We start from the raw sequence: 106,710 nt of genomic DNA, 5'->3' as shown, positions 1-106,710 counted from the left end.
TCGCAGAACGGCATCTTTTCATTCCAGATGCGCAGGAACGAAGCGAGGACTTCTTCGACCTTTTTCCCAATCGCTTCCCTTGTCCATCCGTTCCAGAACAGATCCTCCAGTGTGGTAATCTTATCCACAATCAGTCGATTGATATGCGGATCTTGCAGGAAATGCTCGTGCACTTCGATTTTGCCTGCCTTGATGCCATCTTCCAGATCATGTGCGGAATACGCAATATCATCACAAAGGTCCATCAGCTGCGCTTCCAGTGTCTTTTTACCAGCAGGAATGTCCCAACGATTGCGAATCTCGTGGATATACTGCCATTCATGATGATACATACCTTTCTTGCTCTCCGTGCCAGGATACGGATACTTGTTGATGCCGAGCAGCACCGCATCGGACAGGTTCAGCCCATCGATATCCTCCCGTTTTTCCAAGTACATAATGAGACGGAAGTTATGTGCGTTGCCTTCAAAATGCTCATATTTCCGCTTCAGCTCTGCACGAATCTCCTGTTCCGGTTGTGGTGATTTGGCCCCACGATTTTTCTTCATGATTTTCTTGACCTCCGTGTTGATGAGATCATCAAGGATGCCATCCAGCACTTCTTCCCCTTTATGCCCAAAGGGCGGGTGACCGAAGTCATGAGCTATTGCGGCACACTCCACCACTTCCGAATCAATAATCAGTCCCGGGCTGTCCGCCTGATTCAACTCCACCTCCGGGTAGCGACGCAGCAAACTTCTTGCCGCTTCTCGCGCAATCTGTGCCACCTCCAGGGAGTGAGTCAATCGTGTGCGATAATAATCGCCCGTTCCTGCACCAAACACCTGCGATTTGCCCTGCAGCCGACGGAAGGTCGGTGAATGTATCAGTCTGGAATAGTCCCGCTCATAGGCTGCACGAGCCCCATCCAGTTTCGTTAGTTCAGGATATTGTCTATGTTCTCTCAGATCATTCCATTGCATGTTGATCACTCCTAGCCGACTGTCTCTATTTTGAGTGATTATACACATATTCTGCAGTTTCGAAAAGCAAAACCTGTCTGCGATTGTCATCTCTTCTCACATCAACTTGTGATGCACAGTCGTCTTCTTTTATTATACCCTGCCAGACTATCATTCGTGCACCTAAATGGTAATGATATAAAAAGAAATTATAATATACATTACATCACTCCGCAGACAGAAACCAAATAAGTACTCGCTGTGCAAAGTGGCCGTTCCGGTTACGGATCGTTCTTCCGATCGCTGTTGTTTCCAGGTTTTCTGAATTCCCTTTTTAAAGGGGTAAACCCGGAGAGCTTATGCTTCCGATGCAGCTTTCTTACAGAAAGCTTTCAGGCGAACGCTGCGCTTCTTCAGAATCGATTCCGTCCCCTCCACTACTTTCGCTGCCCATAAATACAATAATGGTATTCACCATTTTCTCGCAAAAAAATAGTGAAGATCAAGTTCAAATTATAAAAATATCATATGAAATTTGATGATATGATAGTCCGTCTCCCCCATCCCCTCCCCGGTAATGGGTAAAGAGGTAAAAATAAAAAAAACCGACAGGACGGAAGCGCCCTGTCGGGTGAAGATGATGGTTTAGACCATAACCTTGCAGATATCGTTGGTGAACTCTACCGGGTCTTGAATTGGCAGTCCTTCGATCAGCAATGCTTGATGATACAACAAGCTGGTGTACAGGTTCAGTTTTTCCTTGTCCTGTGCGAATGCGTCTTTCAGGGATTTGAAGACATCGTGATTTACGTTGATCTCCAGCACTTTATCCGCCTGTACATTTTCGCTGTTCGGCATAGCTTTCAGGATTTTCTCCATCTCAATCGTCAGCTCACCTTCAGTGGACAAACATACCGGATGGCTTCTCAGGCGTTTGGAAGCTTTAACAGCTTTTACTTTGCCGCCGAGCTGCGCTTGCATCGCTTTGAACAACTCTTTGTTGTCATTGTCCTGTGCGTCTGTTTCTTCTTTGTCTGCACTGTCCTCGATGCCCAGGTCACCGCTGGAGATGGATTTGAACTCTTTCTCCTTGTAATTCGTGATCATCTTGATCGCAAATTCGTCGATGTCGTCGGTGAAGTATAAGACTTCGTAGCCTTTGTCGAGTACACCCTCGATCTGTGGCAATTTATCAATCCGTTCAATGGATTCACCAGATGCGTAGTAGATGTATTTCTGATCTTCCGGCATTCTGGAAACGTACTCGTCCAGGCTAACCAGCTTCTTCTCTTTGGAAGAAGAGAACAAGAGCAGATCCTGCAGGGTGTCCTTGTTCACGCCATAGTCGCTGTATACGCCATACTTCAGCTGACGGCCAAACGCTTGATAGAACTTCTCGTAATTCTCACGCTCATCCTTAAGCAGGCTTTGCAGCTGGCTCTTGATCTTGTTCTTGATGTTCTTCGCGATCAGGCTGAGCTGACGGTCATGTTGCAGCATTTCACGGGAAATGTTCAGGGACAGATCTTCCGAATCGACCATACCTTTAACGAATCCGAAGTAATCTGGCAGCAAATCACCGCATTTGTCCATGATCAATACACCGTTAGAGTACAGTTCAAGCCCTTTTTCATACTCTTTTGTATAATAATCAAACGGTGTGTTCTCAGGGATAAACAGGATCGCATTATATACCACTGCGCCATCAGCGCTGATGTGCAGATGTTTGAGCGGTTTGTCAAAACCGTAGCGTTTTTCCATATAGAAGTTGGTGTAGTCATCTTCGGTCAGTTCGCTTTTATTTTTGCTCCAGATCGGCACCATGCTGTTCACGGTTTGCTCTTCTTTGTACTCCTCGAACTCATTCTCCGTACCTTCCTTCGGACGTTGACCTGTCACATCCATCTTGATCGGGTACCGAATGAAGTCGGAGTATTTCTTGATGATCGATCTCAGGCGGTACTCTTCCAAAAATTCGTCATACGAATCTTCTTCGGTATTCTCTTTGATGGTCAGGACGATTTCCGTACCCACAGAATCCTTCTCGGCTGGAGAGATCGTGTATCCATCCGCGCCTTCGGATTCCCATTTCCAGGCTTCGTCGCTGCCCAGTGTTTTACTGGTTACAGTCAGCTTGTCCGCCACCATGAACGCAGAGTAAAAACCAACCCCGAATTGTCCGATGATGTTGTGACCGTCTTTCGCTTCATTCTCTTTCTTGAACGCCAATGAGCCACTCTTCGCGATAACCCCCAGATTGTTCTCCAGCTCTTCTTGGGTCATCCCGATTCCTGTATCAGTGAGCGTAAGCGTACGGTTCTCTTTGTCGATGGTCAGCTTGATGTAGTAGTCCTCTTTGTTGAAGACGAGTGTGTCGTCAGTCAGTGCTTTGTAATATATTTTGTCAATGGCGTCACTGGAGTTGGAGATCAGTTCTCTCAAAAAGATTTCTCTTTGAGTGTAAATGGAGTTGATCATCATATCCAGCAAGCGTTTGGATTCAGCCTGGAATTCTTTTTTAGCCATGAATGGGTGTCTCCTTTCAAATTGGATATAGAATGATTTGGTTGAATATAGAAAGTAAACCTTTGAATACTCCCTTGCAGAATGTTACGTTACTAGAAAAGCCTTCAATCGCTTTGATCCCCAGATTTTTCTGATTCACTCAATTGCTCATTTAAAATAAGTGCATGATTTTCTGCGGTCTAGCCGTTCCGGTTACGAATCGTTTTTCGGATCGCTGTTATCCCCGAATTTCTTTGATTCCCTTTTTGAAAAGGGAGAAATTCAGTGATAAAGGCGAACACTTCGCTTCCTCCAAATCGATTTCGTCCCCTCCACTACTTTTGCATCTGATCAGGAACTGATTTTAAACATTTAGATTTTTATCAAGTAAAAATCTGTTGATCAATCTTGCGCGTGCCAGGCCTTTTCTAGCTCATTCCACTCTCATGTCCTATTCAAGTTTAACTTAATCCATATTCAAAAACACAATCATTCCATATGTAGTCGTTTAAAGTAAATTTCATTTGTTAGCACTCAAGTCATCAGAGTGCTAAACCCTTCCTTTTATATAACATATGGGAAAATTGGGTGTCAATACTCTAGGTGCGAATTTAACAAAATGGTAGATTAACATCCCGTTTATACGCGCACTTTTGATTTTAACGTAATGTCCCAAGTAATACAAAAAGCCAGCTCGAACTGAGGTTCGAACCGGCGTCTGGGTGAGATAAAATAGAAGCTTAGATTCAGTGAAAGCACTCATTATTGAGATATATTATGGCCGTAGATCCTTTTGGTATATGACTGAGCTTCAAATTTGTTGCATACGTGATTATTTTTTAGCCATCTTTGGATCAAGGGTATCGCGCAGGCCGTCACCCAACAAGTTGAAACCGAGCACGGTTAACATGATGGAAAGTCCGGGGAAAATAAGCGTCCACGGCGCTTTTTGCAAAAACTGGCGGGAATCCGACAGCATTTTGCCCCATTCCGGGTCAGGGGGTTGTGCCCCCATGCCGAGAAATCCAAGCGCAGCCGCTTCAATAATCGCTGTTCCAATCCCAAGTGTGCCTTGTACAATGAGCGGGGTGAGGCTATTGGGCAAAATGTGCCGGAACAGAATTCGCATATTGCCAGCACCCAGCGTACGTGCCGATGTAATAAATTCCTCCTGTCTCAAGCTAAGTACCCTTGAACGCACCAACCGTCCGTATGTCGGGATGTTCACGATCGCTATCGCGAGCAATGCATTTTGCAACGAGGGGCCGAGAATCGCCACAATGGCGATCGCCAGCAATATAGCTGGGAAAGCGAGCAAGATATCGAACAAACGTGAGATGAGCATGTCTGCCCATTTTCCATAATACCCAGCAATCAGGCCGAGCAATGCGCCCGCAATAATAGAGCCTATGACGGAAAAGAAACCGACCCACAATGAAATGCGCGCTCCGTGCAGCACTCTGGAGAATACGTCACGCCCGAGATCATCGGTACCGAACCAATGCTCTGCGGAAGGGGCTTGCAGACGATCTGTGAGCACCTGCTCTTTGTAATCATACGGGGCAATATACGGGGCAACAAAGGCCATCAGGATGAAAAAAACGATAATGATCAAGCCTGCCAGCGCAAGCCGATTTCTCCGAAACGTTCTCCAGGCTTCCCGCCATGGACCAGATGCGGGTGCCGACGCGGCGTCCATGGACGCTCCGGTATTGGTCGATAATTTGGCCATGCGGCGTCTCCCTTCTATTCATGTTCATTTATAACTAATTCGAGGATCGAATACGGCGTACAATAAGTCCACAATCAGATTGATCACTACGAAGAAGAATGCCACGATCAGAATGCCGCTCTGGATCACCGGATAGTCTCGCGAACTAATTGCTTCATATATATAGCGACCGACACCTGGCCAGGCAAAGATTGTTTCGGTCAGCACGGCACCGCCTAGCAAGGATCCAGTTTGTATGCCGATGACGGTGAGCACAGGAATAAACGCATTTTTCAACGCATGTCCATATATGACAAAAAACGGACCGAGTCCCTTCGCCTTCGCGGTTCGGATATAATCCGAACTCATTACTTCGAGCATACTGGAACGCGTCATTCGGGCAATAACGGCCATAGGAATCGTGCCGAGCGCGATACTTGGTAGCAGCAAATGTTTTGTTACCGTCCACAGCTGATCCCAGCGTCCAGCAATCATCGTATCCAGCACATACAAGCCCGTAATGGCTTCAATTGGATCACGCGCGTTCATTCGGCCAATGGACGGTAGCCAGTGAAGTTTGTTGGCGAATAGCCATTGTTCCATCAGACCAAGCCAGAAAATCGGCATCGATACACCCACCAATGCAATGACCATACAGCAGTAATCGAACCACGAGTTATGTTTCCACGCACTGACAATCCCGGCATTCACGCCAATAATGACAGCAAACAACATACTCGCCATCGTTAATTCCAGGGTTGCTGTCAGATAAGGAACTATTTCCTGGGCAATCGGAATTTTGGTGCGGATGGATGTACCCAGATCTCCTTTTACCAGATCGCCAAGGTAGGCGAAATATTGTTGAAACCATGGTTTGTCCAGTCCGAGCTGGTCACGCAGAGCTTGCTTGGATTGTTCGGTTGCCTTTTGCCCAAGTATGGTCTCTGCCGGATCACCCGGAATGGCGTGGATAATGGAAAAGACGATCAGGGTCATGCCCAGCAGCACGGGCAGTAACACGAGTACACGTTTGACGATGTAACTGTTCACTCCTCATTCACCTGCCTTTAACGTATAAAAAGCGCTAGCAAACATGCATGCTTTAGATAGTTACGTCCAGATGTGGGTTCTGCCAAGCATTACGTGTTCGCCAGCGCTTTAGACTAATGAATCGTAAATATGAGTTTCAGCTCGTATACAATTTATTCAAAGTAGGCATTGGCATAGGATTCCGTACCCAATGGGGACGGTACAAAATCTTTCAGGTTCGCTTTACCAGCCAAAATCGGGGTTGTGTGCACAAGTGGAATCCATGGCGCATCTTCCTTAATAATCACTTGAGCCTGCTTGTACAGATCCGCACGCTTGTCCTGATCCGTTTCTTTCTGTGCACTCGTCAGCAGCGTATGCAATTCTTCGTTGACGTAAAAGCTGCGGTTATTGCCCGGGATAGCATCCTTATCCAGCAGCGTGTACAGGAAGTTATCCGGGTCACCGTTATCACCGGTCCAGCCGAGCATGTAAATGTCGTCTTTCTCCCCGGCTTTGGCATCATCCAGATACGTTGCCCACTCTGGTGATTCAATGTTGACGGTCACTCCGATTTTCTCAAAATCGGCCTGGATCGCTTCGGCAACTTTCTTGCCATCAGGCATATACGGTCGGGATACCGGCATGGCATAGAATGTTACCGGGTCAGGCAATCCGTCAGGATAGCCAGCATCGGCAAGCAACGCTTTTGCTTTTTCCAGATCATAAGCATAGTCCTCAATACTGTCGTTATACCCCCAAAGCGTTGGCGGCATCGGGTTTACCGCTGGCTGCGCTTGTCCCGCAAAGAAAGCATCAATAATGCCCTGTTTGTTAACTGCATGGTTGAGCGCTTGTCTTACTTTCACGTTATCAAACGGTTTTTTCTTAAAGTTGAAACCAATGTATGACACGTTAAATGGTGGACGCTCGATTTTTTGCAGTTCGCTATTTCCCTTAAGGATGGACAGATCGTCCGGGTTCAGGTCCTCCATGATATCAATCTCGCCGTTTTGCAGCGCATTGAAGCGAGCCGTGTTATCCGGAATGGAACGCACAATCACTTTGTTCAGCTTCGGCAGTCCCTCTTTCCAATAATTCGGATTCTTCTCCAGGGTGATGGAGTCATTTCGCTTCCACTCTTTGAATACAAATGGGCCTGTGCCTACTGGCTCGCTCTTGAAATTTTCCTTTTTCTCCTGAATCGCGGTTGGACTTGCAATACCAAATGGCGTCATCGCAATATTTTGCAGGAAAGGCGCTTGTGGCTGGTTCAGGGTGAACTCAACCGTTGTCTCGTCAATCGCCTTCACTTCCTTAATCACACGTCCGTCTTCCGGACCAAACATGGAATCGTAATAGTCGAAGGAATCTCCCTCAAATTTATATTCACTGGCCGGGTCACTCCATCGCTTGAAGTTGAACACCACAGCCTCTGCGTTGAAGTCGGTACCATCTTGGAATTTCACGCCAGACTTCAGCTTGAAGTCATACTTGAGTCCATCCGCCGAAATCTCCCAGCTATCAGCCAGTCCAGGAACAACCTCGGTTCCACCTTCTTTGTAGTCCAGCAATGAGTCGAATACCTGATGTCCAATCTTCAACGACTCCCCATCCGTAACAATTGCCGGGTCCAGTGCCACGGAATCTCCGCCACGTCCCATAATCATCGTATCCTGTGCTGCCACTTCTGCCGGAGGCTCGCTACCTTCCGCCGGAGCAGGGGAATTGCCCGTACCCTCGTTACTTGCGCTGGAGCAGCCCGATAGAATCATTACTGTACTCATGGCCATTGCCATGACCCCGGATAACCATTTTTTTCTCATTCGCATACGTACAACACCCTTCCCTGGCTCATAATGTGTGTGATACTGGCGTGAAAAAAACTCCAATGATTACAATGGTTCGGTTTGGTACTTTGTATCATATGAAAGGCTTTAGATGCCTGCGATACCTGTGATGTAAATCTGGATAAGTTGAGGCATATATGTAAAATGTTAAACGGGATGTAACCGTACACATTTTGTTAGATTTTTTCGGATGATGTGACGAGTTATATATTCCTGTGGTTGTTGCGTAAAAATTGAACTTAGGTCAATAAGCAACAGTAGAATGGTACCGACTTGGTGGCGATCAAATATGGCTGATTTAGAGAGAGCAGTAGTGTAGTCTGTTGTGGATTTGGGCTTAGGTTGTGACTTGGAGTTAGATCGTTATGGCTAAAGTGTCATTGGCTAAAATCTAATGATGGCGATTAGCTGGAACAGAAAGTTGGTAAACAGAACATTTTAGTGGTTTCTCAAGCAGGTTGGATTGAATTGTTTCAAAACATTGTGAAATTGATCTAGAGATGTTGGATTTTACAACAGGGAGACATTACAATAACTTTTCATGTTAAAGTCTTGTCATGATGAGGAGGATTGTGTAAATAAACAGTGGTGAAAATCGATTTCGTGTAACTTACTTTACATCACATTCATCAATTAGACAAGAGATTTACGGACATAAGTCTTCAACTTTATTATATATGTTAATATCATTTACATAAAACACAAAAAAGGAACACCGTTCGACAAAAAGCGTCGTGTGTCCCTTGTTGTGTTCCCTCTTTTAAAACCGGGTCCATCGTATATTTCAAGTTAGGTCAGCTTATTTTTTGAATAAACCTCTGCGGTACATGACCGTGATAAAACGGTAAAAATCATAACTCGCCCCATTATCGATGCTGAACAGCGGATTTTTGGTGTCATATGCCAGTGCTGCGTCAACGGCCGCTTTTGCCCAGACTGGAACTTCCATCTGCTGACGCGCCTGCAGTTTATCGACCTGGGATTTGAGCGCATCAAACGCTGCTTTCTCTTCGGCTGTCATCGATTCTCCCCCTTTCGGTGGTTCGGTTGGATTCGTGGGATTGGTTGGTTCGGAAGGCTCTGGTGGCTTTGGTGTTGCTGTTGCATATTTTGCTTTCAATTCCGCTGCCGATCCTTGGAACTCGTTCATATCCACGTTGCCGCTGATCCCGTTCACCTTGCCCGAATCCATATACTGCCAGAACGTCCAACGTTTCCAAGCCGGCTGGTCATCCGGTACACGTGTGTTGCTGTAACGCGCAATCCATAGATCGTATGAGCTGAGTGATGTATCAAAATTTCCGGCAAATGAATTGCCCGTGTATATGATCGGTTTCACACCCGTGAGACGTTGCAATTCCGTTAAAAAAGCCTTAGCTACCGTGTTGATCTGAGCTTTGCTCAGGTTACCCGGATTATTCTCATAGTCCATGACAGGAGGTAATTGCAGCGCCTTCGCGCCTCCTACTTTTTGCAATGTCGTGGCATAATGCGCCGCTTCAGCCTTGGCACCATCGGTATTCGTTGCGCGGAAAAAATGATACGTCCCCACCAGCATGCCCGCCGCCAATGCGCCGGTTACATTGGTTTGAAAATTCGGATCGGTATACGTCTGCCCTTCGGTCGCCTTGATGAACACAAATGTCATGCCGTTTGCTTTCACTTTGGCCCAATCGATCGTGCCCTGATAACGGGAGACGTCAATGCCCTGCGTGTTGCCCGAGCTTCTCGTTTGCATGTTTCTCACACCCTTTATGCGGCAAATTGCCGTTTGTATATAGTTAATGATTGGGGATCAGGGGTTGCTTGTGTGCGTGTCCCTGATTGTTGGTAAAAGGTAATTTCGGATGGCTATGGTGGAGCTACTTCGTGCCATCTCTTGTTTGTGGATCTGTATCATCTGGATCTGCCTGTGAAAAAGATTCTTTGGCACTCGGAGAGAAATTTCCGGGGAGTTCGCCGTTTCCTCCCTTGCCCTTGAGTACTTCAATAGCCTGCCTGATCGCAGGAGGGATTGGCGCACCCAGTTTGCCCCCATTTTCAATTATGGACAATAACTCATTCGCGATATAAAAAAAGGCGACCGCATCCCTGAACAAATGTCCGTCTCCCAGAACACCGTCCACCAGATGAGCCACCGATACCATTGCAAAAATAAATACTTTTCGTGCGATACCGAACATTCCGACATTACTCTCTAGCTTGCCAGTCATCCCTGCCGCCGCGATGCCGGTTAGGTAATCGAGGATAACGAACACGAGTAGTACTCCCAACACTCCGGACCAACCTCCGAAAAAGTAGGTTGCTGAGCTGGTTATTAGTGCTATCCCCCATTTCCATAGGGTTTCCCATCGTTCCATGGTTTCACCTCCTTTAATTTTTAATACTATCTGCTCCAGAAGGCATAAAAATAGCGTTCCATTTTGGGAACGCTTTTTACACTGTATCCCCGTTTTGATCATGTGGCACTTCTGAATTGATTGGATAGGGATACGATAACAATGGCTTCAATGTTTCAAGATCGACACGCTCGATAATCTCACCCTCGGAACGATCCAAACCAAATGCCTCTTGTTCGCGTTGGACGACAAGGTACCGACACTATTCGGTACCTTGTCGTCCAACGCTTTATCAACTTGAAATCCTGCTCTCATGTCGTCTCGGCAACGATCCCCGCACTCTCCGGAGTAATAACAATTACGTTCCCATATTGCAGGTCATAGTATACCTTCATAACGACTTTCATTTTCGGTTCTTGTTAGTCCATTTTCCCACTACCTTCCGTATTTTATTGCCCAGCGAAAACCCATCTAATCGCTCCCCTGTCTTTGTTTTTGATATACAAAAATGAGTATGCGGTATAAGCTTTTCTGGCTCACGACTATCACACCCTATCCCCTTGCTTCTATCTCTCTATCTTATCTATCTTATCTATCTAGGCGGTATCAACCCGGAAATTTTGCATGTACAAACTCCCGAACGCTGTTCCAAAATTCCCTCTGACACTCAAACCTAATTTCATAGGCCCGGCATCAGGGTCGAACGCCGCTGGTTTGGAAACGAAAGATTGTTGCCAACCGGAACTAGATGGATTATAGTTACCCACAACCCAACCAGCCAATGCAGAATCGTCTGTTTTCACGATTACATGTGAATGACTTATGTTAGGCACTCCGTCAGTGGCGGAAGAGTTATTCAAAAACCAAACAACCCCTTTGGCGTCTTCCAAGCCTAGAGTAATAAGAACGTTGCCACCTCCAGAGTATCCGACACTTAATCGGGCTGAGTTTGAAATAGGTGCTATGCTTATAACCCTTGTCCCGGTTGGAACCATTGTGATGATCGTGCCGACTCCGTTAATGCCACTCTGCCAAGTCGAACCAGCGCTGAGAATGGAAGGTGTGAGCGAAGTCGCTTCTACCGCCTTTGGAAATCCATCCATCCCGTAATTATCCAAATAATAATTATCTAAGTATGGCATTAGTTCACCACCAAAGCATTGACATGAACAGTAACAGAGGTTGACATGTTAGACACTCGGCAAACGACTGATTCGTTGTCCAATACCTGATCTAAAAATGGAATAAACAAGGTATCCAACGGTTTTAATGCTTTTCCGTAAATGACATAATCGTTCCCCAGTTTCATGTAAAAATCTATCGGGCTCGTTGAAAGCGTGCATATGACTATTGATTTAACAATCATTTTTCCTGCTGGAATAACTGTAGTATCTTTTGTGTTAACATTCATTCTGGCGGTGAGTATGTCGGTCCTGTCGGTTACCTTGCCACTTAACCTAACTGATAAGGCATTTGCAGTCGGGCAATAAACAAGCACTTGTTCCCCTGCTTTCATAACTTGATCTAATACAGGTATAACCAAAGTTTGACCCGGTTCGATGTCGCGTAATCGAGCGAAGTCGATGCCTTGTAAATTCACACTAAACATTTGTTTAGTCGCACTTGTATTGCATATGGTTAGCGATTTTAGGATTACTGTTTTACCAAATGGGACTGTATAAATACTGCTAACCGAATTGGTGGATGTGTAACCTCCGTATAACTTTTGTGTTATTACAGCCATCTACAACGCCCCCCATAGCTTTGATTGTTCTATTGATCGAATAAGCAATTGATCGTTAGCGTCTTGGTTCCATGACGTTGCATCGTCCCCGCGTGTCAACATGATTCGTCGTATAGCTTTTGTACCTGAAGGTATGCTTGGAGCGATATACAATCTAATAGTGTATGGACTTAGACTTGCTGGTGCCTTAAATGTGACTGAGTTCCGATGCCATTTCCCCATCTCAGTAGCACCTGTTTGCGCGATAACTTCCCCGTTGTTCAATACTTGTATCACAATATAACTACCAATAGGTGATGTTAATTGATTCAAAAATTCGGCAGAAAGTGTGTAAGTAAATCCGTTTATCAATGGGACGTCGACAGATCGTAAGTCAGCTACGACATTCGTCGGTGTCGATTGATACACGTAAAATGCATCACCCTCAGGCACAAACATGTTAGATGTTAAAAATGGTACTCCGCCAAAATTAGCCCACCCATGTAATCCCAATTCTGCTGAACTATTAGGCAAAAGATTAGATGGCCGATTCTTACTGATCGCTCCTTTTCTTACATCATTCAACGCCTTCTCCGTCGCCGCCAACGTCTCAGATGTCCCATCCGTCCTACTCGACAGCTGAACCTTCCCTTTCTGCGTCAAAGACGCATCAGGAATATCCATCTTGCTCACTGCTTCACGAAGCGTATCCAGATCCGTCTTCGTCGCAACTCCTGCATCAATCTTTTCAAAAATTCCGTTAATACTCTCCCGGGTCACATTCTCGTTCCCCAAGGGAAGAGGTAATTTCAATCGATCCGTTTCTTTTGGCATTACGCCCACACCTCCAGTTCATTCCACGTCAGGGACGCGGCGTCTAGTTCATCCCACGTTTTCTGCTTCTTGTCCAGATCGTCCCAGATCAGATAGCGATACTCATATTCCACGGCCATGTGGGCCGGTTTTAGTTCATCAATCGCGCGTTTGAGATCGTCAATATTGGGCGGGATGCCCATCGTATCCACAAAGCTCACCGTGAAGCTCCACGCTTCCGGCTGAAACGTTACATCCACTTTGCCTCCAGCGTACGCCTCAGCTACATTCGCAACCAGTCTGCCCGAAAACTTCCCGGCACCCCGCAGCTTGGACTCCACCACGGCACGCCGCTGCTCCACAGGTTTGAGACGATCTGTCTCAATGCCAAGCTCCTGCTCCCAGAATTCCAGGCCCCACGTCGCCGTACGGACAAAAAACTGATCCAATGTCTCATCCAGTGCCTGATACAGCAGATCCATCTCAGATCCTTTGGACTGCATATCGGCCTGCATCACACGTGAAGTCTCATAATAGCTCGGCAAATACGAGAACAGCTCCCGCCCTTTCTCACTCGTCAGTCCAACATGTACAGCAGAAGGAGCACTCATGCCCTATCCCCTCCCTTCCTTTCACGTCAATGCAAAATGCTTCGCTCAAATGTTGCGTTCCCGAGCGGCGTACCGCACGACCCAAGCACTCTTCTTGCCCGCCACTTTCTTCATTTCCAGTTGAACCGGATGCCGCATAGTCAGAACATTCCCGATGTCCCATACTGCCTTCATCGCCGCATTCACGAATTGCATCATCATCTATCATCTGGCCCTGCACGCTACTCATGCACATCCACCGTCCCCAGCACGGCCACCTGACTCGCTTTCATCTCAATATTCTGGTCGCTTACACCGTTCACGGTCAGCTCCGAATAGTCGATAATCGGCGGAATGTCAAGCAGGATTGCGGCAATACGGGTGTAGCGCACAAGTGGATCGGCAAAAGCCAACTGTTTCAGATACGCGGTCACCCCGCGTTCGATCAACGCCCGTACATCTGCCAACGTCGCATCGCTTGCCAGCGTCAGCTTCACCTGAATGTTCATCGGCACTTCCTCTGCTGGCATCACGTTCACCACTGGGCCAGCTGGTGCAACGCCTTCCCCTTGTCCATCTTGCGTCGGGTCCACATACTTCTGCACAGCCGCCACCAGATCGCTGCCCGCGGCACGTTTGTCCGTATCCAGCAAATACAATCCCACCGTGCCCGGCCCCTGCCATAACGGAATTACACGCGTTGCACCAACCCCTGGTACTTCACTGGCCCATTGCACATATTGCGATTTGTTGCCGCTTGTCCCCTGATTGCGGACTTTGGCATAAAAGCGTTCCAACAGCGCTGTATCTGCCTCGATATCCGCACCGCCCTTGATCACCTCAACATTAGTTACAGACGTAACGCCACTCACTGGTGTGGACAGCACAGTTACCGTGCCCGCAGGCACATTGCTTTCTTTTCCGGCAATAAGCGCCCGCACGCCAACACTGCCCAGACCATCTTCTCCCAGCTCCACCCGACTAACGGTTTCATATTCGAGTGAAGCCTCACCGGAGATTTCATCGGCCAAAGTAGCCACAACCGTGCCCGCAGGAATCACCTTGCCCGGCGTACCCGCGAATCTAACCGCACCTTGCGCCGCCACCGCAGCCCGCCGCGTAATGCCGTGCTCTCCTGCCCGCAGATCCATTTCTTCCGAACGAAAATTCGAATCGCTGCTCGCCGCAGTACTCGCAAACCCGCGCCGCAGTAATTCCTGCGCCCACAAAGCCGCCTCGGACAGCATAAAAGCTACCGGAGCCTCCGCATCCCACAGAAAAGAACCTTCCGACTTGTCCAGATCCGCGGGCAGACGATCCAGCATACGCTGCATAATCTGTTCCTCCGTCTGGTCCTCCAAATAACGCGGAATCTCAGCCATCCCGTCAGATCACCTCACTTTCCAGAATAAACATCTCTTCCTGCACACTCGCCACACGACACGAGAACATGCACTGCTCCCGATTCCAATCAAACGTGAACTGGTCCACAGAATCTGTGCGTGGATCAGCCAGCAGCGTTTCCGTAACCATCCGGGTGATCTCACTTTCCATCACGCCCCGGCTGTCCCCCTGACCGACCAACTCATCCAGCTCCGAACCATAGTTCCGGGAGTAAATCACATGTCTGTACCGCGGCGTCTTCACCGCCTTGATGCACCATTGCACCCAGGCTTCATGCGCACCTGCCACAGCGACTTTGCCACTTGGGGTCAGCACAAAATCCCCCGCTTCGTAATCGAATCGCCAGCTCCGTCCAAATCGTACCTCTTCCGAAGCCACTCCTGACAGATCTTCCTCATCATCTCCCCATACCAAACCCGTTTCCGGGAACAAACTAGGCATTCGCACTCACCACCTTACACAGCACCACAATGTCGTTACCGCCATTCACCCGCATCGCCAGCACACGGTCTCCCGCTTTCAATCCTTTACCGAGAGACCACACCGCTTCTTTCACTTCCCCTTTTTGCAAAAGAAACCGTCCCGTGCCCGTCGTTCCGCCGTTTGCCACGTCAGGTATACCGGAAATCGCGCCAGCAGCCTCGCGCTCCGGCAATCCAAGCGTGCCCGGCAACTCGGCCACGAGATAGTCCTGCACTTCGTGCTTGAAATCATCCAACTTCACGCCGGATGAAGTCATCGTACCCAGCACCGCTCCCATGCCGCTCACAGCCTGACGGGTTTGCGTACTCATTGCACCCCGCATGACCTCAGCAAAATGCCCGTACGGATCTTCTTTATTCAAGGTAAACCCTCCTTTTCACCATCTCGACCGTGCCCAGTTCCAACGTCATCGTTCCAGGTCCAGCGGACAGATCACGGCTAACGGACATGACGATCAGTTTCAACCCTTTGAGCAGCACCGCGTCTCCGGCACGAATCGTATTCACATCTGGTGCAGATACGGTAAAGGTCTCCTGAATACCCGTCAGGCGGCTTTTCGCTAGCTTCTTGGCAGCAGTCGCTGTTTTCACCTGATCGTCCTCGATCAGCTTTTGCAGCGTGCCCAGTTCGGCTACACCATCCTGCTCAATCGCGAGCACTTTGGAAGGAACCTCTTTGCCGCTGCTGGACTCCGAGGCCGCCATCACTTTAACTTTGGTGACCGCGCCTTCGAGCGTACGCATCTGAGTCAGATCGATCAGTCGATCCAGCTCGTGCGCCTTTGCATTACTGCCCACCTTGAACAGCTGCAACCCGCCCGGCGTCATCCGCGGATGATACATATCCCCACCGGACTTCACCGTTTCCTTCAGATCGGCAAACACCATCGAAAAAATCGTCTGCGACCGATACACCGCTTTGCTCAGCTTCGTTTTGGTATCCGGCAGAGCGGCGTATGGAATTTTCCATTCCTTGGCGTACGTTTTGAGACGCTGTGTGGCAGTCTGGTCTTTCGGCAGCAGGAACTCATCCTCTGATTTTTCCAGATAAATCATCCGGTCGTACACCGTAAGAGATAGCCGCTTAGTACCGCTGTTCGAGCTTTCCACCTCCCAGATGACCGCAGGATGCAGCAAGTGAACCATTGATTTTTCGCCAAAAGGAACCCCGCTAATCCGTACCGCCATACCCGGTGATATCGCAGGCAGACCCGAAGACGCAGACACCGCCAGCCGGATGTTGGCCTGATAGGCAATCTGGTCGAGCGAATCTTTCAGCGTAATTGTCTCCACCAACTTGGTGATGTCATATTTGTCATCTACAATGACCTTGTAGGTCATGGCATCACCAGCTTTTGTCCGGGCTTGATCCGATTCGGATCACTGCCGATGGTCTTCGCGTTGAGCTTGTAAATCTCGTTCCATTTGGAACTGCTGCCCAGCTCAAGCTTTGCTATTTTGGACAGGGAATCGCCAGATTTGACGGTGTAGGTCTTGCTGCTCGTTTTCAGATCAGTACGAGAACCCGACTTGCTCGCAGATGTTGCACCGCCAACCTTCTCCACTTTGGAATCCCGCCACGTTCGCAGCGTAATGTCAAAGTAAATATCCCCGCTCTCACCGCCTCGGAAGGTCGTATTGTGCGAGATCAGATACACGGGCACATTTACTCCCGTGTTGGTAATGATAAAGCGCAGTGGCTTTTTCGATACCAGAAACGTATTCAGCATATTCATCGCTACACGTGGATCAGGCAAAGGCTCGTACATGCAATAGGACGCATCATATTCTTTGGGAAAAAAAGAAGAGAAGGTGATCTCCTTCACCTTCTCCCCCTGCGCAAAATCAAATTCGCCATACTCCAGCATATTAATCGTTTCGTATCCCTTGGATCGGGAGATCGTCAGTTCTTCCGGTTTTACCGGAAATTGAAACTTCGTTTTTCCGTCGATCAGGGTAAATTCCATCTTGATACCTTCCACGTTATCTTTAAATACAGTCATGACAGGCCTCCTTTCTGCTTAGGCCATAATCGTTTTTCGATTTTCCATCGCACGGCGCACTTCGCCTGCAAATCTCATGCCAACCTGATGTGAGATCGCATCGTAGTCGATGGCGTTCTCCCGGACAGTCACCTGCACAGCACCTTGTGGTACGTTTACGGAGATCTGGTTGGTCGTCTCGGTTTTAAAATCCTTCAAGTAACCGGACAGACTACTCATCTGGTCTTCGGATATTTGTACCGTCATCGTGGACGATTTGCCATTGGCATTCGTTTGAGCTCCGTTACCAAGCGCCATCGCTTGGTTCTGCATCACGCTTGTTCCCATAAATGCAGCAGATGTGGACTGGCCGACCTTATTGTTCATAAAAGCCGCCGGCCCCGTCATGGTCAGTGCCGGTGGAATATAGGCAGGTGGCATCTGCGGACCTGTTGCTACTTGCGACGTTGAAGCCATCGTTGCCGCCGATACGGTTTTGTTCTCCTTCTTCGAGCCAAAACCGAAGAAACTGGATATGCCATCGGTGATGTTTTTCGTTTTCTCAGAGACGTAATCCGCTGCACCCGACAATGCATTACCCACACCTTCGGTAGCATTGGACATGAATCTTCCAATATCCTTGGATTTGTCCCCGATCCAGCCGCCTGCTGCACTGCCAGCCCAACCGCCGACTGCGCCCCCAACCCAAGTTCCAATTCCCGGCAAAAGGACACTGCCGATGGCGCTACCAATCGCCGTACCTGCTGTGCCACCAATCATGGAACCCACAGCTCGGCCACGTTCTTCAGGGGGCGCGGTAGCTATGTTCGCCACATCCGCCAGCATGCTGATCGGACGAATCAATTTTCCAGCACCTTTCGCAAGACCGCCACCCAGTTTGCCCAACATGCCATCACCCGAGAGCATGTTGGACATTGCCATAGGAGAACTGGACATTAGACCTGAGACTAGATTGGATGTTTTGCCACGACCAAACATTCGGTTTCTGGCAATGTTTTTGGCTTCTTGAAAGGCACGATCTGATGTGTCTGTATGAATTTGGGACACGCTCGGCGTTGGTGCGGGAGTTGGAGTAGCTGCTCTGGAAGTAAACCTTCCTCCACCTCGTCCACCAGATACTCTCCGGGCAGGCGGTTTGCTTGGTGTGTCGCTACCCGTTCTTGAACTGTTTCGTGTTTGACTCTTGCCTTTCTTACCTTCGGTCACTTCTGTAGTCACACTCGGATTACTCGCTTTATTCTTTTTAGCCTTTCTATCGGACCACCGTTTTTTACCTTTCCCAATCAAATCGGTTAAATTATTTGCTGCATCCAATCCAGTAATGGTCCATTCTAGTGCTTTTTCAAGCCAACCTTTATCATCTTCTTTAGCCACATTATTAATCGTGGTATTATGACTCCCGATCACAACGGACATGGAAGACCCACTCGCCGGATTCATCTTACCCATCGCCACTTCAACCTTCTGCTTCACCTCAACTGATACCGTTCCCGAAGCCTTCACCATCTGATTTCGAAAACTGTTCAGTTTCGCCAATGCACGATCTAAGGCAGGGCTTAATTGATCATTCAAACCAATCGTTGGTGTGATCCGCAGCCTGCTCAACCGAACGGCCGTACTATAAATATGCTCCAGCCTGCGTCCGGTCGTTCTCAGCTCATTGTTCACCTTGATCAGACTCTGATAGCGAACTCTGCCCAGACGTTCAGTCGAACGCTGGATCTGATCCAGATAACGAAGCGTTGTCTTCATTTCCGCATTGGACTTGGACAAACCTACAATCATTTCTGCCATTCTTTCACCTCCTGCCCTTTCTAAATTATCGATTCATTTGCGAGGTAATCGCTGCCATTTCCTCTTCCGAAAAAGCAATCAACAGCGAGCGTTCCCCACGCGGCAAAGACCAGAATTCTCCGGGCCGCAGATGATGACGAACCCACATGTGATACAGGAACGTGGTCATCCCGCCGGAGTGAATCAGTTTTTTAGGTCTTCAATCTCCACACCGAAGCCGGACAGCTCCAGTACTTTATCCCCTACAGCATCCAGCTCACCTGCGAGCAGCATGCGACGAACCGCTTGTTCCCCACCGGACAGCTTCATACGACCCGTGATACGGTTGTCTCCCCAGCCGGACAGTTCGAGTCCGCGCACATTCATTTTCACCGTTGCTTCGGAGATCAGCAGCGCGTTAAACGTTTCTGTATCCACCTTTTCCTCGGTGCGGCCTTTGACCGTTTTGCGAATCGTACAGCGTTCGCGGATCTGATCCACTTTGGAGGACGTCAATCCACGCAGGGTCAGCAATAGATCCAGGCGCTGAATACGCACATTCTCCTCTGGCAAACGTTCCGCTGCTTCAAACAACTGGTCCAAAATTTGTTCTTCAGACATATTTTCATTCATACTCATGGGGCTCGATCTCCTTCTCATTTCACAATTGGGTTCATGTATCTCAACAATTAGGGACAACAAATAGACCGAGATGCTCTCAGCCTGCATGTGTGTCCCTCTCATGTTAAGTCAACTTGCTCACACGTTCGATCAGACAAGCTTCATTACGAAGTCATTCCAACCCTTAGTTCGCAACAATCGGATTCAACAGTTCAAACCCTTCAAACGTAAAACCTGTTTCCTCCGGTACTTCCTCACCCGCTGTCCAGTTGGCTAGCTGGATTTTGTCCACCATGCAGCCTTTCAGCAAGACGCTCTCATGTCCATACGACTCCGGATCGTTCAGCTTCGAGATAATCTGGAACTTGGTGAAACCACGTACGATCATGTCCGACGTCACTTTGTAACCGGTCATCGTGCCTGTTCCTTTTTTCGCACCGTTTTTGTGTACTTTCCAGTCGTTACCGACCAGATTCAGTTCTCGTTTCTCAATCTCTACGCTGGCCTCCAGCTTATTAATGTTCGTCTGCCACACACCATCGATATGCAGCTGACCATGGGTACCGAGAATCACTCTTGACGCATCCAACATTTACAATTCCTCCTTGGGATCATTTCAAATGTATTTATAAGTTCTTCCGTCTACTGTTTATTGCACGTAAAACGTACCAAACAACTGCTCCATCACATCCGTCAGCTTCACATTCCATTGCAGGAATACCTGATCTGCCTCCGGCTTGAGAATTGGTGCAGCCCCATAATATGCCGGGTCGAGAACGACATCGTATCCCTCAGCTTCAATGACATTACTCTGTGCGAGCAGTGCCAGATAGGCTTTCATCGCACCGATCAACGCCTGACGACCCTCTTCCGTATTGTTCACTTTGCCGATATACGTATCTTCAGCAGAGCGCTGCAAATCCGTATTAATCGCATCCATAACACGAATCGAACGGATTTTTTTCCAGGCATTATTCTGTCCTGCAGCAGGGGTTACAAGTGTATTAACTCCACGAAGCGCCTTCACCTGACGTCCATCATGGAAGAAAATAAATACGCCGTTCTGTACCGCCTGCTCCTGCTCTGCACGCGTCCAGCGGCGTGTTACGTCATCGAACGGAGAAGGTGCGTATGTTGTGGATTCATTCAGACGTTGTCCGGCAATCAGACCCGCGACAAAAGCAGACGTTTCCGCCGAGCTATAGAAAGCATCTCCCAATCGCACACCCGTACCAACATTAATTACGCCTTCGTGATTCAACGTAAGTGAACGTGCAGAAGCCTTCTGTGCAGCTGTTGCGGAAGTATCATCCGCCGTGGTGCCGCCGAATACAGCCATCACTGGCTTACCCTCACTGCGTACACGTTTGACCCAAGCCGCAAAGCTCGCCAGCAAAGGTGCATCCGCCGCATGATCCAGTGCCAACACGTCAAATTGCTCACCTTCCAGCGCGCCCTGTACAGCGATATACTCTGCATTGGTCAGACCATCGTTGCCACTTGCGCCACCTTTGAACGCCGCTCCTGCAACGGTTGCCACGACACCTGTACCCTCACCAATCGCCTGAGCGTTAATCCAAATGTTGCTTTCATCCGCATTGATCTCTTTCGCCAGCGACGCTGCCGAAATATCCGCAGTCAGCAGTGCATACAGCATCCGGTTACCTTCAAACAGGCGAACCTCATGCTTCGTATTATCAATTACACCCGGCTGAATCGTGACGTAGAATCCGTTACCCCGGTCACCCGGATACTTCGCGTCCAGTTGCAGAACGGATGCATCACTGCTGTCTTTCAGCGTAAGCGTGGCTGCTTTTGCTGTTGCTCCGACCACCCGATAAGCGAGCAGCTTTTTCGGTCCACCCAGCAGGGCGAGCTTCAAGGAAGTATAAGCTGTCCCGTTATCCAGGGCATGTGCCGAGAAAATACGTTCAATTGCAGCTTCACTGCCGACTTCTACAAAAGTGCCCACCGGACCCCAGTTTGCCTTAATCGGCACAACAACCGTTCCGCGATTACCAGCCTGAATGGCCGAAGATGCCGCCGCCTGAAAATTCATATATAAGCCCGGAAGTACCGGACGATTCGTTTGCTCCCAAGTTCCGCCTGCCATTATCCCTTCACCTTCGCTTTCATAAATTGGTTGATACGTTCCTGTGCTTCTTCAATGGAAAACGTCTCTTGCGCTGCTTCGTACAGCGCACCGTACAGCACCTCTGCCTGAACGGCAAAGAGAGCTTCAGCATGATTCATCAGCTCGGCCCGCGTATATTGCGGGGCAGCCTGTTTGCTTTTTTTCACGGAGCTTGCCATGGCCATCTCACCTCATTGTTTGACTATGATTTTGCAAAACGATAATTTCACGTTATGACTTCCGAGTTACGATCTTGAAGCATGAAGCTATAATTTTGAACTATGAATTTTTGATCCTATGAACCTACGATTTTGATGCTAAAGCTATCATTTTTAAAGCTACAATCTGGAACCTGTACTCAGATTTCCTCTCGACTATCGTTTACTCTATCCCCTTGCTATGATGAATTTCGCGGATCAAAGGTGCATCCGTTCCTGGACGGCGAATACGCTGCTGCAGCGTCAGACGAATCTGTCCGTTCAAGTAGGCATCTGCCTGCAAGTCAGCAGAAACTTCATCCACCGTCACATATCGCGTATCGCCTGTATCCGTCAAAGCAATTCGGGTCTGCACAGCCAGTTGTTCAACCAGAAGTGTGACCGTTTGTCGGACATCGCCCACATTCACAGCCAGCACATGCCCAATCCAATGCTTCCGAATCTCCAGCGCAGAAGTCCCTGCAGTAGTTGTACTGCATCCCGTCAATCGCCACAGTATGGACTGGGCCCTATAACCTCCAGGCCAGACATCCCCATATATGGACCATTCCTGTCCGAGCTGAGTTCGTGTCCAGCCCTGAAGTGCAGCCATCCACGGATCTGCTATTTCAGTCTGAGCGTGTTCCACCGTTTCCGGAACATACACCCCAAACCGCAGGCTGCGCGTAACCAGTCCAGAACTGGCGTCCACACGATCGCAATCCGAAGAACCCAGATAAATACAGGTAAATGCCCCGCCCTCTTCATCCTCCAGCCTGAACTGGTGCAGTCCTTCCATCAGCGCTGCTGACCATACTTCTACTTGTTCAGCACCTCCATCTTCGGGGCGTGCATATGGAGAGATTTTGATGATCCTCCTATACCCCGCCCAAGCAGACTTCGGTACTTCTTCCGAAAAAGCAATCACGGCACAGGGTCCGGTTAACACCTCTCCCGATGCAGGAATATCCTGTACGCGACCGTTCCATGCCGGAACAAGAGCCGCAAGCTTCTGCTTCAGCGTTCGCCTGATGACGTTGCTCATTTGCCCTGTGCTAGCCGTGTTGTTTAACCCACTACTCGTAGACACATTCATTTCGCCCCCTTCAGCTGCGAGTTTGCGTTCTGCTCCACATAGTGCAGCGACAATGTTGCAGCAGCGAATTCCCCCTTTGACTCAGCCTCTGAGTATTACGGCGTCATAGCTGGACACCATTCACCGCAACAAAAAGACCAGCCCCTTGTGGCCGGTCTGTGTACATTAGCGTATGTGCTTTCGGTGTGTGTCCTTTGCTATTGATCCGATAATACAATCTTACACCCTTTCATCCCTAGCGCGGATGGTGATTCGTACGACTTAGGTGTGATTAAGGCTGCATCTGGGGTGGAAAAAAGACGATAACTTAGTTAAAGTATCTTATCTTGGTTCTATCTATCATAATATTTTATAAACAATCTTTAATTTTATCTTTTATTGAATATACTGATCCAGAACTAATAAATAGTAAAATTTATGCCACATGTATCATCCCTCTACGTGTTATTACATTATTCTATTTTTTTGTATACTTGTTATTATAGGCGATGAGATATTTATCTGTAGAGTCTTCTACAGCAATCATATCTATACTGTTTTCGTTTTTGATTTTAAATAGTTTTGTGCCTACTTTGTATGTGTTGGAGCTTATAATGTTCTCATCATCATGATCACTCTCATTCGTTGAGGATAGTTCTATCTCACCTATTTGTTCAGCTAGTTCTTCCTCTGAGATGATGTCATTGCTTGTAATATAGACTTCTCCCTTTAGTTTTACCATTTTATCTGAAGCAAAACTTCCTGAGGAAGATGAACACCCAATCAAAAGTAAAATCAAAGAAACGACCGGAATAAATAACAATTTTCTTTTCATATTACCTCCAGGGATAGATTAAGGCCCCTAATTAGATGGGGCCTTGACCTTGACTATTAATTAATGGAAGCTGAAACTTCATCAAAAGTAACTAAACGATTATCGTATAGGTTTTTAAACGAACTGTCACCCGTTTTAAATGATTGTACACCCTGTTTAATAAAGATACTTTCATCCTCATTAATAGGAATGTATACATTATCATCGATCTTTTTTAGATACAACAATACTTCTGTACCTTCTTGGAGTTCGGTAGAATTCTCATGGTAAATAATAGACGTATCTGTTTCTCCGCCAATTTGTCGTAGATTAATTAAATCTCCTTTTGAACCTTCTCCTTTGATGACATTTTCTATAGCTACCTCCGATTGGTGAAATGCTTCTTCGTTTTCACCATCATTTTTAATGAGAGGACTAAGTTTGTTTTTAACAATCCCACTCACAATAAGATCTGCATCATATGCACGAGCTTCGAGTGTGCTATAGCCAATAGCCCAGGAATAATGATTTATTTTCAAATCTTTTTGTGTGATTTGAGCCTTTTGAAGAACATTTTCGGGAACATCTAGCACAGGTTCATCACTCTGAGCTTTAGCAAAGTTATTATCATAAAGAACATTAATGGTATTTATGTCCCATGAAGTTGGTGACTTGTTTGGACGCCCGTCTACTAAAGCTCCAGAAGAATTACGTTCAAATGTATTTGGAGTCATAACTGTAGGATTACCAAATGGAGCATGATCCAACCCAAGAGCATGACCAAATTCATGAGTTGCGATACCCTCTACATTGTCTGTATTGTAATGACTTTGCGTTGTGTAGTATGTATTAACCCATGTTTTCATAGTGGAATAGTTTCCAGTTATAATACTAAATGTCCATTCCGCACGTCCATCCCAAGTAACGCCACTGTCAGATTTATTGCCCGCAGTAAATTTAGAATTCGTACCAGCTTTTAGAAAGACATCAGTAGATAAGTTCCATTCATCTCTAGCATTTGTCCATATGTTTATGTAGAAATTATTAAAACCATTGTTTTGATAAGTTATATTTCTGCTTCCCCAAGAGTAACCAGTTACTGGAGTCGCATAAGCTTGTATGTTACTAAACAATAATCCTCCTAAGCCGCATAATAATAACGCTTTCTTAATATGTTTCATACAACCACTCCTCCGTTATTGGATTTTTTTTCCACAAAAAAAACTATAACCTTGAACATACAAAAGTGTCAACAAAATACAGACAAAATAGCACTTTTATACTAATTTTTTCCTGGTGGAAGTTTAGTAGAAAAGTGCTAATCTTTAATCAATTATTGAATTGAACAAAAATAAATTGAATTAATTCCTGAATATACTGATCATTTTCATACAAAAGATAGCATCCTAATCTTTCTTTATGGATGCTCGCCACATTCCACTTCCTAAAACACAAATTAAAAAATATAGCTTATTTCAGCGAAACCTTGGGATTCAACGTAATCTCAAACGCACGTCCCCAGATGAAATCGGGATTCGTATATTCCAGCAGCGCGCTGCAATACTCCGCATAGACTGCTTCGCCATTACAGATTTGTTTGATCGCCACATTCCCTTGGGCAAAAGCTGGTTTTCCCTCCAGCGTCGCTGTATGGGTCTGCATCAGATCCCTGAGTAAATTCTGCAGATGAGCGTAATCCTCTTCAGAGTTAAACAGTGACATATTCTGATCCGCTAGGGTTGCCACATTGGTATACAGCGCATGCGCTCTGGAATACGTACGGATGTCTGCAATCGCTACTGCCTTATAGTAGTAATCTTTCAGGAAGCGTTTGAACAACAATGACCCCTGTGCATTCATGGCATCTCGCAACACATGAGCATGTTTTTCCGTTGTAATCAGAGCATAACGGGATTGTCCCATACCCACAGCCATACCGATTTTGTTTCCCGGCGTATTCCATGCACTGTAACCCAGAACCCGACCCGTATGCGGACTGTTCAGGAGTGCTTCGGCTACATCGACGTTGGCTGGACCTTTTCCTACAAAATCAATCAAAACCGAAGGTAGACCCTTCTCACTATTACTCGTCAATTGCGCCACAGCCGCCTGCACCTGATCCAGCGCCGTAATGGCAATAATCTCAATGTCCACCGGACTTTTACCCGGTTTTCCTGGATGACGGTTCGTCATGCGATCCAGCTCAGACGCCATGTCAAACGAAGAAGCTTCACCCACAGATGAGGCACTTCTCAATTCATTTTCATTTTGATTATCGGAAGTTGTATCCGTTTCCACATCAGGCTCAGGGTAGGCCGAATCCGCTACAACCACACCACCTACAATATCCACATGGCGCACCACATTCTTGTGCAGATCCATATATTCGTAGGCATTGATAATCGTGGAACCATGAGGGCCGAAATATTTAACCGCATAACGTGTCTTCGCCCCGCCGCGAAGCAATTGGTTAGCCATGCGTGCCACCAGAGCGTGACCCAGGCCATCCGCATCTGGAAGGATAATCGCCCGATCCGGATTTTGTCCTTCCGTCCCACCGAGCCATTCATTGATCCGTGCTTCCACATAATTGATCTCATTAATTTGAACGCCTTGCGTATTCGCATCGTCCACACCTACGGCGAGAAAGTCAATATATCCTTTTCGAGCAAGCTTATCCAGAATATACAGATTCGTTTTGAATTTATGTTGTCTGGTGCTGTAGTACTGTTCTTTATTAAAATGCGTCGTTTCCCCATATTCCGTAGACTCTGGAGAAAGGTTGTACCCGTTCACAATATCCTCGAATGCCGTAAAGGATTGCCGCGGCTGCTGCATCAGTGCACGAGATTCGTTGTATGCATCCAATGCGAGACCATCTGCAAATGAAGTGGTAGCGAGTCGCATAATGGTATCCATCACATACACCGGTTTGCGCGGATATTTCTTTTTAATGGCTTTAATCACATCGAGCAAACGGGTTGTGTCCTGATCATAGTTCGGATATGCGCCACCCTCATCTTCACGAAGCTGACGACTGCCGATCAGTCCACCATATGCTAGCATATCCGAAGAGATGATGAATCCATCCACTTTGGCAGCATGCTTCAGAATAAAATCGTGAATGTTGGACGGATTGCCATACGTAGGCGTAGACGTTCCAAGCAATGTTGTGCCTTCGACCGTTTTCTCGGAGTCCAGACGATTTTGAATGTCACCCAGGTGCGGTGTAATGATATGGATACCGGCTGCTTTTCCTTGTACAACGACGTCATCCAGATTCGCTGGACGATCATCCAGTGGAACATACAATACTGTTTTCATATCCGAAAACCTCCTGTTAGATATATTCAGTCTTTCTTTAGTACCCGATCAGAGCAAGTTTGCAATCACCGCATAAAAAAACGGCCCCCCAGGCCGGTCTGTACATTAGCGTATGTGCTTATCGGGATATGTCACTTGCTACTGATCCGATAATACAATCTTACATGTTTAAATCGGCCGCGCTGACGGTTATCCGTATGGATTACGTCTATTTGTTGTCGCCCTCACGGTGGTTAAACGTCGGTTTCTTGCAGTGATTTCTTACAGATAATGCAACCAATCCATTCCTAATGCTGTTTATATGATAATAAGTAGCCTTTCAAACCTTATTTACAATAAAGGATGGATACGATCATGAAAAAAACGGATTACTTCTATCTGTGGATCGCTGTCACCAGTTATATGGCTGGCCCCGTTATGTATGCGTTGACATTGTACACCTTTTATCGGGAAACAGATGTTATAACTCCATCACTCATTGGATGGACCGCTGCAACATTCTCATCTGTTGGTATCCTGTTTATCCTGGTCACAGTCATTCTGCTTCGAGTGTTCAAAATCTATTATTTCTGGTTGCAAACCCTGCTATTTGAGTTACTTTTCCTTGTGCTCGTCTATATGACCACTGTTCTTCTTGGAGCTGGAAACACGGGACTGCCCATGCTGTCCTTTCCATTTACGCCCGAGGGCATTCCCTTATGGATGTTCTGGGGGAGTATTGCACTTATGAGTTCTTGGGGAATATGGACAGCTCGTCAACCCATCCGAAAATTACCTTACATGTTAGCATCCAAAGTTATTCTGATCCTGTTTATCCTTGAAATTTGGCTCCTTTAAAAAAATAAAAAGGAGCACTGCCTCCTCAGGCAATGCTCTCTTGAATGTATGTTTCTCACGCAATAATATAGCGGAAGTTTTCCCAGCTTTCCGGAACTGAATTTCCGTTTCTGGCATGATGGTAGAAGCTGAATGGAAATTTGAACAGATGGCCTCCATGCCAATCGCGGGAACGTCTGTCGGTGAGCCAGTATTCTAGTTCATGTGGAAGTGCAACAGAGCGTTCTGCACGGATCAATGGCAGACGGTCAACTGGAGATTGCAGCGTTGGCATCTCCTGTTCAACATCCACATCCCGGCTCAGTCGCAGCGCCTTGACCATCCTGAGAAAAGGCGGTATTCCTTTATGGAACAAAGCAGGATAATCGAGTTCAAATAATATATTAAGCGCGTGCCCGTAGGTTAGCATGTGGCCGATCAGATCATGATGTGCTTCTGCCTGATAGATGGTACAAAATGCGCCAAGCTCATCCAGAATCAGCCGGGACAATTGTTCCGGGCGTTCTATATCAGGGAATCCGTCTGCCTCACTTAACTTCAAGCTGCGAATTTCTTTCACAGTTGTGTTTACCCAGGATCTACCTGGAATGGTTCGCTCAAAAGAATCAATAAGTGCAACCATTTGATCCATGTCATACTCCGTGCCCCAACCATCCAGTTCCCGAATGGCTTTCAGGCTGAGGGCACCGTAGATGGCCTGATGGCCAACCCAGTGCAGCTCTCCGATCGTTCGATCCAGTGCCGCCGTAATAAGCGCTTCGGCCTCTTCCCTTGGCAATACACCTCCCTTCTGGGAGGTCAAGCCATCGTTCAATCCATGCTGGCGAAGCATCGCTTTCGCTTCAGCCGTAACACTGCCCGCCGCAAGGGCAGTGAGACGATTTTCACGCACCCAAAAATAAGCCGCAATAGCTCCCGCCCCATAATGGGCGTGCCACAAATCTCCTGTACGCTCCCGACTGGACACCATAATATCCAGCCCTTCTTCCAACAAACGTCGATCCAACATGCCACCACCCTTCATCGATGCGAATCCTGATACACAAACAACCAGCGACAGTTATTTTAGCAAAACACTTCTTTTAAAGCGTTTACTTCTATAAGATGATGCAAATGGTTCACATATGACCGTTTTGCCTGCTGTTCCGCGCATTTTAGCCGATTCGAAGTCTCCCAACATCACGAATGGACACTTCAAATGCATACATCTGTGCTTGTTGCTCCGAAAAGAACCAGACGCGTTCCTTCTTCACCACAATAAACAGTCCGTTCACATCCCCTACAGGGGCAAAGGTATCACTAGCCTCACCCCATCGCTTCAACCCCATCTGCTCAAGTTCATCCACCGTGGAAAGCACATCTTCCGTAACTAACCCCACCTCACACACCTGCAGCAGATCCTTCTCCGAAAAGGGGCGGTCACTCTCGTTATGAACGGTATGATGAGCAATCAGCTCCAGAATGTTACCGACAGGATCTTCAAAATAGAGCGAATTCGAGTTCCAATTGGTTGAATAAGTCTCATCCTTACCTTCATATACGCTGAGACGGACACGTGCCGCTGCCCACGCTTTGGCCTCCTGAAAACGATTTGTTGGAATCATCCAGGCAACATGATAAAAAGGTTCCTGCTCCGTTCCACTCTCAGCGAATATCATCTTCGTCAAACCGACTCGAATCGTAAATGAATGCTCGGACTCCTCAAGCAACTCCAATCCCAAAGTATCCACATAAAATGGTTTGATGTCTTCCAGTCGTGCTGTATATAATTTGACTTCTTCAAAAATCATGCTGTGTCCTCCTTCACCCGACCGTGCATCTTCTCCCACTCACTCCAAGGCACCATGCCAAGTTCCGGCTTCGCTTCATCCGGGAGCATCGATATGAATTCCAGGGAATGACCATCCGGATCGGTAAAATACACGGACACAGCAGGCATCCATCCAAAGACATACAACTCGCCAATATCATCATCCAGAAAATTATGCGTCTTGATCCCTTTATCGTCCAGATAAGTGACCGCTTGCTTCATGTCCTCCAACGCTACCTGAAACGCAAAATGCTGACGCTGCACTTCAGCAGGGTCCTTTTGCCACAGTCCCAGCATTGCGTTGCCTTCACCGCCAATCCAGTAAAAGGAGTTTCCACGCTCCTGCTGCCCATAGGCATGCCGTAATCCAACGATCTGTTCATAGAAATGATGGGATTTCTCCAAATCCGTTACGTTCAGATGAGTCTCAAATATGCCTTTAATCATGATGAAAACCTCTTTTCTCTCTCTCTCTTTATCTATGGTTAGCATCCCATACCCTACTTCCCTCTCTTAACTCCCGGACGGTTTCCGTACTGAAGTCAACGTCTCGGAAAGGTGCAAAAATGAACCAAGCACGCGTTTGATTCGATCTTCAATGTCCTGACTGCCTTCAAACTCTTCGTATCCGTCAAACGTTGCTTCAAACCGTCTCCGCTGCGCACCACCAATGGAAATCCACTCCTGCGCGTTAATCCCGTGCAAATTGCGAATGATCGCCTGCAGCTGCAAAAGTGAACTTACCCCTACCGCGCCTCCTGCTGAGCTGATGGACAATACTGGTTTACCACTGAAATGAGCCTGGCTCAGGTGATCCAATGCATTCTTGAGTACACCGCTGATGCTGCCGTGATACTCTGGCGTAGACAGAATAATAGCATCTGCCGCTAGCATACGCGTGTTCAGGTCGGCGAGGTTCTGATCATCGTTCTGTTTTTCATCCGGTGCATAGAATGGGAGCGGTCTTTGATACAAATCAAACAGGCTGGCTTCATGTCCCTGACCGCTGATAACCTCCACGGCATATTCCCCTAAACGTGTACTTGTTGCATTTTTCCGATTACTGCCTGCCAAAATCATGATATTCATTTATGTCACTCTCCTAAATGTTAATAGACTTTCCTTCACTGCGTTATAAATTTCGATACTCTCATCTTACCGTGCTTCCGTCTCGGAATCGTCAGCAGATAGACTTAACTTGCAGTACAAAAAAACTCAACCTTTGGGTTGAGTTTCTACGACTTTAGTCTGAGAATATTGAAAGATGGATCAGACGACCCAGCCATTTCTTACGGCATGAAGCGCAGCTTGTGTCCGGTCTGCCAGTCCCAATTTGTCCAGAAGATGACTGACATGGGTTTTCACCGTTTTTTCGGTAATGATTAGTTTTATGGCAATCTCTTTATTACTCAATCCTTGTGCGATCAGTCCCAGAACCTCTCGTTCCCGACGGGTGAGCATGTCCGGTCCATGAGAGGTTTCTTTTCCGAGCCCACCCAGCTCTTGTTCTGGAGGCCGAGTGGGCGTATGGGGAATTGCACGCCCATGGGCTTCATTCATCGATAATTCAGACGAAGCCATTACATGCATTAATTGTCCGGCTGCCGCCGGATGAAGTTCTACCTGTCCCGCGTGTACATTGCGAATGGCAACGGCAAGATCCTCTGGCTCAATATCTTTTAGCAGATATCCCTTCACTCCTGCGCGTACGGCTGGTACGACATGATCCTGATCCGAGAAGGACGTAAGTACGATGATACGGATTCCAGGCAAAATCGAACGAAGCCTTCTCGCCGTCTCGATCCCGTCAAGCACGGGCATATGCAGATCCATTAACACCACATTCGGATGCAGCTGTTCTGCTTGTTCTAGTGCTTCCTGTCCGTTCGAGGCTTCTCCGACGACTTCCATATCTGGCTGTGTGGACAAAAAAACGTGCAACCCGCGTCTCACCATTGCATGATCGTCAGCAAGTAATATCGTAATCGGCATGTCTTCTTCCCCCTGACTTTATACAGATTCGGACGGGAGTGGAATGACTACCGTTACCGATGTTCCCTTACGCGTTGAACTTACAAGTTCAAGTCTGCCACCCAGCGATTGAGCCCGTTCCCTCATGATGGACAGACCAAGTGAACTGGCAGGCAAGGCATCACGCCTTTTGGCTCCACCTTTCCCCCGATCTGTAACGATGAATACCGCTTCATGATCGCTTAGGTGGAGGGATATCTCAGCGGAAGTAACTCCCGCATGTTTACGTACATTATTGAGCGCTTCCTGTCCAATACGCCATAATCCTTCCTCAATACTTTGAGGCAAGGATCGCATACCTGTCCGGTGCACAACGACCTGCAACCCCTGTCCTGTACCATATTCCTGCAATGCACTGAGCAGACCAGACTCCAAACCTGCCGGGCGAAGCTGCATTATCAAGGCACGCATTTCCTTCAAGGCTTCCTGTGACAAGGAACGTATATCCTTCATCGCTTCCGCGGCCGGATGCAGCTGTAGTGATCCGGATAACATGCTCTCCGCACCTTTGGCTGTTAGGGACAGGGAGAACAAAATTTGATTCACCGAATCATGCAAATCCCGTGCCAGTCGATTTCGTTCCTCCAGTCGGGTTAATTCCCGGCGTTTGTAAACCAGTCTCAGACTTTCCCACGAGGCTGTTATATGTTCAGCGAGTGCATCAAGAACCTCACGATCTGCCTGAAGGAAACCATTGGAAGAACCCAAGCCAACCACCAGTACTGCCGTTTCGCCAGGAGAACTTAATGGGATAGGAGCGGCCAGGCCCGAAGCCAAAACGGACATAGGGAGGCGGGTATTGCAAAGTGCTGAAACTTCTTGAATCTCCATTGCCGCTAATACCATCGCACGATGAGTATCAATCACACGATGCATGTGACTCTCCCTCTCTGGAGAAAGTTCAGAAAATGTCGGCATTTCGAACTTACCAAGAATATGAGCGGCCTGTACCATAAAACTTCCGTTCTTCTGCGATAACAGTGCAACAAAAGGCCAGTCATAATGCTGCCCAAGCAGTTGTACAACCTTCTTCGCCATGTCGTCTGAATTGCTGCACTCGTTCACCGCAAGGCCCAACGATCTGCTGTACTCTCCCAGTCTGGCATACAGATCCGCTCGCCTTTGCTCCGCGCTGTATAATCGCATCCGCTCCATTGCACTGCCTATCTGGTAGGCTACCGCCTGCAAAAGTGCCAGCTCACTATCACTAAAATGCTCTTTGCCCGGAGCAGCAACATTCAGCAGTCCCAGCATCTTCTCCCCCGAGCGGAGGGGGACCGTTGCATGATGGGTAATGTCATGTGTATCTCCCCATTGATGATCGACGGCATCCTCCAGACGTTTGCAGTTAATAATATTGACTGCATTGTCCAATCTCCCGTCGCGGAAGCGATTCACGCACCAGCAAGACCCGCAGCGCATCGGCTCCTTGTCATTATGCAGCAGAGCAGGAGGAAGACCGTGATCAGAAATACAGACGTATTCTCCCTGAGTATCGATCAGGAACACCCAGCCCGCAGTCAATCCCGTCAGTTCCAACAGTTTGCCGAGCACCGTATCCAGCATCAAATTCAGGTCGTTGGAAGTGTTGAGCGTTTCCGCGATCGTCTTCAGTGTGTACATCTCCTGCATTCCGGCTTGTTCCGTCATGCGGATTCCTCTCCTTTGACTGATCCTTAGTTTTGTTTTTCAATTATTGTATACAATCAGCGAAGGATATAAAAGGATGAACTTCTGGCTTCACATCTAGCCCAGCTTCTGTCGCTCTTTGCGAGATGCAGATAAAGGCTCCATATTAATCAGACCACGGTCCGACAGAGCCAGCGCCATTTTATAGAAGGCACGCGTTCGAATCTTCGTATACGTATCCTTGCTGACAGGCGGATCAAACACATGGTTGTACACTTTGTAGTCAAATACATCGTCATCCTTCAAATAACGTTCGCTGACGAGTACACGTTCCTTCTCGCTCAGTCGAGATACTACAAAATCAATCGTATCGCAGTAAGCCTGACGTGCGCGCTGCACATCCACATTATAAATTGCCGTTCTGGCGGTGGAATCCCCGGTCACATTCGTTGCACCATGGAAACGCTCAGCGTAACTCGCCGTCACCATGACCTCTCGTTCTTCAAAAGCAATCGTTTTATAAATCCGGTATTTTTCCAGCGCGGCTTCAACAGCTGTCTGCGTTTTGCGTCGGTCCAATTCGGGCAGCATCAGTTCCATATTCATTCTCCTCCTTAAAGGGTCAGTTAAACTCGCATTCATCTCATCTTTGGTATTTTGTATTATTCAATTCCAGTCGCTTACGGGTACAATAGGTAGACGAATAGAACCTTTTCGATCTATCTATTGCTGATTTGAATCGCTCTTTGGATTAATACAAAATACTCCTTTTATTAGGATTATCCAGTTCTCTGAAATAGTAACGGCATTTTTCAATTTTCCCTGTTGCCTTTTGGAATCAATTTAAGCCAGCGATGAAGCAGGAATAATTCATTTTCCCGATCACCCAACTCGTCTCAACTTTACATTTTGTTCGTATTTTGTTCGTATTTCTATTTGAGGATACCACTTTCTGGGGATCGGCGTAAACCTTCATTTTGGGTCGTTTTAACTATAAAATAAAACCCGCGCTCTCATTTCCTTTACCTTTTGGCATAATTGTTTCATATCCCTTTACCTAATGGTATATATACGATATAGTACAGATAATTAAAGATCCTCGTATAAGTCATTCTCTAGTTTTAATATTGAGAAGGTACATTTGAATATTCGATGAGGGCAGTATTGGCACTTCAAAGAGAGTGGCAGTAGTGAAGGAGACGGAATCGATTCTGAAAAAGCGAAGCGTTCGCCTTTATCACCGGATTTCTCCCTTTTAGGAAAGGGAAACAAAGAAATCTGGGGATAACAGCGATTGGAAGAACGATCCGTATCCGGAACGGGGCATCTGCAGATCCTGTGCCTTTACCTTCTCAATATTAATTAGTAATACACTTGTACGAATCAAAGGAGTGGCATGAATTGTGGAGCACGCTTTTGGTCCTTATCTGAAACAACTGCGCGAGCAACAAGGATACAGCATCAATCAGCTCGCCGAAGCAGCAGGAATCAGCAACTCGCAAATTTCACGCATTGAGAATGGGGTTCGCGGTGTTCCCAAGCCCGCCACCATCCGCAAAATCTCTGACGCACTCTCGGTTCCTTACGCTGATATGATGAAACAGGCCGGATATCTGGAAGTCTCAAATACAGCAATCGAGCTGCAGGAAGCTCCGGATTGGGCAACGTACAAGGACCGTCGGGACTTCAAAAAGATGCTGGAGGACGAGGATGATCTGATGTTTGACGGCATCCCGCTGGATGATGAGGATAAGAAACGAATCAAGGATGTCCTGACAGGACTGTTCTGGGAAGCAAAACAGATGAACAAACGTAAAAAAAAGAATGATCCGGACGAGCGCCCATGAAGCATTTCAAGCTGAACAAACTAAAGCAGCAGGTGAGATGATATGGATGACATTGTAACAAAGCTGATTCGAAAACACCGGACAAACTGCCCTTTCAGCATTGCCAGAGCCATTGGAATACAGATCCGGTTCACCAATCTGGGCAAGTCTACCAAAGGACTGTATTTCCGCAAGCTCCGTCGCAGATTTATCGTTATTCACAATGATTTACCGCCGGAATGGCAGCGTTTCGTGTGCGCGCATGAACTTGGACATGACCGATTGCACAAAGGCATAAATCGGTTCTTTCTGGAGGAGCACTCCTATTTTGCACCAGGCAAGCTGGAAAGACAGGCTAATCGTTTTGCCATACAGCTTCTAACTTCCGGATTGATGCCTGAGCCGGATGAATCACTGGAGAAATTTTGTTTACGTACAGGACTGCCACGTGAAGTGCAGCATTTTTTTTAGTCTTTTTTAAGAACATACGTTCCTTAAAAATCAATTTATCTCTTAATCTTCCACTATGGAAATCAGATGTCACTTTCAGGTTACCTATTTTTACGCAAATCACGAGATTTCCAAATAGTAGTCTGGTAAAATACAACATGAGTTGTGCAAACGCTCAAGAGATTATTATTTATGGGAGGTTACTGATTCATATGAAAATCTGGAAGACTTACGTCTCACTTGTGTTAACGCTCTGTCTGCTGTTTGGCAGTGTAGGCATTGCCGCTGCTGCAACGGATACCACTCCGGGCACAGGTAAGCACATTACTATTCTACATACGAATGATACGCACGCACGCGCAGTTGAATCCTCACCTGCGATGGGTTTCGCCAAGGTTGCTGGAATTGCGGACAAATACCGTAGCGAAAACCCAAATACCCTTCTGCTGGATGCCGGAGATGCAGTGCATGGTACAACCTTTGCTACACTCGTTAACGGTGAGAGCATTGTCAAAGTAATGAACGAAATCGGTTATCAGGCAATTGTACCGGGTAACCACGAATTCAACTACGGTTCCGAGCGCCTTATCGAACTTGCGGATATGATGAACTTCCCAATGCTCAGTGCCAATGTGAAAAAGAAAGACGGAACTCGTCTCTTCGATCCTTACCTCATTAAAGAAGTAGACGGCGTGAAGATCGGTATCATTGCGCTGACTACACCGGAAACGATGTACAAAACGAATCCGAAAAATGTGGAAGGTCTTGATATTACAGACCCATCTGCGGAAGCCAAAGTTCTCGTGAACGAAATTCGCAGCAAAGTAGATGTTGTTGTTGTATTGGGACACCTTGGACAAGACGCGTCCAGCACCGATACTAGCTTCAAAGTTGTAAAAGAAGTGCCTGGAATTGATGTATTCATCGACGGTCATAGCCATACGGTTCTGCAAGATGGACTTGTATCCGATAACGGAACATTGATCGCCAGCGCTGGAGAATATACAAACTTTGTAGGCGTGATCGACCTGTGGGTTGACGGCGGTAAAGTAACGAAAAAACAAGCAACACTGATTGATGAAACTGAGGCAAAAGACATCAAACCGAATGAGAAAGTTGCCACATTGGTGAACTCCATTCAGAAAGAACAAGAACCCATTCTGAAAGAAGAAGTAGCCAATACAGCGATTCTGCTGGACGGCAAACGTGAACAAGTACGCGCAGGTGAAACCAACCTGGGTGACCTGCTGGCAGATGCCATCCGTGACATCAGCCAAGCCGATATCGCACTCACAAACGGTGGCGGTATTCGTTCTTCCATTGAAAAAGGTATCGTAACTAAAGGTGATATTATTACTGTACTTCCTTTTGGTAATCAGGTTGTAACGCTTGAAGTAAAAGGCTCCGATGTACTCGCAGCCCTTGAAAACGGTGTAGGATCCTATCCGGAACCAAGTGGCGGATTCCCACAAGTATCCGGCATGACATTCAGCATTGATTCTTCCGCTGCCAAAGGCAGCCGCGTACACTCCGTCATGATCGGAGATAAAGCCCTTGATCCAAAAGCAACGTACACAATGGCTACGAATGATTTCACTGCTGTTGGTGGTGACGAGTACACTATGTTTGCGAAATACACAACGTCCGGCATGTACGGTGCTATGGATGAAGCGTTGATCGAATACATGCAAAAACTGGGCGCTGTAGATATCAAAACAGACGGCCGAATCAAGGAACCCAAAGCTCCTGCGGTTGAACCGGAAGCTCCAGTAACAGAAACACCAGCACCAACTACACCGAAACCAGAGACACCAAAACCAGAAACACCATCGAAACCGACACCAAGCAAACCAGCTCCAGCCAAAGTGCATGTTGTTAAATCCGGAGATTCCCTGTATTCCATCTCCAAACAATACGGCACAACTTGGCAAGCTCTGCAAAAGCTGAATAAAATCAAAAATCCACACTGGATTTATCCAGGTCAACAATTGAAACTTCCTGCAGCCTCTTAAGATCAGAGAAGAGCAGATAAGATCGACTATTCCCATGGTGCGACAGTATTAGGAACAGATAGTTGTACCTACATGAACAAAAGGGTGTCCCTCATGCCTTAACCGGCTGATGGACACCCTTTTCTATTTTACTAATTCCATCAATAGATGGTCATCTAACTAAGTTCAACATTCCACGTTTTTTTGAATATAGCTTTGCTGCAAAAATAAATCTCTTGATTCACTTTGAGAAATCCCTTCATCCCTTGTCCCCAACCATGGACTATAGAAGATATCCTCATAATTGCCACTCTCATGCGGATATTTCACTTTTGAATCGACATGTTTATCGTCTATGGTTTGCATATTTGCACATCCATACTTTACTGGCACACCACATCTGTAGCTCTTATGAACAAACCTAATGTATACAGAATACAATTTTTCAAATTCTAGTTACTTTGTATGACAATACGCAAATATTGTTGTATCCTTATGTGACTATAGCCCTCTTTTTAGCGCTTTAATCCGTTACATAACAACAATCCACTCTTACCGCATAATATCCGGACCTATTATATGTCATTCTATTATATAGAGACACGTAGCTTGGTTCCATAAGGATGACTGTTTTTAATTCCGGACTGTAAACTGTTCCTTCACCTGAATTACAGCCTCTTGTGCCGTCATACTGATTCGTTTGGATTCACCTTGTGCTGCAAGAACATGCGATCCAAATTCCACCTGTCCCTCTGCCGCACCTCGGCCAATAACAACCTGGACAGGCAACCCGATCAATTCCGAATCCTTGAATTTCACCCCTGGGCGTTCATCACGATCATCGACCAATACACTGTATCCGGCATCTATAAGTTGTTGTTCCAGTTGCAGCGTAAGCTCGCGCTGCTGCTCATCCTTCCAACTCATTGGAATCAGATGTACATGATAAGGTGCGACAGTTGCTGGCCAGCGGATACCCTCTTCTCCGGCATATTGTTCAGCAATAGCCGCCATCAGACGAGACACACCGATACCGTAACAACCCATTACAGGTGCACACTGCCGTCCATTGCGATCCAGGAAGGATGCTCCCATGGCATCACTGTACTTGGTTCCCAGTTTGAAGATATGCCCCACTTCTATTCCTTTTGTGAATACAAGCGATTCTCCACAGGTTGGGCAGCCGTCACCTTCAGCAGCAAAACGGATGCGCCCTACGTTGTCCAAAGCAAAATCTTTACCTGGACGAACATTCGAATAGTGTACATCGACTTCATTCGCTCCTGTAATTGCATGTTCCATAACAGCGACATCCGCATCCACTACAATCGGTAGATCCAGTCCAATGGGACCCAGGAAGCCTACAGTTAATTTCGGATGACCCGCAAGTGCAGTTTCATCAGCCAGGATCAGCTCCTCTGCACCTAATACCTGCTTCAGAGCGATATCATTCACTTCATGATCCCCGCGAACAAGCGCAGCGACCAGTTGACCATCCGCTTGATAAAGCAACGTTTTGATCATATTCTGAGCATCCTCACCCACAAAGGCGCTTAACTCATTGATCGTACGTACTCCTGGAGTTTGAATACGAACCAATGTGTCCCCTTCGGCATTCCCATCAGCTTTATCAGCTGTAGTGGGAACAGCAGAAACTTCTGCTTGTCCTGAATTATTAACAGAAGATCCAGAAGTCTCATATCCTGCCTTCTCCAGATTTGCGGCGTATCCACAATGTTTGCAGGTTACGATCGTATCCTCTCCCACATCGGCAAGTGCCATGAATTCGTGGGTCTCTCCCTGACCACCAATGGTGCCCGCATCGGCCTCCACGCGAATATATTCCAGTCCACAACGCTCCAAAATGCGTGAATATGCGGTATTCATGGCCTGATAGGTGCGATCCAGCTCTTCCCAATCGGAAGCAAAAGAGTACGCATCCTTCATGATGAACTCCCGTCCCCGCAGCAATCCAAATCTTGGACGACGTTCATCTCTGAATTTGGTACCAATCTGATAAAGTGTAAACGGCAGCTTCCGATAGGAATTAACCTCATCACGAGCCAGTGCAGTCACAACCTCTTCATGGGTTGGACCCAGGGCGAATTCTCGTGCATGGCGATCCTTCAAACGCATCAGCTCAGGGCCATACTGTGTATATCTTCCGGATTCTTCCCATAACTCAGCCGGCTGCATGATTGGCAGCAATACTTCCTGACATCCTGCACGGTCCATTTCTTCCCGAACGATTCGTTCGACATTCAGCAAGATACGACGCCCTAAGGGCAGGTAACTGTATATCCCTGCTGCGAGTTGGCGAATCATGCCAGAGCGCAGTAACCAGCGATGCCCTGCTGCATCAGCCTCTGCTGGTGCTTCACGTAATGTTGGAACAAGCATTTCACTTTGACGCATCTTGTCACACCCCTTATCCTTCTAATTGTTATTGTGAATCAGGTTATAAACAGCAAAAAAAACACATCCGTCAAGGGACGAATGTGTCGTGGTACCACCCTTATTTAACTGCACTTTGCCGGCTGACCTGGCATTAGATCACCAAGGCATTCGCCATAAATGGTTCTCCGTTTGCAACCTAATCGCAACGTGAACATACAGTCCTTCAGGGCATAACGGGCCCATCCGGCGGAGGTTACAGACCGTGTGGGCCTTCTCCTCCGCAGCTCGCGAGGTAGGAATAACGAAACAGCAACAGAAACCTTGCACTAAGCAGTTTCCTCTCTGTAGAAGCTGGCTGACGTAATTATGTCCTCATTGATCGCTGTTATCATTTTTGATCACCATAGTGTATTTACAAGACATTGTCAACCATTTACTCGAATACAACCCCCGAATAATATTCCATCACATCACGGATGAGCATGTACGCGTCTCCATTAGTAAGCTTGTTTGTGTTTGCTATACCAGCAAGCGTGTCTTTGCTTACGAAGTTCTGCATTTGCAATTGAGTAAGTGCCAATTCAGGTGTAGTTTCAGCTTCAGTAGCTCCCATTGCCAAACATAGCATATACGCAGCCTGATCCAGGGTTAAAGGTAAAGCGGAAGCATTCTTCATGCTCACAACAACTTTATCTGCACTGGCTGTATAAAAGCTTGGAAACATGGCTTGCAGTCTTTTCAATTTACTTAAGAACCGTTCCGGATTCATAGCCGTATCCAGATCCCAACCATCATTGTTATAATTACCTGAAGTCATGTACATACTTGCGGCAGCGAGTAACCCCCTATAATCCTTATGCTCCATGTACTCGGGCTTCTCGAAATTATGCATCGATAGATCCATCCCTTGTTTCTCCAGCATCTTACGCAATTCGTTTGCACGCTCCTCGGAAGCTGAGAGTTCCCGGAAGGACTCCTTGTGTACATAAGCCAATTTGACCGCTGCTCCAGCAGCTTCTCCAGTAGCCATCCCCAGAGGGACAACCCTCGCACTGCCATGTGGAATCGTGTCATAACTTGCTGCTCGTCCAACTACTAACAGACCATCAACCTTCAATGGAACAAGCGAACGGAAAGGTACGCCATATTGAACTGGACTCAGCATAATTGTGCCGGGATTGCCCACACTCGTGCTCTGAATATCGATATCGTAAGAACCATAACCAATAGCATCCCAATGATCACGATTCTCCATAACATCAGCAAGTGTTAGACGGTACTCACCATAGATGTGACGTGATTCTCTCACGTAGAGCTCATCGGCCGTTCCGGCATATTGAAGCCCCGAAAATTCCTCGTAATTTTTCTTCAAATAATCAACGATCAACGGTGCTTCCTTCCGCCCTATTTCCAGACCCTCTTCCACAGATGAAGGATCCAGCGGATCTACTCCAAAGATCTGCATCGTATTGATCAAGATGGTATCATCGTTTTGTCTCCCAATGTTCAGACTGCGAATCTTGATGCGTTGCGGATCGGTCGATTCATATTTTCGCGCATCACCGTATCCCCAAGCACTCATTTTATCAACACCCGTACCTTCTCTTTCCCTGAACTTCTGCCATACTTCATCTGTAACACCACTTAGCTTAAATACGAGCGTAGAGACCATCTTGGACTTGCCATCTCCAATGTCTTGTCTGCCTATGGAATATGGAACCCCAGCAGCAGCTGCAATATCTGCATCCTGAGTAGCGTCAATGATTGAACGTGTTGCAATTTTTATAATAGTTCCGTCTTCTTTGGTTATGTTCATCCCCATAATTGTAGTTTGCCCTTCCGAGGCAGAGTCAGTAATGGGCTCCAAATGTTTAACATTCATCAAAAGGTCAATATTAGGTTCGGAATGAATCATTCGATAGAACACGTTAGCCGCTGTATGGGTATCAAAAGAACTGCCCTCTATTTGGTCAAACCATTCCTGAAAAATCCCTTTATTCAGAAAATCAGGCTGTCGCAGGCTGCTCAACCATTGTGGCTGATCAGGGGAGTAATTCAAATCTAACGTATTAAGTCCCCCTTCGGTCATCAACCCTCCCAGCATGTTGCGATCTCTCGCTTCAACCAACAATACCCGCATCCCATTGCGGGCAGCAGATAACGCAGCCGTAATTCCCTCCGGATCAGTTCCAGCAACAATAACGTTATAAGAGTCGGACAGCTTTGTCGTCGATTGTATAATCTCCAGTGGTTGCCATACATAATTATTATTGAATTTATAGTTCTTGTTCCAGATATAAAAGGCAGCATATGCTGCACAAAATAAAATAATAAATACTGCGGCCGTAACTGCTGTTACTTTCATTTTTTTGCTAACCAAATAATTAATCCTCCACTATGTAATGTAAATTCACAAAACTATCGATGTATCACTAACTCCAATATTCTTCCATCGAAATGCTATTATGTCCTCCTCTCTAACCATAAAAATGTCCATAAAAAAAAACACTCCCCAACGGTTTGCACCTTGTCAGGAAATGTTGATTATATCGGTCACATGTCATGATTAAGATCCTACGATTGTGCATAACAATGACAACAAAAACTTGGACTGCATCCTAACTTTATCCATTATAAAGACCCCTTTAGGTAATGTAAAGCCATGTCAAACCTATTTATTTCATATAAAATGAACCTTCAAAACTCCCCAACTGTTATGACTCACTCTCCATGAATTCCTGAGCGATGGCTGACATGGCCGTGCGTTCCCTGTAATATAGAGAAATAGAAACCATGTATTAATTGATAAAGGAGTTTGTCCTATGCCATATATTATTTACGATCTTGAATTCACGGTAAGTCGCAATACACGTTACTCTTCTGAAATTATCGATATCGGTGCCGTCAAAGTAACGGAAGGTGAGAACGGCCTGTGCGTATCAGACACGTTCCATACTTATGTTCGTCCATCCAATAAATCGGTGCTGTCTGCCGATACAATTCAGTTTACGGGTATTACGCAAAAAGACATCGACGCAGCTCCCCTTTTTCCAGAAGCGCTGAATCAATTTATTGCCTGGATGGGAAGTGAATCCTATTATATGTGCTCCTGGGGACCGGATGACCGTACGAAACTGATCTCTCATTGTCGCACTCATCAGCTCGATGTAGCCTGGATCACTAACCACAATGATCTTCAGCAACAATGGTCGCGCACGGTGCGCAAAGAAGGGAAATTCCGTCAACTCGGACTGGCTCAGGCTCTTGAACTATGCGGTATTGAATTCGATGGAACCCAGCACCGTGCTTTGGATGATGCCATTAATACAGCCAAAGTATTCATGCATCAATTTGACCAATTCAACCTGGAAACCAATTGCGCCGCAGATGATGAAGGCATCACGTCCAAAGTGGTCTATTCCAGCAGTACAGAAGATGACGACAATGATTCCCCTTTTGGTAACCTTGCACACCTGTTCAAGACCAAAGAGTAATTTGCATACAACGCATGTTGAACAAAGGCGAACCAGCCATGACCTGCACAGAAGTTCAGTTGTAAATCTCCCTCCAGCGTTCCAGACGTTCTTTCATTATGAGGCGGTATTTCTCGGGTTCCAGAATTTCGGCATCGGGTCCATATTGGGACAGCCAGGTTAGAAACCCTTCTTCATCACTCAATATGGCCTCAAACAACAACGTGCCTTCCGGTTCGATCGTCAAGATGGGGCGTGCAAAAAACTGCTCCTGCATGACACGCTCTACAGCGTGCGGCGAAAATCTGATCTTGAATGCAGTCCACTCCGTACTGCTGCTAAGTTCCTGTGGTGTACGGAAGTGAGATTGTAAAAGGTAATCATCTTTGCGGAACGTGCGTGGCAAAATTCGAACCCTGTGCAAACGATTTACTTGAAATATTCTCAGTTTCTCTGACAAGTGACAATACGCCAACAGATCAAATCGGTATTCACGAGGAATAAGACAGTAGGGATCCATTCGCGCAATCCCCTTTTTACCTTGAGACAGATATTCTCCTTCAATAGTGTTCTGGGAAATTCCGGCCTGAAGCAAACTCACCAGTGAATGATTCAGAAGTTCGGTACTTTCATTTTGCCATGCAGATGTACCCACTTTGAATAACCCGCTAATTTGCTCAGACCATTCCACTCGCTCTGTTTTGTTTTTCTGACTCGAAGCAACCACTTTCTCATACGCGCTCTCAAAAGCAGGCTTCAGCAACGGACGAATATTCTCCATGACTTCTGCCAGGTGCATAAAGGCTTGAGCTTCTTCATCAGACCAATTCAGCGGATACATGGCAAAATGGCTGATAAACATGTATCCTCTCCCGTGTCCCATATTGGCGATGGGGATATGCATTGCACTGAGGGCCTCCATGTCGCGGTATATCGTCCTTTCCGTTGTCTCGCACCGCTCGGCAAGCTCACGGGCCAGAATACCCGGCTTGGCCTGCACAAGAGTTATAATGCGCATTAATCGGATCAGTCGGTCTGTCATTTTGCCGGACCCTCCACGATGTTGTTTCAATAAATTCGATACAACTCCATCCATTTTTTTATTATTATGTTGTTTAGTACATTCGACTTATTCCTTGACTTCACCTTCAAAAAATTATGTAGAAACATTCCTTGCCCTACCATCATCCCTAGTTCTTTATCCCTATTCACCTAACATCGTTTTTCCGCGATTATGAACCATGGAATTAAAAGTAATTCCGTAGTGGTGCCGAAGTTTCTCCACAATTTCGGCTTCCGCATAATAATCCAGATCCTGTTTGCGAGCCGCTTCAATTAACAAAGCATCTGCGTGACGACGCAGCAGATCACTGCCCTCTTGTGTACGACCTCTTTCATAAGCGCGCAAAGCTTGTTTAATCAGAGGAACGGTTTCGTTTAATTTGATCGTCTTCTCTACCTTGGGATCTTCCGGCTGGCGCAGCATGCCCAGATGACTTGTGTATTGAATATACAACTGTTCTCTGCGCAGCAGCACTCTTTGGCTTTGTTTCAGCTTTCGTGTACTCCAATAAGCTGAACATACGGCACTTTTCCCTGATACACGAGGTCCCATGGCGAATTCGAGCAAGATTTGTTTACTCTCTCCCTTGTATACATCTCCGAGTCTTAGAACCCAACCGATATCCGTTTCTTTGGAACGACAGCCATAGATACCCTTGAGCTGAATTCCAAATTCCGGTTTGAGCAAAAGTTCCAAGTCTCTCGACACAATTTTGGGTGCTATTTTCCTGAGTCTTTTGGCAGGGGCTCCGTTTCGCCACTCCACCATCATATATACGGGGTCGGCTCCCCCTGTCGGTATGGCCTCTCTATTCCACGAATAAGATACTTCAAAGACTGAGTTCACTGGTAGTCTCTCCCCCGATTTATATGTATTATCTTCTAAGTTATCAGGGTAAATGGACACTATATTGTCACGGAACATATGTTCGCAGGAAATTTTTCCATAATATTAGTTTCTTCTCCCTAAATCCGCGTAATTACGACAATAAACGACGAAAAAGCTTGGCAGTATGCCAAGCTTTTAGACCACTTTTATATGACAAGTCCCAACTTAAATCGTAGATGAATTCATTCCCATTTTGTGTAATTTTTGTACAGATCCAGGTTTTGTGATTGGAGCATAAGTAATACTGTCGATAATCAATTCACGCCCGATTGGCTCACCATTTACAGTGATCATAATTGTTTTGGTCGTTGCAGCTTGTTCAGTTGTGTACATACGTTTCTACTCCTTCGTATTCACGATCTTTATAAAAATCGGATATATTGATTTCGCTCATTAAATTACAGATTTCGTTATTATGAATAGCATGCACTCGGAGCTGGAGCAAAGGAATGATGTGGAGACCGTCCAAAGTGCCGCCCTGTCCTTTTATTACCCCGAAGTTCTTAAAATTAAACAATATCCTCATGTATTGATTTATTCTCATATAGGGTAATTAAAACTACATCATCTTGAACCCATTGTCCCGGTTTTGACGTATAATGTAAGAGCCGTATTTCAACAAATGACGACGAAATCGGCAAACGATTATGTAACCGAAAGAAGGTGCCATTCATGCCAAAATCCATTCAGGGTTATTTCATTCGGGTGTTATTCACCACATGTGTATTGTTTACTGCTTCTTTGACTTCTACAGTCAGTGCAGCGAATGCCAATATATTTTCAGATATCTATAGTGGATGGGAACGGGTTTCTGAGCTTCCTGGAGAAGTAAATGCTTTGCAGGAAAGCTACAAACAGACGCTGGAGCAATTAAATCAGACCTCTGCCCAATTGGGACAAGCCCAGGCTAATGTCGAAGCATTCAAGGCTCAGAACGAGTTGCTGCTGGCACAAAACGAGAAACTGACCGATATGGTAAGCAAATTGCAAAATGATCAGGATGCCAAATCAGCAACTGCCAAACGCATTCAGACGATGATTATCACAGCCGTTTCTCTCATATTGGGATACTTTATTCTGATTCGGGTGATGCGCTGGGGAATGCGTCGACGTTCAGGCCGAGTATAAAAGAACAGGAGCAACCGCATGCACATACACCTGAACAATACCGAAGCTGGCGGAGCCGGACAAGTAGTCACGTTCTCGCTGATCCAGGACGACCGCCTGCATATTCTACACCCCCAGCAAATTGTCGCTTTTCGCGGCCCAAGCAGCAGTCGCAATGATAAATTCATGAATATTACGGGGATATATCGCAAAAAAAAGCTGATCAAATCCGAAATTACCGGTCCTTGTCAATTTGTGGCCGCCCTGCCTCCCGGATTCACCATGAAGGAAGTTGAATTGAGCGAGAACAGCGATCTGCTGTACGACTTCCGCCACCTTTTTTTCTACTCTGACGGCGTAACGATGCATACCAAAATTCAGAAAATCAAAAACATGCTGATCACCCGGGACGCAGTGAAAATGAAATTTTCCGGCAAAGGCAAAATCGGATTGCTGACACAGGGTCAGGTCTGCCAGCAGGAACTGCACCCCACTGCACCACTGTACGTAGATGCAGGCAGTATTATCGCCTATCCCGAGAACGCGCAGCTTGAACTTACCGTGTACGGGAATCACCTTGCCAGCCAGCATATGAATTATCATTGGAAGATGACAGGACATGGCTCTGTACTCTTTCAGGCTGGCCGTGAAAACCATAGACTGCAACAGGATATGAACGATGAAGGCTTATTCAAGCGCATTCTGAAGGAAGTCATTCCTTTTGGAAATGTATTGATCAAATAAGTCCGAGTGACATTCCGCTCGGATTTAAATGGGTTCTCATGGAAAGCATGCTTACTATAATAAAATTGTGTTATACTGTACCGGACAATTGAAGAAGAAAATCCATGCCTATGGCATGGGAGAGGTTCGCGAACTCCCTCTATAAGACTCGACCTTCATTAAGGTCAAAATAGTCTTGCGTACATTTTAGGTAACAACGTACGTAAAAAACTAAGGACACTAGATCGTGTCTGCTTTTTTTGAAGCAGCCAACGAGAAGGTGTGTTTTTTGATGGATGCCAGTTCATGAACTTCTCTGTTCTTCCGACACTCTGTGCCTATGCGCATGGATTGATCTTAAGAAGATGGAGAGGTTTTTTATGTTGAACGAAGAAAAAGCAGTCGTTGTTTTCAGCGGCGGTCAGGACAGTACGACTTGTTTGTTCTGGGCCAAACAGCAATTTGCCGAGGTTGAGGTGGTTACCTTCGATTACGGCCAGCGTCACAAGCTGGAGATTGAATGCGCCGCAGAGATCGCTCGCGATCTGGGTGTGCAGCAAACGGTACTAGACATGAGCTTGTTAAACCAACTCGCGCCCAATGCACTCACCCGTATGGATGTGGAAATTACGCATGAAGAAGGCGAATTACCGAGTACATTTGTCGATGGACGGAATCTGCTGTTCCTCAGTTTTGCGGCCATTATGGCGAAGCAAAAAGGGGCTCGTCACCTTGTCACAGGTGTATGCGAAACGGATTTCAGCGGTTACCCGGATTGTCGGGATTCGTTTGTGAAATCGATGAATGTTACGCTGAATCTATCCATGGACTACCCGTTTGTCATTCACACCCCACTGATGTGGCTGGACAAAGCCCAGACGTGGAAAATGGCGGATGATCTCGGTGCCTTCGATTATGTACGTGAACACACACTAACCTGTTATAACGGGATTATCGGCGATGGCTGCGGTGAATGTCCTGCCTGCAAACTGCGCAAAGCCGGACTGGATCGCTATCTGGAGCAACGCACTAATTCTACTACTGTTGGAACTGCGGGAGCGGACATACGATGAGAGAACCGGGAACATTTCGTATTGTGGAGCTGTTGCAGCGGATCGGGGAAGATATTCTTCCTGCACAGCTTCGCTATCATCGCAAACGTGTGCTTGTGAGCAAGGAGTTTACGTTTGACGCGGCACATCACCTGCATTGTTATGAAGGCAAGTGCAAGAATTTGCACGGGCATACGTATAAAGTTGTTTTTGGCATTAGCGGTTATCCGGGTGAGACCGGGCTTACAGTTGATTTTGGACACATCAAGGAGATATGGAAAACACAAATTGAAGGGTATCTGGATCATCAGTATTTGAACGAAACCCTTCCCCTCATGAACACAACAGCTGAAAATATGGTTGTATGGTTGTTTGAACAAATGGAACATGCCCTGCAGACCGAACCGTATACCGCACTAACCGAGGGTGGTCGAACGGAGTTTGTCCGCTTATACGAGACGCCGACCAGCTACGCCGAGGCAAGACGGGAGTGGATGATCGATGAGTAGTGTAGGACTAAGCAATCTCACAACGTCGACCCGTACCGATGGAACAAATGCTGCTTCTGCGGTGGAATTAGCTGACAACAAGCTTCCTCACGGACAAGAACGAAACAAAGAGGCTCGTATTCCTGTGATGGAGATCTTTGGCCCGACAGTTCAAGGTGAAGGTATGGTCATTGGGCAGAAAACAATGTTTGTCCGTACTGCGGGCTGCGATTATCGTTGCTCCTGGTGTGACTCGTCCTTCACCTGGGACGGCAGTGGCAAGGACCTGATCCGGATGATTACGCCGGAGGGCGTGTGGGAGGAATTGCGCCGCGTTGGCGGCTCGCGCTTCTCTCATGTGACGATTTCCGGCGGCAACCCCGCCCTGCTCGCTTCGCTGGGTGGATTGGTTAAGCTGCTTCGGGAGAACGGCATTCGCACCGCGGTAGAAACGCAGGGCTCCCGCTGGCAACCCTGGCTGGCGGACATTGACGAAGTCACCGTCTCGCCCAAGCCTCCCAGCTCAGGCATGAACACCGACTGGGCTGTACTGGATGATCTGATCCACCGACTGGCTGATGGTCTGGTGGAACGAAGCCATAGTCTGAAGATCGTGATCTTCGATGAGACAGACCTGGATTATGCCCGCCGTGTGCATGCACGGTATCCGGGCACGGATTTATTTTTGCAGACTGGGAACCCGGATGTGACTTCTGCCGATACACCAGATCTGGCGTCTTCACTGCTTGCCCGTTACGAGTGGCTGATTGATCAAGTCAGTGCATCGGATGAGCTGAACGACGTTCGTGTACTGCCACAACTGCATACTTTGGTGTGGGGCAACAAACGCGGCGTTTGATGGGCTTTATGGGTGGAATGGGCGGTATGATGTAATTTTGGGAACAAACAGAGGCTAATAATGCCTATCATATATACCGGTAAGCTTCTTGCTTCGCCGGAAATAAGGAGAGTTTACGAATCGATGAGACAACCTGATGAAATGCAAGATTTGACGCTGCTGGGCAACCAGGGCGTAAAATATACGTTTGAATATGATCCGGGAATTCTGGAGAATTTTGACAACAAACATCCGTACCGTGATTATTTTGTCAAATTCAACTGTCCCGAGTTCACCAGCCTGTGCCCGATTACGGGTCAGCCGGACTTTGCAACCATTTATATCAGCTACATCCCTGATGTAAAAATGGTAGAAAGCAAGTCTCTTAAGCTGTACCTGTTCAGCTTCCGCAACCATGGAGATTTCCACGAGGATTGTGTGAACATCATCATGAACGACCTGATCAAGCTGATGGACCCACGCTTCATTGAAGTGTGGGGTAAGTTCACGCCACGCGGCGGTATTTCCATCGATCCGTACACCAACTACGGCAAGCCGGGTACGAAGTACGAGCAAATGGCCGAGCACCGTATGATGAATCATGATATGTATCCGGAGACGATTGATAATCGTTAATTTGGTAGATACATTTATCCTGATATATAAAATAAAATCATAGAGCGCACAAAAGCCGAACTCTTCTATCTGAAGAAATTCGGCTTTGTTTTTGTATAGAAATTGAGCGTTTGTGAACAACCACAAAAAATCCGATAGCAAAGTATAGAGACGTCGAAGCAACATATATAGTCAGAAAAGTCATGACTGCCATAAATAGAATGGTCATCGCCAAATTGCGTTTGGCAAGAACATATGGCGCTAGCGATTTCATAGTGATCAGTCCTTTATCATTTCTGATTTAGTAGAACTTTAATAGTGAAATCAGTAGAGTATATCAAGATTTTACATTATATAGAGTACGTTAATTTCTTCTGTTCCCCTTGTCGCCCCTGCAAATCTGTCCTATTATGTAACAATATGCTTAGGCACATCACATCATCAGGCGCTGATCCCTCGTGACCGCGACCAAAGGAGAACTGTACATGTCCATGCAAAATTCATTACCCAAAGACGCCGCTGCGCGTTCGAAAGCTCCACCCGGATTGGATGCCCAAGGTACCGTTTATCGGATCTTAATTGCCATCAGTCTGGTTCATTTGTTCAACGACTCGATTCAGTCAGTCATTCCAGCTATTTTTCCAATTCTGAAAGACTCCATGCATCTCACATATACACAGATCGGATGGATTTCGTTCGCTATTAACTTTACTGCGTCTATCATGCAGCCGGTTGTAGGCTGGTTTGCCGATAAAAAACCGACGCCATCCATCCTGCCCATCGGCATGGGATTTACGTTCACCGGTATGCTGTTGCTTGCCTTCGCCGATAGTTATATGGCCGTCCTGATCTCCGTCATCTTTGTCGGTCTCGGCTCGGCGGCGTTCCATCCGGAGGGTTCACGGGTATCTCATATGGCCTCAGGGCCTCGTAGGGGTCTGGCTCAGTCAATCTTCCAGGTCGGTGGTAACGCCGGTCAATCTCTGGCCCCATTGCTCACCAGATGGATTTTCATTCCGTTTGGTTTGTTCGGTGCCATCGGATTCACAGGGATTGCTGCTGCGGGGATCGCAGTCCAAATCTATATCGCTCGCTGGTATGGACGCATGCTGCAATCGGGAGGATATTTGCGTAGGCAGGCGGCAGCCCGTCGTACACCCAATCCGGCATTGCGTAAAAAGATTGCTGCTGCCATAACCATTTTGATTCTGCTCGTCTTCGTCCGTTCGTGGTATGTCGCTTCGATCGGCAGCTTCTATGCGTTTAACCTGAAGGATACATTTAACTTGTCCACAGAAGACGCACAGATCTATATCTTCCTGTTCCTGGCTGCCGGGGCACTCGGTACGTTCTTTGGTGGGCCACTGGCGGATCGCTTCGGCAAACGCAACATGATCTTCCTGTCGATGGCTGGAGCCGCTCCACTGGCCCTGCTGCTGCCTTACGCCAATCTGTTCTGGACAGCCGTATTGCTGAGCATTATTGGTTTCATTATGTTGTCCAGCTTCTCAGTGACCGTTGTGTATGCACAAATGCTGATTCCAGGCAAAATCGGAACCGTCTCTGGTCTGATTACTGGTCTGGCATTTGGTATGGGCGGTCTGGGTGCACTCGTGCTAGGAAACTGGATCGACGTGTTCGGTGTATCTCCAGTCATGCAAATGTGCAGCTTCCTGCCACTGATCGGCATCTTCACCTTCCTGCTTCCATCGGATAAGCTGCTGAACCGCTGGGCGGAAGAGAATGGTAGCGAAGAATAACAGATCTTATTTCTGAATAACATCCAATAAACAGTAGACAAAAGATTGCTGTTAAGACAGCCTGGCAAAAAGTAACGTCAGATGGTTAGGTTAACCATCCTCAAACCAACGTCATCTTGTGTAAACGGGATAAAGCCTTGTACCATTAGGCTTTATCCCGTTTGTGTTTTGTCAGCGTTAGCGTCAACCGCGTGCAGCTCCCAGCACGCGGTGTCCTACTTCATGACAAGGGTGGTCAGCCAACAAGAGCGGCAGCAACTGAGCCTGCGAGAAATTATTGAATACAGTAGGAACACATTGTGTGTAACGAATCCAGCGCACTTTAATGGCATCATTTCTGGCAATCCGCCAATGTAACGAATCACAGATACTTTATTCCTCATGTTTTGTGTGGTTTCGCATCATTTAGTATGATTATCATGCAAATAGCGATGGTGAGATTCCTTAGAATTGGCGCATCCTTCTATACGCCATAATAGGGTGCCATGGATTCGTTAGCGTCAGAATCAGAGCCAAGTGGCTGGCGTCCCATGCCCAATTTTGGTGATGGACATCATTGTGAAAGACGTTTAAGAATCAGCCGCTTTTTATATAACATTTTTCCGGCTTCGGCAACATCACGAATCGTATTTTTGTTACTCACCGAACCGAATACCATGCCGGCAATCGGAATGAGCTGGAACAGCTTTTTCCAGCCAAACGATTCACTGTAGGAATTAAAAACCTCCCGCCAGCCCTGCATCTGAGAGATAACCTCTACCTGCTTATCAGGATTATCGTAATCGGAGAGTTCATCAATAATCGCTTTCTTGCCCACAATATCTGCGGAGGAGAATTGCAGACATTTAACGATAAATATACGCTCTTGAGGCTCGTCGGGATCATATCCGTAGCATAGAGCCATCTCCTGCAGCACCTTTAGGGAAAGTCCCATCACGATCGGTATATCCGCTGCAATCGTTACAATGCCGCCAATACCTGTTGCAGCGCCTTGTGCGGCAGCAAACTTGGTTCGACTGTCCGTAATGCTATCAGCAGTGCGATCCAGCACTTCAAGGGGTAAGCCTTCCACGCTGTGGATCTTCGCTGTATCTTCTTCTACATCCTGTTCAATGTGATAAGATTCGTCCTTCATGGCATAACCCGATTTGGCGGCTTCCTCTTGCAGCAGCTTGGCCACATTCTTTTTCTGAACGAGAAATTTCCCACCATTCTGCACATACTGACCGACTTCGTTCAACGAGTCTCCAATCTTCTGTTTCAGCGCTTTAGGCATCACTTTATCCAGCATGGCAAATGGCAAACGACCAATTTTGTCCCAAATAAACAAGTCCTTCTGCCCTTTTTCCCATTTTAAAATCTGTTCCAGCTCCCGGTCCAATGTCTCGCGCGAATCCATATATGGCCTCCTAATGTTATGTGTATAGTCATTTGTATACTCCTCATACGCAAAGGTCAGGGGATGGTTGCTTCTATGCAGGGCCATCGCCTTCGTCTTCAAGTCTCCCTTCTCAATGTGTACATAAGTAAAAGCCCCTAATCAGCGTTCTCGCTGACTAAGGGCTTACTATATTAGAACGTTAGCGTATTTTTATTTCGCTTCAGCCGCAGCCTTCCCATCCGGAACAGGGACTCCAAAGTCAGGCGTGCCATCTTCGTTCCAGCGAATGACCTGCGCGCGGGCGTGACGGTTTGGATCGTAAAGAGGGTCTCCCTCGATGTCCTTGTAGTTTCGTGCGTGATAGATCAGAATATCCGTTTTACCGTCCGATGATACCGTGAAGCTGTTATGACCCGGACCATATTGGCCATTTGCCTCACACGTCTGGAATACCGGTTTAGGCGATTTCACCCAACTCGCTGGATCAAGCAAGTCGGCATCTTCATCCGCAGTGAGCAAACCCATACAATAATTATAGTCGGTCGCACTCGCCGAGTAACCGATGAAGATCCGTCCATTGCGATGCAGTACTGCTGCCCCTTCATTCACCTTGAAACCGATGATCTCCCAATCGTACTCCGGTGTAGCGATCATGACCTGTTCTCCACGCAACGTCCACGGATTTTCCATTTCGGAAATGTACAGGTTCGAGTTACCGACAATGTCCGGATTTTTCTGCGCCCAGACCAGATAACGGATACCCTTATGCTCAAAAGTCGTTGCATCCAATGCAAACGTCTCCCAGCTCGTATGAATTTGTCCTTTTTCTACCCATTCACCTTCCAGTGGATTCGCAGAATCGTTCTCCAATACATACATCCGGTGGTCAAAAAGACCTTCATTCGTCTCGCTGGTATGAGCTGCTGCGTAATATATGTACCATTTTCCATCGATAAAATGAATTTCAGGTGCCCAAATGTTGGCACTCATTGGTCCTGTATCATGTTTGTGCCATGCCGTTACCGGGTCGGCATTTCTCAGCTCTTCCAGAGTCTGTGCACGCCGGATCTCAATCCGGTCAAAGGCTGGTACGGAAGCAGAGAAATAATAATAGCCATCTGTGTGACGGTATACCCACGGATCAGCACGCTGCTCCAGAATGGGATTGGTAAATGTAATGGAATCAGTCATGGGAATGCTCCCCTTTCAAATGTGTGTATGGCTCGGAGTGAAGATTTGCAACCTTGTGCGGAAAACATAAAGCCTATTGCTGGTGCACCGCAGACGCTCCGGGGGTGGTAGGGCCTTGTCGCTCTCTTGTCCTCCGATTTCCTTTTCCACCGCTCTTGGCGGTTGAAATCGGATGCCAAAGACGCTCCTTCGGCTCCTTCCTCCCCCTTCGCTGCTTGTGCACCTTGAAAGAAACAGCTTCGCTCTTTCCCGCGCTCGCCGCTGAAACAAATCTAACTCCAAGCCATGGTTGTGGCTCGGTATATGTGGGGTCGGCCTCTTCATCCGGTCGACTCTCCCCACTAAATGCATGGCTGGCTTAACTCCGAGTCATAATTATGGCTCTCTATTCCTCCGCCGCTTTGAGCTGCTTGCCCCACACCGCAATGCCGCGGTCGTTCAGGCCAGTAACCACCAGTGCTGGTTGGCTTCGCTCCCAGTCCCAGGACGGCAGCAGCTTCAACTCCTCTGTGGAAGATCCGCCCCACGGGCTTTCTTTCCACTCCAACGTCAGTGTTTGTTTACCGTCAAACGTCCAATTACCTGAACCGTTTTCGCTTTTCATTTTGCCGTTGGCTTGCAAAGTGTAAGGCACTGCCTGCACCTGTCCGTCCACCGATGGATCAAGGGCCAAGCCTTCCCACTCCCCGGCAATCATTGACTTCGGAATATCCTGAGTGGTTTCGCCTGCATATCGTTCAGGCGAAACCACAGGCCAGCCGTCTTTGGTCCACAGCATTTTGCGGACATGCAGATAGGGCCAGTTTTTATCTGTCTCGCCTCTCGCATGATGCACAATATAATAATCGTCGCCATCCTTAAGGACCGAGTTATGTCCAGGTGCAACCCAACCCTCACCTTCGGTGAAATGGTAACCACCCAGAATTTTGGTTCCCACTTCATATTGAGGCAGATGCTCCGTATCCAGCATGTTCATGCCATTTACATCCGTGTAGGGGCCTGTAATTGAATCAGCACGGGCTACACGCACGTTATAATCTTCGAACAAGGAATCATAGGAGACGAATAGATAATACTTTTTGAACTCCGGGTTATACACGATATACGGACCCTCCGCCGCACCTTCTTCTGTGGCACGATCACGGGCGGCAATGCGGGTTCCATAGCCCTCCCCCTTGAATTTTCCGGTTTCCGGATCTAGAGGTGCAATGTATATTCCGTCGAAAAAAGAACCGTAAACCATCCATGAATTGCCTTCGGCATCCACTACCGGATTGGCATCAATCGCATTCAACTTATCCTTTTCGTTCTCGGATGTTTTAACAACCAACCCTTCATCTGTCCACGGTCCTTCTGGGGACGAAGAGGTCTGCAAACCAATGGCCGAACGCGTACTGCCAAAGGTCGAAGCCGAATAATACATACGGTAGGTGTCGCCAACCTGAATTACATCCGGTGCCCACAGATTTACCGCTCCAGTCCAATCGAGCGCTTCCTTCGGAATACCTGGCAACGCTTGACCTACCCATGTCCAGTTGATTAGATCATCCGATTTGCGTGCCATGACGCCGGGTTTCGCTTCTCCCGCTACCCGAACGTCGGTCGAATAGACATAATATCCCTGATCGGTTTTGATAATGGCCGGATCATGTGCATTGTTCACCGTCCAACGGGATTCGTCGTCCAGAATGGAGGTGTCGTACAATTGAGTATCTTGGGGTGCTTCAGGAAAGACCAGACGGGATACCGTTTCCCCTGCCCCATCTCCAGAACAGCCTGTAGCTCCGACTAACAGCAGCAGCAACATGAAAGCAACAACTCCTTTACCTGAATTCGTCCACCCGCGGAATGTTCTCCGCTGATTCATCCTTTCACTCCAGAGATCGCTACCGATTCAATAATCTGTTTCTGGAAGATCAGGAAGATGATCAATACCGGAAGCAACGCAACGATGGATGCCGCCATGATGAGCGGATAATCCGTTTGGATTGCATAGGTGGCATTGAAGTTGGCAATAACCAGCTGCAAGGTTTGTTTCTCAGGTGAATTCAAATAAATAATCGGCGCCAGATAATCGTTCCAGATGCCCATAAACCATAGAATCAACTGCGCAGCAATCGCAGGCTTAATGAGTGGGAACGTAATGCTGGAGTACAATCGGAAATAGGAACTGCCATCAATTTTGGCTGCCTCAATAATCGCATCAGGCACACTGAGCAGATATTGACGAAGGAAAAAGATCATGACCACATTGCCGAACAATCCCGGAACGATGAGTGGTAACAACGTATCCACCCAGCCGAGCTTCGAGAACATGATGAATTGTGGAATCATGACTGTCGGATACGGAATCATCATCGATGCGAGCAGAGCAAGAAACAATTTGTTTTTATGAGGGAATCTCAATTTGGCAAAAGCAAAGGCGGCGATACTGGACGTAAACGTCCCGACAATCGTCACACTCAGTGCAACAATCAAACTGTTTTTGATCCCGCTGAGCAGCGGACCCGCTTCCCAGATTTCTTTATATTTGCCGAACTGAATGATCTCTGGAATCCATACGGGAGGCAGGGCAAATACATCCTGCTTTTCCTTCACCGAAGTGGATAACATCCAGATCAGCGGTGCAATCATGGCAATGGCCCCAATCGCCAGAACAATGAAGATGATCGAGTTGGTCAGTTTTCTCTTTTGACTATAAGACATATCCGTTCACTCCTTTCCTTGTCCTCAATCCCCATCAAAGGCTGATTTTTCATTCATTTTGAATTGCACGAGCGTAATGACAAAAATGAATACGCCGAGAATCATTGCCATGGCTGACGCATAACCCATTTGCAGGTTGCTAAAGGCCTTTTGCCAGATATAAAAGACAATGGAGGCCGATGAGTATTCAGGACCGCCAGTAGGCGTCATAATGTTCATCTCGGTAAAAATCTGCGAACCGCCAATAATGTTTGTGACGACAAGGAAAAACGTAACAGGCTTCACCATCGGCCAGGTGATATTGCGGAATATTTGGAACCCATTCGCTCCATCGAGCTCAGCCGCTTCATAATATGTACGCGAAACGCTTTGCAAGGCGGCCAGATAGAGTAGCATCGTGTAACCGAGCCCCTTCCATACGGCCATAATAATCAGGGCAGGTTTCACCGTTTCTTTATTGGCGAGCCAGTTGGGTCCTTCAATCCCGAATAGATCAAGGAATTGGTTCACCAAACCGTAATCTCCGTTGTACGCCCAGTTCCACATGATGGAGACCGCAGCCAGGGAGGAAATAACCGGAATATAATAGATCACACGGAATGTTGTTGTGCCCGGAATTTTACGATTTAGCCCCATCGCCAGCAACAGCGCCAGCAAGAGACCGATCGGAATGCCAAGCATGAGATAGAATGTATTAAACATCGCTTTGTAAAATAGGTCATCGGTCAGCAGGTCCTTGAAGTTGGCCAAACCGATAAAATTCATCTGCCCCAGTCCATCCCAGTCTGTAAACGAACCATATAGGGAGTAGAGAAAAGGGAACATGACAAAGATCAGCAGCCCAAGAACCGGAGGCAAAATGAACAAGTAACCGTACAGCATCTCTTTGCGATACAATCTCGATTTTGTAACCACGGCATTCACCCCTGTTTCTAGTATCAGCATGTGGCATCATTCGATTGGAACTATTCGATCAACTGATGCCACATACCCGTATGGAATCATCCAATAATAACGATGCCAGCAGCATGATAGCAGGCCGCTGGCATCGCCTTTTCCTATCTATTATTTCTGTGATTTCTTCTCTTGCTCTACCGCTTTGTCCAGCAATTTCTGCATTTTTGGCTGCTGCTGCTTCACGTAGTCTGCGGCTGTAATCTTACCGTCCAATACCGGCTGAATGTCGGTGAAGAACAGGTCATACCATTCCGCATTGTACGTGTAGTTACCTGGCAGCGCACGGCCGTAGTCTTCTACGATATCAATGAATTCCTGTTTGTTGGCTGGTTTCGTTGATGTATCTTTGGCCCATTCGTCAGCCATATCGAGCAGGTTCGGAATTTGTACTTTAGCATCCACCAACTGCTGCATACCTTCTTTGGAAGCTGTTAGGTAATTCACCAATGCTGCGGCTTCTTCCGGGTATTTCGTTTTAGCAGATACACCAATACCGAGGGAACCGATCCACGTTGCGGATTTTCCAGTAGAGCCCGCAGGGAAAGGAAGCAAATCATAATCGAAAGGCAGTTTCTCGAAGGTACTCATATCCCATGGACCTACAGGGAAGAATGCCATTTCCCCTTTCATCCAGCGTTGGTACGTATCCAATGTTTGCGCTTCCTCAATGGAAGGCGTGATTTTATATTTGTTTTGCATGTCGGCAAAGAATTGTAATGCTTCAGCAAACTTCGGATCATCAATCGTCACTTTTGTTTTGCTTGCATCCAGCCAGTCTGCACCATTGCTCCAGACAAAGGATTGCAAGGCCCACTGTACGTTAAAGCCTGTACCGAATACGTCCGGTTTGCCGTCGCCATTCGTATCCTTGGTCGCTTGCTGGTTGACTTTGATGAATTCTTCCCAGGTATAAGGTTTGTCCTTATCAGGGAATGGGATGCCTTCTTTTTCAAATAACGTCTTGTTATATCCGAGTGCAAACGGACCCAGATCTTTCGGCATGCCGTAGATATCACCCTGACCTGCCATTTTGCCATCATAGCGGTACAGGTCCACACCATATTTCCAGATGTTGTCCAGATCTACGTCCGCATTGTTTTCAACGTAAGGTGTAAGATTCATCAACACATTGCTGTTCACGTAGGCTTTCACATCGCCAGGGTTAAAATAGAATACGTCTGGCAAGCTGTTGCCTGTGATGGCAGCTCTCAATTTTGTCGCGTATTGATCCGCAGCAGTTACGATAATTTTGACTTTGACACCGGGATGCTCTTCTTCATACTTTTTAACAACTGCTTGATAAGCCTTCTGTTCATCCGTGCCACCCCGGAACATAAACGTCAGTTCCTTGTCCCCGCTTGAACCGCTGCTGCCACCACAGCCTGCAAACACAATTGCACTCACAAACATAAGAAGCATTATCGTAACTAACCTCTTTTTCTTTACCATCTGAACCCCTCCTGATCTGGAATTGTAAACGTATTCAATTAGCTGAAATAAGATTTCTGTTGTTAAATTTATCAAATCCAGATCACTTTAGTCAATACTTTATTAAAACATTTTATGTTTATTTAAAATAAACTAATACGTTGGCCATCCGTTGGAATCCCACAGCAAGTCGTTGATTAACAATTTTGGATTGCCGTTATCGTCAGCATCATAGGCATGGCGTGCAATGACGTTACCGTTATACACATCCTGGCCTCCGGGTCCTTTCCACTTGACATTCCCTGAATCCAACAGGGTTCCGCCGCCATTCAACATGTTCACACCGTTTTTATCCACATACGGACCTGTAATACTCGTTGAACGACCATAGACCATTTTGTACGTGCTGTTCACGCCCTGGCAGCAAGAATCAATGGAGGCAAACAAGTAATAATAACCATTCCGGTACACAATACTCGGTGCTTCGATGGCCCCTCCATTATTCGGACGTGCCGCAATAGAGGATATGCTTCCGGTAGGTTTCATCGTCGTTTTGTCAAGTTTCACAATCTTCAGACCGCTCCAGAAAGAACCGAAAGCGAGCCACGGGTTGCCTGAGGCATCGATGACCAGATTCGGATCAATAGCGTTATAATCATTGGCGGTTGTGGTTTGAAGCACTAACCCCTCATCCTTCCACTGACCTGCTCCAATGCTGGTTGCAGACGCAAGCCCGATCGCCGATCTGTTGGAGCCAAAGGTAGAGATGGAATAATACAGCCACACTTTGCCGTTGTACTGCTCAACGTCTGGTGCCCATACATCCAGGCCGCTCTGACCCGGAACGGCAGAAGCCCACCAAGATGGCTTGCTTAGGAAGATTTGCGGAACCCGGTACCAGGAAGATCCGTTATCCGATTTCAGTACCTGAATGCCCGCACCGGTTGAGAAGGTATACCATGAGCTTCCCTCTTTGATGATGGATGGATCGTGGACGGCAATATCTCCGTTCAGATTCCAGAATGCCGCAAATGCCCGAGACTGACCCGCCAATAGCAAAACAAGTACAAGCAGTGCAGGTAACGCCCAACGTTTCTTCCTGAATCCTGTCAATCCATTAAACTTTTCCAAATCGAATTCCACCTCTCCTGATCAAATAGTTAATTTGGTTCATGAAGTATTAAATCAATTTAGGTATACTAGGATTATAAAAGCGGTTACATTACATTTCAATGGTATATTTCAAATATATATGAAATGATTCAAGTTATTTTTTAAAGTAAATATTCAACAATTTATGAATAACACACTCATTTATGCTATGTATATAAGGGATTTGACATCCTTTTCTCTGCCCTTCCCTTCCTTCAACGAATCATTTATAATTATCTAAAACAAACCATATAAATGTGCAGAAGCCTGGATCAGAAGGGCTTTGTTCAGAACGTGGAAAGGAAACCCACCTATGATTTATATTAAAGATCTGATGTCTGGCGTTAATATTTTCAAGGCACTCAGTTCGGAAATTCGAATCCAGATCATTGAGCTGCTTGCCAAGAACCAGAGTCTTAACCTCAATGATCTCGCGACCAAACTGGGGCTCAGCAATGGCGCCATTACAATGCATATTAAGAAATTGGAAGAAAGCGGCCTGATTGAGATTAACACCGCAGTCGGCAAACACGGGATACAGAAGATTTGTTATCTGAATGAGGAAAAACTGATGGTTGATTTGCGCTCCCAGGAGATCAGCAATCGTTATGAAGTTGAAATTCAGGTAGGACACTACAGTGATTATCAAGCAGCTCCCACTTGCGGACTCGCCACCCGGGACAGCATTGTTGGGGAATTTGATGATCCGCGTTATTTTGCGGACCCATTGCGAATTGATGCGGAGATGATTTGGCTGGCTGAGGGTTATCTGGAATACCGGATTCCCAACTATCTCAAGCCTAACCAGACGTTCAGCGAGATCCAGCTATCCATGGAGTTGGGCTCAGAAGCACCGGGTTATTGTGATAACTACCCTTCGGATATTTATTTCTACGTCAATGGAATTGAGATTGGATGCTGGACAAGTCCAGGCGATTTCGGCAATACACGCGGTACATTCAATCCAGACTGGTGGCCACCGCATCTGAATCAATACGGGATGCTGAAGCTGATTCGCATCACTCAGGAAGGTAGCTATATCGACGGTTGCCGCATCTCAGATGTTACCCTGAACGAGATCGGCCTGGATTACAAAAGCGATATCCACTTTCGGATTGCTGTAACTGACGGACCAGTGAACAAACGGGGATTAACGATCTTTGGCAAAAACTTCGGCAATTACGGGCAAAACCTGCTTGCGCGTGTACTCTATAATGTGCAAGAGGAATAGCCTCCTCCTTCAGTCAAGTCATACTATAAGAAAACAACCATTAGCCGCCAATTGTTACACTTGGCGGCTTTATCAATTTCTGCACATTCTTCATGGAGTACTTACCTTGAGGTAAGTACCTGTACTAAAAGTGCATACTTACATCTTGGCAGCACTCCCTTTATACTCAAGAAATATTAGAGCTTAAGGAGGAAGAATTCATTTTGAAAACACTTATCATCGTAGCACATCCTAATATAGAAACGTCGGTTGTCAACAAAAGGTGGACCGAAGAACTCCAACAATATCCGGAAAAATATACGGTACATGAACTTTATAATGTTTACCCCGATGGACATATTAATGTGCAGCAAGAACAGCAACTCATTGAATCCCATGATCGCCTTGTCCTGCAATTTCCGTTCTATTGGTTTAGCAGCCCACCTCTTCTTAAACAATGGCTGGATGAAGTTTTCACTTATGGCTGGGCTTATGGCTCCAAGGGAGATAAATTACAGCAACGCAAAGTCGCTTTGGCCGTATCTGCCGGAATCAAAGAGGCGGATTACACGGATGAGGGATATGGCTATACCCTTGGACAACTGTTATCTCCTTTTGAGACGACCATGCGTTACTGCGATGCGGATTATCGATCATTCTTTGCCTTTTATGGGGCAGAACACGAGCCTGCAGCAAGTGAATTGGAACAAAGTGTACAAGGATATTTGAATTTTATTGAAAATATGTAATAATAATCACCTGTGTTACGAAATCGATTAACAAGTGGGGATTATATTTGAGGAAGTATGACAGTCTGTTGTCATACTTCTTTTTTTATAATCATTTTATAAACAATTCATTCCAAAGGAGAAGATACAAATGAACCATCCTGAACAAAGGTATAAAGCGAATGAATGATATTTCATCAATGGAACATGAAAATTTAATTACTGTAAGTTCAAGAGAAGATTTGAGAATGTGGTTGCAGGAGCATGGAAAGACTCAGAAATCCTGTTGGGTAGTCGTTAGCATGAAACAAACAAAAAACACACTGTTATATTTGGACGTGGTTGAAGAATCATTATGTTTTGGCTGGATCGATGGGGTTAAGAAAAAAACATCCGAAAATCAGCTTGCGCAGAGATTGTCTCCCAGAAGCAAACGAAGTTCATGGACTGAATTGAATAAAGAGCGTGTTCGCCGTCTTGAGAAGTTGGGTTTCATGAGCGACGCAGGAAGAATGATGCTCCCTGATATGGATCATGAGGCTTTCAAAATAGATGATGTTATCGAGCAAAGGCTTCAAGAGGACAAACAGGTTTATACGAATTTTCTGTCATTTCCTGCTCTTTATCAGAAGATTCGGATCGACACGATCCAAAGCGTTAAAACTCAACCGGAGTTATTCAAGAGCAGGCTGGATAAATTCATAACAAACACAAAGGAAAACAAAATGTACGGTCAATGGCATGACCACGGACGCCTTCTGGATTATTAAAATGCGTTGAAAATACAGTTATATTTTTTTATTGCAATGCAAAACAGGACCCCCTAATCAGGAGACCCTGTTTTTTTATAATTCCGCCTTACTATCACTTTACATGCTCCAGGGCAGCCATATTGGCTTCTCCCCAATTACACATCATATTTAACAGCGGCATCAATGATTGGCCCCGTTCGGATAATGAATATTCAACTTTAGGCGGGATCTGGGGATATTCTTGACGTATCACCAAACCATCCTCCTCCAGCTCTTTCAGCATAACGCTCAAGGTCTTAAAGGAAATGGTACCGATACTTCGCTTCAGCTCATTATGTCGCATCACCTTGTTTTCAGCCAACCAATACAGAATAACCATTTTATATTTACCATTGACCAGGGACAGCGTATGTCCAAAGCCGGTATCTTTTAGTGCCACGCCAGTCGGAACACAGGTTTCGCGCATAAGTTCCCCCTCCTTCTTTTGTTATCGTACCATAGTGAAGTGTTATCCACAGCCCTAAGATCATTAACATGATTTAGTCTTATTGATTTTTTCTGTAAAACTCAAGTGACAAGTCTTATGCCTTGATGTGTAAATGCTTCATTACATCTATTTTCACATAAGACTTTATGCATATTTCCTCTGAAATTTAGAAAGATCCATTGATTTATTAGAGAAGTTCTCCTAGTATTTTTAGTAGGAACATCAAGAGCTCGACATCATAGCAATAGCTTTACTGTTTTCATGAGAGCGCTATCGCTGCAGCACTAAAGAAAAACGGGAGGTTGCAGATATGAAATGGAATCACTTCAAGTCCAAGCTTCTGCTTAAGTACACACTATCCTACATCTCCATTTTCCTTATACCTCTTGTTATATTAACTATTATTATTTATCACAATGCTGTGGATACGCTCCGTTCAGAGATCGAACAGACCAATGTCAATCAGTTGACCCAAGCAAAAACGGTCATTGATGACCGGATGAAGGAATTGCAGGACATCGCATTTCGCATCGCCTACGATGAGCAGCTAACCCGGTATTGGACCCACCATCCTTATTATAGCCGAGAATCGATTAGTGCCTTGGTCAAATACAAAGCGACCAGTTCCATTATCGATGAACTATTCCTGTTCTTCCGCGGAGATGATAGCATCTATTCGTCTCAGGGCTCTGAGAACCTAGATGTATTCACTGGTCGCTACAAATTTAATACATGGAACGAAACGGACATGATTCGGGATTTGAATAACGTTCAGTTTCCCACGATACGACCGGCCGAGCAAGTCGTTCAAGGAACCAAAATACCCAATTCCATGCTGGCCTACCTTGTACCGATTGCGCCTAACAATACGCCCGCCCACGGCACTGTCATGTACCTGATTCACGAGTCCAATCTGACCGGATTGATTGATTCCATTCTCAGCGACTACCATGGGATGACTTATATTTTCGATAATTATGGGCAGGTGCTGGCCGCCAACTATAAAGGGGAAACTATTACCGAACAGGAAGTCAAATCTCTGTTTGCACTTGAGCCGGGAACGCACAGCCTCTCCTTAAATCAAGAACCACATTCGGTTGTATCCGTCAAATCAGATGCTGGCTGGACTTATGTAACCGCTATGCCAAGCAATCAATTTTTCAGCCGTATCGTCCATATTCGTACTTTTATTGTTCTGGTTTTCTCCTTCGTGGTGGTGATGGGCACTTTCCTCGCCATTATGCTGGCCCGAAGACAATACCATCCGATTTCAGACTTGATGGAGTTCATTCGATTAAAGAATAACCCTGAACCTTCCACATCCAGCAACGAGCTGGAATGGATCAAGAAAACGCTGCATGATTATAGCCAGCGCGTGGACCTTCAGGAACCATATGCTCGCAATCATATTTTGCTCATGCTACTCAAGCATGGTCATACCGGAGAACTCCCTTCTGAGTTTACGGACAATCTCGGCATACGCTTTAACCGATCCCATTATTTTGTCATGACCTTGGGCTGGGAAATGCACGCTTTTCCCATCGGAGATAACCCTGAACAGCGTACTGTCATGCAGATGATAAACGATATGGAACTGCCGGAGTTGACTGCTTTTGCTTATGGTGTGGAGCTTCCACAGCCAGACCAAGTGGCCCTCATCGTCGGATTTGATGTCGAAATCGGGCATGATTCTAGCTCGGCTGCTCGTATGGAGTCTATTGTTGAATCACTGCAATCGCTGGTGACAGAGCACGTCGGAGTCGCTCCCGCCATCGGGATCGGCAACAGCTACAGCTCTCCATTGCAGCTGAACCAATCCTACATCGAGGCATCAACCGCGCTCGAAGCATCCATGCTGCACGGACAAGGCAGCAGCACCTTCTTCAACGCCCTTTCCGGTTCCGGTGCACAGGATTCTTCCTTCTGGGTACCTAAGGATGTGCTGCTGAAGCTGGTTCAGAGCTTGAAACAGGGCAGTTTCGATGTGGCCGTTCAGATGGTATCAACCGCGTTGAATAACCTGAAATCCGAAATGCCATCCGTACCACTGTTGCGTTGCATCTGCTTCGATATTCTGAATACGATGCTGAAAACTGCCTCGGAGCTCGGCATTCATCACGTGGTTAATCAGCTTCCACGGATTACTTCCTATGACTCGTTGGAGGATTTGGAGAAAAAACTGACAGGCCTTGCTGCCGAAATCTGCGCCCATGTTGAGGCGAAGAGTGAGACCGAAGAAAGCTCGTTAATGGATGAAATCGTTGCTTATATCGATGCCAATTTCTCGGATTACGATCTCAGCCTGGGTACGATCTCATCTAAATTTACGATCTCTTCATCGTATTTCAGCCGTTCATTTAAAGAGAAGATTGGTATGAACTTCACCCAATACATTTGGCAGAAACGGATGGATGAGGTCATCCGGCTACTGCTGCATACAACCGATCCGTTAAAAGATATCATCATGCGCGTCGGTTATCTGGATACACCGAACTTCATCCGCAAATTCAAAAAAGAGACGGGTTACACGCCCGGACAGTACCGCAAAATGCACCGCCCCAACGGCTCCGCCGATTCCCCGGATGATGACGAAGAGGAATGTCTCGGATAAAGGATTCACCGATTAAATAGAAACCTCCCCTTTACCATATGGTTAAGGGGAGGTTTTCGTATTTTCAAGTTTACTTTTCGAGTGTTCCGAACGACCTCGTGCACCGAGCTTTTTCTATTTTGCAGCCGAAATACCTTGAAGCCCTTGATGCATTGCACCCAGCAGACGGTGGGTAGGGTCACAGCCATATTCCCAGAACATGATCCCGGCCAGGCCTTGGTCCTTCACGTAATCGCATTTGCACTGAATTGATTCTTCATCATCATAAGAAATTAGGCTGGACCCGTTAAACAGGAACGGTGCACACGCTTCATCATCCCAATAACGGACGTAACCATTCTTGTTGATGTACTTCGCTTCCAGCTCGGCAAATGCTGGACCGTAGCCGCCTGTGCTGCCAGCCATTTGGTGGAGACCGTGGTTTCGGTCCGGAACCTCAGTCCAGATCCGGGAATAGAACGCGGAACCGATCACAATCTTCTCCTTCGGAACGCCGGCGCGAACGAACAGGTTCACGGAAGCATCTGTACTAATCCTGAACAGATCTCCGGTTGGCGTATACAGATTCGTATGATGTCCGGTCAGAACCTGAAAACCGCCGCGCATATCATAGGTCATCAACTGCACAAAGTCCAGGTACTTCTGCACCTCAGCCATCTCTGTACCGTCTACGTAGTATTGGTCAGCCCCTGCCGCGATCGTGAGCAAATAATGACGGCCATCCCGGGAGCCTTTGGCGGACAGCGCCTCCCGGATTGTCTTGAGAAGCAAGGTGAAATTCCGTTTATCATTAGGACTCGAGGCGATGCCGGCTTCTCCGTAACAAGGATACTCCCAATCCAGATCGATCCCGTCAAACGGGTATTCCTCCAGCACCCTAACCGCCGATGCGGCCATGCTGTCCCTTCCTACTTGGGTTGATGCGGCTTCAGAGAAACCGCCAGCGCTCCATCCGCCAACAGAGAGCAGCACCGTTAGATTCGGATGCTCCCGCTTAATGTTCCGGATAACTTCACCGTTTTTCAGATTCTCGGTGGTAATTTCATCATTCTTGACATGACCGAAGGCTATGTTCAGATGTGTTAACTTCAACAAATCCTCATGCCTCATATCGGGAAGAACTGAATCGACGACATAACCTGCAGCAATATAGTTTGGCACCCTCTTCACTCCGATCCATTCAATGATTGAGATATCGCCGCAGCAATCTGCAAGGCTTCCTTCCCGGTACCAATCTTGTACCCGGAAGCCGAATAACGGATTTGATCCTGGCTATCCAGCACGAACAGATGTGGATAGCCAGCTTCGTGAGCTGCAGGATTTGGAATGAACCCGGATAAGGACGAATAGCTCGAATCCCTTACAAAAATCGTACGTACAGGCAATTTCGAATACCCCGCAGGGTCAAAGGAGGCGTTCCATTCCGTATCTCCAATCAGCAGCACGACGGGTAGACCCAGCTTATCCAGCGGCTCAGCCAGTTCGCCCAGCTCACGAATCAGATGCTTGGTTGGTTCCCGTTCTGGTTCAATCCAGGCAGCAATGGCACCCTCTGATCCCAGAAGAGCCTCCAGTACCACCTCTGAACCATCCAAACGGGTCAGTAGACTGCCTGGTGCCAGTTTGCCCAAGACGGGGATATCTACCACCGTCTCGCGATAAGTTAATACAACCTCCGTAGTGTCTCCGGCGCGCACGGTAAAGTAAATGAAGCGCACTCTGACCGCTCCATCTTTCAAACGGATGCCAGTCGTCAAGCGATAAGCTCCCGGTTCAACCTCATATGGCTGACTATAGACATCCGTGCTGCCATAAGGATATATCAACGTTTTGTACACGCCATCTTCCAAACGGGCAAACGAGAAGTTCTCACCATAGGATGCTGTTGGTGCTTCCTGCGGCCGCTCTTCATCCCTAAGGAGTTGCAGCATTCCCCAGCTTGCTCCCTCCTGATTACGAGAAGAGGTGAGACTGAACACCGCATTTTCCCAGCCTCCGTTACCTAAGTACTGCGGCTTCTGCTCGCTCGGATGCAACCGGGCCGGAATGCCCAAACTGCGGCACACAGCGACAAACAGAATATCCAGCGACTGCGGATCTCCCTTCATCAGGCTGTAAGTGCCTACTGGGTTTCCCTTGCCTTTCAAGTTAGGGAGATCCTCATAATACGCATAACTCTGTTCCAGCTGCCGGGCAAGTGTCGAAGGCTCCTTCCTAAACGCCGCTGCCTCTTCCTCCGAATAGGCATTCTGGAACACGGATCGATAAGGCACCACCATTTCATAGGAAACCCGCGGGCACAGGATGTACTCCACGAACGTTTCTTCTGAGCATGCTCCTCGCTGCGAGAGTGCACCTATAAGATGATCGTCCAGCGTCTGACGAAAAGTATCGATCAAGTCTTTTTCGTTCAGCGACTCCAGCAACCGTAGTGGCCACTCCCCAAATTCACCGGAACGTTCCTCTAGGAAAGCTGCGATTTGGCGGCTGTTACCCCGTGCCTTCTGGAGAATATCCCATACACGCTCCCGAGGAAGTCCAGCCGAATGAGCCAATGCATACGCCTCTTCCTCACTCAGGAATGTATCCTCATATCCACTCCGAATCTTCGTGCCTTCCTCCAGGCGGCGGTTGTGATCCCGGATTTTCTCTTCCGGTAACGAATTCAGGACTTCCCCCTCTCCTTCCGGAGGAGGAACCATCTCGAAATCCACACTCCCTGATGGCTGCTCTGACGAGTCCAACACTAGCTCAACATGCTCGCTGTCCTGAGCTTTGAATAGGACTTCACTCCATTTGCCTCCGCTAACCGCACGAATCAATAGATCGCCATAACCTGTCTTGAAGGCAGCCTCCCCTAGCACATCGGTCTTGATTTCGGCGATCGGATAAAATTCCGCCGTGTTGTACAGCTCGAAGCGGAGGCTCGCACCAGGCACGGGTTCTCCCTGCTCATTTATCACCTTCACGCAGATGGTTCGCGTCGGTGCATAGTTTTCAAGCAAATTAATCTCCGTAAATCCCTTCTCGTTAAGGGTTATATCCTCTGGTCCCGGATAGTCGGCAAAAATCCTCGTATTGATCAGCATGGCCCTACGAGCTGGCGGACTGAACCACCCTTGATTCAATCCGGCTTCCGGCTCGCATGCCCCAATGTAATACCATTGGCCGTCTGCCCAAGCTTCTACCCAGGCATGATTGCTGTCACTGTGAGCCCAGCGCGGCGTATAGACCTGACGGGCAGGTATGCCGATACTGCGAAGAGCGGCTACCGCCAGCGTGGACTCTTCTCCACAACGGCCACGAGCATTCCGAATCATCGTCAGCGGTGATATCGTTCGCAGATCGCTGCCAATATAAGTCGCTTTCTCATGACACCAGTAATTGGTTTCCAGAATGGCATCCGCCATGGATAACTTCGCCGTCCGGTCAGCCAACTCATCAAATATAATGCCGCGGAAATCCTCAATATTCTCTGTATTGATTCGATAAGGTAGCACAAAATGCAGAAACAGATAATCCGGTACACGCTCGCCCCAAGGCACACGTTTGCGAATGTCCAGTGCCCGACGCACATGGCTGAGGAACAGCTCACCATCATAATCAGCCATGTCATTCACTGGCATATAGGCATATACATACTTCAAGGCCCATGTCTCTTCTTCAGTTAATTGCTGCTGAAATACATGAAACAGTTTCTCCTTGCGGGCCTCTGCAAAACGTACCTTCTCCTGGAACTTTTGCTCGATCTGCTCCAATGACTGTGCATCCAGGGAAAATACCAAGGTTTGACTGGTCATTGCTGGCTCACTCCTTCCATAGCTTTCCGTCTTCCCGAATACAGATTACAGCCGTGCCGTCCGAGGAAGGCGCAGTAATCTGAAACAGGCTGCGAGTCGTTTCAATTACAGGCTTACAGCTCCACAATTCATCACCCATAAGTAGCTTCACATCCTGCGTAAATTCCCCGTGGGCTTCATAATAATTACGTTCACGATAATAGAGCTTGCGAAGCTCCCACTTGATTCGTTCGTCTTCTGGCAACTCAAAAGACTGAAACGTCTCATCTTTCGAAAATACGACATAGCCCCACAGCTCGGGGTAATGCATGTTGATAATGCCCATGGGCGACCAGACCCAGTTGTCCTCCGGATAAGGTTTGCCTGTCTCCGGATTCAGCACTTTGCGGTACTCACCGTCTTGCACCTCGGTCTGCCATTCCACCCGCGAGAAGTTGACGCGCCAGAACTCACCCGGCTCAGGCGGACGGTTGCCTTCGGCACATTCCTTTAGACTGGTCCAGGGAATCGCCACCTCGACGCTCCATTTCCGGTTATCGGCGTCAGGTGCGTTCAGTTCCCCATCGATATGTACGGCCGTCTTGAGACCGCTGATATCCCAACCGTTGACCGGAGGTCCTCCATCCCGATACGGCTTCACCAATAACAGATCCCATACCGTATTGAGCGCATTGATCTCGAACTCATAATATTGGTGGGTGTCCCCGTCGGGATCGATGAAAATCTCAAAGTCATTATCGTAGAAAATAACGGAATCGCGCTTGGTTAACGTAGCCCATATCTGATCTTCAATCAGCTCGGCAGCAAAATAGAAATATTCGTCATCCCACAGCATTTTTACCCGTGTCTGTTTCCCGGGCTTCGGACGAAGATCCCCTTCGATATCAACGAAATCATCCGTCCAATCGGCCGTACCCCAGAATGCCTTATCGACGCGGCCGTCCAGCACCAGCGGTTCCTTCGCACGCTTGCATATATAATGTTTGGGAGCATACTCCATCCTTGGCTCAGGTACTCCACTTTGGTTCATATCGCTCTCTCCCCTTTATGAGAGAGGGCATGCATCTATCGGCGCATGCCCTCCCGTAATGTTAGTTATGGGTAACAACGGCTCCTGAACCGCCGTACATTTCCAGTTCCTCATCGAATTCGAGCTTAAGAACCGTCACCTGCTCATGTGTGTCCTCCGGGGTCATTTTGATCCACGTTGTCCCCGGGATATTGAACCAAGGCACGCCCCCATGGATCTCATGGTTAAGTTCTTTGCCCGAATGCAGCACGGTAATCTTCTTAATCTTATTGCACAGTCCCTTGATGCATACATTCTCTTTTGGCTCATCATAAACAAACAGGTACAACGTCTTTCTGTCCTCGGATACGGTGCTCCCCCCCAGATAATAGCGGGGCATAATGCCTTCACCCGTTCCGAATACAGCCTCTTCATGCGTTCGGATCCACGCTCCCAGCCCAAGCAGAATATCCTCCTGCCTCTTATCGATGCTGCCATCCTCGCGCGGGCCGATATCCAGCAGCATGTTGCCACCCATCGAAATACAGTCACAGAACATCCGAATGATCTGATTTAACGACTTGTATTTATCGTCTGTTGGCACATAACCCCAAGATGTGTTGATTGTGGTGCAGAACTCCCACGGTCCCTCCGGTCTTGTGATTGGAATACCTTGCTCCGGCGTTTTATAGTCTCCATAACCTTGAAGGCGGGAGTTGATGATGATATCCGGGTTAAAGGATTGCAGGTAACGCTTGAACTCCGGGAGATTCCACTGCTCGGCACTCCGTTCCCAGTCGCCATCGAACCACAGCAGATCTACCTTTCCGTAATTCGTCAAGATCTCCTGCAGTTGGTTGTTATTGAATTCAAGGAATTTCTTCCATTTCTCCTCATCCTGAACACCATCCACAGGACTTGAATGCCGATTGACGCTGCTCAGATCCTCCGGGACCTTGCCACCTTCATACACGCTAGGATAATCCGGGTGCGACCAATCAATCAGCGAGAAATACATCCCCAGATGAATTCCCTTCTCCCGAATTGCTTCCGCATATTCTCTCACGAGGTCCCGATTCGCTGGTGTCTGTTTGACGACATTGAGGTCACTATGCTGCGTATCCCACAGCGCAACACCATCATGATGCTTCGTTGTCAGCACGGCATATCGGGCTCCCGATTTCTCAATCAAGTCCGCCCACTTCTCCGCATTAAATTTCGATGCCGTAAAACCGTCCAGCTGCTTCATGTATTCTTCGTAGGAAATTCTTCCATTATAGAAAGACCACGATTCCGAAACTCCGTCCACAGCATAGATCCCATAGTGGATGAATATTCCCAGCTTGGCCTCTTCAAACCATTTCTGCATCCTTGTTCACACCTCTTTCTGGAGTCCTTCTATCTGAGTTATTACTCTTATTGGCCAGTGTTCCAGCGGTCGTATGCCCCTTGATATAGTTCAACGATACGGTCGCTGCCCATTTTTTCAATTTGCGCAATATACTTATCCCAGTTCTCAAGCGGCTCCTGGCCAGTTACGAACTTCGCTTCCATCTGCTTGACGTACGTATCCAGATCAGATAATAGTGCGGTCGCTTCGCTTTGTTCTTCATTTGTCAAATAAACGTTAGGGAATGGCGCTTTGCCGATCGGTACCAACTTCTCTTGATTCTGCTGGTCAATCCACTCATCAAATTCGGTGCGAAGACCTTTCGCTATGTCCGGATCATTAATGCCCGGTGTCAAAATACCATAGTTTGGTGTGATTTTACCGCGATATTCTTCGCGATCCCCGCCGCCAGGAACAGGGAGCCACTCTTTCACGAGGTTCTCCTTGTCTTTGAATTTCCACAGCACACCTTCAGGACCTTGATTGAACAGGGTGGCCCCATCATAGCTGTACATATAATCGATCCAGCGCATGGTTGCCTCAGGGGACGGGTTGCTGCTAGTAATCGCAAAGGTACCACGTGCCGATATGCCCGGGTGCTTACCGTATACAGGTGAGTCTGCAATCTCACTCTTCACTGGTGTCATCAGCGGATGTTTCGTGCTAGGCTCGCCGCCAAGCGTGAAGTACGGATGGTAGTCATTGAACAGCGCAAGCTTGTTGCTTTCGCCTTTTGCTTTTTTCTGATCGCCAGTTTGCGAGAAGGTCTCATGATCCAGCAAATCTTCCTTCCACAAACGGTTCATGAACGTCAGATAACCTTTGTAGCCTTCTTCTTGGTAAGGATAGTGGACTTTTCCGTCCTTATCCGCATAGATTCCTTCGTTGTACATTCCCCAGAAGCCGAAGAAAAACATGCGAAGATCGTCCAGTTTTACAGAAGTAAGCGGAATTTCATCTTGTTGTCCGTTGCCGTTAGGGTCTTCTTCTTTAACACGCTTCAGGTACGTATATAATTCCTCCGTAGTCTTAGGCTCCTCTACATTAAGTGCTTTGAGGAATTCACCGTTATACCACATCGGGCCTCTATACCACACGGCAGCCGTATCGATAAATGGCAGTGCATACATATGTCCGTCAGGCGTTGTAAATGATTTGCGGACATCCGGGTTTTCGTCGAGAATTTTCTTAATATTCGGGGCATAGCCCTCATCAATGTATTTTTCCAGCGGGATCAGAATGCCTTGAGTTCCATAAGTAACCTGCTCAGCTGGCTTGAGATCCGCAGCATAGAACATATCCGGTAAATCGCCGCTCGCGAATACCAGGTTCTTCTTTGTTTCAAAGCTGTCTATCGGCGAAAGCTGGTACTCCAGCTTGATGCCTGACAATTTCTCCATCTCTTGCAGGACTGGCATCGTATTCCAGTCGGCTACGCCCGCATCCTGGGACATGACCTTTAACGTAAGTGGTTTGTCCACAATCGGGAATCCTTCTTTCTTGACCCCTTCGACATTTGAAGTCGCAGAACCTCCATCTTCATTGGAACCACAAGCTGCAAGTAATGCTGCTGATAGGGTGAGGCAGAGTACAATGGATGAAGCCTTGCGAAGCTTTTTCATGACGACAACTCCCCTTTTTTAGTGTGGATTATGGTTTAAGATCATCCCTTGACGGAACCGATCATAACACCCTGCACAAAGTAACGCTGAAGGAATGGATAAATTGCAATAATAGGTAAAGTTGAAACAATAATGACGGCATATTTGACCAGCGCAGCAATTTCCGCTTTGGAATTCATCGCCGTTGCTGAAGAGGTATCGATAGCTCCCCCGCCCTGTGCTGCCATCTCCTGAAGTACCAGGATTTGGCGAAGAAAGAGCTGCAGCGGATACTTCGAGGAATCATTTAAATAGATCATCGCACTGAAATAGCTGTTCCAGTGTCCGACTCCGTAAAAGAGCGCCATCACGGCAATGATCGGCATGGAGAGCGGAAGCACAATTCGGATGAACAACCGGGTGTTGGTACACCCGTCGATGTGAGCCGCTTCCTGCAGTTCCTTGGGAATGGTCGATTGGAAAAACGTACGGCATACGATAATATTCCAGATGGATGCAGCTCCTGGCAGAATAAGCGCCCACATGCTGTTCACCATACCAAGATCCTTAACCAGCAAGTAGCTCGGGACAAGCCCTCCGCTGAAAAACATCGTTACCATAAACATCGCCATGAAGAATCCGCGTCCCACAAAGTCCGAGCGGCTGAGCGCGTAGGCTGCCGGAAGAGTGACCATCAGGTTGACGAGTGTACCTACGACGGTATAGATGATCGTATTTTTGTACCCGATCCAGATGTTGGTGTTCTCAAACACGCGGGCATAACCTTCAAACGTAATTCCTTTAGGTAGTAGCCACATCTCACCGGAACTTACAAATTTAGGATCACTGATTGATGCGCTAATGATGTATAACAGCGGGTAAAGCACAATGACGAGCGCTATCGTCAGATAGATGTAGTTGCACCATAAAAACAATTTATCACTTCTGCTTTCCTTAACCGCGGATGACATGTGTTTTCCCCTCCTTTTACCACAAGCTGTTTTCACTGGTGCGACGTGCAATTTGGTTCACTGTAATCAGCAGAATCGCATTAACTACCGAGTTAAACAATCCTACAGCTGTTGAGAAACTGTACTGCGCATCGACCAGACCGGACCGATAGACAAATGTCGAGATGACATCCGATGAACCCATATTCAACGGATTTTGCAGCAGCAGGATTTTCTCAAATCCGACGCCCAGAATACTGCCCATGTTCAGAATTAACAAAATGGTGATCGTAGGGATGATCGCTGGAATGTTAATATGAAGAATCCGTTTAAACCGGCTCGCACCATCCACCACGGCAGCTTCATGCAGTTGCGGGTCCACACCCGAGAGGGCTGCGAGGTATATAATGGTACCCCATCCTGCACTCTGCCAGACACCCGACAACACGTACACCGTCTTGAACCACGAAGGGTCCGTCAGGAATTGAGGGGCCTGAAATCCAAGAGCCTCCACCAAATTGACAATCATGCCTGACGAAGGCGACAAGAAGGTGATGATCATACCCGACATTACAACGACCGAAATAAAATGCGGTGCATACGTGACCGTCTGCACGGTACGTTTGAAGAAGGAGTCCTTTACTTCATTGAAGGCTAACGCCAGAATGATCGGTAGCGGAAAACCTATAGCCAGCTCATACAAGCTGATGCTGAGGGTATTCCATAACAAATCCCAAAAATAATACGAATTAAAGAAGCGGATGAAATGATCGAACCCAACCCACGGACTTCCCGTGACACCAAGCGTCGGGATAAAGTTTTTGAATGCGATTTGTATGCCGTACATCGGCCCGTAATGGAAAATCAGAAAGTATAGAAATGCTGGCGCGATAAACAGATACAACTCCCAGTTTCGAATCATCCTTCTCCCTAATTTATTTTTCTTGCGGTTCGGAATCGTGTGCACCGATAGGTTTTGCGACAAGGCGGACTTCCCTTCTGGCTGCATCAGTTGTTTCCTCCTTTTCTAAATGAAAATCCGTCCGTTTTGTAAGAAGAGCGAAACACTCCTGTTCAATTGTAAGGAATGAGTCCCGGACCACATTTCGATCATGGGAGGCTTTTGCTCCCTCTCCATTTGGTAACGCTTACATACTGAGTTTATGGATCATTTCCGAATCCGTAAATATGCTATTTCGATCTTCACTCTTAAAAACACGGAAAGTGCTGTTAAAACGGGGGTTTACGCTTTTGGTTCCAGCTTGTCATTGTCATTTTGGAGAAGTAAAACATGTGGAATTTGACCCATTTACCTCTTGAAGTTGTTATTTTGAGTAGCTTTGCATGAACATGACAGATGCCAGATCTTAACGGAAGCTGAGAAACAGACCTTAAAGTCAAAACCCACATATGTTTAGGAAAGAGGTATTCCACGTATGCAGACATCATCGTCGGGATTCTGGCCAGTTCAATTATACAAGTCAAGTCGCAAGGCCTTATCATATTCAACACATCTCAATCCAAAATGAAATAGAGGTGCCCTTCCTTGCTGCTGTTCACTCCCCTCCTCATGCATTTTTCTTTCCATTGTTTTTCGGGCTGCTTTCGTAATGTGCAAGGAAGGGTTTTCTCTCTTTTTTCTTAGGAAAGGTAATAAGGATAGATATAATTCAATCACATTAATGTAATATTATCTACCATATATTTACCACCTACTTCAAGCTCTCTCACTGCTTGGCTTTATTCTATGAGTTTCTTCCCAGCCCCGTAAATATGTCGTTTTTATCCTTGACCACAAGCCATATAAACACTGGGAATTCGTGGTCATATATGTTGATTTTGCACCTCACATGGATATCTGGAATCATTAATAATAACAAGATAAGGTTAGAAAAAAAACCGCTCCGTTAACACGGAGCAGCTTTTTCACCTATGCAAATATCGATTTACACTTATTTTCAAAATTACAATGTCATTTAATATAACTTATTAAGTCATTTTCATAACGTTATTTGTAACATTATTGCACAACAAAAACCTGATAACACACCAGAGAAGATATTCAAACAAGAATTTGAGCCTACCATCTGGGGATAATTTCAACATTGACTACAGATTTTGATTGATCTTCGTCAAAAGTTGTTGAAGAACTTGCCGATCGTCTTCGTTGAGATTCTGAACGATCTTCTCTTCTACCCGCTGGAAGGATAGTTCGAAGTCATTGATCAAGGCAAGGCCCTTGGGCAGGACGTAGATGTTCTTCTGCCGTTCGTTATGAGCGGGGATCTTCCGTTCACCGGCACTTTAATCGCGTCGTTGGCGTTCGGTTTCGAGATATTATTGGCAGCCCGAGTTCTACAAGTACAAGCAATCGGTATGAGCCTGCTTCTTCCGCTCTTATTCAATATGATCCTTGTCGCTTATCCGCCCGAGAAGCGAGGCGCGGCGATGGGCTCCGTCGGCCTCGTTATCCTGCGCGCTCGTGTTTACAGGGTAACGAAAAAGAAGCTGACCCGCGCAGGTCAGCTCCCTCTTACTCTCTCCATAAAAATGATTGATTACTTGTTCGTAATGCATAAGACGGACAATATTGTCCGATGCTCTCCATATTACCGTTCACCAATTTTTTCTCGAGAGACGATTATTTTCCAGAAGGCTGCGCTTCAGCAGTGTACCCTGTTGGAATATCTGTCTCAGCCGTTACATCGGTAATGACCATTGGATACATCATGTCCGGGTCAGGCTGGATAATGGTATACAGCACAATGGCACGTCCATCCTTCTCCAGTTTCACATCTTCAATCTTCAATCCATAGCCAGGGTGAGGCATTTGCGCGGACAGTTTGACTTTTACCGTCTTGTCATCCACTTTGGTTGATGTGACGGTAGGTACAATCGCTTGTTGGCCTTCGCCTGGATTCGTTGGAGTCGGTTCTGTCGATCCGCCATTGCCGTGCTTATCTACAAATTCAAGTGCATTGAAGATCATGCTTGCAGCCTCCATACGGGTAAGCGACTGATCTGGACGGAAGTTTCCGTCCTTATCCAGTTCAATGATGTCCATGTTCAGCAGGTTCTGGATCGCAGATTTGGCGTCCTTACCGATTTTATTTTCGTCCTTAATATCATTATACAGCATGATCACCGGATATTCCCCGGTTGTATTAATCCCTTCAAGGAGCAAAATAGCAAACTGCTCGCGCGTCATCTTCCCCTGCGGATTCAATTCCACCGGAATGGACAGGCCATTCTGTGTTGCAGCCTGAACTGCATCGGCGTACCAGGTCGTTGGACTAATTTTATTTTGTGCCGAAGCGGTAGCGTATTCATTTTTTAGACCAAAAGCGTTCACGATCAATTGAACACCCTGTGGCTCGGACAATGCGAGATCCGGACGGAACAAATCCGCCGTTACTCCATTAACAACACCCTTGGAATGCAACGAGTCCACAATCGTTTTTTGTCCTTCATCTTTTACATCCGAAAAAGCAAGTACCGATGCACCTCCTGCCGTCAAAGACACGCAGAGCGCAAGCGTTGCAGCCAATCCTTTTTTATGTTTCATTTCTTGGCACCTCCATATTTAGTAAATCCAATTTTTGACCTCTTCAACCCTACAGACGGGAGACCCTCCGAAAATGTTTCAGTAAAATCGGCATCTGGTGAATAAATGACGGAAATACTACATATATCCCTTTCCCTATGGGTACAGGCCTGCTTTCTTCCATTTATGCTTACTTGCTTCGTTGACATCCTTACCGATTAGCGCAAAAATAAGAATAGAGAATTCTATCGAATGACGGATAAACAGCAAACCGGATCGCATAAAGTAAGAGGGCACGACGCGCTATTATCAGGTGTCGGCCCTTTTCTTGACTCCGCTTGCGAACAAATTTCACCCTGAACAAAGGAGAACAAATCTTATGTCCAAGAAAGGATTACTACGAGGCTATGTCATTGCCAACTGGCCGGTATATCTGTTCGCTGTACTACTGATTATTGCCTCCAATGTGGGTCAGGCGTCCTTGCCCCGAATACTGGGCAGCTTCACGGATCAGCTCATGCAAAACACACTTCAGATGAATACGGTCATCCGGTACAGTCTTTCGCTATTAGCTATAGCCATCGCTTATAATCTGTTATTTGGTACCGGGCAATTCATGATCATGAAGCTTGGACGACGCTTCGAATTCATGACACGTGAGCGTATTTTTGGCAAATTTTCAGAGCTGAGCGAGTACTATTTCTCCAAACAGGGAAATGGGAAACTACTCAGTTACGTCATGAATGATGTCACCTCTGTACGTGAAGCCATCTCCAACGGCGTCACTATGATGACCAATGCAACATTTCTATTATTATCCTGCATCGTGATGATGCTGCTCAGCGGAATCCCGATGAGACTCATTCTGATCAGTATCGTGCCTCTGCTGGCCATTCCCTTTCTGGTCGTTTTTTTCGGTCCGCGAATTCGCAAGCGCTCTCGTGATGTGCAGGATGCACTTGCAACCATGACGGAATCTGCAGAGGAGCAGCTGGGCGGTATTCGTGTAACCAAAACATTTGCCATTGAAGACAGCGCTCGTGAACGATTTGGGATCACAGTAGATGCAATCAAAAGCAAGCAGCTGCGGCTCGTTCGCCTTTCCTCTCTATTTCAAGCCCTGCTACCGCTGCTGGGTGCCATTTCACTGGTTGTCTCCCTGCTTGTCGGCGGAATTTTGACGATGCAGAATTCCATTACACTCGGAAGTTTTGTTGCATTGACTTTATATTTGCGGATCATCATGGGGCCGCTTCAACAAATCGGTAATGTGATTAATACCATGCAGCGTTCTGGAGCATCACTAGAGCGGGTAAATGATCTGTTGACGGAAGTACCTGATGTACGCGAGCTTCCCCTTGCGACAAGTCTTAAAGCCGTGAACGACATTACGATTGAGAATCTGTCCTTTTCCTATCCCAACAGTTCATCCCCTGCGCTCAAAAACATCAGTCTGAACATCCAGGCAGGACGAACCGTGGGTATTGTGGGCAAAACAGGTTCAGGTAAAAGTACCTTTGTGAAACTGTTGCTGCGTACATATGAGCCACCTGAAGGTACAATCCGCATTAACGGCACTGATATTCGAAAGCTTTCGCTGGAGAGTCTGCGATCCCGTATTGCCTATGTTCCCCAGGATGGATTCCTGTTCAGTACAACCATTCGGGACAACATCGCTTTTAGCGACCGTGAGGTTCCGCTGGACACAGTAGAGCACAGTGCACGACAAGCGATGATTTACGAAAACATTATCCGGTTCCCCGATCGGTTCGATACCCTGCTGGGCGAACGTGGGCTCACGTTGTCTGGCGGTCAGCGTCAGCGTACCAGTCTGGCACGAGGTTTGATCAAAAAAGCTCAGGTGCTCATTCTGGATGACAGTATGAGTGCTGTAGATGCCGTCACCGAAAGTGGCATTCTGCGCAGCCTGCGTGAGATCGGCAAAGGTAAAACAACGCTGATCATCTCCCACCGGATCAGCGCGGTCCGTCATGCCGACGAAATTATCGTTCTGGATGAAGGTCGAATCGTTGAACAGGGAACGCACGCAGAGCTGATGGGCGCAAAAGGGTTATATGCTGCAACCTATCGTTTGCAGGAGGAGGGATTACATCATGACTGACCGTAACGCTGAAGTTCGTTCAGATGCGGGAGCACAAGCACCGTCAAGGCATGGGTCCGGTTCCGATGCAGGCGCAGACCAGAGTAAGCGCACTTCGTTCAAAGCGATGATGTCCTACGCTCAACCCCATAAATGGGCCTTTGCGGGTATCTTTTTCTGTTCACTGCTCGGTATTTCCGCAGATCTGCTTCAGCCTTATCTGGTGAAGATCGCAATCGATGATCATCTGGCGATTGGTCAGACCAGTGTAGGCTTCCTTGTCCAGTTGGCAGCCATCTTTCTGGGGCTGGCTGTAATCAGCTTTATTTTTACCTATGTACAGAACAATCTGCTGCAACATGTTGGTCAGAACATCGTCTCTCGCATCCGGAAAGACCTGTTCAAGCATATCTCCAAAATGTCGATGTCTTTCTTTGACCGCTTCCATATCGGCAGTCTGGTTACGAATGTATCCAGTGATACGGAGACGATCAGCAGTTTCTTCACCCAGGTGCTGCTTAGTCTCATCCGGGATGGCATGATGCTGGTGCTCATTATCGTCTTTATGTTCCAGCTCGATCCGGTCTTGGCGGGGTACTCTCTCATCGTGTTGCCTGTGATTGCGATTGTGGCCGTATTGTTCCGAAGTCGACTGCGCAGAGCTTATCAGAATGCCCGCACTCGTCTCTCCCGTCTGATTGCGTTCACAGCAGAGAACCTGTCCGGCATGTTTTTGATCCAGGCCTTCCATCAGGAAGAAGAACAGAAGAAAAGATTCAAGGAGCAGAACACGCTTCACCTAAAGGCCAATATCGCGCAGGCCCGTTCCAATGTCATTTTCAACCGAACGTTTGATATTCTCGGTAATGCCGCCCTCGTCATGATGGTTTGGCTTGGAGGACGTGCCGTGCTGGGTGAATCACTACAGGTGGGTGTGCTCTATGCGTTTATCAGTTACATCCGTCAGTTCTTCCAGCCGATTAACCAGATCACCATGCAGTGGAACACATTCCAGTCGACAACCGTATCCATGGATCGAATCTGGAACATTCTGAGTACCCGTCCGGAGGTCGCTGATCCCAAACCAGGGAATGCCTCCACACTTGAACCACGGAACGTGATGGGGCAGATTGATTTTAATGATGTATCGTTCGGCTATCGGGCAGACCGCCCCCTGATTCAGCATATGAATCTGCATCTCTATCCGGGTGAAATGGTGGGCATTGTAGGAACTACAGGAGCTGGCAAAAGTACACTGATCTCCCTGCTCAATCGCTTCTATGATGTGAATCAAGGCAGCATTGAAATTGATGGAATAGACATTCGTCATTTCCCGCAGGCCAATCTTCATCGGATCGTTGGTCTGATCCAGCAGGAACCATTCCTCTTCTCGGGCTCCATCATTGACAATGTACGAATGTTCCGCGAGGATATTACAAGGGAGCAGGCTATTCAGGCCTGCCGATTCGTCGGAGCACATGCGATGATTTCACGTTTACCGCAAGGGTATGATACACGTCTTTCCGAACGCGGGAGCGGTCTGTCCGCCGGAGAACGTCAACTGATATCGTTTGCCCGAATCGTGGTCTTTCAACCCAGAGTGCTTATCCTGGATGAAGCAACCGCGAATCTGGATTCGCATACCGAACAATTGGTACAACAGGCGCTGGAATCCGTCTCTCAAGGAAGAACAACGATTGTTATTGCGCATCGTCTATCTACGGTCATGCATGCAGATCGGATTCTCGTTATGGAGAATGGTGAGATTGTCGAGGAAGGCTCTCATCAGAAGCTGATCGCTGCTGAAGGGGTATATGCTGATCTCTATACCCATGCGCGTGAAGCCGGTAACGATTCTGCTATCTCTGGATAGTCCATCGAACCAAGAGGGGTTAAATAAACGTTAAACATGCCGCTCTGCGATGCAGGCGGCATGTTTGATATATTTTCTGGGAAATGATGATAAGGAGGTGTATTAATGAAACCTGAATTATATAAATCATCAGAGTCAGAGCTTGAGCATCCGCAGATTGGTTACCGCCGTTTCACGGCTATATGGAAAGGAGCGCTGTGTTTTCTATTCTTGCTGTTATGTGTGACCCTGTTATGGATCATCTATGACGAGCGCGCTGGACAACTGGAGACATTGTATTATTCCATCGCAGCCATTCTTGGCATGTGGTTTATCGGGCCTTTATTTTTTATGTTTCTGTCCCGTGTAATCGCAAGTTCTACCGTGTTATTATCCTGGAATGACGAAGGACTTCATACCCTTAAACGAACCATTCCCTGGAATGAGATTCGTAAAATCGAGCTTGGCTCTCCCGCCATCAGCAAATGGATACTGTCTGCTTCGCCCATGATTGCCCTGTATTTGAAAGACGGCACCCGGCGTCACATCCAGACCGATCATTTGCTTACAAAAAAAGAGCTCAGTCGAGCAATAGTCCTTCTGCAGGAGACACTGCGCGAGAAACAGCAGCAGGACATCTGAACACGGCCCTATTCATTCCGACTTTTCGATACCGACTGACAGGTTCATTCTGTAATTCCCATACGGCAAAATGGCTTCGAGCAAGCTGCCAAGCTGCTCCATTGTTTCTGTGCGTACTCGCATCAGGTAGCAGCCCTCTCCGCTGACACGGTGAACCTCCACGATGTCTTCACGTGTAGCCATAAATTCACGGAAGGCGGCATGTCTGTCGCCGGAATTCAGAAAGATTGTTACAAATGCCTGGAGGCCCAAGCCGAGGCGTTCCGGGTTCCATTTTACCGTATACCCTTCAATAACGCCCAGATCATGCAACTTGCGCACTCTCGCACCTACAGCCTGTCCAGTCAGATGTACCTCTTCGCCGATCTCTTTGTGGGGGCGTTTGGAGTCCCGAATCAGGCATTTCAGTATACGTATATCTGTATCATCGATCGTCTCATTCATCTATTTTGCAATCCTTTCAACTTGAAATTAAAGTGGTCTGTTTTCTTTCAGTGTGTTATTTACGCCGATAAACGGGTTGTATAACATATAGGATAATAACATTAATTCCCGAAGGAGTGCAGGTTCAATGAAAATTCAATTGATTCGTAATGCTACATTATGGTTGGAATATGGGGGTCTGAATATACTGGTTGATCCCATGTTGATGGATAAAGAAGTGATGCCTGCTTTTCCGAACACGCCCAATGATTTACGCAATCCTAGAGTCTCATTACCCGAGACGGAAACGGATTATATGGACCCGGATCTGCTGATCGTTACGCATACCCACCCCGATCATTGGGATGAAGCAGCAGCCAAACAGCTCCGCAAAGATATACCTCTGTTATGCCAGCCAGGAGATGAGGCCGTGTTCACAGGAGCCGGATTTACCAACGTTACCGCCGTGGATGACAAACACGAGTACCACTCCGTACGTTTTGCCCGCACCCCGGGACAACACGGAACCGGGGAAATCGGCGAGCGTATGGGCAAGGTGTCTGGATTTGTATTGGAAGCGGACGGAGAACCTGTCTTGTATATCGCTGGTGATACCATCTGGTGTGAAGAGCCAGCCGAAGCCATTCGTCAATATCAGCCTGAAGTTATTGTGGTGAATGCTGGCGGGGCCCGCTTCCTGCAAGGAGATCCAATCACGATGGACGGGCCTGACGTAGCTGCCGTGAAACGCCATGCACCGGATGCGCATGTTATCGCTGTGCATATGGATGCCATTAATCATTGCATGATGTCCAGCGTGGACCTCGCCAGTTATCTAGCATCCGAGCAGTTGGACGGGCAGGTACTCATTCCACGCGATGGCGAGAGCTTTGAGTTTGGACCAGGGGCCGGGTTGAAGTAAAATTCATTTACTGTTTGTCCAAACGTCTAACGAATCTGGGACGCTCTATATGGCGAACTAGCTCATGTTGACCATTCTAACGATTTGTAGACGTCCTATTTCTCCTTTTACACCCTCTTTGCAGTCGCAGGTTTTTATCGGAATAGCGAGTCCTGGATTCGTTAGATTTGCTGCGCCACACTAATCTGCAACATAAGGCGTATACGATTCGTTAAAAACCGAAGCACATAAGGAACCCTCTTGTGGCACTCAAAATGGGTTGAATGCGCACTTTGCTTCATGCAAAGGCTGAATACTAAATACCACGAAAAAGGGCTGAATGCGTATAAACTCGCATCCAGCCCTTTTTTCTTATTGAGATCCATAAATACGGCGTTGTTCTGCCATCGGAGTGCCCTGTGTTCTATGTCTCCTTTATTCCCGGTGCAACCCGCATGATACTTCTGATCTATTACTGAACTTTCAATCGGATTACGTTCCACGAAGCTTTTGCCAGGCTTGCCGTGATCAGTGTATCCGATAACTCTGCACCACCACGATTATGAGGAGCGACGCGATTCGGCTGCGCAGCGGTATTGGCTGCTTTCAGATCATCACTTTCCAGCACAATATGCTCAATCAACTGGCACTTCCCAAAGCTGCGCAGATCTACTTCAAGCGGAAGAGATTCTTCCAGATGACGGTTTACGGCGAACACAGTCACTTCACCCTGCTCCTCGTTATGCACCGCAATACCTTCCAGATAAGGAACATCCGTAATTTGTTTGGTGTCATATTTCGGTGACTGGATCAACGGTACAAGTGCTGTTCCACGTCCGAACACAGAAGCGTGCATGAACGGATAGAAGATCGTCTGTCTCCATGCCGCACCTCCATTATCGGTCATGATTGGAGCGATAACGTTGACGAGCTGTGCCAAACAAGCCATTTTGACACGGTCCGCATGTTTCAGCATGCTGATCAGCATACAGCCTACAAGCAGTGCATCCTCATGGTTGTATACGTCCTCCAACTGTGGCGGAGCAATCTGCCATGGGTCCAGCTTCTTGTCACTTTCATTGGAGTGGTACCAGACGTTCCATTCATCAAAGGACAGGAACATCGTCTTCTTGCTGCGCTTCTTCGCTTTGATATAATCACAGGTCGCTTTTACCGTCTCAATAAAACGATCCATCTCAAGGGAACGCGCAAGGAATGTGGGCGTATCCTGTTCAGCATTGCCGTAATACTGGTGAAGCGACAGATATTCAACATGATCATACGTGTGATCCAGGACCGTTGCTTCCCATTCCGGGAAGGATGGCATGCCCAGGGATGAACTTCCGCAAGCGACCAGCTCAATCGTTGGATCTGTCCACTTCATCACTTTTGCCGCTTCAAGTGCAATCCGTCCATATTCTTCTGCTGTTTTGTGACCAATCTGCCACGGACCGTCCATTTCGTTGCCCAGACACCAGGTTTTGATGGCATGAGGCTCTTTGTATCCATGTTTAATACGCAAATCACTATAATAGGAACCTTCAGGATGATTGCTGTACTCCACGATGTTACGGGCTGCGTCTACTCCCCGTGTTCCCAAATTGACGGCCATCATCACTTCCGAATTCGCCTGTTTGGACCAATCCACAAATTCATTAAACCCGAATTCATTGGTCTCGATTGTTCTCCAGGCCAATTCAAGTCTGCGTTTGCGCTCTGACACAGGCCCAACTGAATCCTCCCAATTGTAACCGGATACAAAGTTGCCGCCAGGATACCGCACAATCGGAACCTGCAGCTCCTTCACCATCTCCAACACATCCCCACGGAAACCCGCTTCAGTCGCTGTAGGATGACCCGGCTCATATATTCCACCGTATACGGCACGTCCCAGATGTTCAATAAATGAACCGTATAAACGTTTATCAACTACGCCAATTGTGAAATCCTTGTCTACCGTCATTTTTGCTTTTTCCATCGTGAAGTTCAGCTCCCTAAGATTAATATAGAAATTAATTGATAATCTATGGATCAACGTTCATATTTATATTAAAATCGATTATAGCACCAATTTCAACATGAATTTTGCAAAATGTTATTCTTTTGACTGGATTTATGTTTAACTTAATTCTATAAATCAAAATGGAGGAACAGATGTGATTAGAGCAAATACCGATGCAGAATGGCTGCCCCTATATGAGGCACTCGCGAGTGAAGTCCGTCTGCAGATTATCAGGCTTGTCGCAGAGACCCCAATGAACGTGAAGGACATCGCCGCATCACTCGGCCTGAGCAGTGCAATCGTAACGATGCATGTTCGCAAGCTTCAGGATGTGGGCATTATTCAGTCCAAAATGATTCGCAAGGATGGTGGTACGCACAAAATGAACAGCCTGGCTGTCGACTGGATTGGCATCTCCATGCCACAAGAAACTGGAGCTTCCCGCAAGCTTCATGAAGTAGCAATCCCTGTCGGACATTATACCCATTTTGATGTGTATCCGACATGTGGTCTGGCTACTTCCAATCAGGTCATTGGACAATATGATGACCCACGCTATTTTCTAGATCCCGAGCGGATGCACGCCCATATTCTCTGGTTTGGACGCGGATTCGTGGAATACAAAATTCCAAACTATATCTTGTCAGGCCAACAGATCAGTGCCATTGAATTGTCACTTGAGATAGGTTCAGAGGCCCCTTCGGTCAATCCAAACTGGCCTTCGGATATTACATTCATGCTCAACGGAATTCGACTCGGTGAATGGACAAGCCCTGGAGATTCGGGAAATGGACGCGGAATGTTCACCCCGGAATGGTGGAGCGATAGTGTCAATCAGTACGGCATGCTCAAGGTGCTACGGATCACCCATGAGGGCACATTTATTGATGGACAGCATATGTCCGAAGTTACGCTTGCGGATATTCCCGTGGAACGCAACCAATGGACATTGCGCCTCTCCGTGGAGGAAAATGCGCAGCATGTGGGCGGGCTAACGCTGTATGGTCAAGGATTTGGCAACTATGATCAGGATATTCTGTTCCGCCTGTACTACCAGGACTAATAACAACAAAAAACCTTCCATTCCCCCTATAAGCGGAGATGGAAGGTTCAATATGTGGTCATTATTTAATAGGCATGTTGGAACTTAAAGTGCACTGCCACCAAACAAGAAACGGTACTCCCAATGTTTGCCGGAGATATCGCTAATCGTTACACCGCCGCCAGCGTTGGAATAGGTGTGCAGTATTTTGCCGTCACCCAGATAAATTCCCGTATGGGTAATCTTAGCAGTAGATTTGTTCACACTAGAGTATGATGAAGCCGAGCTACCTTTGTAGGACATAAAGTACATCAGATCACCGCGTTTCAGATTTTTCCAATTGGTCTTAACGGTACCGTTGGCTTTCACATAAGCACCTTGCTTACGCGAATCGGATGGAAGCTTGATTCCAAGCGCATCAATAAAGGCCTGGCGGACAAAGCTTGAACAATCGAACGTAGAAGTGCTGTTACGACTTGCGCCAAACTCATAAGGTGTTCCCCAATATTTCATACCAGCAGCTATGACTTTCTCCACAGAAGCACTGCCTGTAACTGACGTACTGCTGCCAGAACCAGACCCACTAGTACTGCCACTTCCTGTTGTCGTGTTGCCTTTCACAGCTTGTGTATATTTCGAAGAAGAAGATATGTATCCTGTCCGTTTACCAGAGTCCGTAACTTTATACCAGCCTGATCCGGATTTTTGCAGTACCGTAACGGTCTCCCCTTTTGGCACCAAACGAACAATGCTTGCGGAAGAAGATGGCGATGTACGCAAATTTACTCCCCAGATGACTTTAACTTTTGAATTCTCAACTGCGGCTGCCGATGCAGGTGTCGTTAATGCTCCTGTTGTCAGACTTCCCATCAGCATCGTTGCTGTTACACTTGCGGTAATGATCTTGCTTTTCCAGTTCATGATGTCGTGTTCCCCCTGATGTTACAGAATTTTAACCTGGCCTCATTCGCCGGGCTTGCCCCATTGTAAAACGGGCTGTCCATAACGATCATCAGTCCAAAGTCCTGTATTCGATCTGGCAGGCTTGAGCACTAAGAATCAGGGAAACATCTCACACGAGTTGGCTAAAACTACCGTAAATCACTTCTTTTTCAAAGGTTAAATTATTGTAACTATTTGCTGTGCTTCGTTTTACGCAGAAAATAGCCCTAAGCCTCGCATCACTTAGGACATGCGTCATATGACCTATATTTTAATTTTCAAATTCTATATATGGTAAACATTACTATGGTTCATTTCCCGATCCAGCTGCTTACATGAAGAACAAAAAACGCCTCCAACATGCAAAAAGCCGGAGATCTCTCCCCGGCTGTACTCTGTTTCAATAGGAATCAATTATGGCTCAATGCCCCATGCGTTGACTCCGCCAATATAAGCGGTCACTTTGTTCCAGGCAGTGAAGGCCGTTTTGGTAGCATCGAAGGAATAATCATTGGTCTGATCAAAATTCGTCCAGTTGTTTTTCGAGAAACGGCCCTGGATAATTCCCGTCTCTGCCCCCACACCCAGACTGCCTGCTCCAGATTTGAATCCAATCTCCAGATACGTATCCGCTGTGCCTTTTGCCGGATCTACTGTCACAAAGTGAGCTTCAACGTTGCCGCTGCCAATCTGAGCGTAATCACACCAGAAACTCAGATCGGATGCACTATCCTTCGTAAAGTAATACCGCAACTTCACCTGACTGAGATCCACTGCCGTCGTGCCTGTGTTCTTGATATTGAACTGCGGGGTCACCGCATTGCCAGACGTCCCTGAACCGCCATTTCGGTATTGCACTTCAAGTGCACCTGTTGTTACAGGAGGCGCTGTTGGTGTCACCGTCACGACATTGGACAATGTCTGCCCGCTTGCATTTACGGCCACCACTCGGTAATTGTATGCGATACCGTTCACCGCCGTTGCATCAGTGTAAGTCAGTGCGGTCAGACCTGTAGCCAGATCGGCGTAGGCTCCACCTGCAGCCGAGCGTTGTACCTTGTAACTTGCAGCTCCGGTCGATGCGGTCCAAGTTAGCGCAGCCTGATTATTGCCTGCCGTTCCCGTAAGGGTTAACACTCCCGGTACGGACGTTCCTGCTTGCGGGGTTGCAGACGCTTGAGCAGAAGGTGCAGATTCATCTGCCGTATTCACTGCGGTCACCACGTAATAGTACGTTTTGCCATTGGTCAGTCCTGTATCCGCGAAGTTCGAACCGGTAACGCCTGTCGCTACGGAAGTATACGGGCCACCATTCACCTCTGCACGTTTTACCGTGTAAGAAGCGGCACCCGTGGATGCGGTCCAGTTCAAAATAACCTGCTCACTGCCTGCTGCAGCTGTCAGACCGGTTGGAGCTGCTGGCACTTGGACCACTGGGCCTCCTGCGTCACCAAGGAGACGATCAAACTCGCCATACGCGGTAGCCATATCCACCTGTGACCAGAAACGGTGATACGTAAAGGTTGGTGCGCCATTTTCCCATTTTTTCGTTGTTGGATTATAAGACGTTTTGTACAGATTATCCAGATAAGCCCATGCCGGATCTTGCTTGATGGCTGGACGCAGGTCAGAATAGCCAATGTATAGGCCATCCCCCCCTTTGGCTGGATCAGAAGGTACACCTGCCGTGCCCGGAATCGTGTTTCCCTGACCGAAGGTTCCCGTCCAGTTCGCCGGAATGTAAATCTCTTTGGCGAAGAAGCGGAAGTAGTCTTTACGAACTTCTTCGGTCACGATCCCCACGCCATCGTTGTAATCCCATGCTGTATTCAGCAGTTTCTCGGCCATATCTTTGGCTTCCTGTCCTTTGTTACTGAGCACGCCGCTTTCTGCTTGAGTCCCTGCAGCAAAGAACGTCAGGGCTTTGATATAGCTCCCCAGCACACCTGTATCCTGAGCAGGATCTTTGGTAACCACATGGAAATTCGTATTGTTGGTAAAGGAACTGAACCCATTCCATTTGTCCGGTTGACCCTGCCATTCTTGGCTGCCTGGAATCCAGAACTCGCCTGGAGCAGGTGTTGTCGCAACCTGCGCATTGGTACCGCCAAGAATACGTTGGCCTGCCGCATTCAGATAATATCCTTGTGCATCCGTTACCGGACGCTCATCGACGAACACATAATCCTTGGACCAGTCGACCCACTTGGTAATGACTTTTTTGGCCATCTGGAAGTTCTCGGAGCTAAGGTCCCCGCTCTCGGCAAGAATGTAATACATCTCCCCTACACGCTCCAGCGACCAGGCTTGGAAACCAAACCACGTGTTGGAATCGGGGTCACGATATACCGGAGCTTCCTGATAAGCCATGTCATAGAACGTACTGGTTCCTGCAGGATAAGCTTTGTAAGAGCCATCAAAACTGTTCGTTGCTCCACCACCAATCGCTCCTTCGTGAGACTGTAACCAGGTGTAGAATTCCAATTGGCGCTTCAGCGATGCATTCCAATCCGCCTTGGCTGTTGTCGATTTTGGTATCAGGCCGCCTGCCGGATCAGACAAGGCATACGCTGCCACGGGATTCTGGTAAGCCTGATGTGTGTGACTGGCGCCAATCCGCCAAGCCCAGTTGCCACCCTCGCCAAGTCCGCCGCCCCATGAGGTGTACCACGCCATGAGATACATATTGGAGTCTTTGCCCGTACCAGCAGTGGGCGTGCCGTTCTTGGCACTTCCGATCTTCTGGAAGTACTTGTCGTGCATCCCATAGCGCAGATAGTCACCCATCTTCTTCGCTTTGTCCAGATACGCTGTATTGGTGTAGCCCATCTCCTTCGCCCAATACAGTGCCTGCACTGCACGTGCGTCAGCATCCGTTGCGTTGGTATAACGCCACTGGGCTGCCGGTGCCTGGGTCTCTTTGGTGAACAGGCTCATGAAACCTTCGCCTGTCTTGCCAAATGTTTTATTGTCCTGGGATGGGTGTGGAATGGCTTCCCATACGGACTCCTGCTCTCCACGCTGAAACGTATTCACGTAAGCCGCTGTATGATTGGGATTCAGCAAATTACCATACCCGTACCAGTTATCCACATCCAGCAGCCAGTGCATCAGGTACGTCTGATTGTTACCGTAGGAAGCTTTCAGCTCGGCATCCAGCGGATCTTTCCCGGCTGTATACTGCCCATTAATAGCAGAAGGGTATTGATCCGGGAAAGGTTTCTCCGCCGCATAAGTGGCCGGGCTGTTCGGATTGTAATAACTCATCGTAGGCTGCTCTTCCTTGCCGTCTCCTTCATTGACAGGAATGATGTATTTCTCCATGCTGTCCCAAGCCGCTTCCAGTTTGGACCAATCTCCCGTATAGTGACCGTACATCGTTTCCAGCCAGATCCAGTAACTGTATGCCTCGGATGTTGTCATGTGCCCATAATCTGGTGCCTCGCTCATCAGCGTTTCAATGGAGTGATACGGAATGCCCTCTGGAGAAAAATAACCGTTCGCCGGATCTTTCAGCTGATCATACAATTGCAAAAATCGAGCTTCGTTTATTCCGTCCGCTTGAGCATCAATGGTCTGCTCTTCGGCATAAGCCGTCTGGGGACCTACCCACAAACCGGTGTACCCGGTCAGCATAACGGTCCCTGCAAGCATGGCAGACAAACTTTTTTTGGCAGCTGATTTCAACATGTATATACCTCCCTGGAATGGTGAATTCAATTTGAATCACTCTGGGTCTGCGCATGCTGTTGATCTGTTTTGTAATATTGATCTACCTTTAAATTTACGGCTCAATGCCCCAGACCTTCGTACCTCCCTGATACCCAATTACCTGATTCCAGGTGGTAAAAGCCGTCTTGGTTGCGTCATAGGAATAGTCGTTGCTCTGATCGAAATTGCTCCAATTGTTCTTGGAAAAGCGCCCTTGGATTACGCCTGTCTCGGCTCCGGCAGCCAGGCTGCCAGCTCCGGATTGGAAGCTGATCTCCAGAACCGTATCCGCAGTCCCCTTTGCCGGATTCAGCGTGACAAATTTGCCTTCAATATTGGCACTGCCGATCTGGGCATAATCACACCAGAAGGTCAGATCCCCTGTGCCGTCCTTCGTAAAATAATATCGAAGCTTCACGGTACTCAAATCGATCGGCTGAGTCCCTGTGTTCTTCAGATTAAATTGCGGAGTCACCGCATTGCCGGAAGCACCTGAGCCTCCGTTTCGATATTGCACTTCAAGCGTACCTGTCGTTGCCGGAGGCGCACTCGGTGTCAACGTCACGATGTTAGACAACGTCTGTCCGCTCGCATTTACGGCGGCGATTCGATAACTGTACGCTGTTCCATTTGCCGCTGTTGCATCGGTATAATTCAACACTGCCAATCCAGTTGCCACATCTGCATATGCACTGCCCCCAGCTGCGCGCTGTACCTTATAACTCACAGCTCCCGTTGCTGCCGTCCAGGTCAGAATCGACTGGGTATTGCCTGCCGTACCGCTTAATGTCAGTGCGCCAGGCAACGATGTTCCAGCCTGCGGCGTGGCAGTGGCTTGTGCAGATCCGGGCGATTCCCCTACTGAATTCACAGCCGTCACCACGTAATAATAGGTCTTCCCGTTTGTGAGCCCCGTGTTTGTGTATGTCAATCCAAGTACGTTTGTTGCTACAGAAGTATATGGCCCTCCATTCACCTCGGCACGCTTCACCGTGTACGATTCTGCCCCAGGTGATGCTATCCAGTTCAAGATTACCTGAGCATTCCCCGATACAGCCTGCACCCCCGAAGGTGCAATAGGCGTGACAACCGGTGTGATTCCGGGTTCCTGGCCGTATATCCGTATTCCCGCATCGTAGACCGGAAGATATGCACTCTTCGCCACATTGCCTGTGCCCAAGCCCTGGAATGAATGATCATTATTCGCATTCCAGGCACCTTCCGGGCCGGTAATGCGGAACTGGACCTCTTTGCGATAATGCCCTTCCCCGCCTGGGTATATCTTGGTTCCAGTAAAGTCCGCAGTAACAGCGTAGATTCGTTTCACTGCATCAACCACATCTGGTTGGGATACTATCGCCCCCTCGGCGTATGCGGTTGTAACATGGACATCGGAAACGGTATATCCTGCAGCGTAAACTTCACTCAGATCCACGAAATAGCGAAAAGACAACTTATCCCCCATTCGCGCAGGCCAGCCGGAACGGTTGTTCAGTTGAGCCTTGATTTCCGTGTAATTGGAACCGGATGCTTTCACGGATGCTTCAACAAAGAACTCATCCGACTTCACTTCCGGTGCCGGGAAATTCGCAATGGGCTGATTATTCTGGCCGAATAGCAGATTCATCTTGGCTAACGCGCCTGTAAAGCCTGCATTGTAATCGGTCGCCACTTCATTGCTGACATAGTCACCAATGGAATCGGTATAGGCATCCGACGCATCCGGTCCACCAACCATTGCTCCATACAACGTATGACGGTGCTCTGAGGGTACGTTTTCATTGTTCGTCCATGAACTGTGGGAGGTTCGGTGATGTGGGTGCTTAGGCGGGTTCTGTCCATAACCGACCACATAACTGCTCTGGCGCGGATTATCTCCCAGAATGTAATTCATTTGCGAAACGGCAAAGTCCTGATACCTTGCCTTCTTCACCGGATCACTGACCCAGTCGGAATACACAAAAGCAATAAAGGATGCATTCGCTGCATAACGAAGCGAGCCCCATGTATCAAGCCAGGCGAGCCCGCCCGGTGTATACTTGATTCGTTGTCCATTCGTGCCTACAGACCAATAATCCAGATTGCGTTCTGTTGATTGAATGAACCGTGCCGCTTCTGGCATGTTCAGACTCGACGTAATGCGAGCCAATAGAATCTGGGCACCGTAATGTTTGTCATCCCAGCCTTGGGTCCATGTATAGGCCCAATTTCCGCTCTGTCCATCCGCTTGCCACAGATTCGCCGTAGCAATCGCTTTGGACAAGTAAGCGCTATCATTTGTCGCCATATATAACCATGTTGCAGCCCAAGCGAGTTCATCATAGTAACCTGTCCATGAATTGTAGAACGATTGGGCATCTGTAATGCAATCCGAATATTTGCCTCGATACGTATCGGCGAAGCTGTACAATTCCTTGGCATGCTGGAGCAGTTTGTTGGCATAAGCCGGGTCACTGTCCCGGAACACAATGGATGAAGAAGCGAGTGCCGCTGCGGTTTCTCCCGCAAGTTCACTTCCCGGACAGGATGCATCGATCTTATAAGCAGGTCGGTTCATCTGCATCACTTCAGCCGGTCCCCACCAGGCGTGGTCTGTATTACCCGCTCCGACCTGTCCCCATAATTCATTCGGTTTCGTATGCGCTCTCACAAAGTAGTCTGTTGCCCATTTCAAATTATCCTTAATCTCCTCCAATTGTCCTGCCTGTTCATATCCCTCTCGGTACTCCACAACAGACCAAGCTAACATCGTAGCTGAATAGGCCATGGGCACACCAAATTTCACATGATCTCCGGCATCGTACCATCCTCCGGTCAAATCAACCCCAACATCCGCTCCGTCATTTAATCCGGAATCACCACGCCATTCCACCCGGTTGTCTTCCGGCAATTTCCCTGAACGTTGTGTTTCATAGAAATAAATCGCCTTCTGCAATGCTTCCGCATAGTTATGATTCCCGGCAGCCGCATCTGCCTTGCCATTCCATGCCTGTATGGATGTACTTCCTGCCAGTAGCCCTGTCGATAACGCAAGAATAACGACTCGTCTCCACCAGCTTCCCTTCATCTTCAACCATTCATCTCCTTTTGCAATCGTCGTCTCGTCATTTTCCAATTACACTGATGTAATGACCCGCTCCTTTCTATGGTGTGACTCCGTGTATTTCCACCATTAATTACCATTATAGTCTTTTGCTTCAGTTGCAATATCAGCGCTGGTGACTTCTGAAATAACATTGTTGTGACATGTTCGGGTAGTGAAATGACAAAAAAGACTGTTTCTCCTATCGCATGAATGCAATAGGAGAAACAGTCCCGACATTTCGTATAACTCATGCATGCTACAGGCTGAATTATGATCATTTCCATTATTCAGTTTGAACACCCGTCTTTTGGATCGTTTACACTCTGAATTTGTTGATTTGCTCCTGCAACTCTTCGGCCATTTTGGACAAAGAGCCTGCTGACGAAGCAATCTCTTCCATTGAAGCCAGCTGCTGCTGGGTTGCGGCAGATACATTATGAACCCCACCTGCTGCTTCTCCAGCAATGTTGGAGATCTGATCCACGTACCCTACAACTTCATTCGTACTTGCTGACATTTCCTCCGAACCTGCAGATACTTCCTGGATTTCACCAGCGACCTTGTTCACTGCATTCGAAATCTGCTCAAATGCTTGTCCAGCCGCTGTTACAATCTCAATTCCAGCCTCCGTTTCATTGCTGTTCACTTTCACAGCCTGCACAGCATGATCCGTATCCTTCTGAATCAATTGCACGAGATCCGTAATCCGTTGTGCAGATGTAGAAGACTCCTCTGCGAGCTTCCGCACTTCTCCAGCTACGACTGCGAAACCACGTCCGTGCTCACCTGCACGTGCCGCTTCAATCGCAGCATTCAATGCAAGAAGGTTGGTTTGACGGGCAATATTGTTGATAACCTCGGTAATCGTGCCAATCTCTGCGGAACGTTCTCCCAGCCCTGTAACCAGTTCTGTCAGTGAAGCAATGGAATTACGAACAGAACCCATCTGTTCAACAGCCTGCTGAATAATCATATTTCCTTCGGCAGACTGATTCGCTGCATCAACAGCAGATACGGATACACTTTGAGCAAGCTCAGCGATTTGTTCCGAACCAAGAGCCATCTCACTCATCGCCTGTGAAGAACGTTTCACCATATCTACTTGATCGGAAGTACCTACGGCCAATTCCTCAACCGTTTCGGAAATCTGTTCCGATGCCTTGGTATTCTGCTCTGCGCTCGCGAGAAGCTCTTCCGAGGAGGCAGCTACCTGTTCGGATGTCATCGATACGGATTGAATCATCTCCCGCAGGTTGCCTGTCATCGTATTGAAAGAAGCCGCCAGTGTTCCCAGTTCATCCTTGTTCTTGAGCACGATCTTCTCACTAGTCAGATCCCCACCTGCAATCAACATTGCCGCTACATTCATCTTCTGAATTGGACGTGAGATGATGCTTGCAATGAAGAAGGCAATAAACATGGCGACCAGGAAAGAAAAAATCGTTACTGCCAAAATAACATTGAATGATTTTTCAGCCGACTCAACCGATGTATTTGTAGCTTCATCCGATAGAGTATTTCCCATCGTGATTAATTGAGCAATGGTATCATTCGCTGTATACCATAATGGATAGGCCTCTGAATGCAGTCTGCTGGCTTCTTCGTAATTGTTAGCCATGCCCAATTTCATAAATTCCGGCATTTTCGCCAAATACGCCTCATAGTTCGTGCTAAATGTATTGTACATTCCCACTGCTTCGGTATTGCCTGCGATAAGTGAAACCAGTTCCTTGCGCTCATTCTCAATCTTGGCTTGGAGCTGTTCCAACGCTTCATTCATCTTGGTGATTTCAGTTGGATTTGTTTCGACAATTACGGCAAGAGCAAGCCGTTCAACGTCGGAAACATCACCATTCATCATCCCCAGTAAACTCACACTAGGCATCCACATCTTGTCGATCTCATCGGCCTTTTTGGACATATCATGAATTTGGGTTAACGCATAAATGCTTACAAAAGCCAGTAAAGCCACTACCATTAGAAATCCAGTCAGTAATTTCATTCGAATTGTTAATCTCAATTTCCCCGTCACGTTTCCCCGCGCATCTTTCATGTTCCCCACTCCTCAACTAGTACATATTTATAGTATATCGACACGTATCGTCATGAATTGTATATATGAGAATTCGATTTTTTGTAAATTTCAGTTAACTTCGAAATAAACACAAAAAAAGCCCTAAGTCTTTGGCTCACCAAAGACTTAAGGCTTTCATATATGAAACTTATCTTCCAATCCCTACTATATTCAACCGTTTCTAACGGAAAATCCGCCGATGAATGTTAATGAAGAAATCGGGAATCGACTTGGTATAATTACGCGTAGCAATCAAGATTACACTGACCAGGCTACCCAGAATAAATCCGCCGAGGATATCTCCAGGATAATGTACACCAACATAGACACGCGAGACTCCTGTCAGCACAGCAAGCAACAGCATCCACATACCGAAACGACGTCCAATAAAAAACGAAGCTGCAGCTAGCGCAAATACAAAGGAAGCATGTTTACTTGGGAAAGATGGATCTGGCACATGCGGAACCAGTTGATTCACCGTGCCTTCCATGAACGGCCTTGGATGACCTACCACAGGTGAAATTCCCCATTTTGCCAGAACAAGTGCTACGATCGAAGCTACACACGCATAAAACACAATTCGCTGCTTCGACGGATCGCCAAGAAACCACACAATCACAAGAAGTCCTATCATAACCCAAACCGCATATTCAGCCGATGTAATCATAAACCAGTCCAGAAACGGAATTCGGTCTGCAAACTGGTTGATCCAATTAAATACAGATTGATTCATAACAGTCGTTAATACCTCCATTACACAAAACACGATTATTTTTTACATAATAAATATACACTAACTATTTGTCAAACATGTCGCCCAGTAACCGAACTTTCGAAATCAAAGAGGACATTTCTCTTACTTTTTGTTAAACTAGTTTGGGTTACATAATAGTTCATTCATAGAAAGGTGAAGATTATGCTTAAAAAATGGTTATGGGGAACATCCCTAACCCTGGCACTTGCCGTAGCTGGTGTCATTGTATATTACGGATACTCGATCGTTCATTTTGCCAATAGCATCTCAACCGCTTCCGAGACCTCCTCTTCTGACACAAACCAAAATACGGACACCCCAACTACCCCTATTCCCAAATGGGAAGGGAAGGAACGAGTTAACATTCTGCTGCTTGGAGGTGACACCAGAGGAGATGATGCTGGCCGTTCAGACTCAGTCATGGTCGCATCCATTGATCCGGTATCCAAGAAAGCCCATCTCTTCTCTGTTCTGCGGGATACATATGTTGAAATTCCTGGGCATGGCAAGAGCAGACTCAACGCAGCCTTCTCCTACGGAGGAGCGGAATTAACCAAACAAACGGTCGGTGACTTGCTCGGCATCCCTATTCAGCACTACGTGTATACCGATTTTATCGGATTCATGGCGCTGGTTGATGCTGTGGACGGGATCGATATTGATGTGGAGAAAGACATGTATTATACCAGTAAAGCAGATAAACATATGTACGATATTGACCTCAAAAAAGGACTGCAACATATGGACGGCAAGACGGCCCTGCAATATGTCCGATTCCGGCACGATGCCACATCAGACTTTACTCGTACCGAACGGCAGCGGATTTTCATGACTGAGCTGGCCAAGAAGATGCAGAGCACCACTTCGCTCTTCAAAATTCCTGAAATATTGGAAGCTGTCGCTCCATATATCGAGACAGACCTCAGTCCAACACAAATGTTAAAACTGGCTTCGCTCGGATTTGATATTAACGTAAATGAAATCGATAAACAGCAGATCCCTCCTAACAAACTGCTAACCAATGAGCTTGCAGGTTCTGCTCAGGTACTCGGTGTAAATAAACCTAAACTCCAGGCATACATTCAGAATTTATTTGAGGAAGATGCCAAATCTTCAGAAGATGAATCGACAAAAGTAAAAGACTTAAACTAAATTGGATGAAAACAAAAAGAAGCAGTTTAGCAATCATATTTCGATCAAAAGATGGCTGCAGCCGTCTTTTTTTGTACCTATTTTCCCCATTTAATGCAGCCTTAATGTTTAACAGGTACCCTTAAATGATGAATTCCGGTTACACGAAGGAGGAATACACGTGAATAAACCGCGAATCGTGGAATGGACACAACTGCGCGGCCTTGCGTTTCTCGCCATTGTAATGCAGCATAACATCGCGGAATATATATATCGCGCCGATATTGAACAACCTGATTCCGTCATGCTGACCATGATTTATCATCTGACTCGTTTTGGTACGCCGACATTCGTCTTTCTATCTGGTGTAATGCTGTTCTATCATCACAGTCACACCAAACCGGATTACCCCCGGTTTATCCGTAAACGGTTCGGAGACATCTATGTGCCCTTTGTGGTATGGGCGTTCATCTATTGGTTGTTTGTCCGGATATTCACCCCCGAGTTCTGGCTTTCGGGTATGCCGGACTTCCGCAGTCTTGTTCGTGAACTGTTCCTTCCTCAGACGGGATATCATCTGTGGTTTGTGATCATGGTGTTTCAGTTCTATATTCTGTTTCCCCTGTTTCTTGCAGGAGCAACGTTCATTCAGAGACGTATTGAAAAAATTACACGCTTCACCCCGATGCAATCCGTCATCACGCTGATTCTCATTGGAATGGCACTATACACGTTGCTTATGAAATGGTCCTACTACGATATGGGCGGGTGGACAGCTTCCTTACCCCAACCCTGGTCGGGTTTGCTGCAATATCGCTCTTATTCATGGCTTATGTACTGGTTTTACTTTTTGCTTGGTGCAGTATGTGCCTGGTCAGTGGATAGCTGGAGGAGTTGGACCGCAAGGGTATTACCTTGGATGGTCTGTCTGTTTATCGGGATGTACATCTGGCTTGGATATGACGTGCTGCGGGGATCAGGGGATGTCGTTAACCTGAATATCTCAACCTACCTGAAGCCGACGACTTTCATTATCATCATGGCTCAGATGTTTATGTTCTATGGGTTCCTTGTACTGCTACGAGGTAAAGATACACCATTTCAGCGTCTCCTGACGTGGATTGGCCGATATTCGTTTGGAGCCTATCTTGTTCATGCACTGGTTATCTACTGCATTGCGTATATTACACGGCCGCTTACGCTACCGGGGTGGCATCTGCCCGTAACGTTATTGTCGTTTCTCGTTACCGTGGCAACGGCTCTTGCCATCAGCTGGGGACTCTCCAAACTTCCTGGTTCTCGCTTTACCGTAGGATTACAACGGAAGAAGCGCCCAGGTCGACGCTTGCATGATACTGTTATCCCGGGCACGGTTAGAACAAGTTCAGCCGAGCGTACTCCGTCTGCCAGCGCAAATCGCAGTCCGGGAACTAGCTAGTCTTAGTCGTATAGAAAAAGCGTCTCCCTATGTGGAAGACGCTCTTTTTCACTTCACTTCTGTAGAAGCGGATCTTCCGGGTACAGGTTCATGAGGACCAGGGGCTTGATGTGCATTGCCCTTCTGATTAACGAACCTTTTCAGGTCACCTGTCAATTGCTCCTTCAGCTTGTCAACTAGCTGGGTTTCGCTTATGCCTTTTGCCTGAGCAATCTCAGCCAGTGACTTCCCGCTCTGAAGCTGCTGATGGAGCTGTTCTGGGGTGATGCCGATAAAGCGGGCAATAGCGCCCTTGTCCATCATCGGACGTCTGTTACCATGGTGAGCAAAATCACGTCTTAATTCCCGCAGCGGTGTATTGATTACCTTCTTCAGCTTGGTATCCATACCCGCTTTGGCTGCTGCTGCCTGCTCTTTCGTGAGACAGCCTTCTTCGGCTGCTTTATCCAATCGCTGAGAGAGCGAAGGCTTCAACTTCTCTAACAATTGTGCTTCACTAAGTCCCTTGCGTTTCTTGGCAATCTGAGTCAACGTTTTGCCAAGCTCCATCTGTTCCTTCAAATCGCGGAGCCCAATGCCAAGCAGATCTGCGGTTTCTCCAATCATAAACAGGCCATGACCTGCCTGCATGCATGGCTTGGTCTGGTTTGTGGAGGAGGATGGTGTCGCTACCTGATCTTCCACAGATCCATTCGGATCAGCGGATGCCGTATAGCCGGTTGCTGCTGTTATAAATACGGCTGCCAGTCCGGCCGCTACCCATTTCTTCCAATTGTATTTCATTTCTCTTCTTCCTTTCGTATGTCAAAATCCTGTGCTTTCTTAGTTTGAGCCTAACTTCCGCTTTTTTATGCCATAAAAATACAAAATGTCATTGTTTTTTTCACAATTCATCACAAAACCTCCTATTTTTTTCTATTCTTTTCCGGTATACTGAAAGTAACTTCATGATCTAGTCGAATAGTCCTTAATTACTTTATTATGGGAAGGGCGTAACCAAACGATGCGGAGAGAATGGTTTGATCCGTTTAGATCCGATGTGGAGGTGGTGTTCGCTTCAGCAGAGCAGCTGGTACAGAAATATCCTGAACCAATGTCAAAACATGCACTAGAACAACTTCATTTGGTCAATCCTTTGTTACGAGATTCGGGTCACAGCTACATCGGCTACATTATTCCATTATGGATGCAACTCTCGAATGGACTACCTCCAGAAAAGGCACACAAACTGAGTACTGCCTGTCTCCTGCATATGCTATATTTTCTGAATCAGGATGAAGTTATGGACGAACAGCCAGAAGATGTGACACTGAAATTATCACTGGGTAATCTTTACTACGTGGATGCGATCTGTGCCTATTCAGAGCTATTCAGCCTTTCTTCCCCGTTCTGGACGTATTTCAGACAGTATGTGGAGGATTGGGCCATGAGCGTCACCGGTGAGAACTCCATCGATTATTTCAAGAGAAGCCCGTTATTAATCGCCCAAAAAGCCGCCCCACTTCAGCTTGGAGCTGCTGGCTCACTCCTTCTTTTGGAACAGAAGCATCGCATTACTCCGGTATGTTCCGCCGTCAACATTGCACTGATGACTCTCCAGATGACAGATGATTTCACAGACACGAAACAAGATGCTGTGCATGGAAATTACAACAGCTTCCTCTCCCACATATCTGCAGCACTGGAGCACAACTACCCGGCTCATCCTGTAAGCGAATGTGTACATGATAATGTGTACAACACTCAATTCATGAACTCCTATGTAGACATTGCTCAGCAATATAACATCAGACTAACATCTTCTAACTCGGGAATTTCGCATCTCGAAACATTTAATTCTTACTTATGCGGCATTCTGGGACAAACTGTTCAGGACATTGAACAACACAAAAAAATGCTTCTTCAAGGTGGGTTTCATTACTGGATCAGCGAGAAACAACATTTGTCCTAATCACAAAAGAAGAGCTGGTACAGTTGAATTTTAAATATGAAGGGAATGTTGACGATGATGGTATCAGAGAAAACGTTGCACGAGGATATTATTGAAAAGGCCTGGACCGATGAGCACTTCAGACAACAACTGCACTCCAACCCGAAGCAAGCGCTTCGTGAAGCGTTTGGCATTGATATTCCTGAACACATTCAAGTCCGTACCGTTGAAGAACAACAGAACGACTACGTTCTTGTGATTCCGCCCAATCCATCCAAAGTAGATTATGACGTAAACTGCGGGCCGTGGAGAAGCTAAACGGATTAGATTGAATATGTGATTGAACGACACAGGGGTAGCGAACAAAAAAGCCTTTGCACACTTCTGCCGCTCGTCATTCGACGAACGCGGCAAAAGATACAACGGCTTCTGTTCCTACCCCTTTTGTGCTTGTAAAACTGATCTGCCCCTGCATGGCTTCAACAATTCGGAAGGTCACCATCATGCCAAGACCTGTCCCCTTAATTTTGTTCGAGAAATAAGGCTCCCCAAGGCGGACCAAAGCTTCCTCATCCATGCCCTCGCCGTTATCTCTAACATGTATCTTAATGACCCCATCTTGGGCATAAGCCCAAATATCAATCTGACCCTGTCCTTGCAGAGCTTCAATACTGTTTTTAATAATATTAATAAAGGCCTGTTTGAATTTGGAGGAGTTCCCTCTAATCCATAGATCTGGCGGAATGTCGGTCATTATTTTACCGCCCTCCAGATTAGCCATTGGTACAAGGATGCCTTCAATATGGTTAAATTCATCTGCGATATTCAGAGAGATAATATGATCGAACTCCGGTTTGGCGAAAGTGAGGAAGTCCGTAATAATGCCTGAGGCCCGATCGAGCTCCTCCAGAGCAATCCGCACGTACCCTTTGTTTTTGTTGTCTTCCTGCTCTGTCATGAGCTGAAGGAATCCTCGTGTCACCTGCAGTGGATTACGAACTTCATGAGCAACCGACGCTGCCAGTTCGCTAATAATCTCCATTTTCTCGGATCGCTGCAATTCATTATTGAACAATTCCAACTCTTTCGAGTATTCAAGCACTTTGGTATGTTTTTCAGCAAATCGGCTTCCCAGTATGGCAATCAGCGAGATAATAAAAGCAACCATAGACCATTTCCACCATATCAGATGATATGTTCCATGACGCTGGTAATACCACAGTAGTTCAGCAACACTGATTAAGGCAAACGTGCCAAATCCCGTAGCGAGCAAAAGAGCTTCCCGGCTCCGCTGAAGCGCTTTGGAGATGGTTCCGATCATTAAGATGCTCAAAAGGACGACGAGAATGAATCCAATCACGTTCTGAACCAACAAACTGTAGAGCATATCCCATTGACCACCTGAAATAAAATCAATCATCAGGGCAGCCACAGCAACTATAGAATAGATGACTTGAAATTTTCTCAGTTTGGTAAAGATGCCATAACGACCTGGTCCGATAATTTGTTCAAAAAAATAACAGAGTGCAGGCATGCCCATTAGCATAGCCAGATCAAACAATACGGAATACAAATCACCGTAAACCTGGTAGAACGTATATAAAAACTGCGAATAGGTGATAATCATCGTTCCGATTGAACCCATCACGATACATAACGAAATCCACAACCCTTTATGGAATTTGCCCAGGAAAAATGTGCAACTCAGCATCGTAAGAGCCGTAAATACAAAGGTCGCTCCCAGTATCACATCAAGCAGTCCATTGTGGATGTACTTCTCCTGTAATGTAGCATAAGGTCCAACCTGAACCGTTCCGTAGATGCCAAGTCTGCCTTTCTCATTCTCGGTCCATACATACAGTTTTCCGCCTGAATTCTCACTCGATAAGGGTAACAACACAGCGTTATTATCATAATTGTAATGATAATTCTCATACACCTTACGATCTTCCAGATAGATTACAATGTGGTTTCCTTTAATATTCTCAAATCGGATTGCCGAGCTATCTTCGCTTATTGTAGGAATGGTCACACGAGTCCACAAGGAACCTGACGGAGCTTCAGCGCTGCTGTATTCCAGCTTTTCTGCACCTTGCTTCTCCCATATCTCCTCCGAACCTTGAACCTCACTAATGAATCCCTGATCGTGTACGTTCCCCCATTTTACTTCCCATCCCGTAATGGATACAGGTCTGTCAACTTCTCCTGCAGTCGCTGAAACGAAGTCATGCGGCAAGCAGAGAATATTCAACATACTTATCCATAAGATGATGATAGCTTTGGGCACATTTTTCATTCACAGCACCTCAAAGTTCTTATTTTCTCTATCCCCAAGTTCTCTCATTTATCATTCGCCACAGTTTAACGTGTCACCTTCTTGGTGAAAAATGAAAATTCACAATTTAGTAGATTTATAGTTTTATTTCCATTTTATCGTTAAAAATCGATTTTTTTCTCCATTATTCGCGCAGATCTTCAAACTGGTTCTCAATCATCTCGCGCTCTTTCTGTTCAATCTTCATGCGATATTCCAACCACTGCTCCGTTTCCTCATCGTCATAGATGGTCCATATATCCGAGAAAAGATAATCTCGCAACTGGACAATCTGTCCTGACCATATCCCGCCTACCCAGAACAGCCCGTCCGGACGGCGTATAATGGTACGGGAAAACCCGGGCGTAGACGCTTTTTGCCCGATTCGGATTCGAGTGATCATATTACCCAGCGTAAGCCAATCCAATTGGAATTCCTCCCTCATATATCCATGTTTCATCATAACATAGGCAAAAGATGAAAAGCTCTAAAACTGGCGTGTACGATTCAATTGTCCCTGCCGGGTGTAATGGTTCCTCAAAGCAAACACTTATCCTTAAGGAGATGATTGGAATGAATGAGCCACACAGAACGGTAGAGGTAGAGCATAAGGATGTCCAGCATAAATCGGATTCAAGTATGGTCGCTTCCACGTTTATCAAATATGCGGCTTATATCATTATTTTCTTTGGATTCCTGTACTTTCTAGTCAAATATGTATTCCCCAAATTTTAAAGCATATTAAGTTGAATTTGTAATCTGTACATCTTTCACTTTTATCTTATATTCATATTTGGGGAACACAAGGGAATCATAATGGTGCGAGATTACAACATCAGCCCTTTGGGTAACTACGAAATAAGAACCTTTTCAAGATGACTACCCAATCACAAAAAAAAACCATTAAATATAATCCACTGAAAGGGAGTGTTATTTATGTCAGACAGACCAATTAGCAATGAAGAGAGCGAACGTTACTACGACCGTTATCAGAGGTCCCGTGATATTCCACTGGAAACCGAAGTCCCTGAAGGTGACATTGACACTTTTGATGAAGTTACGGGAAGACGTATCGAAACCGAAAACACAGTGAATCCACCCCTTGTAGCTTTAGCGACTACGGAAGAGCCGGAATTGGAATCACGGACAGCGGAGCCTGCACTCG

Annotated in this window: 93 protein-coding genes and 1 pseudogene; 28 read left to right on the top strand and 66 right to left on the bottom strand. The window is 47.0% G+C overall.

Going from position 1 to position 106,710, the window contains the following annotated elements:
* The 28 genes from AMS66_RS25395 to AMS66_RS25275 all read right to left on the bottom strand — a co-directional run.
* A partial coding sequence (locus tag AMS66_RS25395; protein ID WP_236703623.1) for a deoxyguanosinetriphosphate triphosphohydrolase family protein occupies positions 1-962 on the bottom strand: 962 nt, incomplete at its 3' end.
* A gap of 624 nt (positions 963-1,586) precedes the next feature.
* Positions 1,587-3,467 carry a molecular chaperone HtpG gene (gene htpG / locus AMS66_RS25390; RefSeq protein WP_053783429.1) on the bottom strand — a complete coding sequence of 627 codons (1,881 nt, stop codon included), beginning with the start codon at positions 3,465-3,467 and terminating at the stop codon, positions 1,587-1,589.
* An 811-nt stretch (positions 3,468-4,278) separates the two neighbouring features.
* Positions 4,279-5,178: a nickel transporter permease gene (gene nikC / locus AMS66_RS25385; RefSeq protein WP_053783428.1), complete on the bottom strand. Its 900-nt coding sequence runs from the start codon at positions 5,176-5,178 to the stop codon at positions 4,279-4,281.
* A 24-nt stretch (positions 5,179-5,202) separates the two neighbouring features.
* Positions 5,203-6,207, bottom strand: a complete 1,005-nt coding sequence (locus AMS66_RS25380) for an ABC transporter permease (RefSeq protein ID WP_053783427.1) — start codon at positions 6,205-6,207, stop codon at positions 5,203-5,205.
* Between the two features lie 152 nt (positions 6,208-6,359).
* Positions 6,360-8,012 carry an ABC transporter substrate-binding protein gene (locus tag AMS66_RS25375; RefSeq protein WP_053783516.1) on the bottom strand — a complete coding sequence of 551 codons (1,653 nt, stop codon included), beginning with the start codon at positions 8,010-8,012 and terminating at the stop codon, positions 6,360-6,362.
* Between the two features lie 823 nt (positions 8,013-8,835).
* Positions 8,836-9,774 (bottom strand): glycoside hydrolase family 25 protein, encoded by a 939-nt coding sequence (locus AMS66_RS25370; protein WP_053783426.1) that lies wholly within the window; start codon positions 9,772-9,774, stop codon positions 8,836-8,838.
* A 124-nt stretch (positions 9,775-9,898) separates the two neighbouring features.
* Complete coding sequence (locus tag AMS66_RS25365) at positions 9,899-10,396, bottom strand: phage holin family protein (protein WP_053783425.1); 498 nt, start codon at positions 10,394-10,396, stop codon at positions 9,899-9,901.
* Between the two features lie 76 nt (positions 10,397-10,472).
* The gene (locus AMS66_RS34455; RefSeq protein WP_269084572.1) at positions 10,473-10,595 is read right to left on the bottom strand and encodes a hypothetical protein; all 123 of its coding nucleotides are present in this window, start codon (positions 10,593-10,595) and stop codon (positions 10,473-10,475) included.
* 376 nt (positions 10,596-10,971) lie between these two features.
* On the bottom strand, positions 10,972-11,517 hold the full coding sequence (locus AMS66_RS25360; RefSeq protein WP_053783424.1) for a hypothetical protein: 546 nt from the start codon (positions 11,515-11,517) through the stop codon (positions 10,972-10,974).
* Positions 11,517-12,119: a hypothetical protein gene (locus AMS66_RS25355; RefSeq protein WP_053783423.1), complete on the bottom strand. Its 603-nt coding sequence runs from the start codon at positions 12,117-12,119 to the stop codon at positions 11,517-11,519. The genes AMS66_RS25360 and AMS66_RS25355 overlap by 1 nt, the downstream gene beginning before the upstream one ends.
* Entirely contained in the window at positions 12,120-12,932 is an 813-nt protein-coding gene (locus AMS66_RS25350; RefSeq protein WP_053783422.1) for a tail fiber protein, read from the bottom strand.
* Positions 12,932-13,522, bottom strand: coding sequence for a YmfQ family protein (locus AMS66_RS25345; protein WP_053783421.1), 591 nt, complete (start codon positions 13,520-13,522; stop codon positions 12,932-12,934). The genes AMS66_RS25350 and AMS66_RS25345 overlap by 1 nt, the downstream gene beginning before the upstream one ends.
* A gap of 45 nt (positions 13,523-13,567) precedes the next feature.
* Complete coding sequence (locus tag AMS66_RS32840) at positions 13,568-13,723, bottom strand: hypothetical protein (RefSeq protein ID WP_160319735.1); 156 nt, start codon at positions 13,721-13,723, stop codon at positions 13,568-13,570.
* A gap of 20 nt (positions 13,724-13,743) precedes the next feature.
* Complete coding sequence (locus AMS66_RS25340; RefSeq protein ID WP_053783420.1) at positions 13,744-14,883, bottom strand: baseplate J/gp47 family protein; 1,140 nt, start codon at positions 14,881-14,883, stop codon at positions 13,744-13,746.
* 4 nt (positions 14,884-14,887) lie between these two features.
* The gene (locus AMS66_RS25335) at positions 14,888-15,346 is read right to left on the bottom strand and encodes a DUF2634 domain-containing protein (RefSeq protein WP_053783419.1); all 459 of its coding nucleotides are present in this window, start codon (positions 15,344-15,346) and stop codon (positions 14,888-14,890) included.
* Entirely contained in the window at positions 15,339-15,749 is a 411-nt protein-coding gene (locus AMS66_RS25330; RefSeq protein ID WP_053783418.1) for a hypothetical protein, read from the bottom strand. Before AMS66_RS25330 ends, AMS66_RS25335 begins: the two co-directional genes overlap by 8 nt.
* Positions 15,742-16,728, bottom strand: a complete 987-nt coding sequence (locus AMS66_RS25325) for an XkdQ/YqbQ family protein (protein WP_053783417.1) — start codon at positions 16,726-16,728, stop codon at positions 15,742-15,744. The genes AMS66_RS25330 and AMS66_RS25325 overlap by 8 nt, the downstream gene beginning before the upstream one ends.
* Positions 16,725-17,354: a LysM peptidoglycan-binding domain-containing protein gene (locus AMS66_RS25320; protein WP_053783515.1), complete on the bottom strand. Its 630-nt coding sequence runs from the start codon at positions 17,352-17,354 to the stop codon at positions 16,725-16,727. The genes AMS66_RS25325 and AMS66_RS25320 overlap by 4 nt, the downstream gene beginning before the upstream one ends.
* A 54-nt stretch (positions 17,355-17,408) precedes the next feature.
* Positions 17,409-19,184, bottom strand: coding sequence for a hypothetical protein (locus AMS66_RS32505; protein WP_053783416.1), 1,776 nt, complete (start codon positions 19,182-19,184; stop codon positions 17,409-17,411).
* Positions 19,185-19,209: 25 nt separating this feature from the next.
* Positions 19,210-19,332, bottom strand: coding sequence for a hypothetical protein (locus AMS66_RS34450; RefSeq protein ID WP_256337973.1), 123 nt, complete (start codon positions 19,330-19,332; stop codon positions 19,210-19,212).
* 35 nt (positions 19,333-19,367) lie between these two features.
* Positions 19,368-19,802, bottom strand: a complete 435-nt coding sequence (locus tag AMS66_RS25310) for a phage tail assembly chaperone (RefSeq protein ID WP_053783415.1) — start codon at positions 19,800-19,802, stop codon at positions 19,368-19,370.
* 166 nt (positions 19,803-19,968) lie between these two features.
* Positions 19,969-20,376, bottom strand: a complete 408-nt coding sequence (locus tag AMS66_RS25305; RefSeq protein ID WP_053783414.1) for a phage tail tube protein — start codon at positions 20,374-20,376, stop codon at positions 19,969-19,971.
* Between the two features lie 57 nt (positions 20,377-20,433).
* Complete coding sequence (locus AMS66_RS25300) at positions 20,434-21,897, bottom strand: phage tail sheath subtilisin-like domain-containing protein (protein WP_053783413.1); 1,464 nt, start codon at positions 21,895-21,897, stop codon at positions 20,434-20,436.
* A complete protein-coding gene (locus tag AMS66_RS25295; protein ID WP_236703622.1) occupies positions 21,897-22,085 on the bottom strand; it encodes a hypothetical protein in 189 nt (62 codons plus the stop codon). The genes AMS66_RS25300 and AMS66_RS25295 overlap by 1 nt, the downstream gene beginning before the upstream one ends.
* A gap of 214 nt (positions 22,086-22,299) precedes the next feature.
* Positions 22,300-23,205, bottom strand: a complete 906-nt coding sequence (locus AMS66_RS25290) for a hypothetical protein (protein ID WP_144424609.1) — start codon at positions 23,203-23,205, stop codon at positions 22,300-22,302.
* A gap of 463 nt (positions 23,206-23,668) precedes the next feature.
* Positions 23,669-24,025 carry a hypothetical protein gene (locus AMS66_RS25285; RefSeq protein ID WP_053783410.1) on the bottom strand — a complete coding sequence of 119 codons (357 nt, stop codon included), beginning with the start codon at positions 24,023-24,025 and terminating at the stop codon, positions 23,669-23,671.
* 56 nt (positions 24,026-24,081) lie between these two features.
* Positions 24,082-25,185 carry a matrixin family metalloprotease gene (locus AMS66_RS25280; protein WP_053783409.1) on the bottom strand — a complete coding sequence of 368 codons (1,104 nt, stop codon included), beginning with the start codon at positions 25,183-25,185 and terminating at the stop codon, positions 24,082-24,084.
* 289 nt (positions 25,186-25,474) lie between these two features.
* A complete protein-coding gene (locus tag AMS66_RS25275; RefSeq protein WP_053783408.1) occupies positions 25,475-27,328 on the bottom strand; it encodes a DUF4127 family protein in 1,854 nt (617 codons plus the stop codon).
* Between the two features lie 354 nt (positions 27,329-27,682).
* On the opposite strand from AMS66_RS25275, the gene AMS66_RS25270 reads away from it, so the two are divergent.
* Complete coding sequence (locus tag AMS66_RS25270; RefSeq protein ID WP_053783407.1) at positions 27,683-28,165, top strand: hypothetical protein; 483 nt, start codon at positions 27,683-27,685, stop codon at positions 28,163-28,165.
* Between the two features lie 55 nt (positions 28,166-28,220).
* On the opposite strand, the gene AMS66_RS25265 is transcribed toward AMS66_RS25270, so the two are convergent.
* The 7 genes from AMS66_RS25265 to AMS66_RS25235 form a co-directional block, all read right to left on the bottom strand.
* Complete coding sequence (locus AMS66_RS25265; RefSeq protein ID WP_053783514.1) at positions 28,221-29,174, bottom strand: hypothetical protein; 954 nt, start codon at positions 29,172-29,174, stop codon at positions 28,221-28,223.
* A 145-nt stretch (positions 29,175-29,319) separates the two neighbouring features.
* Positions 29,320-29,955 carry a VOC family protein gene (locus AMS66_RS25260; protein WP_053783406.1) on the bottom strand — a complete coding sequence of 212 codons (636 nt, stop codon included), beginning with the start codon at positions 29,953-29,955 and terminating at the stop codon, positions 29,320-29,322.
* Complete coding sequence (locus AMS66_RS25255) at positions 29,952-30,422, bottom strand: VOC family protein (protein WP_053783405.1); 471 nt, start codon at positions 30,420-30,422, stop codon at positions 29,952-29,954. Before AMS66_RS25255 ends, AMS66_RS25260 begins: the two co-directional genes overlap by 4 nt.
* Positions 30,423-30,488: 66 nt before the next feature.
* Entirely contained in the window at positions 30,489-31,064 is a 576-nt protein-coding gene (locus AMS66_RS25250; protein ID WP_053783404.1) for an NADPH-dependent FMN reductase, read from the bottom strand.
* Between the two features lie 180 nt (positions 31,065-31,244).
* Positions 31,245-31,967, bottom strand: a complete 723-nt coding sequence (locus AMS66_RS25245) for a response regulator (protein ID WP_053783403.1) — start codon at positions 31,965-31,967, stop codon at positions 31,245-31,247.
* Between the two features lie 18 nt (positions 31,968-31,985).
* On the bottom strand, positions 31,986-33,656 hold the full coding sequence (locus tag AMS66_RS25240) for a GAF domain-containing sensor histidine kinase (RefSeq protein WP_053783402.1): 1,671 nt from the start codon (positions 33,654-33,656) through the stop codon (positions 31,986-31,988).
* A gap of 96 nt (positions 33,657-33,752) precedes the next feature.
* Entirely contained in the window at positions 33,753-34,235 is a 483-nt protein-coding gene (locus tag AMS66_RS25235; RefSeq protein ID WP_053783401.1) for an ArpU family phage packaging/lysis transcriptional regulator, read from the bottom strand.
* Between the two features lie 800 nt (positions 34,236-35,035).
* Here AMS66_RS25235 and AMS66_RS25230 point away from each other — a divergent pair.
* The 3 genes from AMS66_RS25230 to AMS66_RS25220 all read left to right on the top strand — a co-directional run bounded on the left by AMS66_RS25230 (position 35,036) and on the right by AMS66_RS25220 (position 37,923).
* Positions 35,036-35,482, top strand: a complete 447-nt coding sequence (locus tag AMS66_RS25230; protein ID WP_082350897.1) for a helix-turn-helix domain-containing protein — start codon at positions 35,036-35,038, stop codon at positions 35,480-35,482.
* A gap of 42 nt (positions 35,483-35,524) precedes the next feature.
* The gene (locus tag AMS66_RS25225) at positions 35,525-35,932 is read left to right on the top strand and encodes an ImmA/IrrE family metallo-endopeptidase (protein WP_053783399.1); all 408 of its coding nucleotides are present in this window, start codon (positions 35,525-35,527) and stop codon (positions 35,930-35,932) included.
* 191 nt (positions 35,933-36,123) lie between these two features.
* On the top strand, positions 36,124-37,923 hold the full coding sequence (locus tag AMS66_RS25220) for a 5'-nucleotidase C-terminal domain-containing protein (protein ID WP_053783398.1): 1,800 nt from the start codon (positions 36,124-36,126) through the stop codon (positions 37,921-37,923).
* A 612-nt stretch (positions 37,924-38,535) separates the two neighbouring features.
* Here AMS66_RS25220 and AMS66_RS25210 read toward each other — a convergent pair.
* Positions 38,536-40,317 (bottom strand): proline--tRNA ligase, encoded by a 1,782-nt coding sequence (locus tag AMS66_RS25210; RefSeq protein ID WP_053783396.1) that lies wholly within the window; start codon positions 40,315-40,317, stop codon positions 38,536-38,538.
* Between the two features lie 415 nt (positions 40,318-40,732).
* Positions 40,733-42,679 (bottom strand): FAD-dependent oxidoreductase, encoded by a 1,947-nt coding sequence (locus tag AMS66_RS25205; RefSeq protein WP_236703621.1) that lies wholly within the window; start codon positions 42,677-42,679, stop codon positions 40,733-40,735.
* 442 nt (positions 42,680-43,121) lie between these two features.
* Here AMS66_RS25205 and AMS66_RS25200 point away from each other — a divergent pair, with 442 nt between their 5' ends.
* Positions 43,122-43,793: a 3'-5' exonuclease gene (locus AMS66_RS25200; RefSeq protein ID WP_053783395.1), complete on the top strand. Its 672-nt coding sequence runs from the start codon at positions 43,122-43,124 to the stop codon at positions 43,791-43,793.
* 55 nt (positions 43,794-43,848) lie between these two features.
* On the opposite strand, the gene AMS66_RS25195 is transcribed toward AMS66_RS25200, so the two are convergent.
* The 3 genes from AMS66_RS25195 to AMS66_RS32995 form a co-directional block, all read right to left on the bottom strand.
* Positions 43,849-44,814 carry a helix-turn-helix transcriptional regulator gene (locus AMS66_RS25195; protein WP_053783394.1) on the bottom strand — a complete coding sequence of 322 codons (966 nt, stop codon included), beginning with the start codon at positions 44,812-44,814 and terminating at the stop codon, positions 43,849-43,851.
* Between the two features lie 162 nt (positions 44,815-44,976).
* Positions 44,977-45,681: a hypothetical protein gene (locus tag AMS66_RS25190; RefSeq protein ID WP_144424608.1), complete on the bottom strand. Its 705-nt coding sequence runs from the start codon at positions 45,679-45,681 to the stop codon at positions 44,977-44,979.
* Between the two features lie 207 nt (positions 45,682-45,888).
* Positions 45,889-46,056: a hypothetical protein gene (locus tag AMS66_RS32995; protein WP_181014165.1), complete on the bottom strand. Its 168-nt coding sequence runs from the start codon at positions 46,054-46,056 to the stop codon at positions 45,889-45,891.
* Between the two features lie 339 nt (positions 46,057-46,395).
* Between AMS66_RS32995 and AMS66_RS25180 the strand changes: the two genes are divergently transcribed.
* The 7 genes from AMS66_RS25180 (at position 46,396) to AMS66_RS25150 (ending at position 52,306) form a co-directional block, all read left to right on the top strand.
* Entirely contained in the window at positions 46,396-46,851 is a 456-nt protein-coding gene (locus AMS66_RS25180; protein ID WP_053783391.1) for a hypothetical protein, read from the top strand.
* Between the two features lie 18 nt (positions 46,852-46,869).
* Positions 46,870-47,574: an AIM24 family protein gene (locus AMS66_RS25175; protein WP_053783390.1), complete on the top strand. Its 705-nt coding sequence runs from the start codon at positions 46,870-46,872 to the stop codon at positions 47,572-47,574.
* 362 nt (positions 47,575-47,936) lie between these two features.
* Entirely contained in the window at positions 47,937-48,626 is a 690-nt protein-coding gene (queC, locus tag AMS66_RS25170; RefSeq protein ID WP_053783512.1) for a 7-cyano-7-deazaguanine synthase QueC, read from the top strand.
* Positions 48,623-49,114: a 6-carboxytetrahydropterin synthase QueD gene (gene queD, locus AMS66_RS25165; RefSeq protein ID WP_053783389.1), complete on the top strand. Its 492-nt coding sequence runs from the start codon at positions 48,623-48,625 to the stop codon at positions 49,112-49,114. The genes queC and queD overlap by 4 nt, the downstream gene beginning before the upstream one ends.
* A 127-nt stretch (positions 49,115-49,241) precedes the next feature.
* On the top strand, positions 49,242-49,952 hold the full coding sequence (gene queE, locus AMS66_RS25160) for a 7-carboxy-7-deazaguanine synthase QueE (RefSeq protein ID WP_236703631.1): 711 nt from the start codon (positions 49,242-49,244) through the stop codon (positions 49,950-49,952).
* A 123-nt stretch (positions 49,953-50,075) separates the two neighbouring features.
* Positions 50,076-50,567 carry a preQ(1) synthase gene (gene queF / locus AMS66_RS25155; protein WP_063564570.1) on the top strand — a complete coding sequence of 164 codons (492 nt, stop codon included), beginning with the start codon at positions 50,076-50,078 and terminating at the stop codon, positions 50,565-50,567.
* A gap of 470 nt (positions 50,568-51,037) precedes the next feature.
* Positions 51,038-52,306, top strand: a complete 1,269-nt coding sequence (locus tag AMS66_RS25150; protein WP_036664443.1) for an MFS transporter — start codon at positions 51,038-51,040, stop codon at positions 52,304-52,306.
* 553 nt (positions 52,307-52,859) lie between these two features.
* On the opposite strand, the gene AMS66_RS25145 is transcribed toward AMS66_RS25150, so the two are convergent.
* The 7 genes from AMS66_RS25145 to AMS66_RS25115 form a co-directional block, all read right to left on the bottom strand.
* On the bottom strand, positions 52,860-53,705 hold the full coding sequence (locus AMS66_RS25145; protein WP_053783387.1) for an EcsC family protein: 846 nt from the start codon (positions 53,703-53,705) through the stop codon (positions 52,860-52,862).
* A 192-nt stretch (positions 53,706-53,897) separates the two neighbouring features.
* The gene (locus AMS66_RS25140) at positions 53,898-54,878 is read right to left on the bottom strand and encodes a glycoside hydrolase family 43 protein (protein ID WP_053783386.1); all 981 of its coding nucleotides are present in this window, start codon (positions 54,876-54,878) and stop codon (positions 53,898-53,900) included.
* Between the two features lie 385 nt (positions 54,879-55,263).
* Positions 55,264-56,685, bottom strand: coding sequence for an arabinan endo-1,5-alpha-L-arabinosidase (locus AMS66_RS25135; protein WP_053783510.1), 1,422 nt, complete (start codon positions 56,683-56,685; stop codon positions 55,264-55,266).
* Positions 56,686-56,741: 56 nt separating this feature from the next.
* Positions 56,742-57,584, bottom strand: a complete 843-nt coding sequence (locus AMS66_RS25130) for a carbohydrate ABC transporter permease (RefSeq protein WP_024632439.1) — start codon at positions 57,582-57,584, stop codon at positions 56,742-56,744.
* A 24-nt stretch (positions 57,585-57,608) separates the two neighbouring features.
* Positions 57,609-58,499 (bottom strand): carbohydrate ABC transporter permease, encoded by an 891-nt coding sequence (locus tag AMS66_RS25125; protein WP_053783385.1) that lies wholly within the window; start codon positions 58,497-58,499, stop codon positions 57,609-57,611.
* Between the two features lie 150 nt (positions 58,500-58,649).
* Positions 58,650-59,990, bottom strand: a complete 1,341-nt coding sequence (locus tag AMS66_RS25120; protein WP_053783384.1) for an ABC transporter substrate-binding protein — start codon at positions 59,988-59,990, stop codon at positions 58,650-58,652.
* Positions 59,991-60,122: 132 nt separating this feature from the next.
* Entirely contained in the window at positions 60,123-61,100 is a 978-nt protein-coding gene (locus AMS66_RS25115; RefSeq protein ID WP_144424607.1) for a glycoside hydrolase family 43 protein, read from the bottom strand.
* Positions 61,101-61,434: 334 nt separating this feature from the next.
* Between AMS66_RS25115 and AMS66_RS25110 the strand changes: the two genes are divergently transcribed.
* From AMS66_RS25110 to AMS66_RS25100, 3 genes are all read left to right on the top strand, one after another.
* Complete coding sequence (locus tag AMS66_RS25110; protein WP_053783383.1) at positions 61,435-62,352, top strand: ArsR/SmtB family transcription factor; 918 nt, start codon at positions 61,435-61,437, stop codon at positions 62,350-62,352.
* Between the two features lie 203 nt (positions 62,353-62,555).
* Positions 62,556-63,080 carry an NAD(P)H-dependent oxidoreductase gene (locus AMS66_RS25105; protein WP_082350896.1) on the top strand — a complete coding sequence of 175 codons (525 nt, stop codon included), beginning with the start codon at positions 62,556-62,558 and terminating at the stop codon, positions 63,078-63,080.
* A gap of 179 nt (positions 63,081-63,259) precedes the next feature.
* Positions 63,260-63,829: a YdeI/OmpD-associated family protein gene (locus tag AMS66_RS25100; RefSeq protein WP_053783508.1), complete on the top strand. Its 570-nt coding sequence runs from the start codon at positions 63,260-63,262 to the stop codon at positions 63,827-63,829.
* Between the two features lie 94 nt (positions 63,830-63,923).
* On the opposite strand, the gene AMS66_RS25095 is transcribed toward AMS66_RS25100, so the two are convergent.
* A complete protein-coding gene (locus AMS66_RS25095) occupies positions 63,924-64,277 on the bottom strand; it encodes a winged helix-turn-helix transcriptional regulator (protein ID WP_053783381.1) in 354 nt (117 codons plus the stop codon).
* A 331-nt stretch (positions 64,278-64,608) separates the two neighbouring features.
* Here AMS66_RS25095 and AMS66_RS25090 point away from each other — a divergent pair, with 331 nt between their 5' ends.
* The gene (locus AMS66_RS25090; protein ID WP_053783380.1) at positions 64,609-66,909 is read left to right on the top strand and encodes a helix-turn-helix domain-containing protein; all 2,301 of its coding nucleotides are present in this window, start codon (positions 64,609-64,611) and stop codon (positions 66,907-66,909) included.
* A 114-nt stretch (positions 66,910-67,023) separates the two neighbouring features.
* On the opposite strand, the gene AMS66_RS25085 is transcribed toward AMS66_RS25090, so the two are convergent.
* The 7 genes from AMS66_RS25085 to AMS66_RS25055 all read right to left on the bottom strand — a co-directional run bounded on the left by AMS66_RS25085 (position 67,024) and on the right by AMS66_RS25055 (position 76,668).
* Positions 67,024-68,070 (bottom strand): glycoside hydrolase family 18 protein, encoded by a 1,047-nt coding sequence (locus tag AMS66_RS25085; protein ID WP_144424606.1) that lies wholly within the window; start codon positions 68,068-68,070, stop codon positions 67,024-67,026.
* A gap of 5 nt (positions 68,071-68,075) precedes the next feature.
* Positions 68,076-70,709 (bottom strand): transglutaminase domain-containing protein, encoded by a 2,634-nt coding sequence (locus tag AMS66_RS25080; protein WP_053783379.1) that lies wholly within the window; start codon positions 70,707-70,709, stop codon positions 68,076-68,078.
* A gap of 7 nt (positions 70,710-70,716) precedes the next feature.
* A complete protein-coding gene (locus AMS66_RS25075; protein ID WP_053783378.1) occupies positions 70,717-71,739 on the bottom strand; it encodes a carbohydrate-binding family 9-like protein in 1,023 nt (340 codons plus the stop codon).
* A 61-nt stretch (positions 71,740-71,800) separates the two neighbouring features.
* Positions 71,801-73,087, bottom strand: a complete 1,287-nt coding sequence (locus tag AMS66_RS25070; protein ID WP_053783377.1) for an alpha-L-fucosidase — start codon at positions 73,085-73,087, stop codon at positions 71,801-71,803.
* 47 nt (positions 73,088-73,134) lie between these two features.
* On the bottom strand, positions 73,135-74,730 hold the full coding sequence (locus AMS66_RS25065; RefSeq protein ID WP_053783376.1) for an extracellular solute-binding protein: 1,596 nt from the start codon (positions 74,728-74,730) through the stop codon (positions 73,135-73,137).
* A gap of 41 nt (positions 74,731-74,771) precedes the next feature.
* A complete protein-coding gene (locus AMS66_RS25060) occupies positions 74,772-75,680 on the bottom strand; it encodes a carbohydrate ABC transporter permease (protein ID WP_053783375.1) in 909 nt (302 codons plus the stop codon).
* Positions 75,681-75,696: 16 nt separating this feature from the next.
* Positions 75,697-76,668, bottom strand: coding sequence for an ABC transporter permease (locus tag AMS66_RS25055; protein WP_053783374.1), 972 nt, complete (start codon positions 76,666-76,668; stop codon positions 75,697-75,699).
* Positions 76,669-77,957: 1,289 nt separating this feature from the next.
* On the opposite strand from AMS66_RS25055, the pseudogene AMS66_RS34155 reads away from it, so the two are divergent.
* Positions 77,958-78,140, top strand: a pseudogene (locus tag AMS66_RS34155) (MFS transporter); the annotation flags it as partial.
* A 160-nt stretch (positions 78,141-78,300) separates the two neighbouring features.
* On the opposite strand, the gene AMS66_RS25045 reads toward AMS66_RS34155, so the two are convergent.
* Positions 78,301-79,224 (bottom strand): S-layer homology domain-containing protein, encoded by a 924-nt coding sequence (locus AMS66_RS25045; RefSeq protein WP_053783372.1) that lies wholly within the window; start codon positions 79,222-79,224, stop codon positions 78,301-78,303.
* A 358-nt stretch (positions 79,225-79,582) separates the two neighbouring features.
* Between AMS66_RS25045 and AMS66_RS25040 the strand changes: the two genes are divergently transcribed.
* The 3 genes from AMS66_RS25040 to AMS66_RS25030 all read left to right on the top strand — a co-directional run bounded on the left by AMS66_RS25040 (position 79,583) and on the right by AMS66_RS25030 (position 83,798).
* Positions 79,583-81,325 carry an ABC transporter ATP-binding protein gene (locus tag AMS66_RS25040; protein WP_053783371.1) on the top strand — a complete coding sequence of 581 codons (1,743 nt, stop codon included), beginning with the start codon at positions 79,583-79,585 and terminating at the stop codon, positions 81,323-81,325.
* Between the two features lie 106 nt (positions 81,326-81,431).
* Positions 81,432-83,177, top strand: a complete 1,746-nt coding sequence (locus tag AMS66_RS25035; protein WP_082350905.1) for an ABC transporter ATP-binding protein — start codon at positions 81,432-81,434, stop codon at positions 83,175-83,177.
* Between the two features lie 105 nt (positions 83,178-83,282).
* Entirely contained in the window at positions 83,283-83,798 is a 516-nt protein-coding gene (locus AMS66_RS25030) for a DUF5381 family protein (protein WP_053783369.1), read from the top strand.
* 12 nt (positions 83,799-83,810) lie between these two features.
* On the opposite strand, the gene AMS66_RS25025 is transcribed toward AMS66_RS25030, so the two are convergent.
* On the bottom strand, positions 83,811-84,242 hold the full coding sequence (locus AMS66_RS25025) for an Lrp/AsnC family transcriptional regulator (protein ID WP_053783368.1): 432 nt from the start codon (positions 84,240-84,242) through the stop codon (positions 83,811-83,813).
* A 127-nt stretch (positions 84,243-84,369) separates the two neighbouring features.
* Between AMS66_RS25025 and AMS66_RS25020 the strand changes: the two genes are divergently transcribed.
* Positions 84,370-85,143 carry an MBL fold metallo-hydrolase gene (locus AMS66_RS25020; protein ID WP_053783367.1) on the top strand — a complete coding sequence of 258 codons (774 nt, stop codon included), beginning with the start codon at positions 84,370-84,372 and terminating at the stop codon, positions 85,141-85,143.
* A 451-nt stretch (positions 85,144-85,594) separates the two neighbouring features.
* On the opposite strand, the gene arfA is transcribed toward AMS66_RS25020, so the two are convergent.
* Positions 85,595-87,100, bottom strand: a complete 1,506-nt coding sequence (gene arfA / locus AMS66_RS25015; RefSeq protein ID WP_053783366.1) for an arabinosylfuranosidase ArfA — start codon at positions 87,098-87,100, stop codon at positions 85,595-85,597.
* 178 nt (positions 87,101-87,278) lie between these two features.
* Between arfA and AMS66_RS25010 the strand changes: the two genes are divergently transcribed.
* Positions 87,279-88,187 carry an ArsR/SmtB family transcription factor gene (locus tag AMS66_RS25010; RefSeq protein ID WP_082350895.1) on the top strand — a complete coding sequence of 303 codons (909 nt, stop codon included), beginning with the start codon at positions 87,279-87,281 and terminating at the stop codon, positions 88,185-88,187.
* Between the two features lie 84 nt (positions 88,188-88,271).
* Here AMS66_RS25010 and AMS66_RS25005 read toward each other — a convergent pair whose 3' ends face one another.
* The 5 genes from AMS66_RS25005 to AMS66_RS24985 form a co-directional block, all read right to left on the bottom strand.
* The gene (locus tag AMS66_RS25005) at positions 88,272-89,087 is read right to left on the bottom strand and encodes a C40 family peptidase (protein ID WP_053783365.1); all 816 of its coding nucleotides are present in this window, start codon (positions 89,085-89,087) and stop codon (positions 88,272-88,274) included.
* Positions 89,088-89,522: 435 nt separating this feature from the next.
* Positions 89,523-92,798, bottom strand: a complete 3,276-nt coding sequence (locus AMS66_RS25000) for a glycoside hydrolase family 48 protein (RefSeq protein ID WP_053783364.1) — start codon at positions 92,796-92,798, stop codon at positions 89,523-89,525.
* A 94-nt stretch (positions 92,799-92,892) separates the two neighbouring features.
* Positions 92,893-95,886 carry a glycoside hydrolase family 9 protein gene (locus AMS66_RS24995; RefSeq protein WP_053783505.1) on the bottom strand — a complete coding sequence of 998 codons (2,994 nt, stop codon included), beginning with the start codon at positions 95,884-95,886 and terminating at the stop codon, positions 92,893-92,895.
* A gap of 334 nt (positions 95,887-96,220) precedes the next feature.
* Positions 96,221-97,957 (bottom strand): methyl-accepting chemotaxis protein, encoded by a 1,737-nt coding sequence (locus tag AMS66_RS24990; RefSeq protein WP_236703620.1) that lies wholly within the window; start codon positions 97,955-97,957, stop codon positions 96,221-96,223.
* A 202-nt stretch (positions 97,958-98,159) separates the two neighbouring features.
* Positions 98,160-98,711, bottom strand: a complete 552-nt coding sequence (locus AMS66_RS24985; RefSeq protein ID WP_053783363.1) for an undecaprenyl-diphosphatase — start codon at positions 98,709-98,711, stop codon at positions 98,160-98,162.
* A gap of 183 nt (positions 98,712-98,894) precedes the next feature.
* On the opposite strand from AMS66_RS24985, the gene AMS66_RS24980 reads away from it, so the two are divergent.
* Entirely contained in the window at positions 98,895-99,884 is a 990-nt protein-coding gene (locus AMS66_RS24980; RefSeq protein ID WP_053783362.1) for an LCP family protein, read from the top strand.
* Positions 99,885-100,044: 160 nt separating this feature from the next.
* Positions 100,045-101,301 carry an acyltransferase gene (locus AMS66_RS24975; protein WP_082350893.1) on the top strand — a complete coding sequence of 419 codons (1,257 nt, stop codon included), beginning with the start codon at positions 100,045-100,047 and terminating at the stop codon, positions 101,299-101,301.
* Between the two features lie 48 nt (positions 101,302-101,349).
* Here AMS66_RS24975 and AMS66_RS24970 read toward each other — a convergent pair whose 3' ends face one another.
* The gene (locus AMS66_RS24970) at positions 101,350-102,084 is read right to left on the bottom strand and encodes a hypothetical protein (protein WP_053783361.1); all 735 of its coding nucleotides are present in this window, start codon (positions 102,082-102,084) and stop codon (positions 101,350-101,352) included.
* 220 nt (positions 102,085-102,304) lie between these two features.
* On the opposite strand from AMS66_RS24970, the gene AMS66_RS24965 reads away from it, so the two are divergent.
* Positions 102,305-103,252, top strand: coding sequence for a hypothetical protein (locus AMS66_RS24965; RefSeq protein WP_053783360.1), 948 nt, complete (start codon positions 102,305-102,307; stop codon positions 103,250-103,252).
* Positions 103,253-103,297: 45 nt separating this feature from the next.
* Positions 103,298-103,549, top strand: a complete 252-nt coding sequence (locus AMS66_RS24960) for an NHLP leader peptide family RiPP precursor (protein ID WP_407944571.1) — start codon at positions 103,298-103,300, stop codon at positions 103,547-103,549.
* Between the two features lie 76 nt (positions 103,550-103,625).
* On the opposite strand, the gene AMS66_RS24955 is transcribed toward AMS66_RS24960, so the two are convergent.
* Both AMS66_RS24955 and AMS66_RS24950 read right to left on the bottom strand, forming a co-directional pair.
* Complete coding sequence (locus AMS66_RS24955) at positions 103,626-105,485, bottom strand: sensor histidine kinase (RefSeq protein WP_236703619.1); 1,860 nt, start codon at positions 105,483-105,485, stop codon at positions 103,626-103,628.
* A 205-nt stretch (positions 105,486-105,690) separates the two neighbouring features.
* Positions 105,691-105,972, bottom strand: coding sequence for a hypothetical protein (locus AMS66_RS24950; RefSeq protein ID WP_053783358.1), 282 nt, complete (start codon positions 105,970-105,972; stop codon positions 105,691-105,693).
* A gap of 146 nt (positions 105,973-106,118) precedes the next feature.
* On the opposite strand from AMS66_RS24950, the gene AMS66_RS32990 reads away from it, so the two are divergent.
* Positions 106,119-106,280: a hypothetical protein gene (locus AMS66_RS32990; RefSeq protein ID WP_017690239.1), complete on the top strand. Its 162-nt coding sequence runs from the start codon at positions 106,119-106,121 to the stop codon at positions 106,278-106,280.
* 201 nt (positions 106,281-106,481) lie between these two features.
* On the top strand, positions 106,482-106,710 hold a 229-nt coding region (locus tag AMS66_RS32835), incomplete at its 3' end, for a hypothetical protein (protein WP_160319734.1).

Source organism: Paenibacillus xylanivorans, from assembly GCF_001280595.1.
GTDB classification, from domain to species: Bacteria; Bacillota; Bacilli; order Paenibacillales; family Paenibacillaceae; genus Paenibacillus; species Paenibacillus xylanivorans.
This window is presented reverse-complemented; position numbering and strand designations above follow the sequence as displayed.

Bases quoted from the DNA above. Each gene is read 5' to 3' on its own strand.
- htpG (WP_053783429.1), bottom strand. From the start codon at position 3,467: ATGGCTAAAAAAGAATTCCAGGCTGAATCCAAACGCTTGCTGGATATG.
- nikC (WP_053783428.1), bottom strand. From the start codon at position 5,178: ATGGCCAAATTATCGACCAATACCGGAGCGTCCATGGACGCCGCGTCG.
- AMS66_RS25375 (WP_053783516.1), bottom strand. From the start codon at position 8,012: ATGAGAAAAAAATGGTTATCCGGGGTCATGGCAATGGCCATGAGTACA.
- AMS66_RS25370 (WP_053783426.1), bottom strand. From the start codon at position 9,774: ATGCAAACGAGAAGCTCGGGCAACACGCAGGGCATTGACGTCTCCCGT.
- AMS66_RS25365 (WP_053783425.1), bottom strand. From the start codon at position 10,396: ATGGAACGATGGGAAACCCTATGGAAATGGGGGATAGCACTAATAACC.
- AMS66_RS25360 (WP_053783424.1), bottom strand. From the start codon at position 11,517: ATGCCATACTTAGATAATTATTATTTGGATAATTACGGGATGGATGGA.
- AMS66_RS25355 (WP_053783423.1), bottom strand. From the start codon at position 12,119: ATGGCTGTAATAACACAAAAGTTATACGGAGGTTACACATCCACCAAT.
- AMS66_RS25350 (WP_053783422.1), bottom strand. From the start codon at position 12,932: ATGCCAAAAGAAACGGATCGATTGAAATTACCTCTTCCCTTGGGGAAC.
- AMS66_RS25345 (WP_053783421.1), bottom strand. From the start codon at position 13,522: ATGAGTGCTCCTTCTGCTGTACATGTTGGACTGACGAGTGAGAAAGGG.
- AMS66_RS32840 (WP_160319735.1), bottom strand. From the start codon at position 13,723: ATGATGATGCAATTCGTGAATGCGGCGATGAAGGCAGTATGGGACATC.
- AMS66_RS25340 (WP_053783420.1), bottom strand. From the start codon at position 14,883: ATGGCTGAGATTCCGCGTTATTTGGAGGACCAGACGGAGGAACAGATT.
- AMS66_RS25335 (WP_053783419.1), bottom strand. From the start codon at position 15,346: ATGCCTAGTTTGTTCCCGGAAACGGGTTTGGTATGGGGAGATGATGAG.
- AMS66_RS25325 (WP_053783417.1), bottom strand. From the start codon at position 16,728: ATGACCTACAAGGTCATTGTAGATGACAAATATGACATCACCAAGTTG.
- AMS66_RS25320 (WP_053783515.1), bottom strand. From the start codon at position 17,354: ATGGAATTTACCCTGATCGACGGAAAAACGAAGTTTCAATTTCCGGTA.
- AMS66_RS32505 (WP_053783416.1), bottom strand. From the start codon at position 19,184: ATGGCAGAAATGATTGTAGGTTTGTCCAAGTCCAATGCGGAAATGAAG.
- AMS66_RS34450 (WP_256337973.1), bottom strand. From the start codon at position 19,332: ATGTGGGTTCGTCATCATCTGCGGCCCGGAGAATTCTGGTCTTTGCCG.
- AMS66_RS25310 (WP_053783415.1), bottom strand. From the start codon at position 19,802: ATGAGTATGAATGAAAATATGTCTGAAGAACAAATTTTGGACCAGTTG.
- AMS66_RS25305 (WP_053783414.1), bottom strand. From the start codon at position 20,376: ATGTTGGATGCGTCAAGAGTGATTCTCGGTACCCATGGTCAGCTGCAT.
- AMS66_RS25300 (WP_053783413.1), bottom strand. From the start codon at position 21,897: ATGGCAGGCGGAACTTGGGAGCAAACGAATCGTCCGGTACTTCCGGGC.
- AMS66_RS25285 (WP_053783410.1), bottom strand. From the start codon at position 24,025: ATGAAAAGAAAATTGTTATTTATTCCGGTCGTTTCTTTGATTTTACTT.
- AMS66_RS25280 (WP_053783409.1), bottom strand. From the start codon at position 25,185: ATGAAACATATTAAGAAAGCGTTATTATTATGCGGCTTAGGAGGATTA.
- AMS66_RS25275 (WP_053783408.1), bottom strand. From the start codon at position 27,328: ATGAAAACAGTATTGTATGTTCCACTGGATGATCGTCCAGCGAATCTG.
- AMS66_RS25270 (WP_053783407.1), top strand. From the start codon at position 27,683: ATGAAAAAAACGGATTACTTCTATCTGTGGATCGCTGTCACCAGTTAT.
- AMS66_RS25265 (WP_053783514.1), bottom strand. From the start codon at position 29,174: ATGTTGGATCGACGTTTGTTGGAAGAAGGGCTGGATATTATGGTGTCC.
- AMS66_RS25260 (WP_053783406.1), bottom strand. From the start codon at position 29,955: ATGATTTTTGAAGAAGTCAAATTATATACAGCACGACTGGAAGACATC.
- AMS66_RS25255 (WP_053783405.1), bottom strand. From the start codon at position 30,422: ATGATTAAAGGCATATTTGAGACTCATCTGAACGTAACGGATTTGGAG.
- AMS66_RS25250 (WP_053783404.1), bottom strand. From the start codon at position 31,064: ATGAATATCATGATTTTGGCAGGCAGTAATCGGAAAAATGCAACAAGT.
- AMS66_RS25245 (WP_053783403.1), bottom strand. From the start codon at position 31,967: ATGCCGATTACGATATTACTTGCTGACGATCATGCAATGGTGAGACGC.
- AMS66_RS25240 (WP_053783402.1), bottom strand. From the start codon at position 33,656: ATGACGGAACAAGCCGGAATGCAGGAGATGTACACACTGAAGACGATC.
- AMS66_RS25235 (WP_053783401.1), bottom strand. From the start codon at position 34,235: ATGGAACTGATGCTGCCCGAATTGGACCGACGCAAAACGCAGACAGCT.
- AMS66_RS25225 (WP_053783399.1), top strand. From the start codon at position 35,525: ATGGATGACATTGTAACAAAGCTGATTCGAAAACACCGGACAAACTGC.
- AMS66_RS25220 (WP_053783398.1), top strand. From the start codon at position 36,124: ATGAAAATCTGGAAGACTTACGTCTCACTTGTGTTAACGCTCTGTCTG.
- AMS66_RS25210 (WP_053783396.1), bottom strand. From the start codon at position 40,317: ATGCGTCAAAGTGAAATGCTTGTTCCAACATTACGTGAAGCACCAGCA.
- AMS66_RS25200 (WP_053783395.1), top strand. From the start codon at position 43,122: ATGCCATATATTATTTACGATCTTGAATTCACGGTAAGTCGCAATACA.
- AMS66_RS25195 (WP_053783394.1), bottom strand. From the start codon at position 44,814: ATGACAGACCGACTGATCCGATTAATGCGCATTATAACTCTTGTGCAG.
- AMS66_RS32995 (WP_181014165.1), bottom strand. From the start codon at position 46,056: ATGTACACAACTGAACAAGCTGCAACGACCAAAACAATTATGATCACT.
- AMS66_RS25180 (WP_053783391.1), top strand. From the start codon at position 46,396: ATGCCAAAATCCATTCAGGGTTATTTCATTCGGGTGTTATTCACCACA.
- AMS66_RS25175 (WP_053783390.1), top strand. From the start codon at position 46,870: ATGCACATACACCTGAACAATACCGAAGCTGGCGGAGCCGGACAAGTA.
- queD (WP_053783389.1), top strand. From the start codon at position 48,623: ATGAGAGAACCGGGAACATTTCGTATTGTGGAGCTGTTGCAGCGGATC.
- queE (WP_236703631.1), top strand. From the start codon at position 49,242: ATGGAGATCTTTGGCCCGACAGTTCAAGGTGAAGGTATGGTCATTGGG.
- queF (WP_063564570.1), top strand. From the start codon at position 50,076: ATGAGACAACCTGATGAAATGCAAGATTTGACGCTGCTGGGCAACCAG.
- AMS66_RS25150 (WP_036664443.1), top strand. From the start codon at position 51,038: ATGCAAAATTCATTACCCAAAGACGCCGCTGCGCGTTCGAAAGCTCCA.
- AMS66_RS25145 (WP_053783387.1), bottom strand. From the start codon at position 53,705: ATGGATTCGCGCGAGACATTGGACCGGGAGCTGGAACAGATTTTAAAA.
- AMS66_RS25140 (WP_053783386.1), bottom strand. From the start codon at position 54,878: ATGACTGATTCCATTACATTTACCAATCCCATTCTGGAGCAGCGTGCT.
- AMS66_RS25135 (WP_053783510.1), bottom strand. From the start codon at position 56,685: ATGTTGCTGCTGCTGTTAGTCGGAGCTACAGGCTGTTCTGGAGATGGG.
- AMS66_RS25130 (WP_024632439.1), bottom strand. From the start codon at position 57,584: ATGTCTTATAGTCAAAAGAGAAAACTGACCAACTCGATCATCTTCATT.
- AMS66_RS25120 (WP_053783384.1), bottom strand. From the start codon at position 59,990: ATGGTAAAGAAAAAGAGGTTAGTTACGATAATGCTTCTTATGTTTGTG.
- AMS66_RS25110 (WP_053783383.1), top strand. From the start codon at position 61,435: ATGATTTATATTAAAGATCTGATGTCTGGCGTTAATATTTTCAAGGCA.
- AMS66_RS25100 (WP_053783508.1), top strand. From the start codon at position 63,260: ATGGAACATGAAAATTTAATTACTGTAAGTTCAAGAGAAGATTTGAGA.
- AMS66_RS25095 (WP_053783381.1), bottom strand. From the start codon at position 64,277: ATGCGCGAAACCTGTGTTCCGACTGGCGTGGCACTAAAAGATACCGGC.
- AMS66_RS25090 (WP_053783380.1), top strand. From the start codon at position 64,609: ATGAAATGGAATCACTTCAAGTCCAAGCTTCTGCTTAAGTACACACTA.
- AMS66_RS25080 (WP_053783379.1), bottom strand. From the start codon at position 70,709: ATGACCAGTCAAACCTTGGTATTTTCCCTGGATGCACAGTCATTGGAG.
- AMS66_RS25075 (WP_053783378.1), bottom strand. From the start codon at position 71,739: ATGAACCAAAGTGGAGTACCTGAGCCAAGGATGGAGTATGCTCCCAAA.
- AMS66_RS25070 (WP_053783377.1), bottom strand. From the start codon at position 73,087: ATGCAGAAATGGTTTGAAGAGGCCAAGCTGGGAATATTCATCCACTAT.
- AMS66_RS25065 (WP_053783376.1), bottom strand. From the start codon at position 74,730: ATGAAAAAGCTTCGCAAGGCTTCATCCATTGTACTCTGCCTCACCCTA.
- AMS66_RS25060 (WP_053783375.1), bottom strand. From the start codon at position 75,680: ATGTCATCCGCGGTTAAGGAAAGCAGAAGTGATAAATTGTTTTTATGG.
- AMS66_RS25055 (WP_053783374.1), bottom strand. From the start codon at position 76,668: ATGCAGCCAGAAGGGAAGTCCGCCTTGTCGCAAAACCTATCGGTGCAC.
- AMS66_RS25045 (WP_053783372.1), bottom strand. From the start codon at position 79,224: ATGAAACATAAAAAAGGATTGGCTGCAACGCTTGCGCTCTGCGTGTCT.
- AMS66_RS25040 (WP_053783371.1), top strand. From the start codon at position 79,583: ATGTCCAAGAAAGGATTACTACGAGGCTATGTCATTGCCAACTGGCCG.
- AMS66_RS25035 (WP_082350905.1), top strand. From the start codon at position 81,432: ATGATGTCCTACGCTCAACCCCATAAATGGGCCTTTGCGGGTATCTTT.
- AMS66_RS25030 (WP_053783369.1), top strand. From the start codon at position 83,283: ATGAAACCTGAATTATATAAATCATCAGAGTCAGAGCTTGAGCATCCG.
- AMS66_RS25025 (WP_053783368.1), bottom strand. From the start codon at position 84,242: ATGAATGAGACGATCGATGATACAGATATACGTATACTGAAATGCCTG.
- AMS66_RS25020 (WP_053783367.1), top strand. From the start codon at position 84,370: ATGAAAATTCAATTGATTCGTAATGCTACATTATGGTTGGAATATGGG.
- arfA (WP_053783366.1), bottom strand. From the start codon at position 87,100: ATGGAAAAAGCAAAAATGACGGTAGACAAGGATTTCACAATTGGCGTA.
- AMS66_RS25005 (WP_053783365.1), bottom strand. From the start codon at position 89,087: ATGAACTGGAAAAGCAAGATCATTACCGCAAGTGTAACAGCAACGATG.
- AMS66_RS25000 (WP_053783364.1), bottom strand. From the start codon at position 92,798: ATGTTGAAATCAGCTGCCAAAAAAAGTTTGTCTGCCATGCTTGCAGGG.
- AMS66_RS24995 (WP_053783505.1), bottom strand. From the start codon at position 95,886: ATGAAGGGAAGCTGGTGGAGACGAGTCGTTATTCTTGCGTTATCGACA.
- AMS66_RS24990 (WP_236703620.1), bottom strand. From the start codon at position 97,957: ATGAAAGATGCGCGGGGAAACGTGACGGGGAAATTGAGATTAACAATT.
- AMS66_RS24985 (WP_053783363.1), bottom strand. From the start codon at position 98,711: ATGAATCAATCTGTATTTAATTGGATCAACCAGTTTGCAGACCGAATT.
- AMS66_RS24980 (WP_053783362.1), top strand. From the start codon at position 98,895: ATGCTTAAAAAATGGTTATGGGGAACATCCCTAACCCTGGCACTTGCC.
- AMS66_RS24970 (WP_053783361.1), bottom strand. From the start codon at position 102,084: ATGAAATACAATTGGAAGAAATGGGTAGCGGCCGGACTGGCAGCCGTA.
- AMS66_RS24965 (WP_053783360.1), top strand. From the start codon at position 102,305: ATGCGGAGAGAATGGTTTGATCCGTTTAGATCCGATGTGGAGGTGGTG.
- AMS66_RS24960 (WP_407944571.1), top strand. From the start codon at position 103,298: ATGTTGACGATGATGGTATCAGAGAAAACGTTGCACGAGGATATTATT.
- AMS66_RS24955 (WP_236703619.1), bottom strand. From the start codon at position 105,485: ATGTTGAATATTCTCTGCTTGCCGCATGACTTCGTTTCAGCGACTGCA.
- AMS66_RS32990 (WP_017690239.1), top strand. From the start codon at position 106,119: ATGAATGAGCCACACAGAACGGTAGAGGTAGAGCATAAGGATGTCCAG.